The 115343-nt window shown below is 54.6% G+C and carries 105 protein-coding genes and 1 tRNA gene (2 of these 106 only partly in view); 62 read left to right on the top strand and 44 right to left on the bottom strand.

Going from position 1 to position 115343, the window contains the following annotated elements; translation table 11 throughout:
* On the top strand, positions 1–1481 hold the 3' portion of the coding sequence (locus tag ACMYSL_RS01330) for a regulator (RefSeq protein ID WP_434661170.1). Its footprint begins 118 nt before the window's first position; only the last 1481 of its 1599 coding nucleotides appear in the window; the start codon falls outside the window, past its left edge; it ends in the stop codon at positions 1479–1481.
* Between the two features lie 243 nt (positions 1482–1724).
* Here ACMYSL_RS01330 and dppF read toward each other — a convergent pair whose 3' ends face one another.
* From dppF to ACMYSL_RS01285, 9 genes are all read right to left on the bottom strand, one after another.
* Positions 1725–2738 (bottom strand): dipeptide ABC transporter ATP-binding subunit DppF, encoded by a 1014-nt coding sequence (gene dppF / locus ACMYSL_RS01325; RefSeq protein ID WP_142513403.1) that lies wholly within the window; start codon positions 2736–2738, stop codon positions 1725–1727.
* On the bottom strand, positions 2735–3718 hold the full coding sequence (gene dppD / locus ACMYSL_RS01320) for a dipeptide ABC transporter ATP-binding protein (protein WP_110276231.1): 984 nt from the start codon (positions 3716–3718) through the stop codon (positions 2735–2737). Before dppD ends, dppF begins: the two co-directional genes overlap by 4 nt.
* Positions 3719–3728: 10 nt before the next feature.
* Complete coding sequence (dppC, locus tag ACMYSL_RS01315; protein ID WP_304254079.1) at positions 3729–4631, bottom strand: dipeptide ABC transporter permease DppC; 903 nt, start codon at positions 4629–4631, stop codon at positions 3729–3731.
* Positions 4632–4640: 9 nt separating this feature from the next.
* Entirely contained in the window at positions 4641–5660 is a 1020-nt protein-coding gene (dppB, locus tag ACMYSL_RS01310) for a dipeptide ABC transporter permease DppB (RefSeq protein WP_182235254.1), read from the bottom strand.
* A 164-nt stretch (positions 5661–5824) separates the two neighbouring features.
* Positions 5825–7432 (bottom strand): dipeptide ABC transporter periplasmic-binding protein DppA, encoded by a 1608-nt coding sequence (dppA, locus tag ACMYSL_RS01305; protein ID WP_304254080.1) that lies wholly within the window; start codon positions 7430–7432, stop codon positions 5825–5827.
* Positions 7433–8080: 648 nt separating this feature from the next.
* Positions 8081–8157, bottom strand: a tRNA-Pro gene (locus ACMYSL_RS01300).
* 90 nt (positions 8158–8247) lie between these two features.
* Entirely contained in the window at positions 8248–9939 is a 1692-nt protein-coding gene (eptB, locus tag ACMYSL_RS01295) for a kdo(2)-lipid A phosphoethanolamine 7''-transferase (RefSeq protein WP_182235256.1), read from the bottom strand.
* Between the two features lie 238 nt (positions 9940–10177).
* Positions 10178–11380 carry an L-lactate MFS transporter gene (locus ACMYSL_RS01290; RefSeq protein ID WP_181484508.1) on the bottom strand — a complete coding sequence of 401 codons (1203 nt, stop codon included), beginning with the start codon at positions 11378–11380 and terminating at the stop codon, positions 10178–10180.
* 239 nt (positions 11381–11619) lie between these two features.
* Entirely contained in the window at positions 11620–12264 is a 645-nt protein-coding gene (locus tag ACMYSL_RS01285) for an autotransporter outer membrane beta-barrel domain-containing protein (protein ID WP_182235257.1), read from the bottom strand.
* 160 nt (positions 12265–12424) lie between these two features.
* On the opposite strand from ACMYSL_RS01285, the gene tag reads away from it, so the two are divergent.
* Entirely contained in the window at positions 12425–13006 is a 582-nt protein-coding gene (gene tag / locus ACMYSL_RS01280) for a DNA-3-methyladenine glycosylase I (protein ID WP_434661169.1), read from the top strand.
* Positions 12984–13430, top strand: a complete 447-nt coding sequence (locus tag ACMYSL_RS01275) for an N-acetyltransferase (protein WP_112215985.1) — start codon at positions 12984–12986, stop codon at positions 13428–13430. The genes tag and ACMYSL_RS01275 overlap by 23 nt, the downstream gene beginning before the upstream one ends.
* Here the strand turns inward: ACMYSL_RS01275 and ACMYSL_RS01270 are convergent.
* Positions 13393–15723 (bottom strand): molybdopterin guanine dinucleotide-containing S/N-oxide reductase, encoded by a 2331-nt coding sequence (locus ACMYSL_RS01270; protein ID WP_434661168.1) that lies wholly within the window; start codon positions 15721–15723, stop codon positions 13393–13395. The genes ACMYSL_RS01275 and ACMYSL_RS01270 overlap by 38 nt on opposite strands.
* A gap of 167 nt (positions 15724–15890) precedes the next feature.
* On the opposite strand from ACMYSL_RS01270, the gene ACMYSL_RS01265 reads away from it, so the two are divergent.
* The 6 genes from ACMYSL_RS01265 (at position 15891) to ghrB (ending at position 21965) form a co-directional block, all read left to right on the top strand.
* Positions 15891–16553: an OmpA family lipoprotein gene (locus ACMYSL_RS01265; RefSeq protein WP_142513408.1), complete on the top strand. Its 663-nt coding sequence runs from the start codon at positions 15891–15893 to the stop codon at positions 16551–16553.
* Positions 16554–16644: 91 nt separating this feature from the next.
* Positions 16645–17661, top strand: coding sequence for a LacI family DNA-binding transcriptional regulator (locus ACMYSL_RS01260; RefSeq protein ID WP_110276242.1), 1017 nt, complete (start codon positions 16645–16647; stop codon positions 17659–17661).
* Positions 17662–17894: 233 nt separating this feature from the next.
* Positions 17895–18644 carry a sugar phosphate isomerase/epimerase family protein gene (locus ACMYSL_RS01255; RefSeq protein WP_434661167.1) on the top strand — a complete coding sequence of 250 codons (750 nt, stop codon included), beginning with the start codon at positions 17895–17897 and terminating at the stop codon, positions 18642–18644.
* Positions 18645–18647: 3 nt separating this feature from the next.
* Positions 18648–19586: a sugar kinase gene (locus tag ACMYSL_RS01250; protein WP_434661166.1), complete on the top strand. Its 939-nt coding sequence runs from the start codon at positions 18648–18650 to the stop codon at positions 19584–19586.
* 102 nt (positions 19587–19688) lie between these two features.
* Positions 19689–20969, top strand: coding sequence for an MFS transporter (locus ACMYSL_RS01245; protein ID WP_182235264.1), 1281 nt, complete (start codon positions 19689–19691; stop codon positions 20967–20969).
* 24 nt (positions 20970–20993) lie between these two features.
* Positions 20994–21965: a glyoxylate/hydroxypyruvate reductase GhrB gene (gene ghrB / locus ACMYSL_RS01240; protein ID WP_434661165.1), complete on the top strand. Its 972-nt coding sequence runs from the start codon at positions 20994–20996 to the stop codon at positions 21963–21965.
* A gap of 50 nt (positions 21966–22015) precedes the next feature.
* On the opposite strand, the gene ACMYSL_RS01235 is transcribed toward ghrB, so the two are convergent.
* Positions 22016–22726, bottom strand: coding sequence for a DUF3053 domain-containing protein (locus ACMYSL_RS01235; protein WP_110276247.1), 711 nt, complete (start codon positions 22724–22726; stop codon positions 22016–22018).
* A 441-nt stretch (positions 22727–23167) separates the two neighbouring features.
* Here ACMYSL_RS01235 and ACMYSL_RS01230 point away from each other — a divergent pair, with 441 nt between their 5' ends.
* The 3 genes from ACMYSL_RS01230 (at position 23168) to cspE (ending at position 25528) form a co-directional block, all read left to right on the top strand.
* Complete coding sequence (locus ACMYSL_RS01230) at positions 23168–24526, top strand: MFS transporter (RefSeq protein ID WP_434661164.1); 1359 nt, start codon at positions 23168–23170, stop codon at positions 24524–24526.
* Between the two features lie 238 nt (positions 24527–24764).
* Positions 24765–25055 carry an HTH-type transcriptional regulator gene (locus ACMYSL_RS01225; protein WP_182235267.1) on the top strand — a complete coding sequence of 97 codons (291 nt, stop codon included), beginning with the start codon at positions 24765–24767 and terminating at the stop codon, positions 25053–25055.
* A gap of 260 nt (positions 25056–25315) precedes the next feature.
* Positions 25316–25528: a transcription antiterminator/RNA stability regulator CspE gene (cspE, locus tag ACMYSL_RS01220; RefSeq protein ID WP_110276250.1), complete on the top strand. Its 213-nt coding sequence runs from the start codon at positions 25316–25318 to the stop codon at positions 25526–25528.
* 49 nt (positions 25529–25577) lie between these two features.
* Here the strand turns inward: cspE and yidD are convergent, their stop codons facing one another.
* The 6 genes from yidD to ACMYSL_RS01190 all read right to left on the bottom strand — a co-directional run bounded on the left by yidD (position 25578) and on the right by ACMYSL_RS01190 (position 31914).
* A complete protein-coding gene (gene yidD / locus ACMYSL_RS01215) occupies positions 25578–25964 on the bottom strand; it encodes a membrane protein insertion efficiency factor YidD (RefSeq protein ID WP_434661163.1) in 387 nt (128 codons plus the stop codon).
* Between the two features lie 118 nt (positions 25965–26082).
* Positions 26083–27702 (bottom strand): ABC-F family ATP-binding cassette domain-containing protein, encoded by a 1620-nt coding sequence (locus ACMYSL_RS01210; protein WP_434661162.1) that lies wholly within the window; start codon positions 27700–27702, stop codon positions 26083–26085.
* A gap of 305 nt (positions 27703–28007) precedes the next feature.
* Positions 28008–28160, bottom strand: coding sequence for a type I toxin-antitoxin system toxin HokA (gene hokA / locus ACMYSL_RS01205; RefSeq protein ID WP_110276253.1), 153 nt, complete (start codon positions 28158–28160; stop codon positions 28008–28010).
* Between the two features lie 326 nt (positions 28161–28486).
* Positions 28487–30556: a glycine--tRNA ligase subunit beta gene (gene glyS, locus ACMYSL_RS01200; RefSeq protein ID WP_304254103.1), complete on the bottom strand. Its 2070-nt coding sequence runs from the start codon at positions 30554–30556 to the stop codon at positions 28487–28489.
* Between the two features lie 9 nt (positions 30557–30565).
* Complete coding sequence (gene glyQ, locus ACMYSL_RS01195) at positions 30566–31477, bottom strand: glycine--tRNA ligase subunit alpha (RefSeq protein ID WP_110276255.1); 912 nt, start codon at positions 31475–31477, stop codon at positions 30566–30568.
* Positions 31478–31614: 137 nt separating this feature from the next.
* The gene (locus ACMYSL_RS01190; RefSeq protein ID WP_434661161.1) at positions 31615–31914 is read right to left on the bottom strand and encodes a YsaB family lipoprotein; all 300 of its coding nucleotides are present in this window, start codon (positions 31912–31914) and stop codon (positions 31615–31617) included.
* Positions 31915–32099: 185 nt separating this feature from the next.
* Between ACMYSL_RS01190 and ACMYSL_RS01185 the strand changes: the two genes are divergently transcribed.
* Complete coding sequence (locus ACMYSL_RS01185) at positions 32100–33095, top strand: acyltransferase (protein WP_434661160.1); 996 nt, start codon at positions 32100–32102, stop codon at positions 33093–33095.
* A 2-nt stretch (positions 33096–33097) separates the two neighbouring features.
* Here ACMYSL_RS01185 and yiaB read toward each other — a convergent pair whose 3' ends face one another.
* From yiaB to xylA, 3 genes are all read right to left on the bottom strand, one after another.
* Entirely contained in the window at positions 33098–33475 is a 378-nt protein-coding gene (gene yiaB, locus ACMYSL_RS01180; protein WP_434661159.1) for an inner membrane protein YiaB, read from the bottom strand.
* 169 nt (positions 33476–33644) lie between these two features.
* Complete coding sequence (xylB, locus tag ACMYSL_RS01175) at positions 33645–35099, bottom strand: xylulokinase (RefSeq protein WP_434661158.1); 1455 nt, start codon at positions 35097–35099, stop codon at positions 33645–33647.
* Positions 35100–35168: 69 nt separating this feature from the next.
* The gene (gene xylA / locus ACMYSL_RS01170) at positions 35169–36491 is read right to left on the bottom strand and encodes a xylose isomerase (RefSeq protein WP_110276288.1); all 1323 of its coding nucleotides are present in this window, start codon (positions 36489–36491) and stop codon (positions 35169–35171) included.
* A gap of 374 nt (positions 36492–36865) precedes the next feature.
* On the opposite strand from xylA, the gene xylF reads away from it, so the two are divergent.
* From xylF to xylR, 4 genes are all read left to right on the top strand, one after another.
* A complete protein-coding gene (gene xylF / locus ACMYSL_RS01165) occupies positions 36866–37858 on the top strand; it encodes a D-xylose ABC transporter substrate-binding protein (protein ID WP_220471421.1) in 993 nt (330 codons plus the stop codon).
* 64 nt (positions 37859–37922) lie between these two features.
* Entirely contained in the window at positions 37923–39464 is a 1542-nt protein-coding gene (locus tag ACMYSL_RS01160; RefSeq protein ID WP_182235274.1) for a xylose ABC transporter ATP-binding protein, read from the top strand.
* A complete protein-coding gene (gene xylH, locus ACMYSL_RS01155; protein WP_182235275.1) occupies positions 39442–40623 on the top strand; it encodes a xylose ABC transporter permease XylH in 1182 nt (393 codons plus the stop codon). Before ACMYSL_RS01160 ends, xylH begins: the two co-directional genes overlap by 23 nt.
* Positions 40624–40747: 124 nt before the next feature.
* Entirely contained in the window at positions 40748–41926 is a 1179-nt protein-coding gene (gene xylR / locus ACMYSL_RS01150; RefSeq protein WP_182235276.1) for a D-xylose utilization transcriptional activator XylR, read from the top strand.
* A gap of 58 nt (positions 41927–41984) precedes the next feature.
* Here xylR and ACMYSL_RS01145 read toward each other — a convergent pair whose 3' ends face one another.
* Positions 41985–42812 (bottom strand): protein bax, encoded by an 828-nt coding sequence (locus ACMYSL_RS01145; RefSeq protein WP_181484483.1) that lies wholly within the window; start codon positions 42810–42812, stop codon positions 41985–41987.
* Between the two features lie 315 nt (positions 42813–43127).
* Here ACMYSL_RS01145 and ACMYSL_RS01140 point away from each other — a divergent pair, with 315 nt between their 5' ends.
* Both ACMYSL_RS01140 and avtA read left to right on the top strand, forming a co-directional pair.
* A complete protein-coding gene (locus tag ACMYSL_RS01140; protein ID WP_434661157.1) occupies positions 43128–45161 on the top strand; it encodes an alpha-amylase in 2034 nt (677 codons plus the stop codon).
* 174 nt (positions 45162–45335) lie between these two features.
* Complete coding sequence (gene avtA, locus ACMYSL_RS01135; protein WP_434661156.1) at positions 45336–46592, top strand: valine--pyruvate transaminase; 1257 nt, start codon at positions 45336–45338, stop codon at positions 46590–46592.
* 147 nt (positions 46593–46739) lie between these two features.
* Here the strand turns inward: avtA and ACMYSL_RS01130 are convergent, their stop codons facing one another.
* Together ACMYSL_RS01130 and yiaJ are read right to left on the bottom strand one after the other, a co-directional pair.
* Positions 46740–47228, bottom strand: a complete 489-nt coding sequence (locus ACMYSL_RS01130; RefSeq protein ID WP_181484480.1) for a 4Fe-4S binding protein — start codon at positions 47226–47228, stop codon at positions 46740–46742.
* Positions 47229–47346: 118 nt separating this feature from the next.
* The gene (gene yiaJ, locus ACMYSL_RS01125) at positions 47347–48165 is read right to left on the bottom strand and encodes an IclR family transcriptional regulator YiaJ (protein WP_182235279.1); all 819 of its coding nucleotides are present in this window, start codon (positions 48163–48165) and stop codon (positions 47347–47349) included.
* Positions 48166–48387: 222 nt separating this feature from the next.
* Here yiaJ and ACMYSL_RS01120 point away from each other — a divergent pair, with 222 nt between their 5' ends.
* The 14 genes from ACMYSL_RS01120 to araD all read left to right on the top strand — a co-directional run bounded on the left by ACMYSL_RS01120 (position 48388) and on the right by araD (position 62080).
* Positions 48388–49908: a sugar ABC transporter ATP-binding protein gene (locus ACMYSL_RS01120; RefSeq protein WP_434664333.1), complete on the top strand. Its 1521-nt coding sequence runs from the start codon at positions 48388–48390 to the stop codon at positions 49906–49908.
* Between the two features lie 14 nt (positions 49909–49922).
* Positions 49923–51002, top strand: a complete 1080-nt coding sequence (locus ACMYSL_RS01115) for an ABC transporter permease (RefSeq protein ID WP_110276267.1) — start codon at positions 49923–49925, stop codon at positions 51000–51002.
* Positions 51003–51013: 11 nt separating this feature from the next.
* Entirely contained in the window at positions 51014–52123 is a 1110-nt protein-coding gene (locus ACMYSL_RS01110; protein ID WP_434661155.1) for an ABC transporter substrate-binding protein, read from the top strand.
* Positions 52124–52996: an SMP-30/gluconolactonase/LRE family protein gene (locus ACMYSL_RS01105; protein ID WP_434661154.1), complete on the top strand. Its 873-nt coding sequence runs from the start codon at positions 52124–52126 to the stop codon at positions 52994–52996.
* Between the two features lie 118 nt (positions 52997–53114).
* Positions 53115–54113 carry a 3-dehydro-L-gulonate 2-dehydrogenase gene (yiaK, locus tag ACMYSL_RS01100; RefSeq protein WP_434661153.1) on the top strand — a complete coding sequence of 333 codons (999 nt, stop codon included), beginning with the start codon at positions 53115–53117 and terminating at the stop codon, positions 54111–54113.
* An 11-nt stretch (positions 54114–54124) separates the two neighbouring features.
* A complete protein-coding gene (locus ACMYSL_RS01095) occupies positions 54125–54592 on the top strand; it encodes a YhcH/YjgK/YiaL family protein (RefSeq protein ID WP_434661152.1) in 468 nt (155 codons plus the stop codon).
* Positions 54593–54623: 31 nt separating this feature from the next.
* The gene (locus ACMYSL_RS01090) at positions 54624–55559 is read left to right on the top strand and encodes a DUF4862 family protein (RefSeq protein WP_434664330.1); all 936 of its coding nucleotides are present in this window, start codon (positions 54624–54626) and stop codon (positions 55557–55559) included.
* A 64-nt stretch (positions 55560–55623) separates the two neighbouring features.
* Positions 55624–56097 (top strand): 2,3-diketo-L-gulonate TRAP transporter small permease YiaM, encoded by a 474-nt coding sequence (gene yiaM / locus ACMYSL_RS01085; RefSeq protein ID WP_434661151.1) that lies wholly within the window; start codon positions 55624–55626, stop codon positions 56095–56097.
* A gap of 2 nt (positions 56098–56099) precedes the next feature.
* Positions 56100–57377 (top strand): 2,3-diketo-L-gulonate TRAP transporter large permease YiaN, encoded by a 1278-nt coding sequence (gene yiaN / locus ACMYSL_RS01080; protein ID WP_434661150.1) that lies wholly within the window; start codon positions 56100–56102, stop codon positions 57375–57377.
* Between the two features lie 13 nt (positions 57378–57390).
* The gene (yiaO, locus tag ACMYSL_RS01075) at positions 57391–58377 is read left to right on the top strand and encodes a 2,3-diketo-L-gulonate TRAP transporter substrate-binding protein YiaO (RefSeq protein WP_434661149.1); all 987 of its coding nucleotides are present in this window, start codon (positions 57391–57393) and stop codon (positions 58375–58377) included.
* A gap of 2 nt (positions 58378–58379) precedes the next feature.
* Positions 58380–59876 (top strand): FGGY-family carbohydrate kinase, encoded by a 1497-nt coding sequence (locus ACMYSL_RS01070; protein WP_434661148.1) that lies wholly within the window; start codon positions 58380–58382, stop codon positions 59874–59876.
* Entirely contained in the window at positions 59873–60535 is a 663-nt protein-coding gene (ulaD, locus tag ACMYSL_RS01065; RefSeq protein ID WP_434661147.1) for a 3-keto-L-gulonate-6-phosphate decarboxylase UlaD, read from the top strand. The genes ACMYSL_RS01070 and ulaD overlap by 4 nt, the downstream gene beginning before the upstream one ends.
* Positions 60528–61388, top strand: coding sequence for an L-ribulose-5-phosphate 3-epimerase (locus ACMYSL_RS01060; RefSeq protein WP_434661146.1), 861 nt, complete (start codon positions 60528–60530; stop codon positions 61386–61388). The genes ulaD and ACMYSL_RS01060 overlap by 8 nt, the downstream gene beginning before the upstream one ends.
* Complete coding sequence (gene araD / locus ACMYSL_RS01055; RefSeq protein WP_434661145.1) at positions 61382–62080, top strand: L-ribulose-5-phosphate 4-epimerase; 699 nt, start codon at positions 61382–61384, stop codon at positions 62078–62080. The genes ACMYSL_RS01060 and araD overlap by 7 nt, the downstream gene beginning before the upstream one ends.
* 264 nt (positions 62081–62344) lie before the next feature.
* On the opposite strand, the gene envZ is transcribed toward araD, so the two are convergent.
* On the bottom strand, positions 62345–63706 hold the full coding sequence (gene envZ / locus ACMYSL_RS01050; protein WP_304254138.1) for a two-component system sensor histidine kinase EnvZ: 1362 nt from the start codon (positions 63704–63706) through the stop codon (positions 62345–62347).
* The gene (ompR, locus tag ACMYSL_RS01045) at positions 63703–64422 is read right to left on the bottom strand and encodes an osmolarity response regulator transcription factor OmpR (RefSeq protein WP_006177890.1); all 720 of its coding nucleotides are present in this window, start codon (positions 64420–64422) and stop codon (positions 63703–63705) included. The genes envZ and ompR overlap by 4 nt, the downstream gene beginning before the upstream one ends.
* Positions 64423–64658: 236 nt before the next feature.
* On the opposite strand from ompR, the gene greB reads away from it, so the two are divergent.
* The 5 genes from greB (at position 64659) to feoC (ending at position 70800) form a co-directional block, all read left to right on the top strand.
* Positions 64659–65132: a transcription elongation factor GreB gene (greB, locus tag ACMYSL_RS01040; protein ID WP_110276279.1), complete on the top strand. Its 474-nt coding sequence runs from the start codon at positions 64659–64661 to the stop codon at positions 65130–65132.
* 101 nt (positions 65133–65233) lie between these two features.
* On the top strand, positions 65234–67570 hold the full coding sequence (locus ACMYSL_RS01035) for a Tex family protein (protein ID WP_182235286.1): 2337 nt from the start codon (positions 65234–65236) through the stop codon (positions 67568–67570).
* Positions 67571–67980: 410 nt separating this feature from the next.
* Complete coding sequence (gene feoA, locus ACMYSL_RS01030) at positions 67981–68208, top strand: ferrous iron transporter A (RefSeq protein WP_004126281.1); 228 nt, start codon at positions 67981–67983, stop codon at positions 68206–68208.
* 27 nt (positions 68209–68235) lie between these two features.
* Positions 68236–70554: a Fe(2+) transporter permease subunit FeoB gene (gene feoB, locus ACMYSL_RS01025; protein WP_182235287.1), complete on the top strand. Its 2319-nt coding sequence runs from the start codon at positions 68236–68238 to the stop codon at positions 70552–70554.
* A gap of 9 nt (positions 70555–70563) precedes the next feature.
* Positions 70564–70800 (top strand): [Fe-S]-dependent transcriptional repressor FeoC, encoded by a 237-nt coding sequence (gene feoC / locus ACMYSL_RS01020; protein ID WP_304261151.1) that lies wholly within the window; start codon positions 70564–70566, stop codon positions 70798–70800.
* A gap of 206 nt (positions 70801–71006) precedes the next feature.
* Here the strand turns inward: feoC and ACMYSL_RS01015 are convergent, their stop codons facing one another.
* Entirely contained in the window at positions 71007–71822 is an 816-nt protein-coding gene (locus ACMYSL_RS01015) for a helix-turn-helix domain-containing protein (RefSeq protein ID WP_304254146.1), read from the bottom strand.
* 256 nt (positions 71823–72078) lie between these two features.
* On the opposite strand from ACMYSL_RS01015, the gene ACMYSL_RS01010 reads away from it, so the two are divergent.
* From ACMYSL_RS01010 to trmL, 6 genes are all read left to right on the top strand, one after another.
* Positions 72079–73479, top strand: coding sequence for an MFS transporter (locus ACMYSL_RS01010; RefSeq protein WP_112215944.1), 1401 nt, complete (start codon positions 72079–72081; stop codon positions 73477–73479).
* Between the two features lie 10 nt (positions 73480–73489).
* Entirely contained in the window at positions 73490–75451 is a 1962-nt protein-coding gene (locus ACMYSL_RS01005) for a glycoside hydrolase family 127 protein (protein WP_434661144.1), read from the top strand.
* 321 nt (positions 75452–75772) lie between these two features.
* Complete coding sequence (lldP, locus tag ACMYSL_RS01000; protein ID WP_110276991.1) at positions 75773–77428, top strand: L-lactate permease; 1656 nt, start codon at positions 75773–75775, stop codon at positions 77426–77428.
* Entirely contained in the window at positions 77425–78198 is a 774-nt protein-coding gene (lldR, locus tag ACMYSL_RS00995) for a transcriptional regulator LldR (protein WP_110276990.1), read from the top strand. The genes lldP and lldR overlap by 4 nt, the downstream gene beginning before the upstream one ends.
* A complete protein-coding gene (gene lldD / locus ACMYSL_RS00990; RefSeq protein ID WP_112215940.1) occupies positions 78198–79382 on the top strand; it encodes an FMN-dependent L-lactate dehydrogenase LldD in 1185 nt (394 codons plus the stop codon). Before lldR ends, lldD begins: the two co-directional genes overlap by 1 nt.
* A gap of 163 nt (positions 79383–79545) precedes the next feature.
* Positions 79546–80019, top strand: coding sequence for a tRNA (uridine(34)/cytosine(34)/5-carboxymethylaminomethyluridine(34)-2'-O)-methyltransferase TrmL (gene trmL / locus ACMYSL_RS00985; RefSeq protein WP_434661143.1), 474 nt, complete (start codon positions 79546–79548; stop codon positions 80017–80019).
* Between the two features lie 104 nt (positions 80020–80123).
* On the opposite strand, the gene cysE is transcribed toward trmL, so the two are convergent.
* The 5 genes from cysE to ACMYSL_RS00960 all read right to left on the bottom strand — a co-directional run bounded on the left by cysE (position 80124) and on the right by ACMYSL_RS00960 (position 83345).
* Positions 80124–80945 carry a serine O-acetyltransferase gene (gene cysE / locus ACMYSL_RS00980; RefSeq protein ID WP_110276987.1) on the bottom strand — a complete coding sequence of 274 codons (822 nt, stop codon included), beginning with the start codon at positions 80943–80945 and terminating at the stop codon, positions 80124–80126.
* Positions 80946–81025: 80 nt separating this feature from the next.
* Positions 81026–82042: an NAD(P)H-dependent glycerol-3-phosphate dehydrogenase gene (gene gpsA / locus ACMYSL_RS00975; RefSeq protein ID WP_181484459.1), complete on the bottom strand. Its 1017-nt coding sequence runs from the start codon at positions 82040–82042 to the stop codon at positions 81026–81028.
* Positions 82042–82509 carry a protein-export chaperone SecB gene (gene secB / locus ACMYSL_RS00970; RefSeq protein ID WP_110276985.1) on the bottom strand — a complete coding sequence of 156 codons (468 nt, stop codon included), beginning with the start codon at positions 82507–82509 and terminating at the stop codon, positions 82042–82044. Before secB ends, gpsA begins: the two co-directional genes overlap by 1 nt.
* Before the next feature lie 59 nt (positions 82510–82568).
* On the bottom strand, positions 82569–82820 hold the full coding sequence (gene grxC, locus ACMYSL_RS00965) for a glutaredoxin 3 (RefSeq protein ID WP_110276984.1): 252 nt from the start codon (positions 82818–82820) through the stop codon (positions 82569–82571).
* A 93-nt stretch (positions 82821–82913) separates the two neighbouring features.
* The gene (locus ACMYSL_RS00960) at positions 82914–83345 is read right to left on the bottom strand and encodes a rhodanese-like domain-containing protein (protein ID WP_110276983.1); all 432 of its coding nucleotides are present in this window, start codon (positions 83343–83345) and stop codon (positions 82914–82916) included.
* 246 nt (positions 83346–83591) lie between these two features.
* Between ACMYSL_RS00960 and gpmM the strand changes: the two genes are divergently transcribed.
* The 3 genes from gpmM to ACMYSL_RS00945 are packed head-to-tail and all read left to right on the top strand — an operon-like array spanning position 83592 to position 87356.
* On the top strand, positions 83592–85136 hold the full coding sequence (gene gpmM, locus ACMYSL_RS00955) for a 2,3-bisphosphoglycerate-independent phosphoglycerate mutase (RefSeq protein WP_304254157.1): 1545 nt from the start codon (positions 83592–83594) through the stop codon (positions 85134–85136).
* A 9-nt stretch (positions 85137–85145) separates the two neighbouring features.
* On the top strand, positions 85146–86417 hold the full coding sequence (gene envC / locus ACMYSL_RS00950; protein WP_110276982.1) for a murein hydrolase activator EnvC: 1272 nt from the start codon (positions 85146–85148) through the stop codon (positions 86415–86417).
* Positions 86418–86420: 3 nt separating this feature from the next.
* Positions 86421–87356, top strand: coding sequence for a divergent polysaccharide deacetylase family protein (locus tag ACMYSL_RS00945; RefSeq protein ID WP_182235293.1), 936 nt, complete (start codon positions 86421–86423; stop codon positions 87354–87356).
* Here ACMYSL_RS00945 and ACMYSL_RS00940 read toward each other — a convergent pair.
* The 3 genes from ACMYSL_RS00940 to kbl form a co-directional block, all read right to left on the bottom strand.
* Positions 87353–88150: a glycosyltransferase family 2 protein gene (locus ACMYSL_RS00940; RefSeq protein WP_182235294.1), complete on the bottom strand. Its 798-nt coding sequence runs from the start codon at positions 88148–88150 to the stop codon at positions 87353–87355. The two genes, ACMYSL_RS00945 and ACMYSL_RS00940, sit on opposite strands and share 4 nt — an antisense overlap.
* Before the next feature lie 160 nt (positions 88151–88310).
* Positions 88311–89336, bottom strand: coding sequence for an L-threonine 3-dehydrogenase (tdh, locus tag ACMYSL_RS00935; protein ID WP_004855475.1), 1026 nt, complete (start codon positions 89334–89336; stop codon positions 88311–88313).
* A gap of 9 nt (positions 89337–89345) precedes the next feature.
* On the bottom strand, positions 89346–90539 hold the full coding sequence (gene kbl, locus ACMYSL_RS00930; protein WP_182235295.1) for a glycine C-acetyltransferase: 1194 nt from the start codon (positions 90537–90539) through the stop codon (positions 89346–89348).
* A gap of 214 nt (positions 90540–90753) precedes the next feature.
* Between kbl and rfaD the strand changes: the two genes are divergently transcribed.
* The 5 genes from rfaD (at position 90754) to ACMYSL_RS00905 (ending at position 95903) form a co-directional block, all read left to right on the top strand.
* Positions 90754–91698 (top strand): ADP-glyceromanno-heptose 6-epimerase, encoded by a 945-nt coding sequence (rfaD, locus tag ACMYSL_RS00925; RefSeq protein WP_434661142.1) that lies wholly within the window; start codon positions 90754–90756, stop codon positions 91696–91698.
* Positions 91699–91814: 116 nt separating this feature from the next.
* Positions 91815–92873: an ADP-heptose--LPS heptosyltransferase RfaF gene (gene rfaF, locus ACMYSL_RS00920; protein WP_304254167.1), complete on the top strand. Its 1059-nt coding sequence runs from the start codon at positions 91815–91817 to the stop codon at positions 92871–92873.
* A gap of 3 nt (positions 92874–92876) precedes the next feature.
* Positions 92877–93848, top strand: a complete 972-nt coding sequence (gene rfaC / locus ACMYSL_RS00915) for a lipopolysaccharide heptosyltransferase RfaC (protein ID WP_434661141.1) — start codon at positions 92877–92879, stop codon at positions 93846–93848.
* The gene (locus tag ACMYSL_RS00910; protein WP_434661140.1) at positions 93848–94756 is read left to right on the top strand and encodes a sugar glycosyltransferase; all 909 of its coding nucleotides are present in this window, start codon (positions 93848–93850) and stop codon (positions 94754–94756) included. Before rfaC ends, ACMYSL_RS00910 begins: the two co-directional genes overlap by 1 nt.
* Positions 94734–95903: an O-antigen ligase family protein gene (locus ACMYSL_RS00905; protein ID WP_434661139.1), complete on the top strand. Its 1170-nt coding sequence runs from the start codon at positions 94734–94736 to the stop codon at positions 95901–95903. Before ACMYSL_RS00910 ends, ACMYSL_RS00905 begins: the two co-directional genes overlap by 23 nt.
* 195 nt (positions 95904–96098) lie before the next feature.
* Here the strand turns inward: ACMYSL_RS00905 and ACMYSL_RS00900 are convergent, their stop codons facing one another.
* Together ACMYSL_RS00900 and ACMYSL_RS00895 are read right to left on the bottom strand one after the other, a co-directional pair.
* Entirely contained in the window at positions 96099–97181 is a 1083-nt protein-coding gene (locus ACMYSL_RS00900; protein ID WP_434661138.1) for a glycosyltransferase family 9 protein, read from the bottom strand.
* 21 nt (positions 97182–97202) lie between these two features.
* The gene (locus ACMYSL_RS00895) at positions 97203–98165 is read right to left on the bottom strand and encodes a polysaccharide deacetylase family protein (protein WP_434661137.1); all 963 of its coding nucleotides are present in this window, start codon (positions 98163–98165) and stop codon (positions 97203–97205) included.
* A gap of 111 nt (positions 98166–98276) precedes the next feature.
* On the opposite strand from ACMYSL_RS00895, the gene rfaQ reads away from it, so the two are divergent.
* The 7 genes from rfaQ to coaD all read left to right on the top strand — a co-directional run bounded on the left by rfaQ (position 98277) and on the right by coaD (position 105210).
* Complete coding sequence (gene rfaQ, locus ACMYSL_RS00890; RefSeq protein WP_434661136.1) at positions 98277–99353, top strand: putative lipopolysaccharide heptosyltransferase III; 1077 nt, start codon at positions 98277–98279, stop codon at positions 99351–99353.
* A complete protein-coding gene (locus ACMYSL_RS00885) occupies positions 99350–100477 on the top strand; it encodes a glycosyltransferase family 4 protein (RefSeq protein WP_434661135.1) in 1128 nt (375 codons plus the stop codon). The genes rfaQ and ACMYSL_RS00885 overlap by 4 nt, the downstream gene beginning before the upstream one ends.
* A gap of 2 nt (positions 100478–100479) precedes the next feature.
* On the top strand, positions 100480–101574 hold the full coding sequence (locus ACMYSL_RS00880; protein WP_434661134.1) for a glycosyltransferase: 1095 nt from the start codon (positions 100480–100482) through the stop codon (positions 101572–101574).
* A gap of 30 nt (positions 101575–101604) precedes the next feature.
* Positions 101605–102594 (top strand): glycosyltransferase, encoded by a 990-nt coding sequence (locus ACMYSL_RS00875; protein WP_182235305.1) that lies wholly within the window; start codon positions 101605–101607, stop codon positions 102592–102594.
* 92 nt (positions 102595–102686) lie between these two features.
* Positions 102687–103961, top strand: a complete 1275-nt coding sequence (waaA, locus tag ACMYSL_RS00870; protein ID WP_304254183.1) for a lipid IV(A) 3-deoxy-D-manno-octulosonic acid transferase — start codon at positions 102687–102689, stop codon at positions 103959–103961.
* Positions 103961–104731: a glycosyltransferase family 2 protein gene (locus tag ACMYSL_RS00865; RefSeq protein ID WP_304254185.1), complete on the top strand. Its 771-nt coding sequence runs from the start codon at positions 103961–103963 to the stop codon at positions 104729–104731. The genes waaA and ACMYSL_RS00865 overlap by 1 nt, the downstream gene beginning before the upstream one ends.
* Positions 104732–104733: 2 nt before the next feature.
* Positions 104734–105210 carry a pantetheine-phosphate adenylyltransferase gene (coaD, locus tag ACMYSL_RS00860; RefSeq protein WP_434661133.1) on the top strand — a complete coding sequence of 159 codons (477 nt, stop codon included), beginning with the start codon at positions 104734–104736 and terminating at the stop codon, positions 105208–105210.
* A gap of 119 nt (positions 105211–105329) precedes the next feature.
* Here the strand turns inward: coaD and mutM are convergent, their stop codons facing one another.
* From mutM to radC, 8 genes are all read right to left on the bottom strand, one after another.
* On the bottom strand, positions 105330–106139 hold the full coding sequence (mutM, locus tag ACMYSL_RS00855) for a bifunctional DNA-formamidopyrimidine glycosylase/DNA-(apurinic or apyrimidinic site) lyase (RefSeq protein WP_434661132.1): 810 nt from the start codon (positions 106137–106139) through the stop codon (positions 105330–105332).
* A 63-nt stretch (positions 106140–106202) separates the two neighbouring features.
* Positions 106203–108533 (bottom strand): TonB family protein, encoded by a 2331-nt coding sequence (locus ACMYSL_RS00850; protein ID WP_434661130.1) that lies wholly within the window; start codon positions 108531–108533, stop codon positions 106203–106205.
* Complete coding sequence (locus tag ACMYSL_RS00845; protein WP_434661129.1) at positions 108534–109907, bottom strand: DNA-binding protein; 1374 nt, start codon at positions 109905–109907, stop codon at positions 108534–108536.
* On the bottom strand, positions 109897–110622 hold the full coding sequence (locus tag ACMYSL_RS00840) for a PP2C family serine/threonine-protein phosphatase (RefSeq protein WP_434661127.1): 726 nt from the start codon (positions 110620–110622) through the stop codon (positions 109897–109899). The genes ACMYSL_RS00845 and ACMYSL_RS00840 overlap by 11 nt, the downstream gene beginning before the upstream one ends.
* Before the next feature lie 4 nt (positions 110623–110626).
* The gene (locus ACMYSL_RS00835; protein ID WP_142513439.1) at positions 110627–111304 is read right to left on the bottom strand and encodes a vWA domain-containing protein; all 678 of its coding nucleotides are present in this window, start codon (positions 111302–111304) and stop codon (positions 110627–110629) included.
* A 201-nt stretch (positions 111305–111505) separates the two neighbouring features.
* Positions 111506–111673 carry a 50S ribosomal protein L33 gene (gene rpmG, locus ACMYSL_RS00830; RefSeq protein ID WP_003024094.1) on the bottom strand — a complete coding sequence of 56 codons (168 nt, stop codon included), beginning with the start codon at positions 111671–111673 and terminating at the stop codon, positions 111506–111508.
* Between the two features lie 20 nt (positions 111674–111693).
* Complete coding sequence (gene rpmB, locus ACMYSL_RS00825) at positions 111694–111930, bottom strand: 50S ribosomal protein L28 (RefSeq protein ID WP_002436699.1); 237 nt, start codon at positions 111928–111930, stop codon at positions 111694–111696.
* Between the two features lie 217 nt (positions 111931–112147).
* Positions 112148–112813, bottom strand: coding sequence for a RadC family protein (radC, locus tag ACMYSL_RS00820; RefSeq protein WP_182235312.1), 666 nt, complete (start codon positions 112811–112813; stop codon positions 112148–112150).
* Between the two features lie 175 nt (positions 112814–112988).
* Here radC and coaBC point away from each other — a divergent pair, with 175 nt between their 5' ends.
* The 3 genes from coaBC to slmA form a co-directional block, all read left to right on the top strand.
* Positions 112989–114200 carry a bifunctional phosphopantothenoylcysteine decarboxylase/phosphopantothenate--cysteine ligase CoaBC gene (gene coaBC / locus ACMYSL_RS00815; protein ID WP_181486311.1) on the top strand — a complete coding sequence of 404 codons (1212 nt, stop codon included), beginning with the start codon at positions 112989–112991 and terminating at the stop codon, positions 114198–114200.
* A complete protein-coding gene (gene dut, locus ACMYSL_RS00810; RefSeq protein ID WP_434661125.1) occupies positions 114178–114636 on the top strand; it encodes a dUTP diphosphatase in 459 nt (152 codons plus the stop codon). The genes coaBC and dut overlap by 23 nt, the downstream gene beginning before the upstream one ends.
* Before the next feature lie 175 nt (positions 114637–114811).
* Positions 114812–115343, top strand: partial view of a nucleoid occlusion factor SlmA gene (slmA, locus tag ACMYSL_RS00805; RefSeq protein ID WP_304254203.1) — the 5' portion only. It continues 65 nt past the right edge of the window; only the first 532 of its 597 coding nucleotides appear in the window; its start codon is at positions 114812–114814; the stop codon falls past the right edge of the window.

The following is a 115343-nucleotide window of genomic DNA, read 5'->3' as shown; positions in this document are numbered from 1 at the left end:
TGTACGTCGCGCAAATCCCGGCGACCACCGTTTATGGCCGCATCCTACCAGCGTTAGGTATCGCGCTGCCGCTGGGTAATCTGTTTTACGCCTGGCTTGCCTGGCGGATGGCAAAACGCGAGGGTCGCGACACGGTGACCGCCCTGCCATACGGGCCAAGCGTGCCGCACATGTTCATTGTGGTGTTCGTTGTCATGCTGCCAACGCTGCTTATCCATAAAGACTGGATGCTGGCGTGGAAGCTCGGGCTTATCTGGGCGATGATTGTCGGCCTTATTGTGCTGGCAGGCGTGCTGGTTGGCCCGGCAATTCGTAAATATACGCCGCGCGCCGCAATGCTCGGGACGCTGGCGGGGATTGCGATTGCATTTATCGCCATGCGCCCGGCGTATCAGATGTTTGATACCGCCTGGATTGGCATTGTCTGCTTCGCCATTATCCTGCTCAACTGGGTCGGTAACGTGCGGCTGCCGTTCGGTCTTCCCGGTGGGCTGGCGGTAGTTCTGGTGGGCTGCCTGCTGGGCTGGGGCGCGACCTGGCTTGGCTTTAGCGACATTATGAATCCGGCGGAAGTCAAAGAGGCGGCGGGCCGTTTCTCGCTCTATTTACCCACGCTTTCTACTGATGTCTTTAACGTCCCGATGAGCCTGGTCTGGCCGCTGCTGGTGACGGCGATCCCGTTAGGGATTTTCAACTTTACCGAAATCCTCAATAACGTCGAATCCGCGGCGGTAGGGGGCGACAGCTACAACCTGCGCGCGGTACTGGCGGCTGACGGGCTGGGTGCGATTGTCGGCGCATTGTTGGGTTCGCCGTTTCCACCTGCGGTTTATATCGGTCATCCGGGCTGGAAAGCGATGGGCGGGCGTATTGGTTATTCGCTGGCAACCGGTGTTTGTATGGCAATCGTCTGCTTCCTGGGCCTCACCGCGCTGCTGCTCTCCATCATCCCACTGGTGGCGATCGTACCTATTCTGCTGTTTATCGGTCTGGTGATTGGCGCTCAGGCGTTCCAGGTTTCGCCGAAACGCCACGCTCCAGCGATCGTGTTGGCGCTGGTACCGAATATCGCCGAATGGGCGAAAACCCAGGTCGATGGCGCACTGGCGGCAGCCGGCGCGAATACCGTCAATCTCCCGGCGGACGTCGTCAATACGATGGCCAACAACGGCGTGCTGTATCACGGTATGGCAACCACCGGGGGCGGTGCGGTGTTGGCGGGGTTAATGATGGGTGCGATTGCCGCGTTCATTATCGACCGGCGCTTTAACTGGGCGGCGCTTTATGCCGTGGCGGCTACGGTGTTATCGTTCTTCGGCTTTATTCACGGTCATCAGATGGCGCTCAACGCTTCGCCCACGGTGACGTTTGGCTATGGCGTCGCAACATTGTTCCTGACCTTTATGGCCTGGCGACAGGTTAGGGAAGAAGGAAAAGTCGACTGGTCGCCGATTGATAACGGCGATGAAGTGGTGCATTAAGTCGCTCTCAGGAACTTCCCGGCTTGCGGCGTAAACGCCTTAGCCGGGCTACTAAACTCGCAGAACGCACGGACCTGTAGCCCGGGCAAGGCGCGTCGAGCGCCGCCCCCGGGATGAAGCCACGCGCAGACATCTGGTCCGCCACATTTCCCGGAGGCGATGCTACGCATCTGTCCGGGCTACCAAACCGCTGACGGCTGTGAACCCGTAGCCCTCCACTGGGGGAGTCTGCACCTTATTCGGTCAGCTCAGCGGCTTCTCGCCGTTTTGATCCTGATCGACGGCAAAGCAGGCCACCAGTTGGCCGCCGTAGTCCTTCAGCTGCGGCTGGAGCTGGGTGCATGGGCCGAAGCGACGACGGCAGCGGGCGTTAAACGCGCAGCCCGGAGGCGGATTCAGCGGGCTTGGCAGCTCGCCGGTCAGCTTGATACGCTCGCGGCGATCGTCCGGATTCAGGCGCGGCGTTGCCGACAGCAGCGCCTGAGTATACGGATGCTGCGGGTTATTGAAGATTTGGTCCTTCGACCCTTTCTCTACGCAGCGGCCTAAATACATCACCATCACTTCGTCAGCAATATGCTCCACCACCGACAGGTCGTGGGAGATAAAGACGTAAGAAAGCCCCAGCTCCTGCTGTAAATCCATCATCAGGTTCAGCACCTGCGCGCGTACTGACACGTCCAGCGCGGAGACCGGTTCGTCGGCGATCACCACGTCCGGGTCAAGCATCAGGCCGCGGGCAATGGCAATACGCTGACGCTGGCCGCCGGAGAACATATGCGGATAGCGGTCGTAGTGTTCCGTTTTCAGGCCCACTTTGGCCATCATCGCCAGCGCTTTCTCACGGCGCTGCTCTTTGCTTAAGCTGGTGTTAATCTGCAGCGGCTCCTCCAGAATCTGCCCCACCTTTTTACGCGGGTTCAGCGAACCGTACGGGTTCTGGAACACAATCTGGATTTTCTGCCGACGCAGTTTTTGTGCGTGCGGGTCATGCTTAAGCAGGTCCTGCCCCTGGTAATAAAGCTCGCCGCCGGTGGGGATTTCAATCATCGTCAGCAGGCGGCCGAGCGTCGATTTACCGCAGCCGGATTCACCCACGACCGCCAGCGTTTTGCCGCGTTCAAGGGTAAACGAAACGCCATCCAGCGCTTTCACCAGGCGTTCCGGAGCGAACAGCCCCTTCTTCACCGGGTAGTATTTTTTCAGATCGGTGGCCAGCAACAGAGGCTGTTGCGTGGTGGCCTCATGCGTACTCATAATCCAGGCCTCCCGGCATCATCAAGTGGGTAGTGGCATTTCGACTGACGGCCGTCATTAAGCAGGTTCAGTTCAGGCTCCTCACTGCGGCATTTATCGGTCGCATAGGGGCAGCGCGGGTTGAGCAGACAACCGTTCGGGCGGTCATATTTCCCCGGAACGACGCCCGGCAGCGATGCCAGACGCGCTTTATCCTGAGCGAACTCAGGCAGCGCACGCAACAGCGCCTGGGTGTACGGATGACGCGGCGCGCGGAAGATATCCTTCGCGTCGCCGGTTTCCACTACCTGACCGGCGTACATCACAATAATTTTGTGCGCCGCTTCGGCTACCAGCGCCAGATCGTGAGTGATCAGGATCAGCGCCATGTTCTCTTTCTGCTGTAGTTCAAGCAGTAGCTCGATGATCTGCGCCTGGATAGTTACATCCAGCGCCGTCGTGGGCTCATCGGCAATCAGCAACTTTGGCCGACAGGCAATCGCCATCGCAATCATCACGCGCTGGCTCATGCCACCGGAAAGCTGATGCGGATAGACGTCGAGACGCGAAGCCGGGTCGGGGATCCCCACCAGCGTCAGCAGGTCAATTGCCCGCTGAATACGCGTCTTTTTATTGCCGCCCTGATGCACCTTAATGGCTTCCATAATCTGGTAACCCACGGTGTAGCACGGGTTGAGGCTGGTCATTGGGTCCTGAAAGATCATCGCCACTTCCGCGCCCACCAGTTGGCGACGCTCTTTTTCGGAAATGCGCTTCAGGTCGCGACCGTTAAACTCCAGCTTTTCAGCCATCACGCGGCCGGGATAGTCAATCAGTCCCATAATCGCCAGCGAGCTGACCGATTTACCCGAACCAGACTCACCGACAATGCCAACCACTTCACCCTGATTCACGCTGTAGCTCACGCGGTCTACGGCGCGGAACGGTGCCTTTTCGTCGCCGAAATGCACCGATAATTTATCTATATTCAATAACGCCATCTCGAACCTCTTACTGCTTCAGTTTGGGATCGAGCGCGTCACGCAGACCGTCACCCATCAGGTTAAATGCCAGCACCGTCAGCAGGATCGCGACACCCGGGAAGGTGACGACCCACCAGGCGCTCTGCGCGAACTGCAACACGTCGGAGAGCATGGTGCCCCACTCCGGTGTCGGCGGCTGCGCACCCATGCCAAGGAAGCCAAGAGCGGCCATATCGAGAATGGCGTTAGAGAAGCCCAGCGACGCCTGAACAATCAGCGGCGCAAGACAGTTAGGAAGAATATTGACGAACATCTGGCGCATCGCACCGGCCCCCGCCACGCGAGATGCGGTGACGTAGTCGCGGTTCACTTCCACCAGCACCGCAGCGCGGGTTAGACGGACGTAGTGCGGCAAGGCGACAAAGGTCAGCGCTATCGACGCATTGACGATCGAGGGGCCAAAAATGGCCACCAGCACCAGCGCGAGCAGCAGGCTCGGCAGCGCCAGCATGATATCGACAACGCGCATGATGATTGAGTCAAGCACGCCGCCGAAATAGCCTGCGACCAGACCGAGCACCACGCCAAGGATCAGCGACAGTACCACCACCAGACAGCCAACCAGCAGCGACAGACGCGCACCGTACATTAAGCGTGAAAGGATATCGCGGCCAACGTCATCAGTACCGAGCAGGTGGGAGAAGCTCCCGCCATCCATCCAGGCCGGGGGGGCCAGCAGCGTATCGCGGAACTGATCCGCAGGATTGTAAGGCGCAATGAAGTTGGCAAATACGGCGATAAAAATCATCACCGCCACGTAGACCAGGCCAATAACGGCGCCTTTGTTGCGTTTAAAATAGTGCCAGAACTCCTGCAAAGGGGTCATTGGCACCGGTGCGGCGACAACTTTATTTTCAGTAACTTGTGACATGATGGCCCCTTACTTCTTATGCCGAATACGCGGGTTCACCACGCCGTACAACAGGTCTACCAGCAGGTTGACGAGGATAATCATCGTCGCCACCAGCAGCACCCCGCCCTGCACAACCGGATAATCGCGGCGCTGGAGCGCGTCAATCAGCCAGCGGCCAAGACCCGGCCAGGAGAAGATGGTTTCGGTCAGGATTGCGCCCGCCAGCAGCGTGCCTACCTGTAGACCGATAACCGTCACCACCGGCAGCATGGCGTTACGCAGAGCATGAATGATGATCACCCGCATACGCGTCAGCCCTTTGGCGCGCGCGGTACGGATATAATCCTCACCAAGCACTTCGAGCATCGATGAGCGGGTCATACGCACAATCACCGCCAGCGGGATGGTGCCCAGCACCACGGCAGGCAGGATCATATGCATCAATGCATCGATAAAGTCCCCCGGCTCGCCCCAAATCGCGGTATCTATCAGCATAAAGCCGGTTAACGGTAGGGTATCGTCGAGGAACACGGTGTCGCTGACGCGCCCGGAGACCGGCGTCAGGTTCCAATGCACGGAGACCAGCATAATCAGCATCATGCCCCACCAGAAGATAGGCATGGAGTAGCCGGTCAGCGCGAGGCCTACGGAGGTGTGGTCGAAGATAGAACCGCGTTTGACCGCAGCCAGCACACCAACCGGGATCCCAACGGCGACGGCGAAAATCATCGCGCAGACGCCCAGCTCCATGGTGGCCTTAAAGCGCGGCACGAACTCTTCCCATACGGGAATGCGGCTTTTCAGCGAGATGCCTAAATCGCCATGCATCACGCCCCAAACATAGTGGGCGTACTGCTGCCACATCGGCTTATCAAGGCCCATTTCGGCCAGTAGCTGCGCGTGACGTTCAGGGGAAATACCACGTTCGCCCGCCATAATCAGCACCGGGTCACCGGGGATCATATGGACGAAGGCAAAAGTGAGAAGGGTAATACCGATAAATGTTGGGATGACAAGTCCCAAACGTCGGAGAATGAACTGCAACATAACCCGGATTCTCTCTAGTAACGACCCGCCTGGTGACAGGACGTCTGTATTGCTCACAAAAGTAAACACCCTCTCCCCGTTAGGGGGAGGGTAAGAGTGAGGGGGCAGCTTTTCCACCCTCACCCCGGCCCTCTCCCTCAAGGGAGAGGGGGACGTATTGCTTATTATTCGATAGAGACGTTATCGAAGTGGTGTTTACCTAATGGATCAACCACATAGCCTTTGACTTCTTTGCGCACTGGCTCATAAACGGTGGAGTGAGCGACGATCAGCGCCGGGGCCTGGTCATGCATCACCACCTGAGCCTGCTTGTACAGCTCAATGCGTTTGTTGTGGTCGTCAGTAGCGCGAGCCGGTTGAATCAGGTCTTCAAACGGCTTGTAGCACCAGCGAGAGTAGTTAGAACCATCTTTCGCCGCAGCGCAGCTGAACAGGGTGGCGAAGAAGTTATCCGGATCCCCATTATCGCCGGTCCAGCCCATCATAACGGTCTGGTGCTCGCCGGCTTTCGCGCGCTTCAGGTATTCGCCCCACTCGAAGGTGACAATTTTGGCTTTGACGCCAACTTTAGCCCAGTCAGCCTGAATCATCTCAGCCATACGGCGCGCGTTCGGGTTGTACGGACGCTGTACCGGCATCGCCCACAGGTCAATGCTGAAGCCTTGCTCCAGGCCCGCCTCTTTCAGCAGCGCTTTCGCTTTCTCTGGATCGTAGGTGTAGTCTTTAACGTCGTCGTTATAGCCCCACATGGTCGGCGGGATCAGGTTCTTCGCAGACTGGCCCGCGCCCTGATAAACGGCTTTGATGATCGCTTCTTTGTTCACCGCGTAGGTCAGCGCCTGGCGAACTTTCACCTCATCCAGCGGTTTCTTCTCGGTGTTGAAGGAGAGGTAACCGACGTTCAGACCCGGCTGCTCCAGCAGATTAATGTTTTTATCTTCCTTCATGCGCGCGATGTCTGCCGGGTTCGGGTACGGCATCACCTGGCACTCGTTTTTCTGCAGTTTTGCGTAGCGCACGGAAGCATCAGGGGTGATGGAGAAGACCAGACGATCGATCTGCGGTTTGGTGCCCCAGTAGCCTGGGAAGGCTTTATAGAGAATACGGGAGTCTTTTTGATATTGCAGCAGCTGGAATGGGCCGGTACCGATTGGGTTCAGGTCCACTTTCTCCGGCGTACCGGCTTTCAGCATGTTGTCGGCATACTCTTTTGACAGAATAGAGGCGAAGTCCATGGCGAGGTCAGCGAGGAACGGGGATTCCGGACGAGTCAGTACGAACTGGACGGTATTATCGTCCACTTTCTTCACTTCGCTAATCAGGTCGGAAAGGCCCATGCCTTCAAAGTATTCATAGCTGCCGCCAGACACTTTATGGTACGGGTTATTGACATTTTTTTGTCTGTCGAACGAGAAGACAACGTCATCGGCGTTCAGCGCGCGAGTCGGTTTAAAATCTTTATTATCCTGCCACTTCACGTCTTTACGCAGATGGAAGGTATAAGTTTTACCGTCTTCGCTGACTTCCCATTTCTCGGCCAGGCCCGGAATAACTTCCGTGGTACCGGTTTTGAATTCAACCAGGCGGTTATAAATCGGCACTGAGCTGGCGTCATAGGTGGTGCCAGAGGTGAAGAGCTGCGGGTTAAAGCCTTCCGGCGAGCCTTCTGAACAATAAACCAGGGTCTTCGCTTGTACGCTTGCTGCGACGGTCATGGCAACCAGGCTCAGACCAAGCTTCAGCATCCCTGACCTTTTCAAGGAAATACTCATTATTCTGCTCCAAATGTGATGTTGTTTGCATTGCATATATCCGCCAGACCTTTATTTATGTTTTACCCGGTCCGGTCGGTGGTGCTCGAAAGCGTTGAGAGAGATGGGGATTCCTTTCGCAAAAACGACTGAGTTGCAGTACGGATTCTCCATGAAATGCCCCTCATGCCCTACAATCTGTCAACAGAATGGGTAAACGTCAATACAGCCAACCTGGTTTTACATCCGGGGTGAGAATCGGCGGGCAAAGATTAAAAAAAGTGCACAGCCCTATTTCCAGCAGAGAAATTTATGCTAGCGGCCAATAGACAGAATAAATCCCTTAATATTTTTCGAGATGTAGTGATAAGCAATTATGGGAAATGGTAAAAATTTCTTGCGATGTGACCAATATGTGAGCGATAAATAGCGCGAACGTTAAAACGCACAGCGGAAAATGCTGAAGTTATCCATAAGCTTCGCGAAAAAAGATTGATGTATATATAAAAAAATACAATGGAAGATGTCACAAAATAGCGAATTGGCGGCAGGAAATGGTGATGGGCGAGTTTTTTCACACTCTTAGTAGGCTGCATATTTTCCCGGAGGTTCTCATCCTCTCGGCTACAAATGCAAAAAAGCCTGCTCGTTGAGCAGGCTTTTCGAATTTGGTCGGTGATAGAGGATTCGAACCTCCGACCCCTTCGTCCCGAACGAAGTGCGCTACCAGGCTGCGCCAATCACCGAATGCGGGGCGCATCTTACTGCTGAGATGCAAACCCGTCAATGCCTTATTATGAAAAAGTCACTCAAGCGGCGAGAAACTCACCACTGTGTTAATCCTTCTTCTTCGCCGCTGCGTCAGGAACGTGACACCAGTTGTTATACTGGTTAATCCCACCATCCGGCGAGGTGTAGCCAAGACAACCCATGATGGTGTCATACAGCTCAACGTGACGACGCGGTACCTTCATCGCCGCCTGCTGTTTCAGGCGCGCAAAAGAAGCCGCATGGTCAGGCGATTCCAGATACTTATCCGACATCCATACCAGCATCGGCACACGGAACTGCTCCGGCGGCGCCATCTTGCGCGGCGTACCGTGCAGGTGCTCACGCTCGTTGATGGACTCACCGTGGTCAGCCGCGTAGAAAACAATCGCTTTCTTATCCCGTAGTTGGTCCAGCACGCTAACGATAAAGTGATCGACATAGGTCACGCTGTTATCGTACGAATTAATCAGCTCAGCCTTCGAACACTTGTTATCAACGCCCACGCATTCCGGCTGCCATTGGGCAAAACTGCGCGGATATCGCTGGGTGTAGTTAAAGTGCGAGCCTTTGGTATGCAGAATAATCAGGTGTTTACCGTTGGGGTTTTTCAGCAACCCGCGCTTCATTTCATCCACCAGCAGCATGTCGTCAACGCTCTTGCCGCGGTTACGCGGTTCGGCGCCAATCTGCTCGCGATAGGCAATGTTGTTAGCCATCGTGTTGCTGTAGAACCACATCTCGCTCTGCATGGCATACAGATCGCCGGTAAAACCGAGCTGATGCAGGACCGCGAACACGTTTTGTTCTTTCAGCGTCCGCTGTGGATTATCATCCGCCCCGCCCTGACGCACAAACATGCAGCGCAGCGACAGCTTCGTGGCGGTATCGCAGGAGTAGCCGCGGAAGGCGACCAGGTTTTTCTCCTGCGCCAGCTTCGGCGTGGTGTTCCGGTTATAACCCAGAATGCCCATATGATCCCAGCGGGTGGTTTCGCCGATGATAAACACCACATAGGTATCATCCAGCCCTTCAGGTGCAACGTAGGTGAATTTCTTTGCCGGGTTAATCAGGGATTTATTATCTGAAGACTCATCGACCTGCGCCCAGGCATACAACCCCAGCGCCGAAAGCCAGTTAGACGGCAGATAGGAGTTGGCCACCACCCCGCCGTAGCTTGGCAGATCAACCTCTGAGCTACGTTCAAAGTTCTTCTGACGGACTTCCAGCAGGCGAATGGGTCCCCAGACCATCAGACCGGCCAGCACCACGATGGTAATATTCTTCATCCGCTGACCAGGCGTGCGAATTTGCCGTAACAGCGTGAAGCGGCAGCGGTTGCTCCAGATAAGCAGAAGCGGCAGCGCGCTCATCAGTACCAGCCAGAGAATCAGATGCCAGCCGATGACCTCTCTGGACAAGTCGATGTCCGTGGTCATCACCGACGCAATAATCCCGTAGCCAATCACAACGTTCAGGAAGGTCATGTAATAACTGGCGGCGGCAGAGAATATAACGACTAAGGTTGCAAGGATGCGCCAGATACGGCGTCCAAATAGCGACAAAATACGCAGCAGGAAGAAGGTGACCAGCGCGGTACCGACCAATTCTACTGCACCTGAGAGTCCTTTCCAGATGGTAAATTCCTGAGCGTAACCTTCGAAGCGACGGAAGAATACGGCAGCGTTCATAAACCAGCCGATGTACAGCGCCAGCCAGATACTGAGCTTCAGCTGCGTCATCGTTTTAATGTATTTCATGCAAAAAACCTGGAAAACGAAGAGATAAAACCGCCCGACTTAAGCGATATAAGTAAGCAGGTTAATAAAGTGCGTTTAGCTTGGTTATAAGAAACCTCTACAAAGCGCGCTAAGTAGACCACAGCAGAAGGAAAAAGTATCAGGAGGGAATGTGATCCAACCAAACATTTACAAAACATTTGGTTGGATAGGCACTATTTGCTTAGGTGATTAATCATGAATACGACGAGGCCCCACTTCAGGCATGGGCCTCGCGGTAAACCTCGCTTTTCGGCTGGCGAATGGTGGTAGAAAGCGCCAGAGAAAGAATCAGCAGCGCGAAGATAACGCAGAAGGTCACATAGAAACCGCCGAACAGGGAAGCAATCAGCGAACCACAAATACTACCAATACCAAAGCCCAGATAAATCACACCGTAGTTTTTCGCCAGGTTATTCAGGCCAAAGAACTCGCTAATCAGTGATGGGAACACGGTAATCGTCCCGCCGAAATTGAAAGCGACACAGGCAATGGCGGCGAAGAAAGTGGTAGCGTTAAGCGGTGCGAACAGCAGCGCGGCCATACCGATGAGCGACACCACCTGGCCAATGGTAATCACCCGGATACGCGAGATTTTATCTGACAGAATACCCAGCACCAGACGACCGCTAAGGTTGGCAATGGAAATCACGGTGACCGCATTTGCTGCCGTCGTGATATCAAGATGCACCATCCCCTGAGCAATATCTTTCGCCACGCCAATCACATACAGGCCGCTCATGCAGGCAGTCAGGAACATCACCGCCAGCATCCAGTACTGCGGTTTACGCATCGATTCGGCAAGAGTGAAGTCATTTTCAACAACGCCATTGCTTGCGGTGGCGGTATGATTCGGTGCGTCAGTCATCAGCGTCGCGCCAAAGACAATCATCACCAGCACAATAGCGCCCCAGATGATAAAGGTTTTCTCAAGACCGACCGTCGCCAGCAGATGGGTATCAATAAATTTAAAACCGAGGCTGCCGAGGCCATAAGAACCGATAGAGAAGGCCGAAATCAGCCCCTTACGTTCCGGAAACCATTTGACGCAGTTCGACAGCGTCAGCAGATAACCTGCGCCGTCCGCCAGCCCCACCAGCAGGCCCGCGCTCAGCCACAGCATCATCAGGCTATTCGAATGAGCGGTAAGGAAGAAACCGAGGCCCAGCAAAACACCGGAAGCCATGGTGACGCGTTTGACGCCAAAACGTTCCTGTAATTTACCCGCAACGGATGAGGAGAGCGCCAGGCCGAGGCTTAACAGACCAAATGAGAACGCCACCTGGCTCACCGGTTCATCCAGCTTGGCGGAAAGAGAACTATTGAACAAACTCCATGTATAAACCGATCCCAGCGCGAATTGCGTAATGATGGTGCCGAGCAGCGTAAGCCAGCGGGTGTATTGACGGTTTGCAGCGTTCATAGCAGTTGTCCTGAAGAATTAACTGCCGCCACAATAACGAAGTCCCCGGTAAACCTGGGGGAAAAAGGCATGAGCTGCCGTCACCACGGAATGAAATGCATTAAAGACGGAATGAATGACATTGAAAAACATTCACGCCTTAAATAATTTCCAAAAAGTTAGTACCTGCTAGCGCAGGAAGGTGCTTCATTCCTGTGATTGATAAGTTAAATAATTGCATCATACATGATGCGGATAAATTAAAAATTGGCGCTCACCCCCATCAGATAGAGATAATTCGCCCCGGTGGGCAAATTATCCGCCTGCGACAGCGCCGCCCAGGCGGCAAGATGGGAGTTGAGCGACATATCCGCACCGAAGGTCACATCTCGCCAGGCTCCTTCCTGCGTGCGATTCGCGCCCACAGGATCGGCTGAGAGCGTCTGGTTATAGCTCACCTGCGCCCACGGGTGAACCCCCCATAGTTCCTGATAATCGACCCGCCAGCCCAGCGTATTCACGTAGCCAGTTCCGGTAGCATTACGGGAATCGGGTGGCGACGTCAGATCGCTACGTAAACTGGCCACCGGGCCGGAGGTGATACCGTTTGCCACGGCGAAGTTCCAGCCAACGCTCATGCCATGTACGTTATCTGGTGGCGATACCGCCTGATTGAACGCCAGGCCAGCAGGATCGTCGGACGCATTTATCCGCTCCGCAAGGATATCTTCGTAGCGCGGTTGGTGATCGCTATCCCATGTATAGCGTTCCGGAGTATTACTTTTTGTATCGATAGCGATATATTCCTGTTGCCAGGCATTCGCTCCGGCAACACACGACGCCCAGACGGATACGCACGCCGGGATGATAAACCCCCGGAGGCCATTGCATTTCTTTATTATCATTAATGCGACTCCAAAAAGAGCCGAAACGGCAAGGTTGCTGTGTTTTTTTATGGGGGTGTCTTATCCCCGTGTTGGCAATAATAACCCTGTATTAACTATTATCTTTATCTTTCAGCCGTCAAGGTGAACAGTCAACTTTTATGACAAAAGGGAGAGGCAAATGGAACGTTGTGGATGGGTGAGTCAGGATCCTTTATACATTCAGTACCACGATAGCGAGTGGGGCGTCGCCGAAAAGAACCCTGCCCGCCTGTTTGAAATGATTTGCCTTGAGGGTCAGCAGGCAGGGCTGTCGTGGATAACGGTGCTGAAAAAGCGCGAAAACTATCGCCGTGCCTTTCACCAGTTCGACCCGGTTCGCGTAGCGGCCATGGATGAGGCGGATATTGAACGCCTGGTTCTTGATGCCGGAATTATTCGCCACCGCGGGAAAATTCAGGCCATCATCGGCAACGCCCGTGCTTTTCTGGCGATGGAAAAAAATGGCGAGCCTTTCGCAGATTTTGTCTGGTCGTTCGTCGACAATCATCCTCAGGTCACCGCTGCGGCAACGCTGGCGGAAATCCCGACCACCACTCCAGCTTCTGACGCTTTGTCGAAAGCGCTGAAAAAGCGGGGTTTTAAATTTGTCGGTTCGACTATCTGCTACTCCTTTATGCAGGCCTGTGGCCTGGTCAACGACCATGTTACCGGCTGCTTCTGTCACCCCGGAGGTCAGGATGATCCGCAACTGGGACGCTAACGATACTGGCCCACTAATCGAATTATGGCTGGAAAGCACTATTTATGCGCATCCGTTTATCGCCGAGAGCTACTGGCATGACAGCATCGCGATAGTGCGGGATGTGTATCTTCCCGCCGCCTGCACTTGGGGTTGGGAGCAGGACGGCGTGCTAAAGGGCTTTATCAGCGTGATGGAGTCGCGCTTTATCGGCGCGTTGTTCGTCGCGCCTGATGCCGCCAGGCAGGGCATCGGCAGCGCGTTGATCAATGAAGTCAAAAAGCACTACGACTGGCTAAGCCTTGAGGTATACCAGAAAAACGTCCGGGCGGTGAATTTCTACCATGCACAGGGCTTTCGCATTGAAGACTGCGCATGGCAGGATGAAACCCAGCATCCGACCTGGATTATGCATTGGTCGGCGGATCAAATGCCGTCAGCGTAAGCTCGGGTCCGGTATATTTTTCCAGCCAGGCCAGCGCCGTATTTCCGGCGCAGCCGTTGCCCAGTCGCGACGTTGGAATATCTTTAGTCAGCACGTTTACCGCGCCGTTTTTGCAGATGCCCGCCTGGGCGTCGAGATCCGGCCACGCCCCCTCATGCAAGCAAATGACGCCAGGACGGATGCCGTCGGTCACCACCGCCCCGGCCAGCACCTGACCGCGCGAATTCCACACCCGCACTACGTCCCCGTCAGCGATATTGCGCGCCTGCGCATCCTGCGGGTGAAGCGTTAGCGGTTCACGGCCCGCCACCGCGTACTGCTCGCGCAGCGAGGTATGATTGAGCTGGCTGTGAAGGCGATGCGCCGGATGCGCTGACAGCACCTGTAGCTGACCTTCCTGCGCGTTGCCGTGCCACTCATCCGGCTCCAGCCACATGGGATGCGGCGGGCAATCCGGATAAGCAAAACCGGCGATAGTCGAGGAGTGAATCTCAATTTTGCCACTGGCGGTCTTCAGCGGATTCGCCTGCGGATCGGCCCTAAAGGCGGCAAAGCGGGCGAAACGCGCATTTTCCGGGCTTTCCGGCATCTCAATGAACTGATTCGCCTGCCAGAACTGCGTGAACGGCGGCAGCGTCACCTGCTGCCCAGCCCCGCGCTGGGCGGCAATCTGGTAGAAAGTTTCCAGCCACTGCACATCGTTTTTACCTTCGGTAAAGCGCTCACGACCGTCCTCTTCCCAGCGTTCGCTGAGGTCGGCAAACACATCGAAATCATCGCGCGCTTCATCGCGCGGCGCGACCACCCGCTTCATCGGCACCAGATGCTGGTTGCTGTAATCGCCAGTCATGGTCATATCGTTGCGCTCAAAGGAGGTGGTGGCGGGCAACACGATGTCGGCATGGCGCGCCGCCGCGGTCCAGAAGCATTCGGAAATCACGATAAGCTCCGGCTTCTGCCAGGCGCGAATCAGTCGATTGGTATCCTGATGATGGGTAAAGTTGGCACCGCCCGCCCACCAGATAAAACGAATATCCGGGAAGCTGCGCTCCATACCGTTGTGCTGATAAGCCGCGCCGGGGTTTTCCAGCGCCTCGACGATGCGGGCGACCGGAATTTTTTCTACCGCATCGGTGCCGCCCGCCACGCTGCCCTGCATTGAAGCCAGCACCGCAGCGCGGCGCGTGGGGTTGCCACCGTTGGCAAAATGGTAGGAAAGGCCAAAGCCCCCGCCCTCGGTGCCAATCTGCCCGAGCATCGCCGCCAACGTCACCAGCATCCAGTGTTTCTGCTCACCAAACTGCTGACGCTGCATCCCCCAGCCGGACATCAGCATAGTCGTATTTTCGTGGAATAATTTTGCCAGTTCGCGAATTTTATCCGCACTAACGCCGCAGATCGCCGCCGCCCACTCTGCCGTTTTTGGCGTCTCGTCGCTTTCACCGTTCAGATAGCGGGCAAAAACGTCGTAGCCGCTGGTACAGCGGGCCAAAAACGCATCATCCTGCCAGCCGTTTTCCACCAGCGTATGGGCGATGCCTAGCATCAACGCAACGTCGGTGCCCATGTGCGGGGCGATCCACTCCGCCGCGTCACCGAAGAATTCTGCCGTTTCCGATCGCATCGGATCGATGCAGATCACTCGTTTCCCGCTCTGGCGCAATTGGTCGAACCATGGGATCCCCTGCTCATCGGAGGCATTCCAGGCAATTTTTAGCGTATTCAGCGGGTTGGCGCTCCACAGCACTACCACATCGCTATGCTCAAGTACCATCGGCCAGCTGGTCTGCTGCTGATAAACCTCATTGCCACCTACCACATACGGCATGATCGCCTGCGCCGCGCCGGTGGAATAATCTCCCAGATGCCCGGTATAGCCGCCCGCCAGGCTCATATAACGCTGAAGCAACGTCGCCGCTTTGTGCAGCACGCCGTTGGAACGCCAGCCGTAGGAACCCGCAAAGATGGACTTGGGGCCATAGTTGTCACGAATACGTTGGTGCTGAGCGTGAATCAAATCCAGCGCCTGTTCCCAGCTCACCCGCACGAACTCATCCTGACCGCGCACACCCTGCGGGCTTTCCGGCGAGGCGAGAAATCCCTTACGTACCATTGGATAACGCACGCGAGTTTTGCTGTGCACCTGATCGCGCACGGCGGTTTGCAGCGAGTTAGCGAAAGGCGTATTGAGCGCCCCGCGCGAGGAGAGGACGTTTTCGCCATCCGTTTCAACCAGCATTGGGCCCCAGTGGGCTGCGGTGAGGATGGTTTTGGTGGCAGATGAGGTTGGCAAAGCAGGCTCCTGGTCAGCGATAGCAGGTGTGGTGACGGTCTGTTATTCAGTCGTTCAATGTTATTTACAAATTGAGATGCTCTCTGCGGAATTTTCTCCGTCTTCGGGCGTCATAATCAACCGTCACGGTCGCTGTGGCAAAGAATAAAAAGGATTAAGGAAATAAGATGAAAAAACGCGTACTCATGATTGCGGCTATCGTTAGCGGCACACTGGTCATCTCAGGCTGTACCACCAACCCTTACACCGGCGAGCGCGAGGCGGGTAAATCCGGCATCGGCGCAGGTGTCGGTTCGTTAGTCGGCGCGGGTATTGGCGCACTCTCCTCCTCAAAACATGACCGTGGCAAAGGCGCGCTGATCGGCGCGGCGGCTGGGGCTGCGCTCGGTGGCGGTATCGGCTACTACATGGACGTGCAGGAAGCGAAACTGCGCGAGAAAATGCAGGGAACCGGGGTGAGCGTGACGCGAAATGGCGACAACATCGTGCTGAATATGCCAAGCAATGTGACCTTTGATAGCAGCAGCGCCAACCTGAAACCAGCGGGTGCTAATACCCTGACCGGGGTGGCGATGGTGCTGAAAGAGTACGAGAAAACTGCCGTCAACGTCGTTGGCTACACCGACAGCACCGGCAGCCAGGAGCTGAATATGCGTCTCTCCCAGCAGCGTGCCGACAGCGTCGCCAGCGCGCTAATCACCCAGGGCGTGGCGGCAAACCGCATCCGCACCACCGGCATGGGTCCGGCTAATCCGGTCGCCAGCAACAGCACCGCAGAAGGTAAGGCGCAGAACCGTCGCGTCGAAATCACCCTTAGCCCGTTGCAGTAACTCCCCTTTGCCCGGCACTCGCCGGGCAAAATGCTTGATATAGCGGATTTTCGCGCTAAGGTGTGTGCAGATTTCAGCAAAGGAAGCCACCATGGCGAAAGCGGCGCGAGCAACCATCAGCGATGTGGCGAAAGCCGCAAAGACCGGCAAAACCAGCATTTCACGCTATCTGAACGGCGAAAAGCATCTGCTTTCCGACGATCTGTTAGGGCGAATTGAAAAAGCGATTGCCGAGCTCGATTACCGTCCTAGTCTGATGGCCCGCGGCCTGAAGCATGGCCGCACCCGGCTGATTGGTCTGATCATCGCTGATATCACCAACCCCTACTCCGTCAACGTGCTCAGCGGCATAGAAGCCGCCTGTCGCGAAAAAGGCTTTACCCTGCTGGTGTGTAACACCAATAACGAGCTGGACCAGGAGCTGCACTATCTCGACCTGCTGCGCAGCTACCAGGTGGAGGGGATTGTGGTCAATGCGGTCGGGATGCGTGAAGACGGTCTAAACCGGCTACAGCAGTCGGCGCTGCCGATGGTGCTTATCGACCGCAAAATTCCTGAGTTCGCCTGTGATGTCGTCGGTCTCGATAATACCCAGGCCGCCACCACCGCCACCGAACATCTGGTGGAAAAAGGCTTCGAAGCCTTACTGTTCCTCAGCGAACCGCTCGGCTCGGTAAACACTCGCCGCGAGCGCCTGAGCGCTTTTCGCAACACGCTCCAGCACCATGCTGGCATCATCGCGGAAAATGCCGAAGTCCCGCTCAACGACGGTGCGATGCTGGATAACGTCCTACGCCATTTCCACTCCCACCATCGCGGAATGCGCAAAGCGGTGATTTCCGCCAACGGCGCGCTGACCCTGCAAGTTGCGCGCTCTCTTAAGCGTATTGGCCTGATTTGGGGTAGCGATATCGGCCTGCTGGGCTTCGATGAGCTGGAGTGGGCCGAGCTGGCGGGCGTGGGGATTACCACCCTCAAGCAGCCAACCTGGCAGATTGGCTTCGCCGCCGTTGAGCAGGTGGTGCGCCGCATTGCGGGCAGCAATGACCCGGTCTGTGAACGGGTGTTTTCCGGTGAGCTGATCGTCAGAGGCTCTACCTCCCGCTAACGATCCTTCGTGATGGCGATCATAAATTGAACATCTTAACCTTTGCTTTGGAACCGATACCATCTAGCGTAATAAACAACGCATACCCTAAATAATTCGAGTTGCAGGAAGGCGGCAAGTGAGCGAATCCCCGGGAGCTTACTCAGGTAAGTGACTGGGGTGAACGAACGCGGCCAACACACATGCAACTTGAAGTATGACGGGTATATTAGATAATCGCCGGGAGTGTTGGGATGGCCAGAAAAATTATTGTCGTAACCGCCGCGTACGGGAATGACCACGTTAAGGCGCTGGGTGGACAGTCCGCCGTACTACCGTTTATCGCCGGTTCCGGTGCGGACGGCGTGGAAATTCGCCGCGAACTGTTTAGCGCTGATGAACTGAACCACCTGCCAGAACTGGCCGCAGACATTGAGCATCGCGGCCTGCTGGCCTGTTACTCCGCACCAGAGGCCTTGTTTGCCGCTGACGGCTCGCTCAATCCGCATCTCTCTGGCTTTTTACAGGAAGCGCAGACCCTTAACGCGCTGTGGCTAAAGCTCTCGCTGGGCCACTTTCGTCACCACAATGATCTGGAAACTCTGCGCGATATTCTGCAGGAGAGCGGAATGGCGCTGGTGGTGGAAAACGATCAGACCGACTGCGGCCAGCTGGCCCCGATGCAGCGCTTCAAAACCGCCTGCCGGGTTAATCAGCTGCCGGTCACTCTCACCTTTGATATGGGCAACTGGCTGTGGGTCGGCGATTCGCCGGAAGAAGCCGCACGCCAGCTGGCCCCCGCGGTCAGCTATATCCACGTTAAGGCAGCGGAACCGCACCATTCGCACTTTCGTGCCGTGCCGCCGGACGAAGCGTCCGACCGCTGGCTGGCGCTGCTCGACAATCTGCCCGCCGATGCTCCACGCGGGATTGAATTTCCGCTGACTGGCCATGACCTGACGGCCGTGACCCGCCGCTACGTCAACCTGTTACGCGAGGATTAAGTTATGCAAAAAACGTTAGATGTCATCACCATAGGCGAAGCCATGGCGATGTTTGTCGCTACCGAAACCGGCGAACTGGCTGAAGTAGAGCACTTTATGAAACGCGTCGCGGGCGCAGAGTTGAACGTCGCTACCGGCCTGGCCCGCCTGGGCTTAAGCGTCGGCTGGGTGAGCCGCGTCGGCGAGGATAGCTTTGGTCGCTTCGTCCTCAACGCGCTGGCGAAAGAGGGGATCGATGCACGTGGCGTGAGCAAAGATGGCCGCTACGCTACCGGTTTTCAGCTGAAATCTAAAGTTGAAAATGGAACCGATCCCATTGTGGAATATTTCCGCAAAGGCTCCGCCGCCAGCCATCTTTCGCCAGATGATTTTAACGAAGCCTATTTCACCAGCGCTCGTCACCTGCACTTAAGCGGTGTAGCCGCCGCGCTGTCGGAAAGCTCGTACGCCCTGCTGGATCACGCGGCCCGTACCATGAAGGCTCAGGGAAAAACCCTCTCATTCGACCCCAATCTGCGTCCGACGCTGTGGAAAAGCGAAGCCGAGATGGTGGAAAAACTGAACCAGCTTGCTTTTCAGGCCGACTGGGTTCTTCCCGGCTTAAAAGAGGGGATGATTCTGACCAGTCAGCAGACGCCGGAAGCCATCGCGGACTTCTATCTCACCCGCGGCGTACGCACGGTAGTGATTAAGACCGGCTCTGATGGCGCCTGGTATAAAACCGCCGATGGCGAACAAGGAGCCGTGGCGGCGATAAAAGTGGATAACGTCGTCGATACCGTCGGCGCGGGCGATGGTTTTGCCGTCGGGGTGATTAGCGCCCTGCTGGAGGGCCAGCCGCTGCGCCAGGCGGTACAACGCGGTAATAAAATTGGTTCGCTGGCCATCCAGGTCCAGGGGGACAGTGAAGGATTACCCACCCGCGAGGCGCTGGGCGAATAATCCGGTTCAGCACAATGTCATAGCCGTCCTGTACCCTACATGCAGCGCGGCGTAACGCACCTTATCGATGATGAGTGTCACCTCACTAACAGAGGCAAGCCTATGAAAAGCTCGACGAACGCAACAAAACGCTGGTGGTACATCATGCCTATCGTGTTTATCACGTATAGCCTGGCGTACCTCGACCGCGCCAACTTTAGCTTCGCTTCGGCGGCCGGTATTACTGAAGACTTAGGCATTACCAAGGGCGTCTCCTCCCTGCTGGGGGCGCTGTTCTTCCTTGGCTACTTTTTCTTCCAGATCCCCGGCGCCATTTATGCGGAACGCCGCAGCGTGCGCAAACTGATTTTTATCTGCCTGATTCTGTGGGGCGGCTGCGCCTCGCTGACCGGGATGGTGCACAACATTCCCGCGCTGGCGGCGATCCGCTTTATTCTTGGCGTCGTGGAGGCGGCCGTGATGCCGGCGATGCTGATTTACATCAGCAACTGGTTTACTAAATCCGAACGTTCGCGGGCCAATACCTTCCTGATCCTCGGCAATCCGGTCACGGTACTGTGGATGTCGGTGGTTTCCGGCTATCTGATTCAGGCCTTAGGCTGGCGTGAAATGTTTATCATCGAAGGTGTCCCGGCGATCCTTTGGGCTTTCTGCTGGTGGGTGCTGGTGAAGGATAAACCATCCCAGGTGAACTGGCTGGCCGAAAGCGAGAAAGCTGCTCTGCAGGAACAACTGGAACACGAACAGCAGGGTATTAAAGCCGTACGTAACTACAAAGAAGCCTTTCGCTCACGCAACGTTGTTCTGCTGTGCATGCAGTACTTTGCCTGGAGCATCGGGGTTTACGGCTTCGTTCTGTGGCTGCCGTCGATTATCCGCAGCGGCGGCGAAAATATGGGCATGGTCGAGGTTGGCTGGCTCTCATCCGTTCCTTACCTGGCAGCGACTATCGCGATGATCGTTGTCTCGTGGGCATCCGATAAAATGCAGAACCGTAAGCTGTTCGTCTGGCCGCTGTTGCTGATTGCCGCCTTTGCTTTTATGGGGTCCTGGGCCGTTGGCAGCGATCATTTCTGGGTGTCTTATATTCTGCTGGTTATTGCCGGTGCGGCGATGTACGCCCCTTACGGGCCTTTCTTCGCCATCATCCCTGAGATGCTGCCGCGCAACGTTGCTGGCGGCGCGATGGCGCTGATCAACAGCATGGGGGCGCTCGGTTCCTTCTTCGGTTCATGGTTTGTGGGCTATCTTAACGGCACCACCGGCAGCCCTTCGGCCTCGTACATTTTTATGGGAGTGGCGCTTTTCGTCTCGGTATGGCTTACTTTGATTGTTAAGCCTGCTAATAATCAAACCCTTCCGCTTGGCGCACGTCACGCCTGAACCCTTAACACAACGGAGATCCGCATGAAGCCGTCAGTTATTCTCTACAAAACGCTTCCCGACGACCTGCAACAACGTCTGGAACAACACTTTACCGTCACTCAGGTCAAAAACCTGAGTCCGGAGACCGTTTCTCAGCACGCCGCCGCGTTTGCTGAAGCGGTAGGTCTGCTGGGTTCCAGCGAAAAAGTCGATACCGCGTTACTGGAGAAAATGCCCAAGCTTCGTGCGACCTCAACCATCTCCGTCGGCTACGACAACTTCGACGTCGATGCGCTGAATGCCCATAAGGTGCTGTTGATGCACACCCCGACCGTGCTAACCGAAACCGTCGCCGATACCGTAATGGCGCTGGTGTTAAGCACCGCACGTCGGGTGGTTGAAGTTGCTAATCGCGTGAAGGCCGGAGAGTGGACCAAAAGCATCGGCCCGGACTGGTTTGGCAACGATGTGCATCACAAAACCCTCGGGATCGTCGGCATGGGCCGCATTGGGATGGCGCTCGCCCAGCGTGCGCATGCGGGCTTCGGCATGCCGATTCTCTATAACGCTCGCCGCCAGCACCCACAGGCGGAAGAGCGCTTTAACGCCCGCTATTGCGATCTCGACACCCTGTTACAGGAAGCGGATTTTGTCTGCCTGATCCTGCCGTTGACCGAAGAAACCCATCACCTGTTTGGTAAAGAGCAGTTTGCCAAAATGAAATCTTCCGCCATCTTTATCAACGCCGGACGCGGTCCGGTGGTTGACGAGAAAGCGCTGATTACCGCCCTACAGGAAGGTGAAATTTATGCCGCCGGGCTGGATGTGTTTGAACAAGAGCCGCTGGCGAAAGACTCCCCACTGTTAAGCCTGCCGAACGTCGTCGCGGTGCCGCATATTGGCTCAGCAACGCATGAGACTCGCTATAACATGGCGGCCTGCGCAGTGGATAATCTGATTGATGCCCTGAACGGCAAAGTCGAGAAGAACTGCGTGAATCCGCAGGTGAAGTGAGAAAAGAAAACCCGGGCCAGGGTCAAGCCGTGCCCGGGTTGTCAGAACCGTTAACGGGTTGCGTTAACTGCCGCAGTCCATGCCTGGTTAAAGGCCTGGTGCTGAGCGGCCAGCGGCCCAATCAGCGTATTATACTGACTGGCCTGCTGTGAAGTCGGGAACTGAATACCGTTCGCCACGAAGCTCACCTGCGCTTCCTGCTGAGCAACAAAATCGCCCACCTGCACCAGCTGCTGGGTAAATACCTGCGCGGCAGGAATCAGCGGCTGTAGCGCATTCGCCGGAGCGGTCACTACTTTGTTATAAACCTGGTCGAAGACCGGCTTGAGATCGTCACCCTGTTTCAGCGCACCGTGTGCAGCGTCCGCCTGCATTTTTGCGTTTTCCAACTGTTGGCTTAATACGCCTAAAGCGCCGTTTGCCTGACGTAGCGGTTCACGCTGAGTCATATAATCCTGCGGGACACGAATCGCATTTACGCTATCAACCACCGGACGCAGACCGGCATCCATCGCCTGGCTCACCTGCTGTGAATAGCCATAAATCACCGCATAATCGGAGACGAAAGGCCCGAACTGTTTTTTCTGATCGGCGGTCAGCGTCGGCAGACGTTCGCCGCTACGCATTGCCGTATTTTGCAGGAAGTCGATGAACGCTTTGCGCTGATCGCCTTCTTTATCAAAACATCCACTCAGGCTAACCACCATTAACAGGGCTGCAATAGCCGCAAACCAGCGAGAGCAGGACTTTCCTGTCGCCATTTTTTTACTCCTTTCAGCCAAAAAAAGCGCAAACAGGCACACACGTGCCAGACGCTGACAAGGATAGTCCAGGTCGGCCTTGCAGGATACCTTTTCCTGACAATCTTCCGCCTTAAAATGCCGGTTATCGCTGTTTTAGCGCGCAATAATATCGTCTGTTAAGTTCATCACAATTACCACCATCCCTCGCCCAGGCCAGGACCGAATTAACAAGCTGATTTTATTTAAATTTATTGCGTATCTTTGCTTTTACATTAGCAAAGCGGACGATAATCGCACGCTTCCCGACTAGCCTACATTGCCTGAAATGCCGTTCGATGATTTTATTAAATGAGCGATTAACGACAATTCGTTCGATAATCGCACAAACAATATCAACGCCCGCGAGGGAGATAATAATAATCTATCTCTGTCCCCCGCTCTGCCTGCCAGGAATGCCGCATGAAGAAAACAACCATCGATATTCAGGCTTTTATCAATGAACATCCCTTCACGAAATACCAGTGGATGATTCTGGCCTTATGTTTTATCACCGTCGCTATGGACGGGTTCGATACCGCGATAATCGGCTTTATTGCCTCCGACCTTGTACAGGAATGGGGGGTCGAAAAGTCAGCGTTGGGCCCGGTGATGAGCGCCGCGTTAGTGGGGCTTGCCGTCGGTGCGCTGACAGCCGGACCGCTAGCCGACCGCGTTGGGCGTAAGAAAGTGCTGATTATGTCAATCGTGGTTTTCGGTAGTTTCAGCCTGCTGACCGCCTTTGCCACCAGTCTCAATCAGTTGACGCTACTGCGTTTTCTGACCGGACTTGGACTGGGCGCCGCCATGCCAAACGCCGCGACGCTGATGAGCGAATATGCCCCCGAGCGCCGTCGGGCGCTGATGGTTAACCTGATGTTTGTCGGCTTTCCGATGGGCTCATCGCTGGGAGGTTTCCTCTCCGCCTGGATGATCCCTCACTACGGCTGGCAAAGCGTGCTGGTGCTTGGTGGCGTGATGCCGCTGCTGTTAGCGGTAGTGCTGATCTTTCTCTTACCCGAATCAGCGCGATATATGGTGGTGAAACAGCAGCCAGCACAGCATATTGCTGCCATTTTGCACCGCATCGCTCCCGTTCCTGAACACGCTGAATTTGAACTACGCGAAGCGGGGCAGGTAAAAGAGAAATCGGCCATTGGGGTGATTTTCTCACCACGCTATGCCGTGGGGACCGTGATGCTCTGCCTGACCTACTTCATGGGCCTGCTGATTTTCTATTTACTGACCAGTTGGCTGCCGCTGTTAATTCGCGAAACCGGCGCAACCATGAGCCAGGCCTCGATTATTACCGCGTTGTTCCCGCTGGGTGGCGGCATTGGCGTGCTCATCCTCGGCGCATTGATGGATAAGATCAACCCGAACAAGGTCGTCGCCGTAGGTTGGCTGCTGACCGGAGTATTCGTTTGTCTGGTCGGTTTCTCAACCAGCAGCCTGCTGTTGATGGGTGTGATGGTGTTTATCGCGGGCAGTATTATGAACGGCGCGCAATCATCGATGCCTGCGCTGGCTGCCGGATTCTATCCAACACAAGGCCGCGCTACCGGCGTTGCCTGGATGCTGGGCATTGGGCGCTTTGGCGGCATTCTTGGCGCGTTTAGCGGCGTATTCCTAATGGAAGCTCAGCTATCATTCGAGACTATTTTTACTCTATTGGCCATCCCGGCGTTCTTGTCCGCCATCGCATTATTGGTGAAATACAAACTGAGCCAACGACAATCCACGGCCCCACAGGGCGAAGTCGATAAGCTGCAAAAGGCGTAATCCATAAGGCCAGCGGGAACGCGCTGGCCTTTTCTGCTTTTCTTCTTAACTGTTTACAATAATTTTCTAAACAGGCTGGCCCCATTATTAATCATCATCTTACCCAGACCATGACCCATCAGAAGAAACCGCGTCGGCAAATAATCACCTACGTGATCATTCTTAGATCTTTTTTGCGACTATTCTTAAGAGGCTCTACAAATTTCAACCTCCGCTGTATGAAAGAGAGGAGCTCTCAATGGAATATAAAGATCCTGTATTTGAATTAATGAGCAACCTGGAACAGATTATTTTTAAAGATCAAGCACAGGCGGCAACCCTGACGCGCAAGTCCGCCGCATTCAGCGAATTTGAACAGCTACGCAAAGGTACCGGGCTCAAGATAGATGATTTCGCCAATGCCATGGGCGTCAGCGTAGCAATGGTACAAGAGTGGGAATCGAGACGCCTGAAACCCTCTTCCACCGAGATGAAATTAATGCGCCTTATTCAGGCGAACCCACAGCTTTCAAGACAGATCATCGACTAACAATTTAGGCTATACTTCGTTCAGGCTGACGGTCCTGTTAAGGACCGTTTTTAAGCCAGTGAAAAAAAAGTTTGCTATCACGGCGCGAAAATGCGTTAATGCTCGCAGGTTTGATTTAAAGACCACAGAGTATTCGAATAGAGCAGTCCTTCAAAGGTTATCGTTGATACCCCGGTAGTGAACTTTCCCTTTATCGCTTCAAATCTGTAGTCCAGACCGTAACGCCGAAAGGCTCATTTATTTTTTAAAGGTAATTCGCTATGTCCGGTAAAATGACTGGTATCGTAAAATGGTTCAACGCTGACAAAGGTTTCGGCTTCATCACTCCTGACGATGGTTCTAAAGACGTGTTCGTACACTTCTCTGCTATCCAGAACGAAGGCTACAAATCTCTGGACGAAGGTCAGAAAGTTTCCTTCACCATCGAAAGCGGCGCTAAAGGCCCGGCAGCTGGTAACGTAAACAGCCTGTAAGCTTAAAAAGCTCAAAATTTCAAGTCCCTGCCAAACGGCGGGGATTTTTTTATCTGCGATAACCTTTAAAACCCAGGGAAGAGCAGTCACAAGGACATTCCAAATCCGGCAGAGGGATTGTCGGTAATGAGTCCGGCAGATAAGTGCAACACTGGCCATCACAGCCCGAAAGGCCACAATCATCACACTCCTTTTTACGTTTCGGATCGTCTTTAGGCTTTTGTTTTTGCAAAGTTTCAGCCGCAAGCCGACAGTCACTGAAACGCTGACGAATCTCTCCCCAACCGCCAATCACACCTTTCTGTTGGATAATCTCTTTGACCGCCCCTGAGCATCCTTGCGTATGATGCAGAGCGCCATACGCACAGCGATATCCTTTACGGGGAGAGATAACACGCTGATAGAAAACGATGAATTTCAAAATCAGGTTATTCATATAGGCCTTTTATGCCGGATGCGACATGAACGGCAATAATAACCACCATTTCTATAAGACCAATATAAATGGATTCTCAAAAAATAATTTGCTCAATCGAGAACCCATCTATCACTATTCAATACGCGCCAGCAAACCAGCCGATTTCCCGCCACTCAAGAAAGTGGGTCAGATTCAGCGCTTGTAAAAAAGCTTCATCATGCGACACAACCAGTATCGCGCCGGGAAACTGTTCTAGCGCTTTTTCAATCGCCTGAGTGGACGCCAGGTCGAGATGATTCGTGGGTTCATCAAGTAACAGTAATTGCGTCGCTTCCCGCCGCCAGAGCACGCAGGCCAGCGCCGCCTTCAGCCGCTCTCCTCCGCTTAAGGCCGATAATGGTAGATGGACTTTGTCCGCCCCCAGCTGTAATTGCGCCAATTGGCTGCGTAGGGCACCTTCTTCTAATGGCGTATCGCCGAGATTCAGATGCATCATCACCGATAGCGACAAATCTAACTGACTCAGGTGCTGATCTAAATACGCTGCGTGAACTGATAAGCGACTGACTCCTGACTGAGCAGGTTCTAGCCCCAGCAGCGTTTTAAGCAGCGTCGTCTTACCGCAACCATTGGGGCCGCGCAGCGCCACCCGCATCGGCCCATCAAGCCGCCAGCTCAGCGGTAGCATATGCGCATGCGCCAACTGCAACGCTTCCAGCTCCAGCACCTGTTTTCCCGCAGCGACCTGGCTACCGGGCAAAGTAAACATCACCGGGCTGTCCTCCTCTACCCGTTCACGCGCCTGTACTACCGCATCGTTGAGCACGCTATTTTGTTCACGATGCTGGCGCTTAAGGGTGCCGGGGCGCTCTTTCGCCGCCCCTTTGTAAGCCACCCGTTCGAATGAGGCGATATTTAGCGTGTCGATAGTCCGTAACGTCTGCGCAGAACGCCGCTGGCAGGCATCATGCTCTTTTTGCATACGCGCGCGGGTACGTCTTCGCTCAGTGGCGGCATGTTCCAGCGCGGCGCGAGCCGCCTGTTGTTCCAGCTCGCGCTGCTGCTGATAATCCGCGTAGTTTCCGCCATAGCTGCGCAGAGCCGCGGGCGTCAGCTCAAGGATGCGCGGCATTCTGGCCAGCAATTCCCGGTCATGGCTGGCAATCAGCGCCCCGCCACGCCAGCGTTCAAGCTGCTGATACAGCCACTCGCGGCCCTGTCGGTCCAGATGATTGGTGGGTTCATCAAGCAGTAAATAGTCCGCGCCACTGAGAAATGCTCTGCATAACAGCGCTTTCACGCGTTCACCACCGCTCAGCGAAGAGGCCGGACGTTCGGGGGAAAATTCACCTAAACCAGCATCCATGAATCCTGCACGCAGGCGATCCGGAAGATCCCAAAAACCATCAAGATGTTCAAGGTCGTCAGCACGTCCTTCACCTCGATTCAGGCGAGCCAGAGCAGTGAAAACAGATTCAAAGCCTAATAACTCAGCCAGCGTAGTATTTGGGGTCATCGCATGCTGCTGCGCCACGTAGCTAACTGAAGCAATACGCTCGATACTTCCGCCAGACGGTGAGTCAACCCCCGCCAGCAAACGCAGAAGCCTGGTTTTTCCGACGCCATTGCGCCCAACCAGGCCACAGAGGGAGCCTTCGAGCGATAAATTCAGCGGACCAAAAAGCGTATCTCCTGTCGCAAACTGACAGGTGACCTGATGCAAAATAAAAGAAGGGGACTGGGCACAATGAGCCATAAGCACTCCTGAATGAAATTAATACCTCCCCTGCCCGCAAATAGCGCTAAGCAAGGAGCGAAATTCATCAGTCGTGTTTGTTCATTTGTTGCGTGCTCTCCAGTAAGACGAGGGATTCGTCGGGACATAGGATAGCCACATCGCGGCAGAGATTTCAAGCCTGTTTTTTCAACAGGTAGACAGACAGGTGGAAAAAGGCCTCCTGATATCAGGAGGCAAAACATTTATTTGATGAAAAATGAAAGGGTGCATTGAGAATACTTAACACCAACAGAATGGTGGGGATAACTCCCCACCAGACACTCTTACTGTTTAATTTCACAGGCTAAGAATGCCACCAGCTCAATATTTCCCTGTCTAAGCTGTAATTCACATAGTGAGTCACGTACCATCCAGGTAAATAATAAAACAGTGAAGCAAATCACTATTAAGCCAAACAACAGATACTTTTGCGGCATTCCTCGCCTCCAGTGTTGATTTTCAACAGGTAAGAGGCTACTCTTATGGTGTTGATGCATAGGGGAGCCTCACTTTGATTACTATCAGGTGGGGCTTTTCTCTGTCTGTCTCCTGCAGAATACCTGAGACAAACAGTCTCAAGCACCCGCAAGCATTCTACCTTAAATATCTAACAAGACGGCGTTGATATATTCCTAAAAAAATTCCCACTGCTGAATGAAATTAATAAAAGCATTAATTAGAGAATTATTAACGGTTCGCTTATTTATATTCCAGACATAAAAAACCTGCCCAGAGGCAGGTCTTTTATTTATTAACGATACGCTTACTGCAGCAGAGAAATATCCGCTACCTGCAGGAACAGATCGCGCAGCTTAGACAGCAGCGTCAGGCGGTTTACGCGCACGTTCTGATCTTCAGCATTAACCATCACGTTCTCGAAGAATTCATCTACCGGTTCACGCAGAGAGGCCAGCTCAATCAGAGCTTCCTGATAACGGCCCTCGGCGAAGTACGGTTGCAGTTTATCGCGCAGCACGACTAAATGGCCTGCCAGCTTAATTTCTGCCGCGTCTTTCAGCACGGAAGCATGAACGATATCGTTCAGCGTTACGTCTGATTTCGCCAGAATATTGGAGACTCGCTTGTTCGCTGCCGCCAGCGCAGCAGACTCTTCGAGGGTACGGAAGTGCGAGACCGCCTTCATACGCGCATCAAAGTCTGCCGGACGAGTCGGACGACGCGCCAGTACCGCCTGAATGATATCAACGGTATAGCCTTCGTCCTGATACCAGGCACGGAAACGACCGAGCATGAAATCGATAACTTCATCGACAACTTTCGCATTAGTCAGCTTGTCACCGTACAGACGTACCGCTTCTTCGGTCAGCGTTTGCAGATCCAGATTCAGGTTCTTCTCGACGATGATGCGCAGCACGCCCAGCGCGGCACGACGCAGCGCAAACGGGTCTTTATCGCCTTTCGGATGCTGACCGATACCAAAGATACCCGCCAGGGTGTCCATCTTATCGGCAATCGCGACCGCACAGGCAACCGGGTTGGACGGCAGGTCATCACCAGCAAAGCGCGGCTGATACTGCTCGTTCAGCGCGACAGCCACATCTTCCGCTTCGCCATCGTGACGTGCGTAGTGCATACCCATCACGCCCTGAGTGTCGGTGAACTCAAAGACCATGTTGGTCATCAGGTCGCACTTGGACAACAGGCCCGCGCGGGTGGCATGATTAACGTCAGCGCCAATCTGCTCGGCAATCCAGCCCGCCAGCGCCTGAATACGGTCAGTCTTGTCGCGCAACGTACCCAGCTGTTGCTGGAACAGCACGGTTTGCAGACGCGGCAGATGGTCTTCCAGGCGTTTTTTACGGTCGGTATTAAAGAAGAATTCGGCATCCGCCAGACGTGGGCGCACAACCTTCTCGTTGCCGGAAATAATCTGAATCGGATCTTTCGATTCGATATTAGCGACGAAGATAAAGTTCGGCAGCAGTTTGCCGTCGTTCGCGTAAACCGGGAAGTACTTCTGGTCACCTTTCATGGTGTGAACCAGCGCTTCAGACGGTACGGCGAGGAATTTCTCTTCGAATTTTGCGGTCAGAACAACCGGCCATTCAACCAGGGAAGTCACTTCTTCCAACAGGCTTTCGCTCAGATCGGCATTACCGCCAATTTTACGCGCAGCTTCTTCAGCATCGGCTTTGATTTTCGCTTTACGCTCGGCGTAATCGGCAATCACTTTGCCGCGCTGGCGCAGGATTTCAGGATACTGGTCGGCATTGTCGATGGTGAATTCAGGCTCGCCCATAAAGCGGTGACCACGAATCACACGGTCAGACTGGATACCCAGAATCGTTGCCGGAATAACTTTGTCGCCCAGCAGCAGCGTCACGGTGTGAACCGGACGCACAAAGTGCACGTCTGACGCGCCCCAGCGCATCAGCTTCGGGATTGGCAGCTTCGCCAGCGAGGTGGCAATCATATTCGGCAGCAGCGCTTCGGTGCTTTCGCCCTTCACGTGTGCGCGATACAGCAGCCATTCGCCTTTGTCGGTGGTCAAACGCTCAGCCTGATCGACGGTGATACCGCAGCCACGCGCCCAACCTTCGGCCGCTTTGCTCGCTTTGCCTTCGGCATCGAACGCCTGGGCAATCGCCGGGCCGCGTTTTTCGACTTCGCGATCGGCTTGCGCCGCCGCCAGATTTGCCACTTTCAGCGCCAGACGACGCGGAGCAGCAAACCATTCAACTTTACCGTGCTCGAGGCCAGCGTTATCCAGCTCCGCAGTCACGTTCGCAGCAAAGGATTCAGCCAGGCTGCGCAGTGCTTTTGGTGGCAACTCTTCAGTGCCGATTTCCACCAGGAAAGTTTTCTCAGACATGGCCGCCTCTTATTTATTCTTGTTGCACATCGGGAAGCCAAGGGCTTCACGGGAAGCATAGTAAGCTTCAGCCACTGCTTTGGTCAGAGTGCGGATGCGCAGAATATAGCGCTGACGCTCGGTGACGGAGATGGCTTTACGCGCGTCCAGCAGGTTAAAGCTATGGGCGGCTTTCAGAATACGCTCGTAGGCAGGCAGCGGCAGCGGGTTTTCCAGCGCCAGCAGCAGCTGAGCTTCTTTCTCATACTGCTCAAAGCAGGAGAACAAGAAGTCGACGTCTGCATATTCGAAGTTGTAAGTCGATTGCTCGACTTCGTTCTGATGGAACACGTCGCCGTAGGTGGTTTTACCCAGCGGGCCGTCGCTCCAGACCAGGTCGTAAACGCTGTCTACGCCCTGAATGTACATCGCCAGGCGCTCCAGGCCGTAGGTGATCTCACCGGTAACCGGTTTACACTCCATACCGCCGACCTGCTGGAAGTAGGTAAACTGCGTCACTTCCATGCCGTTCAGCCACACTTCCCAGCCCAGACCCCAGGCTCCCAGCGTTGGGTTTTCCCAGTTGTCTTCCACGAAGCGAATATCGTGAATAGTTGGATCCATACCCAGCTCTTTCAGAGAACCGAGGTACAGCTCCTGAATGTTATCCGGAGAAGGTTTAATCACCACCTGGAACTGATAGTAGTGCTGTAAACGGTTCGGGTTTTCACCGTAGCGGCCGTCGGTCGGACGACGAGAAGGCTGAACATAGGCGGTAGCCATCGGCTCTGGCCCCAGCGCGCGCAGGCAAGTCATGGGGTGAGAGGTGCCGGCGCCAACTTCCATGTCCAATGGTTGAACAATGGTGCAGCCCTGGCGAGCCCAGTAATCCTGTAAGGTCAGGATCAAGCCCTGGAAGGTCCTGGTATCAAACTTTTGCATATTATTTCGTGCTGGATACGTGTGGATTTAAAGGAAGGGATCAGTATACCCGCTGACTGAGAGATATACAGTATGAAACGGGGTTGTTTAAGGAAAATTGCGGAAATTAACGCCATCACGCGGCACCAGAGCCGCATTTAGCGCATGGAAAGATGCAAAAACTGCCCGTCCGGATCAAAAGAACAGATAAAGCGCTCATTCTGCGAGGTCATACCCGAAAGCTCATAGCTTCCCTGGAACTGTTCAACATGGCTAACATCGACCTGCCGAATACCTGTACTGTAACGTATTGCCGCATTATCCTTGCACAATTGCTCCATATTGAGAGTCGTTTGCGGCGTTATCTGCGCTCTTTGCGCTTTTTGCTCTGGCTGAGATGGCGTCTGGCTACAGCCCGCCAGCAGAATTAACAGCAGTCCAGAAAATACATATTTCATCACCACTTTTCTCGACCACCTTGTGAGTAAATTGTTATTGTGCAGATTGCGTAAATTGACCCAACCATTGTGCAAATCGGTCCATGTCACGACAAGTCTATGGCGATAAACTCAGATTATTCCACTGAGATACCATCGAATAATCGAAGTCAGACCCTTTTTGAGAGGACGCAATTGAGGCCCTGATGCAGGAAAAAATTAACTGGATTACCAATTTGCGCGGTATTGCTTGCCTGATGGTGGTGATGATTCATAGCACCACCTGGTACATCACTCACCCGCATACTATCAGCCTGCTGGATTGGGACATTGCTAATTTCCTTAACTCCGCATCCCGCGTCAGCGTACCGCTATTTTTCATGATTTCAGGCTATTTATTTTTCGGTGAGCGTAGCGCTCAGCCCCGGCATTTTCTGCGCATTGGCCTATGCATCCTCTTTTACAGCGCGCTGTCTCTGCTCTATATCGCCCTGTTCACCCATATCAACGTCGAACTGTCGCTAAAGAATGTGCTGCAAAAGCCAGTCTTCTATCACCTGTGGTTTTTCTTCGCGATCACCGTGATTTATCTGCTCTCGCCGTTAATCCAGGTTAAACAGGTCAGCGGTAAGATGCTGCTGGCGCTCATGCTGGTTATTGGCATCATGGCAAATCCTAATATGGTGGCGGTGAAAGCAGGTGGAATCGAATGGCTGCCAGTTAATCTCTATATCAGTGGCGATGCCTTTTATTATGTGCTGTACGGCATTCTGGGCCGGGCAATTGGGATGATGGACACCGATAGAAAATGGCTGACGCCACTGTGCGCAACGCTCTTTCTGGCAACAGTATGGGTGATATCACGTGGCACGCTGTATGAGTTGCGCTGGCGCGGCGACTTTGGCGATACCTGGTATTTATACTGCGGACCCGCAGTTTTTATCTGCGCGATTACCCTACTGACGCTGGCAAAAAATACGCTCAATACGCGCCAGATACCGCTTATTGCGCCAATCGCCCGCCATTCCTTAGGGATTTACGGCTTTCACGCACTGATCATCCACGCGCTTCGCGCCAGTGGGCTTGAACTGACGCGCTGGCCGTTGCTGGATATCGTGTGGATTTTTAGCGCCGCGCTGCTGGGAAGCTTGCTGCTCTCAACCCTGGTTCAACGGTTCGATAGCCGTCGCCTGGTGAGCTAGGGTTATTCTGCGGAGTCTTGCTGCGCCACGCGTTTCGATACTGTTTTACGGGGCAATGTTGATGCGCCGTATAAACACACAAACCACGCCACCACGTAGATGATCTTCTCATCCCAACCGGCGGGCACAAACATGGCGCCGACCATTAATAAACCAACTGATAGCAGGAGTACCAGGCGACATAACGAAGCAAAGCCATCATCTTTTTTACGTTCTTCTTGCATCGTACGCTGATGGGCTAACATCGCGAATAGCCCCATCACCAGAACGCCGAGAAAATAACCTTTACCGCTAAATAACGGGCAGGTACGCCAGATACCCACCAGATAAATCAGCGCCCCGATGGCCATCAATAGCCTTGGAATAATATTATTTTTCATAGGGCCTCCCTGGCAAAAAAACAGCCCTCATTATGTACTGATGAAACGTGATTATCGGTACTTTTCGCATCCGAAATGACAAATTCGGAATATATAAATACACACAGCGAATGAATAAATCAGGACATATTCAAAGAATGGATTCGCCCCATCAACTGGGGCGAATTTATCAGGACATCAACGGTAAAAGCTGCTGATAAATCTGCCGGAAGGTTTCCCGACGAGGGGCATAACGGGCAAAACGTGCGACATCCGGACGATGAGCCTGTTCCAACGGGAGTTGCGGGAGCAGATCAGAGAATGCGACATTTTTATGTAGTGCTAACTGCGCCAGTCTCGCCGCGCCAAGCGCCGGACCGACATCGCCGCCGGTGCGAAAATCAAGCTGTTGACCGCTAATATCCGCGAGCATTTGCCGCCAGTACGCGCTGCGCGCACCGCCGCCAATCAGCGTTACGCTCTCTGGCTTAACGCCGCAGGCGTGAACAACATCCATCCCATCAGCCAGGGCATAGCCAACGCCCTCCAATACCGCTCGCGCCAGTTCCGCTGGGCCATGCTGATGGGTCAGGCCGAAAAAGACGCCTTTCGCCTGCGGATTGTTATGCGGCGTACGTTCTCCAGATAAGTAGGGCAAGAACCAGACCGGATCGGCATCGTCGTTAGCCGATTCCGCCGCTGCAATCAGCGCTGGAACCGTACCGAGACCGGTTAATTTCGCCGCCCAATCGAGGCAAGATGCCGCACTCAGCATCACCGACATCAGATGCCAGCGTCCGGGCAGCGCGTGACAGAAACTGTGAACGGCGCTTTCCGGTTTGCTAAGAAAACCGTCGCTGACGGCAAAGTAGACGCCCGATGTTCCCAGCGACAGCATCGCCTGACCGGCATCCGCCATGCCCACGCCAACCGCACCCGCCGCGTTATCGCCGCCACCTGCCACCACCAGCGCTTCCGGCATATTCCACGACTGCGCGATGGAAGAACGAAGCGAGCCCGTCACCTCACAACCTTCAAACAGCGCGGGCATGTTATCGCGGCTCAGCCCGCAAGCCGCGAGCATTTCATCGCTCCAGTCGCGTCGCGCCACGTCCATCCACATCGTACCGGCAGCATCAGACATATCGCTGGCAAACTCGCCGGTCATACGTAAACGTAAATAATCTTTTGGCAGTAAAACTTTATCAACCTGGCGGAAGACTTCAGGTTCGTGGCGCTGAACCCACAGCAGCTTCGGCGCGGTAAATCCAGGCATCATCAGATTGCCGGTTATCTCCCGCGAACGGCTGACTTTCTCTTCCAGCAGCGCGCACTCTTCGCCACAGCGGCCGTCATTCCATAAAATCGCCGGGCGCAGAACGCGCTGTTGTTTATCCAGCAGCGTTGCGCCGTGCATCTGCCCGGCAATGCCTAAGGCTTTGACCTCGCGCAGAGAGTGTTGCGCGCCCAACGCTTTCATTGCGCAGTCCGTTGCCTGCCACCAGTGTTCAGGATCTTGTTCGGACCATAGAGGGTGCGGACGCGATACGTCGAGCTTTTCGGTATGTGAAGCCACGACCTCGCCCTGCTCGTTGAGCAAAATGGCCTTAACACCCGAGGTACCCAGATCAATCCCGATATACATACAGTCTCTCCTTACTGGCGCGAATAAGCATCTGCTATAGCCAATGCCCGGGCTAGCCGGGCATCATCATTAATTATCAAACAGATAGCGATTAACAACGTTTTCCAGCAGCTCCTGATGGCCGCTTTGATGCTGCGGAGCCAGGTTATGTTGAGTCGCATACTGAGCGATTTCAGTCAGATTCATCTGCCCTTTAAGGATTTGCTGGCCCAGCTCACCGTTCCAACCGGCATAACGTTTGGCAACGCGTTTATCCAGGTCACCGCCTTCAATCATACGTGCTGCCACTTTTAAGGCCAGCGCCATAGTGTCCATCGCGCCAATGTGGCCGTAGAACAGGTCGTATTTATCGGTGCTCTGACGACGCACTTTAGCATCAAAGTTCAGACCGCCGGTGGTGAAGCCGCCCGCTTTAAGGATTTCGTACATCACCAGCGCGTTTTCTTCAACGCTATTCGGGAACTGGTCGGTATCCCAACCCAGTTGCGGATCACCACGGTTAGCATCAACGGAGCCAAACAGGCCAAGAGCGATGGCGGTAGCAATTTCGTGATGGAAAGTGTGACCTGCCAGCGTCGCGTGGTTCGCTTCGATATTCAGTTTGATCTCTTTTTCCAGACCGAACTGCTTGAGGAAACCGTACACGGTAGAAGCGTCATAATCGTACTGATGCTTTGTCGGCTCCTGCGGTTTTGGCTCGATCAGCAGCGTGCCCTGGAAGCCAATTTTGTGTTTGTGCTCAACGACCAGCTGCATAAAGCGACCAATCTGCTCGCGTTCCTGGCGCAGATCGGTATTCAGTAAGGTTTCATAACCTTCACGACCGCCCCACAGAACGTAGTTTTCGCCGCCCAGTTTATGGGTCGCATCCATCGCAGTAACCACCTGAGTCGCCGCCCAGCTGAATACTTCCGGATCCGGATTCGTTGCCGCACCTGCGCCGTAACGTGGGTTAGTAAAGCAGTTCGCCGTGCCCCACAGCAGCTTGACGCCGCTCTGCTGCTGTTTTTCTGCCAGCACATCAACCATCTGCGCAAAGTTATTGGCATATTCTTTCAGGGACGCGCCTTCCGGAGAGACGTCGATATCGTGGAAGCAGTAATAAGGCACGTTCAGCTTGTGGAAAAACTCAAAAGCGACATCGGCTTTACGCTTCGCCATTTCCAGCGCTTCGCCCGGCTGCTGCCAGGGACGATTAAAGGAACCCACACCGAACATGTCAGCACCATTCCAGCAGAAGGTGTGCCAGTAGCAGGCCGCAAAGCGCAGGTGGTCTTCCATGCGTTTGCCCAGCACCAGCTCATCCGGATTGTAATGACGGAAAGCCAATGGGTTAGCGGATTTCGGGCCTTCATAACGAACGCGATCAAGTTGATCGAAATAGGTCTGCATAATGAACTCCATATTCAGGGGTGCGGCGAGTAATAAGTCATAATCCAATATAGAATTCTCCTTTTACTTTCCTCAATTACGTTATTTCACACCGCAATTGAGAGAATTCACAAACGTGCGCCAGGTCGCAAAAATAATACGTAAAACGCCTAATTTCGCTGCTTACATGATGAGAGATCAATGAAATACGATGATAATTGATTATTAAAGTACGATCACGGTCATAAATTCACAAATAAACAAAATTTCATAACCGTAAAATAAGCATAGATAATTGCCATCGCCCGTTTCCGAGTTAAAAATCTTCTCTGTATCAGGCCGTTTATTTTCATCACCCTTCTTATCCTGCACTTTACAAAAAAGGTGTTATTATTATGAAGATAAAGAACCTTTGCCTTACGCTCTGTGCCGCGCTGGTCCTCACTAGCTTTTCGGGTATCGCTAAAGAAGTTAAAATTGGCATGGCTATTGATGACCTCCGTCTTGAGCGCTGGCAAAAAGATCGTGATATTTTTGTCAATAAAGCTGAATCATTAGGTGCGAAAGTATTTGTACAATCAGCAAATGGCAACGAAGAAACCCAAATGTCGCAAATCGAAAACATGATAAATCGCGGCGTCGACGTTCTGGTTATTATTCCGTACAACGGCCAGGTGCTCAGCAATGTGATTAAAGAAGCAAAGCAAGAGGGTATTAAAGTTCTTGCTTATGACCGACTGATCAATAATGCCGATATTGATTTTTATATTTCCTTTAATAATGAAAAAGTGGGTGAAATGCAGGCCCAAAGCCTGGTCGATAAAGTCCCTCAGGGAAACTATTTTCTGATGGGCGGCTCCCCTGTCGATAATAACGCCAAGCTGTTCCGCGCTGGACAGATGAAAGTCCTCAAGCCCTATATTGATGATGGCAAAATTAAAATCGTTGGCGATCAGTGGGTCGACGGCTGGCTACCAGAAAATGCGCTGAAAATTATGGAGAACGCCCTGACCGCCAACAATAACAAAATTGATGCGGTCGTCGCCTCTAACGACGCTACCGCCGGCGGTGCTATTCAGGCCTTAAGCGCCCAGGGTCTTGCGGGTAAAGTGGCAATTTCCGGCCAGGACGCCGATCTCGCGGGCGTAAAACGCATTATCGCAGGCACCCAGACGATGACCGTCTACAAACCGATCACCACCCTTGCCACCACTGCGGCGGAGATCGCCGTCGAACTGGGCAACGATAAACAACCCCAGGCAGACGCCACGCTCAACAACGGGCTGAAAGATGTACCGTCGCGGCTGCTGACACCAATCGAAGTCAATAAAGACAATATTGATCAGACGGTGATTAAAGACGGCTTTCACAAAAAGAGCGAACTGTAATTGCTGACGCCCCTTTCCGGGGCGTTATCCTCGTCCAGCCGGATATCGCTTATGCGGAGCATCTATGTCCTGGTTACTCGAAATGAAAAACATTAGCAAAACCTTCGGTGTGGTGAAGGCGATTGATAATGTCAGCCTGCGGCTGAACGCCGGGGAAGTGGTTTCCTTATGCGGAGAAAATGGCTCCGGAAAATCCACGCTGATGAAGGTACTTTGCGGAATATATCCGCACGGAAGTTATGAAGGAGAAATTATTTTTTCCGGGGAAATATTACAGCCCGGCCATATTCGCGATACCGAGCGTAAGGGGATCGCCATCATTCACCAGGAGCTGGCGCTGGTAAAACACCTGACCGTTCTGGAGAATATTTTTCTCGGCGCGGAGATCTCTCGCTACGGCTTGCTGGATTATGAAACCATGACCTTACGCTGTGAGAAACTGCTGGCTCAGGTCAATTTATCTATTTCACCCGATACCCGTGTCGGAGATTTAGGTCTCGGTCAGCAGCAACTGGTCGAAATAGCCAAAGCGCTAAATAAACAGGTGCGGCTGTTAATTCTTGATGAACCCACCGCCTCATTAACTGAACAAGAAACAGCCATTCTGCTGACTATTATTCGCGATCTGCAAAATCACGGTATCGCCTGTATTTATATTTCCCATAAACTCAATGAAGTCAAAGCCATATCAAACACCATCTGCGTGATCCGCGACGGCCAGCATATCGGCACTCGCAACGCCGATGGCATGAATGAAGATGACATCATCACCATGATGGTGGGCCGCGAGCTCACGGCACTTTATCCCAATGAAGCCCACAGCTGCGGCGATGAAATTCTGCGGGTTGAGAACTTAACCGCCTGGCACCCGGTGAATCGCCACATCAAGCGGGTCAACGACATCTCTTTCTCGCTGCGGCGCGGCGAAATTTTGGGTATTGCCGGGCTGGTCGGCGCAGGTCGTACCGAAGCAGTTCAATGCTTATTTGGCGTCTGGCCGGGCCGCTGGCAGGGAAAAATTTTTATTGATGGTCAGCAGGTAGCGATTCACAACTGCCAGCAGGCTATCGCGCTGGGCATTGCCATGGTGCCGGAGGACAGGAAAAAAGACGGTATCGTGCCAGTTATGGCGGTAGGTAAGAACATCACGCTGGCTGCCTTGAGCCAATTTACCGGCCCGCTGAGCAGCCTTGACGATGCCGGTGAGCAACACTGCATTCAGCAATCCATCCAGCGCCTGAAAATCAAAACCTCATCACCGGAACTGGCGATTGGTCGCCTGAGCGGCGGCAATCAGCAAAAGGCAATCCTCGCCCGCTGCCTGCTGCTGAATCCGCGCATTCTGATCCTCGATGAGCCCACCCGCGGCATCGACATCGGCGCTAAATACGAAATCTACAAGCTGATTAATCAGCTAGTGCAGCAGGGGATCGCCGTCATTGTCATTTCATCTGAGCTTCCCGAAGTGCTTGGGCTAAGCGACCGGGTGCTGGTAATGCATGAAGGCAAGCTGAAAGCCAATTTGATCAATCAGGACCTGACCCAGGAACAGGTGATGGAAGCCGCACTGAGGAGCGAACGCCATGTCGAAGAACACGTCGTCTGAAATAAAACTCACCCCGCCAGCTCCCGCCGCACTGTCAGGGCTAAAAGGCATGAATCTCCAGGTTTTCGTGATGATCGCCGCCATCGTGGCGATTATGCTGTTTTTCACCTGGACCACTGAAGGCGCTTATCTGAGCGCGCGCAACATCTCCAACCTGCTGCGCCAGACCGCTATCACCGGCATTCTCGCAGTCGGGATGGTGTTTGTGATTATTTCCGCCGAGATCGATCTCTCTGTCGGTTCAATGATGGGCCTGCTCGGAGGCGCGGCGGCGATTTTCGATGTCTGGCTCGGCTGGCCCCTACCGCTGACGATAGTGGTCACGCTGGCGCTGGGCCTGATACTAGGGGCCTGGAACGGTTGGTGGGTCGCCTATCGCAAAGTCCCCTCGTTTATCGTAACCCTTGCCGGAATGCTGGCGTTTCGCGGCATTCTGATCGGCATTACCAATGGAACCACCGTTTCCCCCACCAGCCCGGCAATGTCGCAAATCGGCCAGAGCTATCTCCCTGATGGCATTGGCTTCGCTATTGGCGTCGTGGGAATGGCGGCGTTTATTATCTGGCAATGGCGTGGGCGGATGCGGCGCCAGGCATTAGGCCTGACGACGCCGGCATCAACCGCAACCGTGGGTCGTCAGACTATTACCGCCGTTATCGTTTTGGGTGCAATCTGGCTGCTAAACGACTACCGCGGCGTACCGACGCCGGTACTTATCCTGGCTGCTCTGCTGCTGGTAGGCATGTTTATGGCCACGCGTACCGCTTTTGGTCGGCGCATCTACGCCATCGGCGGAAACCTGGAAGCCGCGCGCTTGTCGGGCATCAGCGTTGAACGCACCAAGCTGGCCGTATTTGCCATTAATGGCCTGATGGTAGCTATCGCCGGGCTGATCCTCAGCTCACGACTCGGAGCCGGGTCACCTTCTGCCGGAAATATTGCCGAACTGGATGCCATCGCCGCCTGCGTGATCGGCGGAACCAGCCTTGCGGGTGGCGTTGGCAGCGTCGCAGGGGCCGTTATGGGGGCATTTATCATGTCCGCGCTGGATAACGGCATGAGCATGATGGACGTCGCCACCTTCTGGCAGTACATCGTCAAAGGCGTCATTCTATTACTGGCGGTGTGGATGGATTCAGCCACTAAACGTCGAAGCTGATCGCATTAAAAATAAATATGCCCGAATTATTTGCGCTACCGCCAAACTTAGGCACAAGTAGCTTGAAATAATTCGGGCATTGGTCGGTATTGTACGACCAGCGAAAGAGACCAGGAACAACACTATGTTTGAAAAGCGTCACCGTATTACGCTGTTATTCAACGCCAACAAAGCCTACGACCGCCAGGTTGTTGAAGGCGTTGGCGAATATTTACAAGCATCGCAATTGGAATGGGACATCTTCATTGAGGAAGATTTCCGGGCGCGAATTGAAAACATTAAGGAGTGGTTAGGCGACGGCGTCATTGCCGATTACGACGACCCGGAAATTGAAAATCTGCTGATCGGCGTCGATGTTCCTATCGTCGGCGTCGGTGGCTCTTTCCATCGTCCGGAATGCTATCCGCCGGTTCACTACATCGCTACCGATAACGCCGCGCTGGTCGAAAGCGCGTTTCTCCATCTGAAAGAAAAAGGCATCAACCGCTTCGCCTTTTACGGTCTGCCCACTTCCAGCTGCAAAGGCTGGGCCGCCGAGCGCGAGCACGCGTTTTGCCAGCTGGTCGCCAGAGAAAAATATCGCGGCGTGGTGTATCAGGGTCTCGAGACAGCGCCGGAAAACTGGCAGCATGCGCAAAATCGGCTTGCCGACTGGCTACAAACATTGCCGCCGCAAACCGGAATTATCGCTGTCACCGATGCCCGCGCACGCCACGTGTTACAGGCCTGCGAGCGGCTGCATATTCCGGTCCCGGAAAAGCTGTGCGTGATTGGCATTGATAACGAAGAGCTTACCCGCTACCTGTCGCGCGTCGCTCTGTCATCCGTCGCCCAGGGCACCCGCCAGATGGGCTATCAGGCCGCGAAGCTGCTGCATCGTCTGCTGGAAAACGAAGACTTACCGTTGCAGCGGCAATTGATTCCGCCGATGCGCGTAATAGAGCGTCGTTCCACCGACTATCGTTCGCTGTCCGATCCGTCAGTTATTCAGGCAATGCACTATATCCGTAACAACGCCTGTAAAGGGATTAAGGTCGAGCAGGTGCTGGATGCCGTCGGTATCTCCCGCTCGAACCTTGAAAAGCGCTTCAAGGAGGAGGTGGGCGAGACGATTCATACGATGATCCACAGCGAAAAGTTAGAAAAAGCGCGCAGCCTGCTGGTATCGACTACGCTGTCGATTAACGAAATTTCGCAGATGTGCGGCTACCCATCGCTGCAATATTTCTATTCAGTGTTTAAGAAAGAGTACGACGTGACGCCGAAGGAGTACCGCGACCGGCACAGTGAAGTGATGATGTAGAACGCAAAGAAAAATGCCCGGGCTTGCGCACCGGGCATTAGATGACATGTATGAGCAATTACATGTGTGCGGCAATTAACCGCTGGTTATCCTGATACATCGCGAAGAGATAGTTGTTATAGCTCGACCCTTTGGTCGAATAGCCCTTCAGCTTGTGAATCATCGTGCTGGCGGTCAGCTCCTGATCGGCCTGGCGCATTTGCGCACGCGATTTACGGAACGACGAATAGGCCGGATGCGTATTCAGATTTCTCACGTAGGCCTGAACGGACTCCTCTACAGAATCAAACTGGGAGTAGCCCTTCACCGCACCGCGACAGTTTCCACCGCCACACTTCATACCAAACAGATTGTTGTTCACCCGCGCCAGCTTTGACGTTCCCCAGCCGCTTTCCGCAGCCGCCATGGTTGCTACCATGCTATTCGGAATAATGTCGACGCGCTCAAGCAGCGAATTCCATGGAATATGGCGAGTATTGCCAGACCATTTCACTTTATAGCGTGAAGCGATCTCTTTCAGGCGCGCACGCTCGCTCGGTGACCAGCGTGCATCGTACTGCTTGGTTACAAGCCAGTTACGATCGGCGGTAATCACCTGATTCTGTTTCGTAATATAAGGCATTACCGTCCGGAGAAACGCTTTTTTCCTTGGTGTCCCGGAAGGGTATTTTCGCAAATCAGGAAGTGAACTGCTCTTTACACTATTGCGAGAATACTCTTGTTTACTGCTTACCTTGCTTACTTTAACCGTACTTTTCTTCTTAACTTCTGAGGCTTTATGACTCGTTGTTGCTGTGTGTGTTGTTGCCAGCACACTACCTGAAAATAAACAGGTAAGTAACATGAGTATCGCAGCCCCATATCGTCGCATGGGAATCGATATCATTAGGTCTCCTGGTCGGATTTAATCATTCCAACACCTTGTTTTTCGCAAAAAATCGATGGTTGAATCGCGAATAGTATCAAAAATACCCAGATGACGCACCCACAGAAATAGTCCAATTCCGAAAAGCTGTCACCTGAAATCGGTTTCTGCGGCATTACAACCGCTCAAAAATGCGACAACCATCGCATTTCACGCTCATTTTTTGAGCGTGATCACTCACCCTTATTCATCCTCCCAGGAAAAGCAGAGACGGGATGAGTTCATTGGATAAGCAAACGCGCAAACTGAACAAAACACCGCACACAGGACTCCGGAATGAAACTCGCTGCGCTTGCGTCGCTGCTGTTGCCTGGGATGGCCTTCGCCGCCTGGACCACCGCAGATTTCCCCGCCTTTACCGAAGAAGGCACCGGCAGATTTATCAGTCAAAACGAGGTAGCAAAGGGTACGCGCCCTCTGCGAATTAATTTTGACCAACAGTGCTGGCAGCCCGCTGGCATCATCAAGCTCAACCAGATGCTTTCCATGGAGCCCTGTCGCGATCCAGCACCGCAGTGGCGCGTATTCCGCGATGGCCGCTATACCCTGGAAGTCGATACCCGTTCGGGCACGCCAACCCTGATGGTTTCCCTGGAGGAGAAACAGACTGCCGCCGCCGCCGCGCCGCAGCTGAAGCAGTGTCCGAAATGGGATGGCAAACCGTTGACCATCGACGTCAGTAAATCCTTCGCCGAAGGCAGTAAAGTTCGCGACTTCTATAGCGGCAATGTCGCCACCGTCAGCGGCGGTAAAATTACCCTCCAGCCCGCGTTTAACAGCAATGGCCTGCTGTTGCTTGAACGTGCAGAGACTCAAGCTGCCGCACCATTTAACTGGCACAACGCTACTGTCTATTTCGTCCTCACCGACCGCTTTGTTAACGGCAATCCGGCCAATGACAATAGCTATGGCCGCCACAAAGACGGTATGCAAGAAATCGGCACCTTCCACGGCGGCGACCTGCAAGGCTTGACCAGTAAACTTGATTATCTCCAGCAGCTCGGCGTCAACGCGCTGTGGATCAGCTCGCCGCTGGAGCAAATCCACGGCTGGGTTGGCGGCGGCACTAAGGGCGATTTCCCGCATTACGCTTATCACGGTTATTACACCCAGGACTGGACGAAACTGGACGCCAACATGGGGACGGAAGACGATTTGCGCCGTCTCGTCGATGAGGCCCATAAGCGTGGGATCCGCATTCTGTTCGACGTGGTGATGAACCATACCGGCTACGCGACTCTGGCAGACATGCAGGAGTTCCAGTTCGGTTCTTTGTACATCCAGGGCGACGAACTGAAAAAGACTTTAGGCGAGCGCTGGACCGACTGGAAGCCGCGCGCCGGTCAAAGCTGGCACAGCTTTAACGACTACATCAACTTCAGCGATAAAGCAGGATGGGAGAAATGGTGGGGTAAAAAATGGATCCGCACCGATATCGGCGACTACGACAATCCCGGGTTTGACGATCTAACCATGTCGCTGGCTTTCCTGCCTGACCTGAAAACCGAATCCACGGAGCCTTCCGGCCTGCCAAACTTCTATCACCATAAACCGGATACCGCGGCCAAAGAGATCCCCGGCTACACGCCGCGTGATTACCTGACCCACTGGCTGAGCCAATGGGTACGTGATTACGGTATTGATGGTTTCCGCGTCGATACCGCCAAACACGTTGAACAAGCCGCCTGGCAGCAGTTAAAAACTCAGGCCACGCAAGCGCTGGCAGAATGGAAAAAGGCCAACCCGGAAAAAGCGCTGGATAACGCGCCGTTCTGGATGACCGGCGAGGCATGGGGCCACGGCGTAATGCAGAGCGATTACTATCGCCACGGTTTTGACGCGATGCTGAACTTCGATTATCAGGATCAGGCGTCGAAAGCGGCAAGCTGCATGTCCACGATGGATCTGACCTGGCAACAAATGGCGGAGAAGCTCCAGGACTTCAACGTATTAAGCTATCTCTCCTCGCACGACACCAGCCTGTTCCGTGAAGGCGGCAGCACGGCGGCGGAACTGCTGCTGCTCGCGCCAGGCGCCGTGCAAATCTTCTACGGTGATGAATCCTCACGGCCGTTTGGCCCAACGGGGTCAGACCCATTGCAAGGCACGCGTTCGGATATGAACTGGCAGGATGTGAGCGGTAAAGCCGCGCGCAGCGTCACCCACTGGGAGAAACTGGGCCAGTTCCGCGCCCGCCATCCGGCGATTGGCATGGGCAAACAAACCACGCTATCGATGTCAAAAGGCTACGCTTTTATCCGCGAGAGCGGCGACGATAAGGTGATGGTGGTGTGGGCGGGCCAGCAGTAATCACATAACAGCACGCTCCCCTGATTATCAGGGGAGCGTTTTCAGGATAAATATCCAAAAAACACTTCTCTGGCAGCACAAAACAGAAATATCCTTCCAGTCCCTCGATTTGCACCCTGTCTGCGCTGGCGTTATGGTTACCCACTTTCCAGGGATACCGACAGATTAATCGCGATGACATTTTCACTTTTTGGCGACAAATTTACCCGTCATTCGGGCATCACCCGCTTGATGGAAGACCTTAATGACGGCCTGCGCACGCCGGGCGCCATCATGCTGGGCGGCGGTAATCCCGCACAGATTCCGGGAATGAATGATTACTTCCATAGCCTGCTAGCCGACATGCTGAATAGCGGCAAAGCCCTTGATGCGCTTTGTAATTATGACGGCCCGCAGGGTAAAAGCGAGCTGCTGGTCCTGCTGGCGAAAATGCTACGTGATGAACTGGGCTGGGAGATCGAGCCACAGAATATTGCACTGACAAATGGCAGTCAGAGCGCGTTTTTCTACTTGTTTAACCTCTTCGCAGGCCGTCGTGCGGATGGAACTACCCGTAAGGTGCTGTTTCCGTTGACGCCTGAGTACATCGGCTATGCCGATTCCGGCCTCGAAGAAGACCTGTTTGTCGCCACACGTCCGAACATTGAGTTGCTGCCGGAAGGCCAGTTTAAATATCACGTGGATTTCGAGCATTTGCAGGTAACGGACGAGACGGGGATGATCTGCGTTTCTCGCCCCACCAACCCGACCGGCAACGTTATTACCGACGACGAGCTGATCAAGCTGGATGCGCTGGCCAACCAGCATGGCATTCCTCTGGTTATTGATAATGCCTACGGCGTTCCGTTCCCGGGGATTATTTTCAGTGACGCCAGGCCGCTGTGGAATCCGAATATCGTCCTGTGCATGAGCCTCTCCAAGCTCGGCCTGCCGGGCAGTCGCTGCGGGATTATCATCGCCAACGAGAAAATCATCACCGCCATCAGCAATATGAACGGCATTATCAGCCTCGCCCCCGGCGGGATGGGGCCAGCCATGATGTGCGAGATGATTAAACGCAACGACCTGCTGCGCCTGTCGGAAACCGTGATTAAACCGTTCTATTTCCAGCGCGTACAGGAAACTATCGCCATTATTCGCCGCTATCTGCCGCAAGAACGCTGCCTGATCCACAAGCCGGAAGGGGCGATTTTCCTCTGGCTGTGGTTTAAGGACCTGCCGATTTCTACCGAGCTGCTGTATCAGCGCCTGAAGAAACGCGGCGTCCTGATGGTGCCGGGCGATTACTTCTTCCCGGGACTGGATAAACCCTGGCCGCACACGCATCAATGCATGCGCATGAACTACGTGCCGGACCCGGAGAAAATTGAAGTTGGCGTGAAGATTCTTGCCGAAGAAGTTGAACGCGCCTGGGGCGAGCAGGACGCGTAATGACGCGTCAGGCGACCCGACATTGAGGGATATTCCCCGGGGGCGGCGCTTGATGCGCCTTGCCCGGGCTACGAGTCCGGGCGGGACCGTGCGGCTTGTGGTTCGGTAGCCCGGACAGGTGCGCCAGCACCGCCTCCGGGGAACACGCTACATCGCCAACGCCGTCCGTCGGCGGCGCTCGGCGCTTATTCTTTCCAGCTCCACCGGCTCCATGCAATGCAGCGCCTGAGTCGGGCATGCCGCCACGCAGGCAGGGCCCTCTTCGCGATGGCTGCACAAATCGCACTTCAACGCCTGTACGCCATCATCCACCAGCATCACGGTCATTGCGCCGTAGGGACACGCTATCATGCAGCTTTTGCATCCGATGCAGCGCCGCTGATCCACACGCCAGACTGAGTTTTCACGGCGGATAGCGCCTTCAGGACAAACATTCGCGCAGGGTGCATCCTCGCACTGGCGGCACAGCGTTGCCGTCGAGATATCGTCATTTTTCACCACGCGGATCCGCGGCGCAAAGTGCGTGGCGGAGACACCAGAACAGTCCTGGTCCTGCTGATGGGACACCACGCAGGCGACTTCACAGGTACGGCAGCCAATGCATTTTTGCGCATCTGCGATAATAAACCGGTTCATCCTTGCTCCATTGGAAATAAAAATGCAGGTTGCCAGAAAAAGCCGGTCCCGCGCCTTGATCCTGAATGGAGTCAGCGGCTTTTTTTATCAGATATCCGCAACGATCTGGGCATTTGCCTTAATTTTCGCGCACGGAAAACCCCAGTTCACGGGAAATAGCCTCTGCCGTATCGCGCAGCGGCTTCAGCAAATTCTTTTCTCCAACCTGCTTAAGGCGCGATGTCGATAGAGAAATGGAGATAGCGTAAGGCACCCTTCGATGAATATCGAAAACCGGCACCGCCAGACAGGAAACGCCTAACTCATTCTCTTCCCTGTCCATTGCCATATTACGCTCGCGGATCTGCGCCAGTTCATCATGCATCGCAGGCAGGCCGGTAATGGTATTACGGGTCAACGGCTGAATAATGTCCTGATGAGTATTCCAGTAGCTCTCAACATAATCAGGATGACCAAACGCCATGTAGATCTTGCCCATCGCCGAGCAGTACAACGGCATATGCTGACCAATGTAGGCGCGAGTGCGCAGCATACCGGTCGTCGGTTCTAGCTTATAAATCAAAATAGCATGATCATCTTCACGGCTGGAAAAGTTCACCGTCTCACCGGTCGCCAGGTTGAGCGCCTCAAGGTGTGGTGCCGCGACGTGGATGATATTGAGCGATGACAAGGCCTTCTGACCGACAGCAATAAACTTCGTTGTCAGGCGATAGCTCCCCGCAGCCGGGGCCGGCGTCACGTATCCGCAAGATTGCAGCCCCTGCAATAAACGATGGACAGTACTTTTGTTCAACCCTGCCAACTCCGACAGGTGCGCCAACGGGCAACCGTTCGGGTAATTACTGAGGATCTCAATCAGCATCAAACCGCGGAACAGACTCTGACTTCCCGCAGGCCTCTCTTTATCTTGCGTCATTTCGCACTCTTTTGTGACCATCGCTTCCGCTCCACTTTTTCGTCGCGCTCTGATGGTAGCGCAAAGTGTGTTTCAGTTCACGATCTCGACAGATAATTTATAATCATTTGATTTTATAATATTTTTTAAATCAATGAACAGATTGCTTTGTGAAAAACCTATCGTTATATTTGAAATCAGATTTCGCATATTGAAATTTAAAGTTCAATAAGTACTCCAAAAACGTGCCGGGAGCCCATTATGATGACGGAAAAAACGGCCATACCGCCCCTGCTATCTATGCGTCATATCGTCAAACGCTTTGGCGGTAATGTCGCCGTTAATGATGTCAGCCTGGACATCTACCCAGGCCAGGTTGTTGCCTTGTTAGGTGAAAACGGTGCGGGGAAATCAACGCTTATCAAAATTCTGGCCGGAGTCTACTCACGCGACAGCGGCGAAATTAAATTTAACGGCGCACCTATCGACTCTGCCGCCGCAATTAAAAAAGGCAATCAACAGCCGATCGCCTTTATTCACCAGGACTTAGGGCTGGTTGAGTGGATGACCGTCGCCGAAAACATGGCCATGGTGATGGGCTTTCCACGCCGCTTTGGCCTGATCGACTGGCAAAAAACGCGTGAACAGGCCAAAGCAGCGCTGGAAGGGATCGGCATCGATCTTGATCCTGACGATCACGTATTCGATCTATCGCGCACGGAGAAATCGCTGCTGGCAATTGCACGTGCGGTTGCCGTAGAAGCCTCCGTCTTAGTCCTCGATGAACCCACTGCGTCACTGCCTGCCGATGATGTTCGTCACCTTTTTCGCGTCATGAACGTACTGCGGGAAAAGCAGGTCGGTATGATTTACATCACCCACCGCCTGGATGAAGTCATGGAGATGGCCGACAGCGTCTGTGCCATGCGCGATGGTTGCTATGCCGGCGGTGGAGATATTGCCCATTACACATTACGCAGCCTGGTGGAACTGATCGTAGGCGAAGCGTTACGTGATAAGCAGCGTTTGCCCCTACCTGACAGCACGGCCCCGACGCTATTGAAACTGGAAAACGTCTGCGTCGGCGATACCGGCCCGGTATCCTTTTCCCTGCGCGCAGGTGAAATGGTCGCTCTGGCGGGATTACGCGGCGCGGGCCAGGAAGAAATCGGTCGTTTACTCTTTGCCTGCCGCACCGCAAGCCATGGCGTAATTGAACTCTGCAATACGCCATACCGCGCATCAACGCCAGGAGAAGCGATGTCGGCAGGCGTCTCCTTCGTGGCGGGCGATCGTCTTGGAGAAAGCCTGGTCCCCGGCATGATGGTGCGCGAAAACTTGTTTCTTAATCCCTGCAAACACGGGCATTCAGCCTGGTCTCGCTATAACGAACAACGAGAAGCGCCGCTAAGTTGGGAAAAAATAGCTCAGTTCGATGTGCGCCCGGCACAAATCAATATTGAGATTAGCGCCCTGTCAGGCGGGAATCAGCAGAAGGTCGTTATGGCACGCTGGCTGTCATTAAATGCGCCACTGCTTATTCTGGAAGATCCCTCTGCCGGGGTTGACGTTGGTGCCCGCGCTGAAATCTACGATTTACTTAATGCAGCCTTAGAAAAAGGCGTCGCCATTCTGGTTATCTCTAACGACCTGGAAGAGGTGGCGCATATCTGTAACCGCGCACTGGTATTTAATCGCGGCAAAATTGTCGGTGAACTCATTAATCAGGATGTCACCTTCGCAAAATTACTGGAGCTTGCCTCCGGCAGCGGCACAGCACATTAACCAGGGTGTGAATCATGGCTAAAACATCAATGAAATCAACGGCGCTTGAATCTCGCGTCTCATTACAAGAACACGGTTTTTTACCGTGGCTGGGTCAGTTCTCAACCCGTTACGGACTACCGGTGATTTGTATTTTACTGATTGCTCTGTTTTCTCTGACAACGCCCTCTTTCGCGTCGTTATTAACGCTTCAGGCTATTCTCGACAGTAAATCCAAAATAGCCCTGCTCGCGCTTGCCGCCACCATCCCCATGATTGTGGGCAAAATAGACCTGAACGTCGGTTTCGGTATCGTGCTCTGGCATATCCTCGCGATCACGCTGCAAGTGGAATACGGTTTTTCCTGGCCGATGGCGGTGCTCATCGTACTGATACTTTCCGCACTCTATGGCTTGCTGAACGGCATCCTTGTTGCTCTGGCGGATATCGACAGTTTTGTCGCGACGCTCGGATCCGGGACGGTGCTTTACGCCATTGCGCTTTGGCACTCCGGCGGACGGCAAATCGTCGGCGATCTTCCGGATGCGTTTATTGCCCTTCATCACACAGATGTGTTTGGTATCCCTATTGTCGCGTTTTATGTGCTATTCGCTGCCATTGTGTTGTGGATAGTCACGGAACATACCCCGATTGGGCGATGCATGTACGCCGTAGGCGGTAACCCTGTTGCAGCAGCGCTCAATGGAATTGCCGTTAACCGCTACACCATCGGGGCATTCATTACTTCCAGCACGCTTACCGGGTTCACCGGTGTGATCATCGCCGCCGAACAGGGTGTTGGACAGGCCAGCGTAGGGATGGACTATCTGCTTCCTGCTTTGGTCGGCGCTTTTCTTGGCAGTACAACCATTCGTCCCGGACGCGTTAACGTCTGGGGAACTGTTGTCGGAATCGCCGTGCTGGCGATTGGCATCGCCGGGATTCAGCAATTTGGTGGCGCATTCTGGGTCGAGCCGCTGTTTAACGGCGCAACGCTACTCTTCTCCATCACGCTGGCAGGCTACGCACAGCGCCGCCGCGCTCAGAGCAAAAAATTAATCCAGCGACCACAACCGGGCCCAAACTCCACAGTTGGCGAAAAAATCACACACTGAAGGAACTGAAAATGAACAAAAAAATAGTTTCTTACTTCCTGGCGACGGGACTGTTAATCACCTCCAGCGCAAGTCTTGCTGAAGACGCCTTCGTTGAGCAGGCCAAAGCCGTCATTGCTAAAGCGACCTCCCCGGTTACAGATTGGGATGGGCCGACGCAGGGTCCGAAATTACAGGCGAATAAAAAAATCATTTTTATCGCCTCGGACATGAAAAATGGCGGCGTACTTGGCGTGAAAGAGGGCTTAGCCGAGGCCGCCAGGGCAGCGGGCTGGTCGCTGGACGTACTGGATGGCGCGGGGTCAGTTAAAGACCAGTTGGCGGCATTAAATCAGGCCATTGCCCGTAAACCTGATGGCATCGTCATCGGCGGATGGAACCCTAACGTAGCAAAAATCCCGCTGAAGAAAGCCGTAAGAGAAGGCATTATTCTTACCGCCTGGCACGCCGTACCGGCCCCCGGTCCGGTGCCTTCGTACAACATTTTTTATAATGTCACCTCTGACTCTAACGAGGTGTCGCGCATGGCTGCTTTGTATGCCGTTGCGCAATCAAACGGCACGGCAAAAGTGCTGATCTTCACGGATTCTCTCTACCAAATCGCGCTGGATAAAGCGAATGCCATGAAAGAGGTCATCAACCAGTGCCAGGGCTGTAAAGTCGTGGAGTTTATTGATACACCGCTTGCCGATACGTCAAATCGTATGCCCGGCATGACCTATAGCCTGATACAAAAATATGGCGATGATTTTCAGTATTCACTGGCAATAAACGATCTCTATTTTGACTTTATGGCCCCCGCACTGCAAAGCACCAACAAAGGCAGCAAGGGCACGCCACCGTTCAACATCTCTGCCGGGGATGGCTCAGTTACCGCTTACCAGCGCGTGCGGGATGACAGAAGTCAGATTGCTACCGTACCCGAGCCATTAAAACTGCATGGTTGGCAATTACTGGATGAATTCAACCGTGCATTTGCCGGGGAGAAGCCGTCAGGCTATATCACTCCAGCACATCTGGTCACCAAAGAGAATATAAATGCCGACGGTGGCCAGAAAAACGAATTTGACCCGGGCAACGATTACCGCACGCATTACAAAGCCATATGGGGCGTGAAATAAATGACGGCTTATACCTTCCACTGCCCTGATAGCGTGGAGCGTCTCTGCTCTCCCGCCATCTGGGCTGAAGGACCGGTGTGGCTTCCAGCACAGCAGCGTCTGGTTTTCAGCGATGTTAAAGGAAACCGGATGTTCAGTTGGGATGACCTACATGGCGTCAGTCTGTTTCGCGCCGAGTCCCATTTTGCCAATGGGAACGCGCTTGATGGGCGAGGAGGAATCATTACCTGTGAGCATGGTCGCCGCGGTATTAGTCGTACTGACGCCGATGGCACCTGCTCGATGCTGGTCGATAAAATCGAAGGGCGTCGGTTTAATTCCCCCAACGATGTCGCTATCCGTCAGGATGGCTCGATTTGGTTCACCGATCCCCCCTACGGCATTACCAGCAACGAAGAGGGGTATCGCGCTGAAAGCCAGGTCATTGGTTGTTATGTGTACCGATTTGATCCAACCAGCGAGAAGGTTGCCATCGCCATTTGCGACACACAGCGACCAAACGGGATAGCCTTTTCGCCTGATGACCGCTGGCTTTATATCGCCGATATGTCGGTGATTGATTTCCCGCAGCAGGGTCGCCGCGAGATACGAGCTTATAGGCTGACAGGTGATTACGCCCTGTTTTCACACGTTATCGCCCAGATTACCCCAGGTATTCCGGACGGTTTTTGTGTCGACAGGACGGGCAATATCTACTGCAGCTGTGAAGATGGTGTTCTGATCCTTTCACCACAAGGATCTCTGCTGGAAAAAATCGCCATTCCGGAGCGCGTCTCAAACTGTACCTTTGGTGGAAAGGACAATAGTGAGCTGTACATTACGGCGACTACATCGCTGTATCGCGTAGCTATCAACACAGCCAACGCCCGCTAGTAGATCAGCAAAATGCGTGCCGACATAACATCTGTCAGCATTTTTTTGTCCCTGAATAAATATTTTTGGAACCACATTTTACTATGTGAAACAAACAAAAACCCAACGGAGATGACGTATGTTACTTAGTTTTGCAGACCTGAAGAATGAGTTTGCCCGCGTCCTGACGGCCCGGGGCGTGGCAGCCGAAACCGCTGACACCTGCGCGGAGATGTTCGCACGCACCACCGAATCAGGCGTCTATTCCCATGGCGTAAACCGCTTCCCGCGCTTTATTCAGCAACTGGAAAACGGCGATATTATTCCTGACGCGCAGCCAGAACGCATCACCACGCTGGGCGCGATAGAACAGTGGGATGCCCAGCGTTCTATCGGTAACCTCACCGCCCAAAAGATGATGGACAGAGCCATCGAACTGGCTGCCGACCACGGTATTGGGCTGGTCGCAGTACGCAACGCCAACCACTGGATGCGCGGCGGCAGCTATGGCTGGCAAGCGGCAGAAAAAGGCTACATTGGCATTTGCTGGACCAACTCCATTGCGGTGATGCCACCGTGGGGAGCGAAAGAGTGTCGCATCGGTACCAACCCGCTGATCGTTGCCATCCCGTCGACGCCAATCACCATGGTTGATATGTCGATGTCGATGTTCTCCTACGGCATGCTGGAAGTTAACCGTCTCGCTGGTCGTAAACTTCCGGTTGATGGGGGTTTTGATGACGATGGCAACTTAACCAAAGAACCTGGCGTAATTGAAAAAAACAGGCGCATTCTGCCGATGGGATACTGGAAAGGCTCCGGCATGTCTATCGTGCTGGACATGATAGCGACGCTACTTTCCGATGGCGCATCGGTTGCTGAGGTTACCGAAGATAACAGCGATGAATACGGCATCTCACAGATTTTCATCGCTATCGAAGTTGATAAGTTAATTGACGGCACGACCCGCGACGCCAAGCTGCAACGCATCATGGACTTTATCACCACCGCCGAACGCGCCGATGAAAACGTCGCAGTCCGCCTGCCAGGCCATGAGTTCACTCGCTTGTTAGAGGAGAATCGCCGCAACGGTATCACCGTTGATGACAGCGTATGGGCGAAGATCAAAGCTCTGTAGGGAGAAACATCATGATTTTTGGTCATATTTCACAGCCGAATCCCTGCCGACTTCCGGCAGCGATTGAAAAAGCGCTCAACTTCCTGCGTACCACCGATTTTCAGACGCTGAAGCCGGGAGTGGTTGAAATTGAAGGGAGGACCATTTACGCGCAAATACTCGATCTCACCACCCGACCCTATACGGAAATATCACCAGAAGTCCATCGCCAGTATCTGGATGTTCAATTTATGGCGTGGGGTGAAGAAAAAATCGGGCTGGCTATCGATACCGGAAATAACGAAATTAGCGAGTCGCTTCTGGAACAGCGCGACATTATTTACTATCACGACAGTGAACATGAATCTTTTTTTGAAATGATACCAGGCAGCTACGCCATCTTTTTTCCACAAGATGTACATCGCCCCGGCTGTAATAAAAAAGAAGCAACGGCAATAAGGAAAGTTGTGGTCAAAATAGCGCTAACTGCGCTGAATTAATACAACTTCTATTCAGGAGCGGTAAATGAAAATGAATCATACCGGCTTTATAATCGGTGCGTACCCCTGTGCGCCCTCATTTCACCAACAAAATGAAAAGCTGGAGATGGAATTCTGGCGACAGCTTGCTGACACGCCGCATATCCGCGGTCTGGAACAGCCGTGCCTGGAAAATCTTCACCCCTATGGTGATGAGTGGTTATTACGCCACACTCCAGCAGAGTGGCAAATTGTGGTGACTGCGATTATGGAAACCATGCGCCGTCGCGGTGAAAACGGTGGCTTTGGCCTGGCCTCCAGCGATGAAACCCAGCGTAAAACCTGCGTCGATTACTATCGCCACCTGTATCAGAAGATTAATAAACTCAATGCCAACAGCGCCGGGAAGTTCATCGCCCTTGAGCTGCATGCCGCACCGCTGGCAGGTAATCCGAACGTGGCTCAGGCCACCGATGCCTTTGCCCGCTCACTGAAAGAGATTGCCGGTTGGGATTGGTCCTGCGATCTGGTACTGGAACATTGCGATGCCATGACCGGCACCACTCCCCGTAAGGGATTCCTGCCATTAGAAAACGTGCTGGAAGTCATCGCTGACTATGACATTAGCGTCTGCATTAACTGGGCGCGTTCGGCGATTGAAGGCCGGAATACATCGTTGCCGCTACAGCATGCGTTAATCGCTCAACGCGCAGGTAAATTACATGGGCTGATGTTCTCCGGTACCACGCAAACAGGGGATTACGGTGAATGGCAAGATCTTCACGCTCCCTTTGCCCCTTTCTGCCCGGAAAGCATCATGACGCTCGACCATATTAAAGAATTATTGAATATAGCACCGCCATCTGCATTACATTTTTCCGGTATTAAGCTGTTGGAAATAGATGCTAATGCTGATGTCCAGCATCGTATAGAGATATTACGCGATGGTATTTCTTTAATGGGAAAAGCATATCAAGAGCGCTCTTAGTATTGCTCTCTTGCCGCTTTAATTCACGTTCTCACTAACAGAAAAATAGTTTGAAGGAACGCTAATGAAGAGAATACTCGAAGCCATTCTCGCAATCATAATTGCAGTGCTATCCTGCATTGTTTTCATTAATATCATTTTACGCTATGGTTTTCACACCAGCATATTATCAGTAGATGAGTTATCTCGTTTCCTGTTCGTCTGGCTGACCTTTATTGGTGCGATAGTGGCCTTTATGGATGGTAGCCATGTGCAGGTTTCCTTTCTGGTCGAAAAGCTCTCGCCGAATAATCAGCGACGCATGGCGATATTAACCCACTCGCTCGTCCTACTCCTCTGCCTTGCGCTTGCTGTAGGGTCCACAAAAAAAACGCTCCAGGACTGGAGCGACCTCTCTCCAATTCTGGGTTTACCGGTTGGTTTGATGTATGCCGCAGCCCTTCCCACCAGCCTGGTTATCGCGCTGCTTGAGATTCGTCATTTATATCGCCTGATAACGCGCGCCTCCCCAACCCAGCAGCCACCGCAAGGAGTCTGATAATGACCGTAGTAATATTTCTTGTCAGCTTGTTAGGCTCAATTGCGATTGGTGTGCCGATTGCGTGGTCACTGCTGATGTGCGGCGTGGCGCTGATGTTCTGGATGGATATCTTTGACGTACAAATCCTCGCCCAGACGTTGGTCAACGGAGCCGACAGCTTCTCTCTGCTGGCGATTCCTTTCTTTATACTGGCCGGCGAGATAATGAACGCGGGCGGCTTGTCGCAGCGTATTGTCGATCTCCCGATGAAGCTGGTTGGACATAAAGCCGGTGGTCTGGGCTATGTCGGCGTATTAGCTGCAATGATCATGGCGAGCCTTTCCGGCTCTGCGGTAGCGGATACAGCCGCCGTCGCTGCGCTACTGATTCCCATGATGCGCCAGGCCAACTACCCTGTAAACCGCGCCGCGGGACTTATCGGTTCTGGCGGAATTATTGCCGCAATTATCCCACCATCCATCCCGTTAATTATCTTCGGCGTTTCCAGCGGATTATCCATCAGCAAGCTATTTATGGCCGGAATAGCGCCGGGCATCATGATGGGTGTGACGTTAATGCTCACCTGGTGGTGGCAGGCCAGCCGACTCAATCTGCCCCGCCAGCCCAAAGCCTCCATGCGGGAAGTTTGGCAGTCATTAAAATCCGGGATTTGGGCGCTATTCTTACCCGTGATTATTATTGGTGGTTTCCGTTCAGGCTTATTCACCCCAACGGAAGCGGGTGCCGTCGCAGCTTTCTACGCCCTATTTGTTGCTGTCGTTATATACCGCGAAATGACCTTCGCTACGCTTTATCGTGTTCTGGTTGGTGCCGCTAAAACCACTTCTGTTGTTATGTTTTTAGTTGCCGCTGCCGCCGTTTCCGCATGGCTTATTACCATTGCAGAACTTCCAATGATGGTCTCTGATTTGCTACAGCCATTAGTGGATTCTCCGCGACTGTTATTTATCGTCATTATGCTGGCTATTATGATGATAAGTACCGTAATGGACCTGACCCCAACCGTGTTAATTCTTACGCCGGTATTAATGCCGTTAGTCAGAGAAGCCGGAATAGACCCTATCTATTTCGGTATCATGTTTATTATCAACTGCTCAATTTCTCTTATTACTCCTCCCGTCGGTAACGTCCTCAACGTTATCTGCGGTGTCGCAAAACTCAAATTTGATGATGCTGTAAAAGGCGTTGCGCCTTACGTCATGGTTTTGTTCATGCTTCTGGGCCTATTTATTTTTATTCCAGAGCTGATTACCACACCTCTCAAATGGATGAGCTAAAAAGGAAAATATAATGAAACTACGTTCTGTTACCTACACGTTATTAATGGCTGGTCTGGTTACATTCACGATGTCATCTCAGGCAGCACAATCCTTACGTTTTGGTTATGAAACCTCACAAACGGACTCGCAGCATATTGCGGCGAAAAAATTCAATGAGCTCTTAAAAGAAAAAACCAATGGCGAGTTGGTTTTAAAACTCTTTCCAGACAGTACGCTGGGTAATGCGCAGGCGATGATCAGCGGCGTGCGTGGCGGCATGATCGACATGGAAATGTCCGGCTCAAATAACTTTGCCGGCCTGGCTCCGGTGATGAATCTGCTGGATGTCCCTTTCCTGTTCCGCGATACCGCGCACGCGCACAAAACGCTTGATGGCAAAGTCGGTGATGAGCTGAAAAAAGATCTCGAACCCAAGGGATTAAAAGTGCTGGCCTACTGGGAAAACGGTTGGCGCGATGTCACCAACTCTCGTCTGCCAGTGAAAACACCAGCCGATTTGAAAGGCTTAAAAATCCGTACTAACAACAGCCCAATGAATATTGCCGCATTTAGAATATTCGGTGCTAATCCCATTCCGATGCCGTTTGCCGAAGTCTATACCGGCCTCGAAACCCGTACGATTGATGCCCAGGAACATCCTATCAACGTGGTGTGGTCAGCGAAATTCTATGAGGTACAGAAATACCTCTCCCTCACTCATCACGCTTATTCACCTCTACTGGTAGTGATCAATAAATCTAAATTCGACTCCCTGAGCCCAACCATCCAGGAAGCGCTGCTGAGCTCTGCCAAAGAAGCGGGTGACTACCAGCGCAAGCTGGTCGCCGAAGATCAGCAAAAAATTATCGATGGAATGAAAGAAGCTGGGGTTGAAGTCCTGACCGACATCGACCGTAAAGCCTTTAGTGACGCACTCGGTACTCAGGTACGCGATATGTTCCTGAAAGACAATCCGCAGGGTGCTGACCTCCTGAAAGCCGTGGATGAGGTGCAATAAAGATGAGCAACTACTGGCTGGGGTTAGATTGTGGTGGGAGTTGGCTAAAAGCCGGATTGTACGATGGCGCAGGCCGGGAAGTAGCTGTGCAACGCCTGCCGCTGCACGCTTTAAGCCCGCAGCCAGGCTGGGTTGAACGCGATATGACCGAACTGTGGCAACAATGCGGCTCGGTCATCAACAAACTGCTGGTGCACACGGGGGTGAACGGTTCACAAATCCGCGGCCTGGGTATTTCAGCTCAGGGGAAAGGCCTATTTTTGTTAGATAAAAGCGATCGGCCATTAGGTAAAGCGATACTCTCTTCCGATCGTCGCGCTATGGAAATTGTCCAGCGCTGGCAAAAAGAGGCGATTCCCCAAAAACTCTATCCGCTGACTCGACAAACCCTCTGGACCGGACATCCGGTCTCCCTTTTACGCTGGATTAAAGACAACGAGCCGCAGCGCTATGCACAGATTGGCTGCGTGATGATGACGCATGACTATCTGCGCTGGTGCTTAACTGGCGTAAAGGGCTGCGAGGAGAGCAATATCTCCGAGTCCAATCTCTACAACATGGCGACGGGTCAGTACGACCCGCGCCTGACCGAATGGCTGGGCATCAGCGAAATCAACGGCGCACTGCCACCCATCGTCGGCTCAGCAGAAATATGCGGGGAAATCACCGCTCAGGCAGCCGCCATCACTGGTCTGGCGGCGGGCACCCCCGTCGTCGGCGGCCTGTTTGACGTGGTTTCCACCGCACTCTGCGCCGGTATTGAAGATGAATACACCCTCAATGCAGTAATGGGTACCTGGGCCGTCACCAGCGGAATAGCTCACGGCCTGCGCGAGCATGAGGCCCATCCTTACGTCTATGGCCGCTACGTCAATGACGGGCAGTACATCGTTCACGAAGCCAGCCCGACCTCTTCCGGCAACCTGGAGTGGTTCACCGCCCAGTGGGGGGAGATCTCTTTCGATGAAATTAATCAGGCCGTTGCCAGCCTGCCAAAAGCGAGCAGTGAGCTCTTTTTTCTGCCGTTTTTGTACGGCAGCAACGCCGGGCTGGAGATGACCTGCGGTTTTTACGGCATGCAGGCGCTGCACACCCGTGCTCATCTGCTGCAGGCGGTTTATGAAGGCGTGGTGTTCAGCCACATGACCCACCTCAACCGCATGCGTGAACGCTTTACCGAGGTTCACACCCTGCGCGTCACCGGCGGCCCGGCGCACTCCGACGTCTGGATGCAGATGCTGGCGGACGTCAGCGGCCTGCGCATCGAACTGCCGCAGGTGGAGGAGACTGGCTGCTTTGGCGCGGCCCTCGCCGCCCGCGTCGGCACCGGTGTATATCGCGATTTCAGCGATGCCCAACGCGACCTGCAGCACCCGGTGCGCACGCTGCTACCGGACATGACCGCGCACGCCCTCTATCAGCGTAAATACCGCCAATACCAGGATTTGATTACCGCACTACAGGGCTATCACGCCCGTATTAAGGAGCACGCATTATGAGCCGACCATTACTGCAACTGGCGCTCGACCACACCAGCCTGGAAGCAGCCCAGCGCGATGTCGCCCTGCTACAGGATCATGTCGATATCGTTGAGGCCGGGACCATTCTCTGTTTAACCGAAGGCCTTCGCGCGGTGAACGCCCTGAGAGCGCAGTGCCCGGAAAAAATCATTGTCGCCGACTGGAAGGTTGCCGATGCCGGTGAAACCCTGGCGCAGCAGGCTTTTGGCGCTGGCGCCAACTGGATGACTATCATCTGCGCCGCACCGCTCGCCACGATCGAGAAAGGCCACGCCGTCGCCCAGGACTGCGGCGGTGAAATTCAAATGGAACTGTTCGGCAACTGGACGCTGGACGACGCCCGAGACTGGTATCGCGTCGGGGTTCGCCAGGCGATTTACCACCGCGGACGCGATGCGCAGGCCAGCGGACAGCAGTGGGGCGAAGCGGATCTGGCACGTATGAAAGCATTGTCCGACATCGGCCTTGAACTATCGATTACCGGCGGCATTACCCCCGCCGATCTGCCACTGTTTCGCGACATTAACGTCAAGGCATTTATCGCCGGGCGCGCGCTGGCAGGTGTCGCCCATCCGGCGCAGGTCGCCGCCGAATTCCACGCCCAAATTGACGCTATCTGGGGAGAACAGCATGCGTAATCATCCATTAGGTATTTACGAGAAAGCACTGGCGAAAGACCTCAGTTGGCCGGAGCGGCTGGTGCTGGCAAAAAGCTGCGGCTTTGATTTTGTCGAGATGTCGGTGGACGAAACTGATGAACGCTTGTCTCGTCTGGAGTGGACGCCGGCCCAGCGCGCATCGCTGGTGAGCGCGATGCTGGAAAGCGGCGTCGCCATCCCATCCATGTGCCTATCCGCCCATCGTCGCTTCCCTTTCGGCAGCCGCGATGAAGCGGTTCGCGAACGAGCGCGGGAGATCATGACCAAAGCCATTCGCCTGGCACGCGATCTCGGTATCCGCACCATCCAGTTGGCAGGTTACGACGTCTATTACGAAGAGCACGACGAAGGCACCCAGCAACGTTTCGCCGAAGGGCTGGCCTGGGCGGTGGAACAAGCCGCAGCGGCTCAAGTGATGCTGGCGGTGGAGATCATGGATACCGCCTTTATGAACTCCATCAGCAAGTGGAAAAAGTGGGACGAGATGCTGTCGTCACCATGGTTCACGGTCTATCCGGACGTCGGCAACCTCAGCGCCTGGGGGAACGATGTAACCGCCGAGCTGGAACTGGGCATCGACCGTATCGCCGCAATCCATCTGAAAGACACGCTGCCAGTGACCGGCGATAGCCCCGGACAGTTCCGCGACGTGCCGTTTGGCGAAGGATGTGTTGATTTTGTCGGCATTTTTAAAACGCTGCATGAGCTGAATTATCGCGGTTCATTTTTGATTGAGATGTGGACGGAGAAAGCCAGCGAGCCGGTGCTGGAAATTATCCAGGCCCGCCGCTGGATTGAATCACGGATGCAGGAAGGAGGTTTCACATGTTAGAGCAACTGAAAGCCGAGGTGCTGGCGGCAAACCTGGCGCTTCCGGCGCACGGGCTGGTCACCTTTACCTGGGGCAACGTCAGCGCGGTCGATGAGACGCGCAAGCTGATGGTCATCAAGCCTTCCGGCGTTGAATATGAGGTGATGACCGCCGCCGATATGGTGGTGGTAGAGATCGCCAGCGGTAAGGTCGTCGAAGGCAACAAAAAACCGTCGTCCGATACCGCGACCCATCTGGCACTCTATCGCCGCTATCCGCAGATCGGTGGGATCGTACATACCCATTCCCGCCATGCGACGATCTGGTCGCAGGCCGGGCTCGATCTGCCCGCCTGGGGCACCACCCACGCCGACTATTTCTATGGCGCAATCCCCTGCACCCGGCTGATGACCGTTGAGGAAATTAACGGTGAGTATGAGTATCAAACCGGCGAGGTGATTATTAAAACCTTTGAAGAGCGCGGTCTGGATCCGGCGCAAATCCCGGCGGTGTTAGTTCATTCACACGGTCCGTTTGCCTGGGGTAAAGATGCCGCTGACGCCGTGCACAACGCCGTGGTCCTTGAGGAGTGCGCCTATATGGGGCTGTTCTCACGCCAGCTGGCCCCGCAGCTGCCGGATATGCAGTCTGAACTGCTCGATAAACACTATCTGCGTAAACACGGTGCAAATGCCTATTATGGGCAAAACTAACGCCCGGCAATCCGGGGATGTCTATGACTGAAATATCGCGCGGACTTTCCCCGGGGGCGGCGCTTAACGCGCCTTGCCCGGGCTACGGGTTCGTGCGGTTTTGTAGCCCGTACAGGTGCGCAGCACCGCCTCCGGGAAACCACAAGCCTCCGCGAGGCTGGTAGCCCGGATAAGGCGTCAGCCGCAATCCGGGGATGTCTCTTACTGAAATATTGCGTGGACTTTCCCGGGCTACAAAACCGGGCACGCCGGGTTGTTGCAGACTTAACTCTCTTTAGCCGGTTTTATTGGCGGCAGGGCGCGATTCACCGGAACAGGAAGCCAAGCACGAATCAATAACCCACCGCGCTCGCTGGAGCCCAGCTCCAGCTTGCCGTTATGGTTATCGACAATACGCTGGACGATAGCTAACCCCAGGCCCGTTCCGCTGATGGTGCGGGCGCTGTCACCACGAACGAACGGCTGGAACAGATGCTCACGTTGCTCTGGTTTAATGCCCGGACCGTCATCCTCAACCTGAAACCATGCCCGACCACCTTCGCTCCCGCTACTGACTTTAATCCAGCCGTTACCATAGCGGGCGGCGTTCACGACCATATTGGCCAGCGCGCGCTTGATAGACAGCGGATGTATCCGCAGCGGAATTTCACCAGCCTGCAGGTTGGTGTCGATTTCACGCTCGTAGCCGCTTTCAGCCGCAATCACTTCACCCAACACCGAGTTAAGGTCCGCCAGTTCCATCGGCATCTCCTGGCCAGTGCGCAGGTAGTCGATAAACTGCTCGATGATGGCGTTGCACTCTTCAATATCTTTATTAATCGACTCGGCGAGGTAACCGTCCTCTTCGCCCATCATCTCCGTCGCCAGACGGATGCGCGTCAGCGGCGTACGCAGATCGTGACTCACCCCAGCCATCAATAGCGTGCGGTCATCCGCCAGCTGTTTGACGCCCGCCGCCATATGGTTAAAGGCGCGGGTTACCGAACGCACTTCCGATGCGCCGTATTCGCGCAACGGTGGAGGAATAATGCCTCGCCCGACCTGAAGCGCTGCGTGCTCCAGGTCGACAAGAGGTCGGTTCTGAATTCGAATAAAGAGCCAGGCGCCGCCAATCGCCAACAGCATAATCGCCAGGGTATAGCGGAACAGCGGCGAGAAGTCGCCCTGATGGATTTCGGTCAGCGGGACGCGCACCCAGATATTGGGCGAGAGCCAGGTTTTCAGCCAGACCACGGGGGAGCTTTTATTCACCTCAACCCGCACTTCGGTCGGCCCGCCCAGCTGATGCGCCATCTGCTGACTTAAGAATTCGTAATGCTGCGCCCAGCGCAGGCCTGCGTCTTCCGCCGCTTCATTGGAATAAAGCGAAATGCCCAGCTCGCGGTAAATCTCGCGCCGAAACGCCGGCGGCACCACCAGTTGGGTGCCATCTTCCAGTTGTAGCTTATCGGTCATCAGCATACGGACTTCGTAGGCCAGAACCTTATTAAACTGCTGAAGACTCGGCAGGATCGCGAAATTCAGCACCACTAAATAGGTCGTCACCAGGCTGACGAACAGCAAGGTGACAATCAGTAGCAGAGTGCGGGCAAATGAGCTTCGCGGCGAAAAGCGCACGCGTTTCATGCCTTAGCGCCGTCCGGTACGAAGACGTAGCCCAGGCCCCAAACGGTCTGGATATAGCGTGGATGTGCTGGATCTTCTTCCACCATGCGGCGCAGGCGGGAGATTTGTACGTCGATGGAACGCTCCATTGCCGAGTACTCACGGCCACGGGCGAGGTTCATCAGCTTATCGCGGGACAGCGGCTCGCGCGGGTGGCTAACCAGCGCTTTCAGCACCGCGAATTCACCGCTGGTCAGCGGCATCGGCTCATCTTCACGGAACATCTCGCGAGTGCCGAGGTTCAGTTTGAACTTACCGAAGGCGATAACCGCTTCTTCTTGTGACGGTGCACCCGGCAATTCGTTGGCCTGGCGGCGCAGCACGGCGCGGATACGGGCCAGCAGTTCACGTGGGTTAAACGGTTTTGGAATGTAGTCGTCAGCGCCGATTTCCAGGCCAACGATACGATCAACTTCTTCCCCTTTTGCCGTCACCATAATGATCGGCATCGGGTTGCTTTGGCTACGCAGGCGACGGCAAATGGACAGGCCATCTTCGCCAGGCAGCATGAGATCCAACACCATCAGGTGGAAGGACTCGCGGGTCAGCAGGCGATCCATCTGTTCAGCGTTCGCCACGCTACGAACCTGGAAGCCCTGCTCGGTCAGATAACGTTCGAGTAGCGCACGCAGGCGCATGTCGTCATCGACAACCAGAATCTTATAATTCTCTTGCATTGTTTATACTCCCAAAGGTTCACTGCATTTGTCAGTGCGTATTCTCAAAAAAGCCCGGGTCGCTCACCAGCAAAATCTGGTATATATTCCAGGCTAAATTGTTACAAAGCATATTTAACAGCAGCTTAAGTATACATTTAAGCATAAGACACATTATTTATCCTGTCGGTATTATTACGTGCGACGAATTGTGCGCACCATCGCACAAAGATGTGTAACAGGAACCAGGACTCTCGATGAAAACGCCGCTGATCACCCGTGAAGGGTATGAAAAACTTAAAAAAGAGATGGATTATCTGTGGCGCGAAGAGCGCCCGGAAGTCACAAAAAAAGTGACCTGGGCGGCAAGCCTCGGCGACCGCAGCGAGAACGCCGACTACCAGTACAACAAAAAACGCCTGCGCGAAATCGACCGCCGGGTGCGTTACCTGACCAAATGCCTTGAGCATCTGAAAATCGTTGATTACTCCCCGCAGCAGGAAGGCAAGGTGTTCTTCGGCGCGTGGGTGGAGATTGAAAACGATGATGGCGATACCAAGCGCTTTCGCATCGTCGGCTACGATGAAATCTTCGGGCGCAACGACTACATCTCAATTGATTCGCCAATGGCGCGCGCGCTGCTGAAAAAAGAGGTCGGCGACCTGGCTATCGTTAACACACCTGCGGGAGAAGCCGCCTGGTATGTGAATGAGATTGAATACGTGAAATAAGCCTGGAACATTCCGAGAGGATTTGGTCGTGGCTGGCATTTTGCCGTGTCAGTCCGTATAACTATCCCCCTGATTTTTGATCCTAAAGATGAATTAAACCCATGATGAATGATTCGCTCTGCCGCATTATTGCGGGTGAACTTCAGGCCAGGGCTGAACAGGTAGAAGCTGCCGTTCGCCTGCTTGATGAAGGGAACACCGTGCCGTTTATCGCACGCTATCGTAAAGAAGTCACCGGCGGTCTGGATGACACGCAGCTGCGTAATCTGGAAACCCGCCTGGGTTATCTGCGTGAACTCGAAGACCGCCGCCAGACGATCCTCAAGTCCATCGGCGAACAAGGCAAACTGACCGAGGCGCTGGAAAAAGCCATCAACGGTACGTTGAGTAAAACCGAGCTCGAAGACCTCTATCTGCCGTACAAACAAAAACGCCGCACGCGTGGGCAAATCGCCATTGAAGCCGGGCTGGAGCCGCTGGCTGAACTGCTGTGGAACGAACCGTCCCACGACCCGGAAACCGAAGCCGCCAAATATATCGACGCCGATAAAGGCGTAGCGGATAGCAAAGCCGCCCTCGACGGCGCGCGCTATATCCTGATGGAACGTTTCGCTGAAGACGCCGGGCTGCTGGCTAAAGTGCGTGATTATCTGTGGAAGAACGCCCACCTGGTGGCGAGCGTCGTCAGCGGCAAAGAAGAGGAAGGGGCGAAATTCCGCGACTACTTCGATCACCACGAACCGATTTCTACCGTGCCGTCGCACCGTGCTCTGGCCATGTTCCGCGGTCGCAACGAAGGTGTGCTGCAACTCTCTCTGAATGCCGATCCGCAGTTTGACGAGCCACCGAAAGAGAGCCATGGCGAGCAAATTATTATCGACCACCTCGGCCTGCGCTTGAATAACGCTCCTGCGGATAGCTGGCGTAAAGGCGTGGTGAGCTGGACATGGCGTATCAAGGTGCTGATGCACCTCGAAACCGAGCTGATGGGCACCGTGCGCGAACGTGCGGAAGACGAAGCGATCAACGTTTTCGCCCGCAACCTGCATGACCTGCTGATGGCGGCCCCGGCCGGGCTACGCGCTACTATGGGTCTCGATCCGGGCCTGCGTACCGGCGTGAAGGTGGCAGTTGTCGACGGCACCGGCAAAGTGGTGGCGACCGACACGATCTATCCGCATACCGGGCAGGCCGCCAAAGCGGCGGTGGCGGTAGCTGCGTTGTGTGAAAAACACAACGTTGAGCTGGTGGCGATCGGTAACGGTACCGCCTCGCGTGAAACCGAACGCTTCTTCCTCGACGTGCAGCAACAGTTCCCGAAAGTGACCGCTCAGAAGGTGATCGTCAGCGAAGCGGGCGCTTCCGTCTATTCCGCCTCAGAACTGGCGGCGCTGGAGTTCCCGGACCTCGACGTTTCCCTGCGCGGCGCGGTTTCTATCGCCCGCCGTCTTCAGGATCCGCTGGCCGAACTGGTGAAAATCGACCCGAAATCCATCGGGGTTGGCCAGTATCAGCATGATGTCAGCCAGTCGCAGCTGGCGCGTAAGCTGGACGCGGTGGTTGAAGACTGCGTGAACGCCGTTGGCGTGGACCTCAACACGGCATCGGTACCGCTGCTCACCCGCGTTGCCGGTCTGACCCGCATGATGGCGCAAAATGTTGTCGCCTGGCGTGATGAAAACGGTCAGTTCCAGAACCGCCAGCAACTGCTTAAAGTCAGCCGTCTGGGGCCAAAAGCGTTTGAACAGTGCGCGGGTTTCCTGCGTATCAACCACGGCGACAACCCGCTGGACGCCTCAACCGTGCACCCGGAAGCTTATCCGGTGGTTGAGCGAATTCTGGCGGCGACGCAGCAGGCGCTGCAAGATCTGATGGGTAACAGCAGCGAATTACGCAACCTGCGAGCGGTTGATTTCACCGATGACAAATTCGGTGTGCCGACGGTTTCCGACATCATCAAAGAGCTGGAAAAACCGGGCCGCGACCCGCGTCCTGAGTTTAAAACCGCCCAGTTCGCCGATGGCGTCGAAACGATGAACGACCTGCTGCCGGGGATGATCCTCGAAGGCGCGGTCACCAACGTCACCAACTTCGGTGCGTTTGTTGATATTGGCGTCCATCAGGACGGTCTGGTGCACATCTCTTCGCTGTCGAATAAGTTCGTTGAAGACCCGCACACCGTGGTCAAAGCGGGCGATATCGTGAAGGTCAAAGTGATGGAAGTTGACCTGCAGCGTAAACGTATCGCCCTGACGATGCGCCTGGACGAACAGCCTGGCGAAACCAATGCCCGCCGCGGCGGCGGAAATAACGATCGTCCTCAGGGCAATCGCCCGGCGGCAAAAGCAGCTAAGCCACCACGCGGTCGTGACGCGCAGCCTGCGGGCAACAGCGCGATGATGGACGCGCTGGCCGCAGCAATGGGTAAAAAACGCTAACCCCCTTTTCGGCCCCTCTTGCTGAGGGGCCGCTTCTCCTCCGCCATTCGCCATATTGCGCAAACAAGCATTAGTATTTTCTTATAACTTCTTAATAAGCGCGAATTGAACTTCTGAGATTAATATTTTCATTTTGTTAACTAACGAAACCTTAATTAAACATTAAGTAATAAGAATAATTATTATCTCAGTGGCGATGACAAAATCGACTTTGCTCAATATCAACAAAAGCTCAATTTTCCGGCTAAACATAGAATCTATCGCATTATATGTATTGATGATAAAAACTATTCTCATTATCATTATTCTCAGTGAGTATTTATTATTCTTCGTTGGCTACGGTCCCAGGCGCTGCACCTCCGGCGCATACGGAAAACTCTCTTTCAGTTAGCGATATACAAGTAGGTCCTATGCAATTCACACCTGATAGTGCGTGGAAAATCACTGGTTTCTCCCGCGATATTAGCCCGGCTTATCGGCAGAAACTTCTGTCCCTCGGGATGCTGCCCGGCTCCTCTTTTAATGTGGTTCGCGTGGCGCCGCTAGGCGATCCTATTCACATTGAAACCCGACGCGTGAGTCTGGTATTACGCAAAAAGGATTTAGCGTTAATTGAACTGGAAGCGGTTGCACAATAAAGCCTGACCGGCACTAAGAGCATGAATATGAAAAAATTAACCATTGGTTTAATTGGTAACCCTAACTCCGGTAAGACGACGCTATTCAACCAGCTCACCGGCGCGCGTCAGCGTGTGGGCAACTGGGCCGGAGTCACCGTTGAGCGTAAAGAAGGCGGTTTCAACACCACCGACCATCAGGTCACGCTGGTGGACCTTCCTGGCACCTATTCCCTGACCACTATCTCTTCGCAAACCTCGCTGGATGAGCAGATTGCCTGCCACTACATCCTCAGCGGTGATGCCGACATGCTGATTAACGTGGTTGATGCATCCAATCTGGAACGTAACCTTTACCTGACCTTGCAACTGCTGGAACTAGGGATTCCCTGCGTAGTCGCGTTGAACATGCTTGATATCGCGGAAAAACAAAAGATCCGTATTGATGTCGATGCGCTGGCAGCGCGCCTCGGTTGCCCGGTTATTCCGCTGGTTTCCACCCGTGGACGCGGTATCGAAGCCTTAAAAATGGCTATCGACCGTCATCAGGAAAACCAATCCATTGAGCTGGTGCACTACCCGCAGCCACTGCTGCGCGAAGCGGACAAGCTGGCGCAAGCGATGGCGCAGAACATCCCGCCACGTCAGCGTAGCTGGCTGGGTTTGCAGATGCTGGAAGGAGATATTTACAGCCGCGCTTATGCTGGTGACGCCGCCCACAAGCTGGACAGTGCGCTGGCGCATCTGAGCGAAGAGCTGGACGACCCGGCGCTGCATATCGCCGATGCGCGTTACCAAAGCATTGCCGCCATTTGTGATGCGGTCAGCAACACGTTGACCGCCGAGCCAAGTCGTTTCACTGCGGCGATGGATAAAATTATCCTCAACCGTTTCCTTGGGCTGCCGGTCTTTCTGTTCGTCATGTACCTGATGTTCTTACTGGCGATCAACATCGGCGGTGCGCTGCAGCCAATCTTTGATGGCGGTTCTGTGGCTCTCTTTATCCACGGCATTCAGTGGATCGGCTATACCCTGCATTTCCCGGACTGGCTGACCATTTTCCTCGCCCAGGGGATCGGCGGCGGTATTAATACCGTGCTGCCGCTGGTGCCGCAAATCGGCATGATGTACCTGTTCCTCTCCTTCCTTGAAGACTCCGGCTACATGGCGCGAGCGGCGTTTGTGATGGACCGACTGATGCAGGCGCTGGGGCTGCCAGGGAAATCCTTCGTGCCGCTGATTGTTGGTTTCGGCTGTAACGTGCCGTCGGTGATGGGCGCGCGTACCCTTGATGCGCCGCGCGAGCGCCTGATGACCATCATGATGGCGCCGTTTATGTCCTGCGGCGCACGGCTGGCAATCTTTGCTGTTTTTGCCGCCGCCTTTTTCGGCCAGAACGGCGCGCTGGCGGTCTTCTCGCTATACCTGTTAGGTATCGTCATGGCGATCCTCACCGGCCTGATGCTCAAGCACACAATTATGCGCGGCGAAGCTTCGCCGTTCGTGATGGAGCTGCCGGTGTACCACGTCCCGCATATTAAGAGTCTGATTATCCAGACCTGGCAGCGCCTGAAAGGCTTCGTGCTGCGTGCCGGTAAAGTGATCGTCATCGTCAGTATTTTCCTCAGCGCGCTGAACAGCTTCTCGCTGAGCGGAAAGATCGTCGATAACATCAATGATTCGGCGCTGGCATCGGTCAGTCGCGTAATTACCCCAGTGTTTAAGCCGATTGGCGTGCATGAGGATAACTGGCAGGCGACCGTCGGCCTGTTTACCGGCGCGATGGCGAAAGAGGTGGTGGTTGGTACGTTAAATACGCTCTACACCGCTGAAGATATCCAGAATGAAGCGTTTAATCCGCAGGAGTTCCATCTTGGCGACGAGCTGCTGGCCGCGGTGGATGAGACCTGGCAAAGCCTGAAAGACACCTTCAGCCTGAGCGTACTGGCGAACCCCATTGAAGCCAGCAAAGGCGATGGCGAAATGGAAACCGGCGCGATGGGCGTAATGGGCAGCAAATTCGGTAGCGCCGCTGCGGCGTACAGCTACCTGATTTTCGTTCTGCTCTATATTCCCTGCATTTCGGTCATGGGGGCAATTGCCCGCGAGTCGAGCCGCGGTTGGATGTCCTTCTCTATCCTGTGGGGCCTGAATATCGCCTATTCACTCTCTACGCTGTATTACCAGACCGTCAGCTTCAGCCAGCATCCGCGCTATAGTCTGGTGTGCATTCTGGCGGTGGTGTTGTTCAATATTCTGGTCTTTGGCCTGCTGCGCAGAGCGCGTAGCCGGGTGGACGTCTCGCTGCTGGCGACGCGCAAAACGCCGTCGTCCTGCTGCCAGAGTCCGGCTGGCGATTGCCACTAAGGAGCGATGATGGCGTCGTTAATTGAGGTTCGCGATATGCTGGCCCTGCAAGGGCGGATGGAAGCAGCGCAGTTGAGCGTCCGCCTGCGTACGCCGCAGCCGATGATCGACGCCATGCTGGGCCGCCTGGAGGCGATGGGTAAAGCAGTAAAAGTGACCGAAGATGCTGATGGCTGTCTTTCCGGAAGCTGCAAAAGCTGCCCGGAAGGTAAGGCCTGCCTGCGGGAGTGGTGGTCGCTGCGCTGAAGGGGGTCTGTTTATACAGATACTTTCCCCGGAGGCGATGCTGCGCATCTGTCCGGGCTACCAAACCCGCAGAACACTCAAACCTGTAGCCCGGGCAACCAAACTCGCAAAACTCACGAACCTGTAGCCCGGGCAAGGCGCGTCAAGCGCCGCCCCCGGGATGAAGCCACGCCGATACATCAGGTCCGGCACACACTAGTTAAACCCTACGCCGAATTAATATGCTCTTTGCAGTAACGACGCTTCCACGCCGCCGGGGTCAGGCTGGTGTGCTTGCGAAATATCTTGCGAAAGTAGCCCACGTCGTTAAATCCACATTTCATCGCCACTTCAGTCAGCGATAGCGAATCGCTAATGAGCAGCTTTTCCGCCGCCCTTACCCGCTGGCGATGCAGCGCTTCGGTTAACGTCAGTCGGAAAGCATGGCGATAAACGCGCCCCAGATAATCGGCGTTGCAGTGCAGTTCATGCGCCAGCGTTGAGGCGGAAATGGGCAGATGAAACTGCGTATGAATAATTTGCTGCGCTCTCCACGCCAGCGCATTGCCGGGGCTATCGGCGGGCTGTTCACTTGCCGCCGCCGAAATTTGCTGCAAAATCAACAACAGGATCAATTCCAGCGCCACGCTGCGATGAATATTTTCCTGTTCGCGTAAGAATTGCCGGAACAGCGAAATAATATACTGCGGTTCGCCGACTCGCGTGTGCTGCGGGATAGAAAGCAATGGTTCAGGTAAAGAATCGCTTTCACCAGAGTTCACTTCAAAATGCAGCCAATAAAACTTTAGGTCCGCCGGAAATTGCCCCACGCCAACATGTAAACGCTGCGGCCAGAGCAGTAAACTTTCCCCGGCATTGACGCTAAAAACTTCACTCCCTTCGCGAATCGCTAATGTCCCTTTTTCAACAAATATTATTTCCCAGGAGTGAAGTTGGCGTGCCGGATGACTACCAATGCCGCGGGAAATAAACAGCCCGCCGTTCTGCACCTTAATCGGAAGAGACATGGATAATTCAAGCATAGATATTCAATTTTCCGCTTTTAGCATCATAAACAACCGCTCATTGTTATTGATTATTCACGATAAAATAGCGTTATGCCGGATCAAAATCACACTTTTACCATCAAGTCGGAATCGTCACCTTTTTATACTTTTCCCTTCCCTTGTTGCTCTTAATATTTAGTGCAGAATAAATAACGTACTTTGCAAATTACACAATAAAAGCCCGCAACTTTTAGCGGGAAATTTTTCCGCACATCCTCTCCGGGAGTTATTTATGACTTCGGCTCCGATTACGACAAGCGATTTGGCACAGCGTGCCCAGGACGACAAATTATCCCTCCGGGAAAAAATAGGCTACGGGCTGGGCGATGCGGGTGGGACAGTCATCACCTGCCTTATCATGAACTTTTTAACTTTTTTCTATACCGATGTCTTCGGCCTGACGCCCGCGCTGGTCGGAACCATGTTCCTCGCCCTGCGCGTTTTCGACGCCATTTCCGACCCGATCATGGGGGTGCTGGCCGACCGTACTCAAAGCCGATGGGGACGCTTTCGCCCCTGGCAGCTGTGGATCGCCGTACCTATCGGCGTGATTGGCGTCCTGACCTTCACCGTCCCTGATGCCAGCATGGGGGTAAAAATCGCCTGGGCATTTGGTACCTATCTGCTGCTGTCAGTGAGCTACACCGCGATTAACGTACCGTACTGCGCGTTGATCAACACCATGACCACGCGTCACAGCGAGGTGATCTCGTGCCAGGCCTGGCGCTTCGTTCTATGCGGCGTGGCGGGTTTTTTAGTCTCCGTTGGGCTACCGTGGCTGGTTACCGCGCTCGGCCAGGGCAACACCGCCCAAGGCTATCAGTATGGCGTCGGCGTGCTGTGCGCTATTGCGGTGGTGATGTTCCTGTGCTGTTTCTTCTGGGTTCGCGAACGCGTCTCGCTGGACATGATGGGTAAATTTACCCTGCGCGAGCATATCGCCGGGCTGCGTAAAAACGACCAGTTGCTGCTAATGCTGGTGATGTCATTCCTGCTGATCAACGTCTTTAATATCCGCGGCGGCGGCTACATGTACTTCATCACCTACGTCCTTGAGGGGTCCACCGGCTACACCTCACTATTTTTCACCATGGTGACCTTCGCGTCGATTGGCGGTTCCGTCATCATCAACCTGCTGTCGCGCCGCTTTGATACCGTCAAACTCTACTACTACACCAACCTGGTGCTGGCCGCGCTGGCCGTCGCGATGTGGTTTTTACCGACCGGACCGGCATATCAGACCCTGTGGCTGATGGTGATCCTCGGCAACGGCATTATTCTTGGCTTCACCCTGCCGCTGCACTTCTCGCTGATGGCTTTCTCCGATGATTACGGTGAGTGGAAAACCGGCGTGCGCTCTTCCGGCATGAACTTCGCCTTTAACCTGTTCTTCATCAAGCTGGCATGGGCCTCCAGCGCCGGTATTATCAGCCTGATTTTTATCTACGTGGCCTATCAGCCGGGGGCTGGCAATCAAACCGCTCTGTCGCTGGCCGGGATCTCCTCAATGGAAACCCTGCTGCCCGCCCTGTTCCACCTGCTGCTGGCCTTCTCGATCCGCGCCTGCAAACTCAATAATCCGATGATGGCGCGCATTGCCACTGACCTGCGCACGCGTCACGTTCAGTCTTAAGGAGTCCGTCATGTCTGTTATGGAAGTCAATCTGCACAAACTGAAAATTAACGACCCGTTCCTCGGCCAGTACCAGCAACTGGTGCGCGATGTCGTCATCCCCTACCAGTGGGATGCGCTTAATGACCGCATCGAGGAGGCGGATCCAAGCCATGCAATAGAAAACTTCCGCATCGCCGCCGGACAACAGGCGGGCGAATTCTACGGCATGGTCTTTCAGGATAGCGACGTGGCGAAATGGCTGGAAGCCGTAGCCTGGTCGCTGTGCCAGAAACCGGACACCGAACTGGAAAAGACCGCAGATGAGGTCATTGAACTGGTGGCCGCCGCCCAGTGCGAAGACGGCTACCTGAATACCTACTTCACGGTTAAAGCACCAGAGGAACGCTGGACCAACCTCGCCGAATGCCACGAACTGTACTGCGCCGGGCATATGATTGAAGCGGGCGTCGCCTTCTTCCAGGCCACCGGCAAGCGCCGCCTGCTGGAGGTAGTCTGCCGCCTGGCTGACCATATCGATAGCGTATTTGGCCCCGGAGAGAAGCAGCTGCACGGCTACCCTGGCCACCCAGAAATCGAGCTGGCGTTAATGCGCCTGTACGACGTGACCCAGGAGCCGCGCTACATGTCGCTGGTGAACTACTTCGTTGAGGAGCGCGGAACCCAGCCGCATTTTTACGATATCGAATATGAAAAACGCGGCCAAACCTCCTACTGGAACACCTACGGCCCGGCGTGGATGGTTAAAGACAAACCCTACAGCCAGGCGCATCAGCCGATTTCCGAGCAGCCGGTCGCCATCGGCCACGCGGTGCGCTTTGTCTATCTGATGACCGGCGTCGCTCATCTCGCCCGCTTAAGCCAGGACGAAGGCAAACGCCAGGACTGCCTGCGTTTGTGGAACAATATGGCTCATCGCCAGCTGTATATTACCGGCGGCATCGGTTCGCAGAGCAGCGGAGAGGCCTTCAGCAGCGACTACGACCTGCCAAACGACACGGTATACGCCGAAAGCTGCGCCTCCATCGGCCTGATGATGTTTGCCCGCCGAATGCTGGAAATGGAAGCCGACAGCCAGTACGCCGACGTGATGGAGCGCGCGCTGTATAACACCGTGCTGGGCGGAATGGCGCTGGACGGCAAACACTTCTTCTACGTTAACCCGCTGGAAGTGCATCCAAAGTCATTAAAATTCAACCATATTTACGACCACGTGAAGCCCGTTCGCCAGCGCTGGTTCGGCTGTGCCTGCTGCCCGCCGAACATCGCCCGCGTGCTGACCTCGCTGGGCCACTACATCTACACGCCGCATGACGACGCGCTGTACATCAACCTGTATGTCGGCAACAGCGCCGAGATCCCGGTTGGCGATGAGACGCTGCGTCTGCGCATCAGCGGCAACTATCCGTGGCAGGAGCAGGTGAAAATTGCCATCGATTCATCCACCCCGATCAATCACACCCTGGCACTGCGTCTGCCGGACTGGTGCGATAAGCCGCAGGTGACGCTTAACGGCGTGGCGGTTGCGCAGGATGTACGTAAAGGCTATCTGCACATTAGCCATCGCTGGCAGGAAGGCGACACGCTGGTGTTAACGCTGCCAATGCCGGTGCGGCGTATTTATGGTAATCCGCTGGTACGCCATCAGGCAGGCCAGGTCGCCGTCCAGCGCGGCCCGCTGGTTTATTGCCTGGAACAGGCAGATAACGGCGAGCAGTTGCATAACCTACAGCTGCCGCGCGATGCGCAGTTCAGCGCGTTTGAAGGCAAAGGGATTTTTGCTCACAAGACGCTCCTCCAGGCTCCGGGGTATAAGCAAACGGCGGAAAATGCCGAAAACCAGGCGCTGTGGAATTACGACCGCGCCCCGTCCACCCGTCAGCAACAGACCCTGACCTTTATCCCGTGGTTTAGCTGGGCCAACCGCGGCGAAGGCGAAATGCGCATCTGGGTGAAAGAAGCGGACGAATAAGCGCTACGCTGACCGGGCTGCCGTCTGCAAACGGGTAGCCCGGCCAATGCGCGCCAAGCGCCGCCTCCGGGCCAGGCTATGTTTCAAATGCCCCCTCTCTCCAAACAGATTGGTCCTACCAATTATTTGCTAAATCCCTCAGCGGTTCACATATCCATCATTTTTAGTCACATTAATATTGCTCGCAAATAACATTTGATTAACCATTCGTTGTCGTTAATCCTACAATCGCAATTTGGCTGGGCCAATTTTACAAATGATGTGACCTTGCAAAGAGCATAAGACTCAGCATGACATCATGGCGGCCCGATGGAGACCTGCATGAACCTCTGGCAACAAAATTACGATCCGGCCGGTAATATCTGGCTATCGAGTCTTATCGCATCGCTACCAATTCTGTTTTTCTTTTTTGCCCTGATTAAGCTCAAGCTGAAGGGGTACGTCGCCGCCACCTGGACCGTGCTGATTGCGCTATCCGTCGCCCTGCTGTTCTACAAAATGCCGGTTGACCATGCGCTGGCTTCCGTCATTTACGGTTTCTTCTACGGCCTGTGGCCCATCGCGTGGATTATCATCGCCGCGGTGTTCGTCTATAAAATCTCGGTGAAAACAGGGCAGTTCGACATTATCCGTTCATCGATTTTGTCTATTACCCCGGACCAGCGCCTGCAAATGCTCATCGTCGGCTTCTCCTTCGGCGCGTTTCTTGAGGGAGCCGCTGGTTTTGGCGCACCGGTCGCCATTACCGCTGCATTGCTGGTAGGACTTGGCTTTAACCCGCTGTATGCCGCTGGCCTGTGCCTGATCGTCAACACCGCGCCGGTGGCGTTTGGCGCGATGGGCATTCCGATTCTGGTCGCCGGGCAGGTTACGGGGCTGGACAGCTTTGAAATCGGCCAGATGGTTGGCCGCCAGCTGCCGTTCCTGACCATCATCGTGCTGTTCTGGATCATGGCGATTATGGACGGCTGGCGCGGGATTAAAGAGACCTGGCCTGCGGTTATGGTCGCCGGTGGCTCCTTTGCTATCGCTCAGTACCTCAGCTCCAACTTCCTCGGCCCGGAACTGCCGGATATCATCTCTTCTCTGGTATCGCTGGTCTGCCTGACGTTATTCCTCAAACGCTGGCAGCCGGTGCGCATCTTCCGCTTCGGCGATATGGGCGCGTCGCAGGTCGATATGACTCTGGCGCGCACTCGCTACACGCCGGGACAGGTTGTCCGCGCCTGGTCACCGTTCCTGTTCCTGACCGCCACCGTGACCCTGTGGAGCGTGCCGCCGTTCAAAGCGCTGTTCGCTCCGGGCGGCGCAATGTACGACTTTGTCATTAATATTTCCGTGCCGTTCCTCGACAAGATGGTGGCCCGTATGCCGCCAGTGGTCAGCGAAGCCACGCCGTATGCCGCGGTCTATAAGTTCGACTGGCTCTCCGCCACGGGTACCGCCATTCTGTTCGCCGCGCTGCTTTCCATCGTCTGGCTGCGCATGAAGCCGAAAGACGCGATCTCGACCTTCGGCAGCACGCTGAAGGAACTGGCGCTGCCGATATACTCCATCGGCATGGTGCTGGCGTTCGCCTTTATTTCCAACTATTCCGGGCTATCCTCAACTCTGGCCCTCGCGCTGGCGCACACTGGCCACGCGTTTACTTTCTTCTCGCCGTTCCTCGGCTGGCTGGGGGTATTCCTGACCGGTTCGGATACATCGTCTAACGCGCTGTTTGCCGCGCTACAGGCCACTGCAGCTCAACAGATTGGCGTCTCTGATATCCTGCTGGTCGCCGCGAACACCACCGGCGGCGTGACCGGCAAAATGATTTCGCCGCAGTCCATCGCCATCGCCTGTGCGGCGGTCGGCCTGGTGGGTAAAGAATCTGACCTGTTCCGCTTTACCGTGAAACATAGCCTGATTTTCACCTGTATGGTCGGCGTGATCACCACGCTGCAGGCGTATGTCTTAACCTGGATGATTCCGTGATAGTGATGCCAAAACGCCTTGCCGATGACGTCGTTCGTCGCGTGCGGGCGCTGATTGAAGAACAAAACCTGGAGGCGGGCATGCGATTGCCCGCCGAACGCCAGCTCGCCGCTCAGCTTGGCGTCTCGCGCAATTCACTGCGTGAAGCGCTGGCGATGCTGGTGAATGAAGGGGTGCTGCTCAGCCGTCGCGGCGGCGGCACTTTTGTCCGCTGGCAGCACGAACCATGGTCGGAGCAAAATATCGTTCAGCCGCTGAAAACGCTGCTCGCCGACGACCCCGATTACAGTTTCGATATCCTCGAAGCCCGCCACGCCATCGAGGCCAGCACTGCCTGGCATGCGGCGATGCGGGCGACTGAGGCCGAGAAAGAGAAAATCCGCCTCTGTTTTGAAGCGACCCAGAGTGAAGACCCGGATCTGGCCTCGCAGGCCGACGTGCGCTTCCATCTGGCGATTGCCGAAGCCTCGCACAACGTGGTGCTGCTGCAAACCATGCGCGGCTTTTTCGACCTCTTACAATCCTCGGTCAAGGAGAGCCGCCAACGGATGTACCTCGTCCCGCCGGTCTTCGCTCGCCTGACCGAACAGCACCAGGCGGTGATGGAGGCAATTATCGCCGGCGATCCTGAAGGTGCCAGACAGGCGATGATGGCCCATTTGGGCTTTGTCCACGCCACGATCAAACGTTTTGATGAAGACCAGGCCCGCCAGGCGCGAATTACCCGCCTGCCCGGTGACCATAACGACAATTCCAGGGAGAACTTGTGATGATTATTTCCGCCGCCAGCGACTATCGCGCCGCCGCACAGCGTATCCTGCCACCGTTTCTTTTCCACTACATCGACGGCGGCGCTTACGCCGAGCACACCCTGCGTCGCAACGTTGAAGACTTGTCCGATGTGGCCCTGCGCCAGCGGATACTGAAGAACATGTCGGATCTGAGTCTGGAAACCACGCTGTTTAACGAAAAGCTTTCAATGCCAACGGCGCTGGCCCCTGTCGGCCTGTGCGGAATGTACGCACGCCGTGGCGAGGTGCAGGCAGCGGGCGCGGCGGATGAGAAAGGCATTCCCTTTACGCTCTCCACCGTTTCCGTTTGCCCGATTGAGGAAGTCGCCCCGACTATCAAGCGCCCAATGTGGTTCCAGCTCTACGTCCTGCGCGATCGCGGTTTTATGCGCAACGCGCTGGAGCGCGCCAAAGCGGCGGGCTGTTCAACGCTGGTCTTTACCGTCGATATGCCGACACCCGGCGCGCGCTATCGCGATGCGCACTCCGGAATGAGCGGCCCGAACGCGGCGATGCGCCGCTACTGGCAGGCGATGACCCATCCGCAGTGGGCGTGGGACGTTGGTTTAAACGGCCGCCCGCACGATTTAGGCAATATCTCCGCCTACCTCGGCAAACCAACTGGCCTTGAAGATTACATTGGCTGGCTGGCGAATAACTTCGATCCGTCGATTTCCTGGAAAGACCTTGAGTGGATCCGCGAATTCTGGGACGGCCCGATGGTGATCAAAGGGATCCTCGATCCAGAAGATGCGCGCGACGCAGTGCGCTTTGGTGCCGACGGGATTGTGGTCTCGAACCACGGTGGCCGCCAGCTTGATGGCGTGCTCTCCTCCGCCCGCGCCCTGCCCGCGATCGCTGACGCGGTGAAGGGCGATATCACCATTCTCGCCGACAGCGGTATTCGCAACGGCCTCGATGTCGTGCGCATGATTGCGCTAGGTGCGGATAGCGTGCTGCTGGGACGTGCCTATCTGTATGCGCTGGCGACCCACGGTAAGCAAGGGGTGGCCAATCTGCTGAACCTGATTGAGAAAGAGATGAAGGTGGCGATGACCCTGACCGGCGCGAAAACTATCGGTGAGATCAGCCGCGATTCTCTGGTGCAAAACGCCGATGCGCTGCGGACATTTGACGTTATCAAGGCGGGGAATGCGGCGTAATCTGCGGCTTTCTCCCCTCAACCTGGCCCTCTCCCCAAAGGGGCGAGGGAAGCAATCCTCTGCGCTGAGCAGGCAGGTTTTCTCCCTCTCCCATTCAGAAAGAGAGCGGAGTGAGGGTTAACCAAATATCTGCTATTCTGCCCCCCGCAATTAAGGGGGCAGCATGCTTAACATCGTCTTATTCGAACCAGAAATCCCGCCGAACACCGGGAATATTATCCGCCTGTGCGCTAACACTGGCTTCAATCTCCACATCATCGAACCGATGGGCTTTGCCTGGGACGATAAGCGCCTACGCCGCGCCGGGCTGGATTACCACGAGTTCGCCGCCGTTCAGCGTCATGCCAATTATGCGGCATTTGTGGAAAGCGCAAAGCCGCAGCGTCTGTTTGCCCTGACCACCAAAGGTACGCCAGCGCACAGCGCGGTGAGCTATCTGGACGGTGATTTTTTGATGTTTGGCCCGGAAACCCGCGGACTGCCAGCCAGCATTCTTGACGCCCTGCCCGCAGCGCAAAAAATCCGTATTCCGATGATGCCGGACAGCCGCAGCATGAATCTGTCAAATGCGGTGTCGGTGGTGGTGTATGAAGCCTGGCGCCAGTTGGGGTATCCGGGCGCAGTATTACGCAGCTGAGCTAGCTTTCTCCCGGAGGCGGTGCGTAGCGCCTGTCCGGGCGACCAGACAGCGCTCAGTATTGTAGCCCGGACAGATGCGCAGCATCGTCTCCGGGTAATCAATCAAATCCCGTCGCCATACTCAAAAGTATGGTGTATCCCATTAAAGTGCTGATCCATATCCATCGCGGGCTTATCGCTCTCCGGCTTGCCCACGATGCGGGCCGGAACCCCAGCGGCAGTGGTATGCGGCGGCACCGGCTGTAGCACCACCGAACCTGCGCCAATTTTCGCCCCACGTCCCACTTCGATATTACCGAGGATCTTCGCCCCGGCGCCAATCATCACGCCCTCGCGAATTTTCGGGTGACGATCGCCGCTGGTTTTTCCGGTACCGCCAAGGGTCACCGATTGCAGAATCGACACATCATCTTCAATAATCGCCGTTTCACCGACGACAATGCCGGTGGCGTGGTCAAGCATGATCCCACGGCCAATTTTCGCTGCCGGGTGGATATCCACCTGGAACGAGACGGAAACTTGATTTTGCAGGAAAATCGCCAGCGCCCGACGCCCCTGGTTCCACAGCCAGTGGCCGATGCGATAAGCCTGTAGCGCGTGGAATCCTTTAAGGTATAGCAGCGGCGTCGAGTATTTATCCACCGCCGGGTCGCGGGTGCGCACGGCCTGAATATCGCAGGCGGCGGAGGCAATCATTTCCGGGTCGGCGGCGTACGCCTCTTCCACCACTTCACGAATCGCAATGGCGGGCATAATCGGGGAAGCCAGTTTGTTCGCCAGCATATAGCTCAGGGCGCTGCCGAGGTTTTCGTGCTTGAGCAGCGTAGCGTGGTAGAAACTGGCGAGCATCGGCTCACAGTCAGCTAAAGCCCGGGCTTCGGCTTTAATATTATTCCAGACGATATCCAGTTCTTCACACGGCATTGCTGACTCCAGGCGATATAATAATGACCGGCCAGTTCTTTGCTGGCCGGGTCATTCAGGTGATCCAGGTTCCATCGCAGTTAGTTGCTACGCTCGTCCTTGCGTGCACGACCTAATAAGGTCAATGCTGCCTCGCGCGCAATTTTTCCGCAATACAATACCTGATAAATTTCCTCGGTTATTGGCATTTCAACGCCTAAACGCTGTGCCAGAACGCGAACTTCTTTGGTATTGCGGTAGCCTTCAACCACCTGACCAATCTTATCCTGCGCGCCTTGCACATCCATGCCCTGACCGAGCATCATGCCGAAGCGGCGGTTACGTGATTGGTTATCGGTACAGGTCAGCACCAGATCGCCAAGGCCCGCCATTCCCATAAAGGTTTCCGGATCGGCACCAAGCGCTTCTCCGAGGCGAGACATCTCAACTAATCCGCGCGTAATAAGCGCGGTACGGGCATTGGCGCCAAAGCCGATGCCATCAGACATCCCGGCGCCGATGGCGATAACGTTTTTCACCGCGCCGCCAAGCTGAACGCCGATGAAATCCGGGTTGATGTAGACGCGGAAGCTCTTGCCGCAGTGCAGCAGACTCTGCAGATCGTCAGCAAACTGCGGGTCCGTAGACGCCAGCGAGATAGCTGTCGGCAGGCCTGCGGCCAGCTCTTTGGCAAAAGTCGGGCCGGAAATCACCGCCAACGGGATATCATCGCCCAGCGCTTCACGCGCTACGTCCTGCAACAGGCGTCCGGTTTCCGCTTCGAGGCCTTTTGTCGCCCAAACCAGGCGTGCATCAGCGCGCATCAGCGGTTTAATCTGCCGCAGCACTTCGCCAAAAACATGGCTCGGCACAACGACCAGGATATCGCGGCTGGCAGCCAGCGCGATCGCCAGATCGCTTTCCAGATGCAGCGTATCAGGGAAAGGGACGTCAGGGAGGAATGCAGCATTGCAGCGATCGTGCTGCAGCGTCGCAATATGTTTCGGGTCATGGCCCCACAGGACAACATGGTGGCCATTTCTTGCCAGGGTGATGGCAAGAGCGGTGCCGTAAGAGCCGGCACCGATCACAGTCATTGCAGCGTTAAGCGCGTTCATCAGGCATCCTGATGTTGTTCAGCACCTTCGCCAGACTGCTGCTGCAGATAGTTCATAAACAGCGCATCGAAGTTCACTGGCGCAAGGTTCAGTTGCGGGAAGGTACCGCGAGAAACCAGGCTGGTGATGCATTCGCGAGCATACGGGAACAGAATGTTCGGGCAGTATGCACCGAGGCAATGCGCCATCTGGGTACCGTCGATGCCTTCGATGGAGAAAATACCGCCCTGTTGTACTTCACACAGGAATGCAGTTTCTTCGCCAAGGGAAGCGGTTACGGTGACACGCAGCACCACTTCATACACGCCTTCAGCCAGCTGGCTGGAAGCCGTATCCAGATCAAGTTTAACTTCCGGCTGCCAATCTTTCTGGAAAACTTGCGGAGCGTTTGGCGCTTCGAAAGAAATATCTTTGGTGTAGATACGCTGGATCTGGAAAGTCATTTCGGTGCTGTTTTGTTCTGACATAGTAAAACCCTTTCGTGTTGTCCTTAAGTACGCCTGTCCAATGGGGATGGGCGCAAAAATTAGCGCAAGAGGGGATCGAGTCCACCACGTGAATCAAGCGCGTACAAGTCGTCACAGCCGCCAATGTGCTGCGCATCAATAAAAATCTGCGGAACCGTCGTCCGACCGCTGCGCTGAATCATCTCTTCACGCTTCGCAGCATTGCCATCGATTGGCAACTCGTTGAACGTCACGCCCTTGCTCTTCAGCAGCGCTTTCGCACGCACGCAGAACGGGCAGGTCGCTTTGGTATAGATATCAATATTGGCCATGACTTCACTCCTGTTTTTACCCCCGAGGGTTTTACGCCGCAGCATCATTCTTCCCTTGGGGGAAACGCGCTGCGTCATAAAGACGCGGGTAAATTATTTACCGCGTACCAGCGGAAGGTTCTCGCCGCTCCAGCCTGCGATGCCTTCTTTCAGTACGAAGACCTTTTCAAAACCGGCTTTGTTCAGCGCGCTGGCGGGTTCTTGTGCCTGCATACCGGAACCGTCTACCACTATAATGGGTTGCGATTTGTGCTTTTCCAACTCACCGACGTTATTTGCTTTGATATCGCTCGTCAGCAGGTTGATGGAGCCAGCAATATGGCCTTTACGGAAATCGTCACGCTGACGCAGGTCGACAACCACGGCGTCTTCTTTGTTGATCAGACGCGTCGCTTCACCACGGGTAATGACTTTAACTTTCGACATCAGCCCTTTAAAGGTGGTGAACAGCACCGCCACCAGCAGCGCGACCCACGCGATGCTCAGGACGGGGTGACGGCCGATGAATTGCATAATTTCTTGCATGGGGGGTTACAACTCCCGACTAAGTGATAAAAAAAACCAGGGAAGGAGTATACCTGTGCATTGCAGCAAATACAGCCAGTGAGCGCGATGTAATGTATTTTCTGCGGTCCGTCACGAAAAAAAACTGCTCCCTGTGGAGCAATGCGGCCTGACCGATCCCTTTCTTTGATCTTTTACGGTGATTTGATCGATTCAGCTGTAGTAAAATTACGCAAATTTTCTGTCTTTGAGCATGAGGTTGTCGCAATGTCGGTTTCTAAAAAACCTATGGTACTGGTGATTCTGGATGGCTACGGCTACCGCGAAGACCAGCAGGATAACGCTATTTACAGCGCTAAAACCCCCGTTATGGATGCATTGTGGGCGAAACGTCCGCATACCCTGATTGATGCTTCTGGCCTGGAAGTGGGTCTGCCGGATCGTCAAATGGGCAACTCCGAAGTGGGCCACGTCAACCTTGGCGCAGGCCGTATCGTGTACCAGGACCTGACCCGTCTGGACGTTGAAATTAAAGAACGCACCTTTTTCGCCAACCCGGTGCTGACCGCAGCGGTTGATAAAGCCGTTGCCGCAGGCAAAGCTGTACATATCATGGGTCTGATGTCTCCGGGCGGCGTTCACAGCCACGAAGATCACATCCTGGCGATGGTTGAACTGGCCGCTGAGCGCGGTGCAGAAAAAATCTACCTGCACGCTTTCCTCGACGGCCGTGATACCCCGCCGCGCAGTGCTGAAAAGACGCTGGCTCGTTTCGAAGACAAATTTGCCGCTCTGGGCAAAGGCCGTATCGCTTCAATCATTGGCCGCTACTACGCCATGGACCGCGACAACCGCTGGGATCGCGTTGAACACGCTTACGATCTGATGACTCTGGCGAAGGGCGAGTTCCAGGCTGATACCGCCGTTGCAGGCCTGCAGGCTGCTTACGCGCGTGATGAAAATGACGAATTCGTTAAAGCGACCGTTATCCGCGCTGAAGGCCAGGCCGATGCAGCAATGGAAGACGGCGATGCGATGATTTTCATGAACTTCCGCGCCGACCGCGCTCGTGAAATCACCCGTGCCTTCGTCAACGCCGATTTCGACGGCTTTGCGCGTAAGAAAGTCGTTAACCTCGATTTCGTGATGCTGACCGAATACGCCGCCGATATCAAAGTTGCCTGTGCTTACCCACCGGCCTCGCTGGCGAACACCTTCGGCGAATGGATGGCGAAAAACGACAAAACCCAGCTGCGTATCTCCGAAACTGAGAAATATGCGCACGTGACCTTCTTCTTTAACGGCGGCGTTGAAGAGCCGTTCAAAGGCGAAGAGCGCATTCTGATCAACTCGCCGAAAGTCGCGACCTACGATCTGCAGCCGGAAATGAGCTCCGCTGAGCTGACCGAAAAACTGGTTGCTGCTATCACTGGCGGTCAGTACGACACCATCATCTGTAACTACCCGAATGGCGATATGGTTGGTCACACCGGAGTGATGGAAGCGGCAGTCAAAGCGGTTGAAACTCTGGATCACTGCATCGATCAGGTGACCAAAGCCGTTGAATCCGTCGGCGGTCAGTTGCTGATCACCGCAGACCACGGCAACGCCGAGCAGATGCGTGACCCGGCCACTGGCCAGGCGCACACCGCTCACACCAACCTGCCTGTTCCGCTGATTTACGTTGGCGATAAAAACGTGAAAGTCGCTAACGGCGGTAAACTTTCCGACATCGCGCCAACCATGCTGACGCTGATGGGAATGGAAATCCCGCAAGAGATGACTGGCAAGCCGCTGTTCATCGTGGAATAATCCTTCCCCATGAGGGGAAAGGCGACTTATTCAAATACATGGATCGCAACGGCAGTTCGGTCCGTCCTGTACGCCAGCGCGCTTAGCGCTGGCGTATTGCTGTGCGCCGCATCTGCCCATGCCGATGATCGCGACCAGCTGAAATCTATTCAGGCCGATATCGCCGCCAAACAGCGGGCGATTAAGCAACAGCAGCAGCAGCGCTCTTCCCTGCTCGACCAGCTTAGAGCACAGGAAGAAGCCATCTCCGCCGCCGCGCGTCAACTGCGTGAAACCCAGAACACCCTGAACCAGCTGAATAAGCAGATCGACGAAATGAACGCCGCGCTCGCTAAGCTGGAACGTCAGCGTGCATCGCAGGAACGCAATCTCTCTGCACAGCTTGATGCTGCATTTCGTCAAGGGCCGCATACCGGCATCCAGATGATCCTTAGCGGTGAGGAGGGGCAGCGTAATCAGCGTCTCCAGGCCTATTTTGGTTATCTGAACCAGGCGCGTCAGGAAACCATCGCCCAGCTCAAGCAGACCCGCGAAGACGTGGCGGTGCAAAAAACTATGCTGGAAGAGAAACAAAGCCAGCAGCAAACTCTGGTTTACGAACAACGCGCCCAGCAAAACAAGCTGGAGCAGGCGCGTAACGAGCGTAAAAAGACCCTCGCCAGCCTTGAATCCTCTATTCAGAAAGGCCAGCAGCAGTTAAGCGAATTACGGGCTAACGAATCGCGCCTGCGCGGTCGTATCGCCCAGGCGGAAGCGGCGGCTAAAGCGCGCGCGGAGCGTGAAGCCCGCGAGGCGCAAAGCGTTCGCGATCGCCAGCAGGAAGCCTCGCGCAAAGGTACCACCTACAAACCCACCGAGAGCGAACGCTCGCTGATCTCCCGAACCGGCGGTCTTGGCGCACCTCGCGGCCAGGCATTCTGGCCAGTACGCGGATCAATTCTCCATCGCTATGGCGAACAGCTGCAAGGTGAACTACGTTGGAAAGGGATGGTTATCGCTGCGTCTGAAGGTACCGAGGTCAAAGCCGTTGCCGATGGTCGGGTTATTCTCGCCGATTGGCTGCAGGGTTATGGCCTGGTGGTAGTCGTTGAACACGGCAAAGGCGACATGAGTCTTTACGGCTATAACCAAAGCGCGCTGGTCAGCGTCGGCACACAGGTCCGGGCGGGCCAGCCGATTGCTCTCGTAGGCAGCAGCGGCGGTCAGGGCCGTCCGTCGCTCTATTTCGAAATTCGCCGCCAGGGTCAGGCGGTCAATCCACAGCCGTGGTTGGGAAGATAAGTTTTGCTTCAATTTCGCACAATTGCACTCGCGGTAACCACTACGCTGGTTATGGCGTCGCCGGCTTTTGCCGGCAAACTCTCCATTGTTATCGATGACTTTGGCTATCGTCCGCATACGGAAAACCAAGTGCTGGCGCTGCCCGCCAACATCTCCGTCGCTGTACTCCCTAATGCTCCTCATGCCCGCGAAATGGCGACCAAAGCGCATAACCTCGGTCATGAGGTCCTGATCCACCTGCCGATGGCACCACTCAGTAAGCAACCACTGGAAAAAGACACGCTCCGCCCGGATATGAACAGCAGCGAGATCGAGCGCATAATCCGCGAAGCCTATGGCAAGGTGCCGTATGCCGTGGGGCTGAATAACCATATGGGCAGCGCCATGACCTCCAGCCTGTTCGGTATGCAGAAGGTGATGCAGGCGCTGGAGCGCTACAATCTTTACTTCCTCGATAGCGTCACCATCGGCAACACTCAGGCCATGCGCGCGGCGCAGGGCACCGGCGTGAAGGTGATCAAGCGCAAGGTGTTCCTCGACGATACGCAGAACGAAGCGGATATCCGCTATCAGTTCAACCGCGCAATCGCTCTGGCACGGCGCAACGGTTCGGCTATCGCCATCGGCCACCCGCACCCAACTACGGTGCGCGTGCTGCAGCAGATGGTGTATAACCTGCCGCCGGATATTACCCTGGTACGCCCGAGCAGCCTGCTCAACGAACCGCAGGTCGATACCTCAACGCCGAATATCGCGCCGCCGCCTGCACAGCCGCCGCGCAACCCGTTCCGCGGCGTGAAGTTGTGCAAACCGAAGCGTCCGCCTGAGCCGGTCAACGCCAGTCGCTTCTTTACCATCCTGAGCGAAAGCATCAGCCAGAGTGCTCTGGTGCAGTACTACCAGTTGAAGTGGCAGGGCTGGGATAACCCCACCAACTAAATTTGCCGGGAATCCGGGCGCTTTTCCGCCACGGGTTCCTGCTTATCCTGATGGGCGTACCAGGCCTTGAAGTATTTGAGAAAGCTGTAGAAGGTCGCGTACAGCCCGGTGACTACGCCAACTTTCCCCTTGCGCCACGCCCCGCTGAACAGATACCACTTAAAGAAAGCGCCAATCGCGCTGATCATCCCGCGCCCAATCGACGGCCTGACCTTCTGGTATTTAACCAGCCGCGTAGTATAGCTATTGAGCTTATTGAACACTTCATGCAGGGAGTAGAAGGTATCGTGGCGCACGAAGCCTGGCAGCTTGCTGGCATGCTTATAGCCGACAACCTGATCGTCGACCGGTCTATCGTTAAAGCGCGCAACGGTACGATTAAATAAACGCACGGGAAAATCCGGCGATGAGACCGGGTAAATGGTTCGCACCTCTTCACCCAAAACGAACCAGTAGCGCGGCAGACGCCATGCGCAGTCAGGTGCAGGTTCATCGCCAGCTTTCAGCGCCAGAATAGCCGCCACGACATCATCATCGAGAATTTCATCGCTATCCATACACAGCACCCAGTCATGGGTGGCCAGGGATGTCGCGTAATTCATCTGTGCGCCGTGAGCGGTATAAGGATGGTGGTGAACAGTAAGACCGAATTGTTGGCAAATCTGCAGCGTGGCGTCCGTGCTGCCTGAGTCGATGACGATCACTTCATCGGCCACCTTGCTCAAAGGTGGTAAAACCTCCCGCAATAAGCGAGATGAATTACAGGTCAATAAGCATACAGAAAGTTTAAGCATAGTGTTTGTGTGGTTAAACGACGATTAAACTGACTGTATAAACGAATAGGCAAGAAAGCGATTTAGAAAAAGTGCGGAGTGGGTTAAGAATCAGAAAAGTGCAGGGTAACTCTCAAAAAAGCGCCCGCAGGCGCTTTTTTTATATACAACTCGAGTGGAATTAATCCCAGCTAAGAATCACTTTACCGGACTGGCCGGAGCGCATGGCGTCGAAGCCCTGCTGGAAGTCATCAATGCCAAAGCGATGTGTGATGATCGGCGAGAGATCCAATCCAGACTGAATAAGCGCGGCCATTTTGTACCAGGTTTCAAACATTTCCCGGCCGTAAATCCCTTTGATAAACAGCCCTTTGAAAATCACCTTGGTCCAGTCGATAGACATATCTGACGGCGGGATGCCAAGCATGGCAATACGCCCGCCGTGGTTCATGGTATCCAGCATGGTACGAAACGCCGGCGGTGCGCCGGACATCTCCAGGCCCACATCAAAACCTTCAGTCATGCCCAGCTCGGCCATCACATCGTTAAGGTTCTCTTTTGCCACGTTTACCGCGCGGGTGACGCCCATTTTGCGCGCCAGTTCCAGACGGTATTCGTTCACATCGGTGATCACCACGTTACGTGCACCGACGTGTTTCGCCACTGCCGCCGCCATCACGCCAATCGGGCCTGCGCCGGAGACCAGCACGTCTTCACCGACGAGGTCGAAAGAGAGCGCGGTATGAACGGCATTACCAAACGGGTCGAAAATCGACGCCAGATCGTCAGAGATATTGTCCGGGATCTTGAACGCGTTAAACGCCGGGATCACCAGATATTCAGCAAAGCAGCCCGGACGGTTTACGCCGACGCCCGTCGTGTTGCGGCACAAATGCGTGCGCCCGGCGCGGCAGTTACGGCAGTGGCCACAGGTAATATGCCCTTCGCCGGAAACGCGATCGCCAAGCTTAAAGCCGCGCACTTCCTGACCGATACCCACCACTTCGCCCACGTATTCATGACCCACAACCATCGGGACCGGAATGGTTTTTTGCGACCACTCATCCCAGTTGTAGATATGCACGTCGGTACCGCAAATTGCGGTCTTGCGGATTTTAATCAGCAAATCGTTGTGGCCGACTTCCGGTTCCGGTACGTCGGTCATCCAGATGCCTTCTTCCGCCTTCAGTTTGGATAACGCTTTCATCTCACACCCTTAGGCAATCACGCCCAGTTGTTTACCGATGCGGGTAAAGGCTTCCACCGCACGTTCAATTTGTTCAGGGGTATGCGCCGCAGACATCTGGGTGCGAATACGCGCCTGGCCTTTTGGTACCACCGGATAGAAGAATCCAGTGACGTAAATACCTTCTTTTTGCAACTCGCGCGCGAACGCCTGCGCCACGGAGGCTTCACCGAGCATCACCGGGATAATGGCGTGATCGGCGCCCGCCAGGGTAAAGCCTGCGGCGCTCATTTTTTCACGGAACAGACGCGCGTTGGACCACAGACGGTCGCGCAGCTCGCTGCCCGATTCCACCATCTCCAGCACTTTAATCGAAGCGGCAACAATCGCCGGAGCCAGCGAGTTAGAGAACAGATACGGGCGAGAACGCTGGCGCAGCCACTCAACAACCTCTTTACGCGCTGCGGTATAGCCGCCGGACGCGCCGCCCAGCGCTTTGCCTAAGGTACCAGTGATGATATCGACCCGGCCCATCACATCGCAGTACTCATGAGAGCCGCGACCGTTTTCACCGACAAAGCCAACGGCGTGAGAGTCATCGACCATGACCAGCGCATCGTATTTATCCGCCAGATCGCAAACGCCTTTCAGGTTGGCAATGACGCCATCCATTGAGAATACGCCGTCGGTGGCGATCAGCACATGACGAGCACCCGCTTCGCGTGCCTCTTTCAGGCGAGCTTCCAGCTCCTGCATGTCGTTATTGGCGTAGCGAAAGCGCTTCGCTTTGCACAGGCGCACGCCGTCGATGATTGACGCATGGTTCAGGGCATCGGAGATAATCGCGTCTTCTGCGCCGAGCAGGGTTTCAAACAGGCCGCCGTTAGCGTCAAAGCAGGAAGAGTACAGAATCGCGTCTTCCATACCGAGAAAATCCGCCAGCTTCTTCTCAAGCACTTTATGGCTGTCCTGAGTACCGCAGATAAAGCGCACGGAGGCCATACCAAAGCCGTGGCTGTCCATTCCACTTTTCGCGGCGGCAATCAGCTCCGGGTGGTTCGCGAGACCCAGATAGTTATTGGCGCAGAAGTTAATCACCTGGCTCCCGCCGACGGTGATATCCGCCTGCTGCGCCGAAGTGATAATCCGTTCTTCTTTAAACAACCCTTCCGCGCGCGCGGTATCCAGGTCATTGGTTAACTGTTTGTAGAAATCACCACGCATTGCAACTCTCCAGATTCGGCAAAATTTGGCACATATTACCTAAAGCTATACGCTGATACGAGATGATGCATTCCTGAATGAATTATTTGCAGCATAAATCACGAGACCCTCTACACCTTTTCGGCGAATGGCTGAAGCCTTTCCGATGTGGTGATATGATATGAGTATTCATGTCCGGATTGTCTCTGGGCACCCTACTTCAAAGGTTACAGTTATGATCATCGTTACCGGCGGCGCAGGCTTTATCGGCAGCAACATCGTTAAAGCACTGAATGACCAAGGCATTACCGATATTCTGGTTGTCGATAATCTGAAAGACGGCACCAAATTCATTAACCTGGTGGATTTGAACATTGCCGATTACATGGATAAAGAAGACTTCCTGATCCAGATTATGGCAGGCGAAGAGTTCGACGATATCGACGCAATCTTCCATGAAGGCGCCTGTTCTTCCACCACTGAGTGGGACGGCAAGTACATGATGGATAACAACTATCAGTACTCTAAAGAGCTGCTGCACTACTGCCTGGAGCGTGAAATCCCGTTCCTGTACGCCTCTTCCGCGGCGACCTACGGTGGCCGCACCAGCGACTTTATTGAGTCCCGCGAATATGAGCAGCCGCTCAACGTCTACGGCTATTCTAAGTTTCTGTTCGATGAATACGTGCGCCAGATCCTGCCGGAAGCGAACTCGCAAGTTGTCGGCTTCCGTTATTTCAACGTCTACGGGCCACGCGAAGGGCACAAAGGCAGCATGGCCAGCGTCGCGTTCCATCTCAATACTCAGTTGAATAATGGCGAAAGTCCGAAACTGTTCGAAGGCAGCGACGGCTTTAAGCGCGACTTCGTCTACGTCGGCGATGTCGCTGCGGTAAACCTGTGGTTCTGGGAAAACGGCGTCTCCGGCATCTTCAACCTGGGCACCGGCCGCGCGGAATCCTTCCAGGCGGTAGCGGACGCCACGCTGGCTTATCATCAGAAAGGCAGCATCGAATACATTCCGTTCCCGGATAAACTGAAAGGTCGCTACCAGGCGTTTACCCAGGCAGATCTGACTAACCTGCGCGCAGCGGGCTATGACAAACCGTTTAAGACCGTGGCCGAAGGCGTAACGGAATATATGGCCTGGCTCAACCGCGATAGTCATGCGAATTCATAAAATCATTCGAGCAGTATCAAGGCGGCAACTGAGTGAATCTTCAGGAACATAGGATAACTATGTGACTGAAGTGAACGAAGACAGACAACGCAGAGACAGCTTGAAGGATGAAATGAATGAAGATACTGGTGATCGGCCCGTCATGGGTGGGTGACATGATGATGTCGCAAAGTCTCTATCGTACGCTCAGGGCGCGCTATCCCCAGGCAATCATCGACGTGATGGCACCCGCGTGGTGTCGTCCGCTGCTGTCGCGTATGCCAGAAGTCAATGAAGCGATCCCGATGCCGCTCGGCCACGGCAAGCTGGAAATCGGCGAGCGCCGCAAGCTTGGGCACAGCCTGCGTGAGCGTCGTTACGATCGCGCTTACGTGCTACCGAATTCGTTTAAGTCGGCCCTGGTGCCGTTCTTCGCGGGTATCCCGCTTCGTACCGGCTGGCTTGGCGAGATGCGCTACGGTCTGCTGAACGATGCCCGCAAACTGGATAAAGAAGCCTGGCCGCTGATGGTTGAACGTTATGTCGGTCTGGCTTACGACAAAGGCGTGATGCGCTGCGCGAAAGACCTGCCGCAGCCGCTGCTGTGGCCGCAGTTGCAGGTGAATGAAGGTGAGAAATCGCAGACTTGTAACGCGTTCAACCTCTCCTCTGACCGCCCGATTATCGGTTTCTGCCCCGGCGCGGAATTTGGCCCGGCCAAACGCTGGCCACACTACCACTACGCTGAGCTGGCGAAACAGCTGATCGACGACGGTTATCAAATCGCCCTGTTCGGTTCTGCTAAAGATAACGAAGCGGGCAAAGAGATCATCGCCACGCTGAGCACAGAGCAGCAGGCATGGTGTCGCAACCTGGCCGGGGAGACCCAGCTTGAGCAGGCCGTCATTCTGATCGCCGCCTGTAAAGCGGTGGTCAGCAACGACTCCGGCCTGATGCACGTCGCCGCCGCGCTGGACCGTCCGCTGGTCGCGCTCTATGGCCCGAGCAGCCCGGATTTCACCCCGCCGTTGTCGCATAAAGCGCGCGTTATCCGCCTGATTAGCGGCTACCACAAAGTGCGCAAAGGCGATGCTGCCGAAGGTTATCACCAAAGCTTGATCGACATTACCCCACAGCGCGTACTGGAAGAACTAAACGCGCTGTTGACGGAAAAACTGGAAACAGAGGAAGCGTAGCGGATGCGGGTATTGATCGTAAAAACCTCGTCCATGGGCGACGTACTGCACACGCTGCCCGCGCTGACCGACGCCGCGCAGGCCTTTCCCGGTATTCGTTTCGACTGGGTCGTTGAGGAAGGCTTCGCGCAGGTCCCTTCATGGCATGAAAACGTCGATCGGGTGATCCCGGTGGCGATTCGTCGCTGGCGCAAAGCATGGTTTTCCGCGCCAATAAAAGCCGAGCGCAAGGCATTTCGCGAAGCAGTGCAGGCGGAAAAATACGACGCAATTATTGACGCTCAGGGGCTGCTGAAAAGCGCTGCGCTGGTAACCCGCCTGGCCCGTGGCGTTAAGCACGGCATGGACTGGAAGACCGCCCGCGAACCGCTGGCGAGCCTGTTCTATAACCGTCGCCACCATATCGCTAAACAGCAACACGCCGTTGAGCGCACCCGCGAGTTGTTCGCCAAAAGCCTCGGCTACGCAAAGCCAAAAACTCAGGGCGACTACGCCATCGCCTGCCATTTTTTGCGCCAGGATGACGTCTCTGCTGCACCGTATCTGGTGTTCCTGCACGCCACCACTCGCGATGATAAACACTGGCCGGAAGAGAACTGGCGGGCGCTGATCGCCCTGTTGGCCGACAGCGGACTGAGAGTGAAGCTGCCGTGGGGCGCACCGCATGAAGAAGCGCGGGCCAGACGCCTGGCGGAAGGACATGATTTTGTCGACGTATTGCCGCGCATGAGCCTGGAGCAGGTAGCCCAGGTGCTGGCAGGCGCGCGCGGGGTGGTTTCCGTCGACACCGGCCTGAGCCATTTAACCGCCGCGCTCGATAAACCAAATTTCACGCTATACGGCCCGACCGATCCGGGGCTGATTGGCGGCTACGGTAAAAATCAGTACGTCGTGCGCCCGGAAAACGGCAGCAGCACGGGGGATATTGCCGCCACCCGGGTTCTGCAATTGTTGAAATCTCAGGAACTGGCTTAATGGGTTCATTGTTTAAGCAGATCTATCGCTACACGCATCGACGAGCCTTTCGCCATAACGAAAATCTCTGGCCGTTTACCCACATCACCCGCGCGGCGAGCGGTGAAATTCGCACACTCGAATATAAGGGAAAAACGGTTCCGCTGGTTAACCTGAGCGAGCTAAAAGATAGCGCACAGGGTGAAGTGCTGCTGACGGCGACTGGTCCCTCGACCCGAAGCATCGATTTTTCTCTGCTGCCGAACCGCATTCCGGTGATGGGGGTAAATGGTGCCTGGCATCTTTCTAATAAGATTAAATTTTCTCTCTATACCATCGTGGATATGGAGTTTTACGACAAAAAACCGGACGTTATTCGTTCGGTGATTAGCCAACCCGATCTCATCCTCTTCACCACCATGCACGGTATTGCCAAAATCCTCGACCGCCATGGCTCAGAGCTTCGCTGTCGTTTGGCATTAATTGAAGACGCCTGTTATAAAATCTACCAGCCCAAAGTCGCCAAAAGCGCGATACAGCAAGCCTGGCGACATATCGATGCTCTGCGCTTTCACCCACAGCGGCAGGATATTTGCTTTAGCACCGATATCCGTCACGGGATTTTTGATGCCGGAACCGTGGTCTACTGGGCGCTACAAATCCTGATGTGGTTGGGATTCAAAACGATTCTGATCAGTGGGCTGGATATGAGTAATTTCAGCCAACCACGGTTCTACGAAACAGAGCAGGATAAACTCCCTTCCTGGCTGGAAAATAAGGTGGATGACCTCGTCATGCCGTCCTTTTCGCACGCTGCCAACGTGCTGCAACAAAACCATATCCGGGTTGTGAACTTCTCTTTGCAAAGCGCGGTTCCGGAAACGATTTTCGAAAAGGTTTCTTTTGATGAGTACTTTAAAAATCAGTAACTACGCCAGACAGGGTTACACTGTTTTATTTCCTTTGTTTCTGTTTTTTAGCGCTATTTTTTGCGTATCAACCCGAGCAAACAATCTTCTTCACTTATCTATTTTGCTGTTTTTGCTTTCACTACTGAATAAAGACAACCGTCGGGCAGTAGTGGAGAGCTTGCGTCAGCTATGGCCGGCTTATGCCCTGCTGGCGACGTTCTTTATCTACTATGCGCTGAGCAATGTTTGGGGCCAGACGCCGCAGCACATCGACTCCCCACTGACCCACGGCACCTATTTGATTTTCTATCTGCTGCTGCTGACAACGCTGCTTGGCAACCCACGTACCCGACACCTGGCGCTGCTGAGCGTGGTGGCCGGGATTACGGTGCTTTCTCTCTGGACGATGGTTATCGATTTTTCGCTCGTCCTCAAGGAACGCATCGTTTCGCCTGGCAACCCCGGTCCAACCAACGTTATCGACCTCGCGGGCTATTGCGGTATTGGCATTCTCATTTGCGGTATGCTGCTCAAAGAAAAAGGCAGCCATTTTCTGTATTTACCACTGATCATCATGCTGGTGATGATGGTGCTGACCCAAAGCCGGGGACCAATTATCGCGCTGGCGGTGGCTTTCGTTTGCACCCTGCATCTGCATGTCTTTACCCGCCGTAATGCGCTAATTATCGCCGCACTGGCGATCGTTTTGGGGCTACTTTTCGTCTTCACGCCGCTGGGAGACCTGCTGCTGGCACGCTTTGAAGAGCTGGGTACCCAAAGCGGATTACGCATCAGCATCTGGCATCATACCGTTGAAGAAGTTGCCAGCCAGCCATGGCTGGGCCGCGGCTTTGACTACGAGCTTGATTTCACCAACTACAGCGGCGAACACATCACCACTACCCACAGTGTCTATCTTGGCTCGTTGCTTAAGGGCGGCATTATTGGCCTGGGACTGCTGCTGGCGGTCATTGCAGGCGGATTGTGGCGGGCGTGGAGCAAACAGCGTGAAGATGGCCGCTACGGACTGGCGATTTTTATCTATGCGCTGATTTTTATGGCTTCGCAGGGAATGTTTATCATCAGCAACCCTCGGGAAACCTGGCCGCTGTTCTGGCTACCCTTAGGAATTGCGCTGAGCAGTCGCCTGAAGACGAAACACTAAATGCGGCACTCTGCGCTCTTCTGTCATTGCCCGGTGGCGGCTAGCGCCTTACCGGGCCTACGGGGAGTATATAACATGATGATATTGATGGTTTTGTAGGTCAGGTAAGGCGCTAGCCGCCACCTGACAGAAATGCGTGCACTGTATCTACAACAGGTTTGTCATCAGTATCCAGGGCCCTGACGCGGGCCCTTTTTATACCTGCTTGCGAGAGGCAATAAGGTTATCCGCCTGCGCTTTGATGACGGGCCAGACGGCATCAACCGTCATATCAGCAACATTTGTCTCTTCGCAGACAACCTGTTTAGCCTTGTCATAGCCCGGGGCCCAGATGGTATATCCCGGCAGGCCGGTGTCTTTTAGTTTGCGCTTGTTGTAAACCGCAACCATCGGCTTGTCGAACGCCCTGGCGATATGCACGACGGCGGTATCCGCCGTAATGACCAAGTCGCAGCAACGAATAACCTCTACCGCTGAATTAATATTGCTATCGGGCAAATACAGCGCCGAATCCAGTTTCAGCTGACGAATTTTTTCGCTGTGCCCCACCATCACCACGCTCACCTTGTAAGGCAGCGCATGCAGTCGCTCAATTAAAGCGGTGACCTGGTGACGACAAAAGTCTTTATCGGTTGAGGCGGTGAACGGGTTTATCGCGATACGCAGTTCGCTATCCTGCTCCTGAGCGAACAAGCATTTAACTTTTTCATGTTCACCAGCGTCACCGGGAAGATGATAATGGTAATGCTCACTGGCTACGCCAAATAACCGGGCCACTTCTTTATAGCGGGCAGAAATATGGCGGCTACTATCGAAAAAAGAGATCGAATGATCGTAAAGTTTATATTCTTCTTTATTAAAACCAATGACACAGTCGAGGCGTAAATCGGCGAGTAATTTAAAACGCTCATAGGTTTTAACATCATCAAAATCGACAACCGCGTCAAACCCTGACGCGCGCAATTCATTTAGCGACATGCGGGGTTGATATAAATAGACATGCTCCAGAAAATCTGCCCCCGCAAGCATGCGTTTACAGATTGGCCCCGTGAGCACGGAAACCTGATAGCCCTGGTCCGCCAGCAGCCTTGCACAGCCGGTTGTAACCACCATGTCACCGACCTTATCATCCAGGCGTAATAATAAAACGCGCTGAACCTGTGCAGGATTAAAGGGCTGGCGTGCGCTTTTATTTCTGTAACGATAGTTAATTAACTTAAACTTAATTTCGCGGAAGAACGCATTTTTCTTCCGCGTGAACTGCTTGACGATACGCATACGGTACCTGGTTATGATCTTTTATCGCTGTGTGTATTTCTGTTGGTAGTACTCCGCCAACGTCATTCCCTTCACCTGCGGTGCCAGCCAGCTGAAAAAAGCCTCCAGATCGGCGTATAAGCGCTCGATATCCTGCTCATTTTTAAACGTTGGGCTGCCGCCAGGCATGTACTCAGAAGAGTGGAGCATATATTCGACGTAGTCATTACCCTGAGTCAACGTCTGTTCCACGACTTTTTTCATCGTTTCGACGTTGCCGCCCATCGGACGCAGCCAGTGAACGGACGGTGAGCGCACCTTGCCTCGCAAGCGATCGTATCCCTGCTTCAGGCTATTCATCCAGGCAGAATGCTTGTACTGAATGCTCATCGGCACTTCCAGCAGCGGCGACTGGCCTTCACGGCGAATATCGTTCTCATCGAGGAAGTAGGCGTGCTGCGGGAAGTTGCGATAATCGGTGCCGCCGTCGCCCTGCGGCGCGCCTTTGGCCGTTTTCCAGTTCACCCGAGGGGTGACCGAGCAATCGACCAGATAGCCGTACTCCACCAGCAGACGCGCATAGCGCTCATCAAAAGCCCAGCGCCCGGCGCGATGGCTAACCATTTTGGTCTGGAAGGTGTCTTCCAGCAGACGAGTCATATAGTCGACTTTTTCTCGCATCGCCGCATCGCTGTACTCAATCAGATACGGTTTATGCCGCCAATCGTCATCGGTAAGCGGGTCGGTCGGTGGGCTGTTCCAGGCGTGCAGATGCATACCAATTTCCGCCGTTCCCCGGGCAATCACATCTTTGGCAAACTCGATATAAACGGGGTCAATGGCCATTTCATAGTTGGTCAAATAAACAGGTTTGAAGCCATACTTTTCGCAAAGCTGCTGAAAACGCGGTAAATAGCGCGCATTCTCGGTGGTGATGCTGTCATGTTTTTGCCAGAGGTTATCGCCCTCTGTATCAATCGTGATGAGAAATGCGGGTTTGTGCACGAAAACGTCCTCAGGCCATACGTATCGGGTCATGGTAGAGCAAGACAACGCTTCTCTCAATCTATCTGATCCCCTAGAATCGGAACCCTTATCCTGGATGAAGAACAGAGTATGACGCCTGAAACCCGCACTTCCAGCCGCGTAAACCCGGCGCGAATCCTGGTTATCAAGCTTCGCCATCATGGCGACATGTTATTGATAACCCCGCTTATTCACGCTCTAAAACAGCAATATCCCGCCGCGCACGTGGATGTTCTGCTTTATGAAGAGACCCGGGATATGCTCGCGGCGAACGCCGATATCAACCACATTTATGGTATTGATCGGCGTTGGAAAAAGCAGGGAACCGGCCACCAGCTGAAGATGGAGTGGCAGCTAATTCGCACCCTCCGCCAGCAGCGCTACGATATAGTGCTCAATCTTGCCGATCAGTGGCCCAGCGCGATCATCACTAAGCTAACCGGCGCGGCAACCCGCATCGGCTTTGATTTCCCGAAACGCCGTCATCCGGCCTGGCGTTTCTGCCATACCGCCCTCGCTTCAACCGAGCTGCATAATCAGCTGCATACGGTGCAGCAAAATCTGTCGATTCTGGCGCCGCTTGGGCTGAATGTTGATGATGCCCCAGCAAAAATGGGCTACAGCGAGCAGGACTGGGCCACCAGTCGCGCACTGCTACCGGAAGGGTTTCAGGACAACTATATTGTTATTCAGCCAACCTCCCGCTGGTTCTTTAAATGCTGGCGCGAAGAGCGAATGAGCGCCCTGATTAACACCCTCTCTGAGGCGGGCTATGCGGTGGTGTTGACCTCCGGCCCTGACGCCAAAGAGAAACAGATGGTCGAGACGATTATGGCAGGCAGCCCCGATGCCCGTCTGCACTCCCTCGCCGGGCAGTTGACCCTTCGTCAGCTGGCGTCAGTCATCGACCATGCCCGTCTGTTTATCGGCGTAGACTCGGTGCCGATGCATATGGCCGCCGCGCTGAACACGCCGCTGGTCGCGCTGTTCGGCCCCTCCAAGCTCACCTTCTGGCGTCCATGGCAGGCGCAAGGAGAGGTGATCTGGGCGGGGGATTTTGGCCCCATTCCCGATCCCGACGACATTGATACCAACACCGACGAACGCTATCTCGATTTAATCCCCACCGACGCGGTTATCGCGGCGGCGAAAAAGGTACTGGCATGAGTAAATTCAGGCTGGCTCTGGTACGCCAGAAGTATCGCCCGGACGGCGGCGCGGAGCGCTTTGTCTCCCGCGCGCTGGAAGCCCTCGACGACAGCGATCTTGAACTGAACGTCATCACCCGCGAGTGGCAGGGCCCGGTGAAGCCCGAGTGGAACATTCACATCTGCAACCCGCGCAAATGGGGACGCATCAGCCGCGAGCGCGGTTTTGCCGAAGCTGCGCGCCAGCTGTGGCAGCGCGAGTCCTTCGACCTGGTGCAAAGTCATGAGCGCATCCCCGGTTGCGACCTGTATCGCGCCGGAGACGGCGTACATCGCCGTTGGCTTCAGCAACGTTCGCGTATTCTGCCCGGCTGGAAAAGCCGTCTGCTGTTCACTGACCGCTACCATCGCTATGTGATGCAGGCCGAGCGCGAAATGTATCAGGACGCGCACCTGCGCGGCGTCATCTGCAATGCAGAGATGATTAAACAAGAGATTATTGAAGACTTCGGTCTGCCGGCGGAAAAAATCCACGTTATCTATAACGCCATCGATAACCAGCGTTTTCTACCGCCTACGGAAGAAGCCTTTGTTGCGCTACGCACCAAATGGGATTTGCCGTTGCAGGCGACCTGCCTGATCTACGTCGGTTCCGGCTTTGAGCGTAAAGGGCTGGATGCAGCGATTCGCGCCATCGCCCCGACCGATCGCTATCTGTTAGTGGTTGGCAAAGATAAAGAGCAGAGTCGCTATCAGCAGTTGGCGAAAACGCTGAACTGTGAAGATCGGGTTCGTTTCTTCGGCATGCAGTCAGAAACCCTGCCGTTCTATCAAATGGCCGACGGCCTGCTGCTACCAACGCTGTACGATCCATTCCCTAACGTTATCCTTGAAGCGATGGCCTGCGGCCTGCCGGTCATTACCACCACCGGCTGCGGCGGCGCGGAGTTTATCGTTCAGGGCAGCAACGGCTACGTTTGCGACGCGCTGGATATCCCAGCCCTGCAGGAGTCCGTTATCGCGCTGCCCGCCCGCGCCTTAGGTTCTACGCAAGGCGAACGTGCCCGCGAGCGCATTATGACCTGCACCAGCGAACGGTTATCGGCGCAGCTGCTCTCCCTCTATCAGGATCTGGTGAAATAACGATGCGCATACTGTTTGTTATCGACGGCCTGCCCGGCGGCGGCGCGGAAAAAGTGGTGCTGACGCTGGCGGAACAGTTTCTTAAAGAGGGAGAGCAGGTGTCGCTTTTTTCCCTGCGCGACGTCTGCGATTACCCGCTGCCGGAAGGGCTGAACTATCAGGTGATCGCCGACCGCTGCCGCAAACCGTGGCGCAAACTGACCGAGCTATCCCGGCGCGCGCGCCAGCTTGATGCGGCTATCGATAAAGCAGAACAGCAGGGCCATTTCGATCTGGTGCTCTCAAATCTGCATAAGACTGATCGCATTGTCTCCCGCAGCCGCCTGCTGAGCGGGCGTAACGTCTGGTTCTGCCTGCACGGCGTGTTCTCCACTTCCTATCTCGGCCATCGCACCGGTTTTGACCGCTGGATGAAACAGCAGAAGATCAAACGCGTTTACCAGGGGCGCAACGTCGTCACCGTTTCCGATGCGGTCGGCAAGGATCTGGTTGAACAGTTCGCCATTCGTCCAGCCCAGCTGAAAACGATTTATAATCCGTTTGATATCGCCGCCCTGCTCACCGCAGCTGAAGAACCCAGCGAACGGCCCGACGGCGACTATATTATTCACGTAGGTCGCTTCCACCCGGGTAAACGCCACGACCGCCTGATTGAAGCCTATGCGCAAAGCGGCATCGACGCGCCGCTGGTGCTGCTGGGGCAGGGAAAACCGGAGCAAGAACAGCACCTGCGCCAGCTGGCACAGCAGCTACAGGTTGACGATCGCGTCCTGTTTAAAGGCTTCCAGAAAAACCCGCTGCCGTGGATTAAAGGCGCACGGATGCTGGTCCTGAGCTCAGATAGCGAAGGTTTTGGCAACGTGGTGGTAGAAGCGCTGCTGCTCAACACGCCGGTTGCCAGCACCCGCTGTCCGGGCGGTGTCACCGAGATTTTAACCGGCGAACTGGCTCGTGGTCTGGCGGATTTGAACAGCCCGGCGCTAGCCCAGACGATGCAAAGCATTTACCATAGCCCGCCTGCCATCGACGCCCTAATGCTGGAAAAATTCAGCGTGGCGACAATTTGTCAGCAGTATCGTCAGCTGCGTAGCGCCTGACGCCGTTATTCAACCAGGATCGAATGATTTATGAGTCAAACGCCTTTACTGAGCATCGTGGCCGCCGTCTATAACGGCGAAAAATTCCTTGCGCAATTCTTTGAGTGCCTTGAGCAACAGCAGTTGGAAAGCTATGAACTGATCCTGGTGAACGACGGGTCGACGGACGCCAGCCTGGCGGTTATCGACCAGTGGAAGGACCGTCTGCAAAATGTGATCGTGCTGGAACAGGAAAATCAGGGCGTTTCGGTGGCGCGTAACACCGGCCTCGCCGTCGCCACCGGTAAGTACCTGACCTTCCCGGATATCGACGATAAGATTTACCCAGGCATGTACAGCACGCTTCTGGAGATGGCGGAAAAGGGCAACCTTGACGTCGCCACCTGCAACGGTCGCTACGTCTACGAGACGAAAAAAGATATCCACCCTATATTCCCGCTGGATAAATTGCAGTCTACCGGCGTACTGCCCGGTCACGTGTGGTTAAAGCAGGCGCTGGATTCGCGTAAATTCCTGCATGTCACCTGGCTGAATATCTACCGTCGCGAATTTATCGCGAGCCATAACTTCCACTTTGAGCCGGGCCTGCGCCATCAGGATATCCCCTGGACCACGGAAGTGTTGCTGACAGCAGAACGCGTGCAGTACACCAGCGAGCAGTTCTACGACTACTATATTCACTCGGAATCGGTATCGCACAAGCCGGACAACGACGATACGCTGATGCGCTCAGCTCGCCACTACATGAAGATTCTGGAGATGCTGGACGCCATCAATCAGCGTTATCCGGACAAGGTTCGCGATATTTCCGCCTGCCGCTGGCAAATCGCCAAAGAGGGGCTGGGAATTATTCATACTTTCGATAGCATGAAAGATGAATCAAAAAAGCATATTATAATTAAAGAATTCTTCGACCGCGGGATCTGGAGTCTTATCTGGAAAAACGCCCGCACGTTCCGTCTACGCTGGCGTCTTGGACGCCGCTATCTGCGCATCAAGCGCTATCGCGATGTGGCTTAATATTGAATCCCATAGATTCCGCCAAAGAGATAGCTTTACGCGGGTTAAATGCTTAGAATTTGCCCGCAAAAACATGAAAACGGATAAATCGCTTGGAATTGCTTTATACCGCCCTGCTTTACCTTATTCAGCCACTGGTTTGGCTACGACTTCTCTTACGTAGCCGTAAGGCCCCTGCCTACCGCAAACGCTGGGCTGAACGTTATGGCTACTGTCAGAACAAGGTAGAACCGGACGGCATTCTGCTGCATTCCGTTTCCGTCGGCGAAACCCTGGCGGCGATCCCGCTGGTACGCGCGTTACGTCATCGTTATCCCTATCTGCCGATCACCGTTACTACCATGACGCCAACAGGCTCCGAGCGGGCGATGTCCGCCTTCGGTAAAGACGTTCATCACGTCTACCTGCCTTACGATCTGCCCGGTGCCATGAACCGCTTCTTCAACACCGTCCAGCCCAAGCTGGTTATTGTGATGGAGACCGAGCTGTGGCCGAATATGGTCGCGACCCTGCATAAGCGTAAAATTCCGCTGGTCATTGCCAACGCCCGCCTGTCCGAGCGCTCGGCGAAGGGCTACGCCAAGCTGGGCAAATTTATGCGTCGGCTGCTGAGCCGTATCACGCTTATCGCCGCGCAAAATGAAGAAGACGCGAACCGTTTTATCGCCCTGGGCCTGAAGCGCAATCAGTTGGCGGTTACCGGTAGCCTGAAGTTTGATATCTCGGTTACGCCTGAACTGGCTGCTCGCGCCATCACCCTGCGCCGCCAGTGGGCACCGCATCGTCAGGTCTGGATTGCCACCAGCACCCACGACGGCGAAGAACAAATTGTTCTCCAGGCGCATAAAAAGCTGCTGGAGACGTTCCCCAATCTGCTGCTGATCCTCGTCCCTCGCCATCCGGAACGTTTTAGCGATGCCCGCGAAATGGTGCAGAAAGCAGGAATGAGCTACACCCTGCGCAGCACTGGCGAAATCCCATCGAACAGTACCCAGGTGGTGATTGGCGATACGATGGGCGAGCTAATGCTGCTGTACGGAATCGCCGACCTTGCGTTCGTTGGCGGCAGCCTGGTGGAGCGCGGCGGTCATAATCCGCTGGAGCCCGCCGCCCATGCGATTCCCGTGTTGATGGGCCCGCACACCTTCAACTTCAAAGATATCTGCGCCAAGCTGCAGCAGGACGACGGTCTGATTACCGTGACCGATGCCAGCTCGCTGGTGACCCAGGTGTCTAACCTGCTGACCGACGAAGATTATCGTCTGTGGTACGGTCGCCACGCGGTGGAAGTGCTGCATCAAAATCAGGGCGCACTCTCCCGTCTGCTACAGTTACTGCAACCTTATCTGCCGCAGCGGAGCCACTAATGTCGCCTCGACTCTCGGTCGTAATGATCGCCAAAAATGCGGCGGATCTGCTGCCTGATTGTCTGGCATCAGTAAGCTGGGCCGATGAGGTAATCTTGCTGGATTCTGGCAGCAGTGATAACACCGTCGAATTAGCCCGCAGCCTCGGTGCTCAGGTTCATATCAATCGCGACTGGCAGGGTTATGGCATTCAGCGCCAGCGCGCCCAGGGCTACGCCACCGGCGACTACGTGCTGATGATCGATACCGACGAGCGCGTCACCCCAGAGCTTGAGCAATCCATCCGCAGCGTGCTGGCAGCGCCAAAAAGCGGTGCTATCTATAGCATCGCCCGGCGAAACTATTTTCTCGGTCGCTTTATGCGCCATAGCGGCTGGTATCCGGACCGCGTAATGCGCCTGTACCAACGCGACCATTACCGCTATAACGATAATCTGGTGCATGAGTCTGTCGACAGCAAAGGCGCACAGGTTATCGAACTCTCGGGCGACCTGTTGCATCTGACCTGCCGTGACTTTTCCGGCTTTCAGCAAAAGCAGCTGGCCTATGCCGCCGCCTGGGCCCAGGAGCGCCACCAGAAGGGTAAGAAGACCTCGCTAACCGGTATCTTCGGCCATACGCTGGGTGCCTTCGTGAAAACACTGCTGCTACGCGGCGGCGTTCTGGATGGAAAACAAGGTTGGCTACTGGCTGTGGTCAACGCGCAATATACGTTTAATAAATACACCGAGCTGTGGGCGCTAAGCCGCGGCTACTCGGAGAAAGTGTAATTATGAGCACAAAAGCGATCTATCCGGGCACCTTCGACCCTATCACTAACGGCCATATCGATATCATCACCCGTGCGGCCAGCATGTTTGATAAAGTCTTGCTGGCTATCGCCGCCAGCCCGAGCAAAAAGCCGATGTTTACCCTCGATGAGCGCATCGCGCTGGCAGAGCAGGCAACCGCACATCTGGTCAACGTTGAAGTGATTGGCTTTAGCGATTTAATGGCCAATTTCGCTCGCGCGCAGCAGGCGAATATTTTAATTCGCGGCCTGCGAGCGGTGGCGGATTTTGAATATGAGATGCAGCTGGCGCACATGAACCGCCACCTGATGCCGACGCTGGAGAGCGTGTTTCTGATGCCGTGCAAAGAGTGGTCGTTTATCTCCTCTTCGCTGGTGAAAGAGGTAGCGCGCCACCAGGGCGATGTCTCTCACTTCCTGCCTGCTAACGTGCATCAGGCGCTGCTGAAGAAGCTGTAGGGCGTTCTTCCCGGAGGCGGCGCTTGACGCGCCTGTCCGGGCTACCAGTCCGCAGACGGCTGGAAACCTGTAGCCCGGCTAAGCGCAGCGCGAGCCGGGATCAACGCAACCACCGCACTTTACTTCTGGCACTGGCGGCAATAAAACGTCGCCCGCTGCGCATGTTTGCTGCCGATAATTGGCGTTCTGCAAATACGACAGGGTTCACCCTTACGACCATAAACCTGTAATTCCTGGGCAAAATAGCCCGGCTTACCGTCGCTTTGCAGGAAATCTTTTAGCGTCGTCCCGCCCTGCTCGATGGAGCGCAACAGCACCAGCTTTATCACCTTTACCAATTGCTCGCACTCTTCGCGTGAAAGCGATGAAGCGAGCCTGTCGGGGTGGATCCCCGCCGAGAACAGCGATTCGCTGGCATAGATATTACCGACCCCGACCACCAGCTTGTTATCCATCAGCCAGGGCTTAATCGCAGTTTTCTTCTTCGCACACCTCTGCTGGAGATAGTCAGCATTGAAATCATCGCTTAGCGGCTCCGGCCCAAGATGCGCTAACACCGGATGACCCTCCAGCTCTTTGGCCCACAGCCAGGCGCCAAAGCGTCGCGGATCGGTATAGCGCAGAACCTTACCGTTGCTCATGATCAGATCAACGTGATCGTGTTTCTCTGCGGGGAGTTCTTCGCTCAGAATGCGCAAGCTTCCCGACATGCCCAGGTGGATGATAATCCAGCCGTCTGGCAGCTCCAGCAACAGATATTTGGCACGGCGGCGTACGCTGAGAACCGGAACGTCGCTCAGACGATAGATCTCTTCGGATACCGGCCAGCGCAGGCGTCCGTTGCGCACCACGGCGTGCAGGATGGTCGCCCCAACCAGATGCGGCTCAATACCGCGGCGGCTGGTTTCTACTTCAGGTAATTCAGGCATATTTTTCTCATATGAAAACAGCAGGCGCTCCTATTTTACCTCGTTCAGAAGGCAACGACGCGGTTAGTGCTGAAAATTCACACCAACGGTTATCTGTCTGCCGTCGGGCTGTGGTTTAAACTTCCAGCGCCAGAGCATATCCACCGCCTGCGCATCATACTCTTCCACTTCGCTGCTTTTGCTTACCAGCACCAGCGTCGGAGCGCCGCTTTTATCAATATCAACGGTAAGCTCGGCCCGTTTATCACCCTGCGCCTGCGGCGTCTTCCATTTAACGTTGAAGAAAGGCGCGTTTAACACCTCATTCTGGTCGATATCAACCGTCATACTCACCGGTGGGTCAAAGGGAACGACCTTTTCATGACGGTCCAGTATTTTGCTCGCAGGCAAAATTTTTCCGGCTTTTGCGGTATCTTCACCTTTCGCTCTTTCCCCGAGGATATCGGCATAATCTGCGTATACTTTTGCCGAAAGAATCGCATTACGCTCGCCCATGCCAACCCGCATCAGCAGCTTGGTTTTGATATTCGCTATTTTCTGCTCAGTATCCTCAGCAAGCGGTTGTAGCAACATGGAGTAGATCATCGCGCCGATATACAGTTCAGGATCGCGCTCAGCCCACAGGCTGCCCCAGGCCATCCACACCTGCGGATCCTCCGGGGCGAGCGCCAACAGCTGCGCCCACGTTGCCCGGTTCTCTTCAAAGGAAGCAAAGCTCTTTCTCAGCGCCAGATCCTTCAATAACGGCGCATAGTACGGATGCGTATCGACCAGCTTTTCCATCGCTTCCGTCATTTCAGTAAAGCCTTCCATTCTGCCTTTGGGACTTTTATCCCGCTTTTTGAAGTAGACGAGCTGTAGATTTCGCGCCTCTTCCGCGCTGAGTTTCTTCTGCGGAAACAGCGCTTTCATCCGGGTGAATTGAGCGGTCATCTCTTGCGCGGCAGTTTCCATCCCGGCTTTATTATGCCGGGCCGCCAGCCGGGCGATACGCGTCGCTCGTGATTCCATCTCCCGATAGTGCTCCTCAGGAGGCAGACGATCGCTGATAAAGTTCACCGGTATCAGCAAGCGCTCTCCATGCCGGTTAGAAGCAAAACGCCACTGCTGCACGTAGTAGAGCGCCGCTTTGTCAAACTCGGGAACGCCGCTACTGCACTCGACCACCGCGTTTAATAGATCGCCGCCTACCCCAGTATCCACCGAAAGCACCGTTGTCGCCGACTTGATAAATTTATTTATCGTCGGATAGAACATTGGAGACACCGACTCTTTCGCAATCCCATATCTTTCGGCCTCAATGCTTACGTGCCCAGGAAAGCGCTCGTTAATCGGGCTGGCGCTACGCACGGAGCCTTGTTTAAACACGATTGAACGCGCCAGGGGTAGGACCTTTTCGGCTTCCCCATTTTCATTCACTGCCAGCGATGAATCACAGGAGCGCGTCTGCATTCTGGCCCGCAGAATTTGCAGGATTTGCCGATCTTCAGGCGGCATTTGAGCAATATATGCCTCTAACCGCTGCTGTAGGGCTGGCTGGCGTGGGCTATCCTTCAGGCCCTCCGCCATCAATAATCCGCTAGTAATGCTTTGCGTGAGCGGCTGAAACTGCGAATTTCGCACCCGCTCATCATCACGAGACTGGATCAGCGCTAATGCCCAGCCCAGCCAGGCGTCAGGGTTTTCCGGCGCAATGGCGATTGCCTGGCGAAATGCTCTTTCCGCCTGCGCTTTATTCTCATCCGTTGTCAGCGTCAGGATGGCCTTTGCCAGCGTCAGATCGCTCCGGTCTGGCATCCAACTCAGGTAATCATCCATCTTCGTGAGGGCTTTTACTTCTTGCTCGCGATAGCCTAATGCCTGCTGCCAGAGCGCATCAGCGGCGGCGGCGTCTTGTTCATTCCAGCCCAGCGGCAGCTCCGCCAGCGGTTTTTTCTGCGCGAGAAATTGCTCGATAATATTGTGCTGATTCAACGGCTCCCCGCGCAGGGTTATCTGAATAAAACGGGCATGACGGTCATAGAGAAAATCCTGCCAGGCGGGTGACGCCAGCTGGTTCATACTCTGCCAGCGCCGCTGATTTTGCTCGCCGATAGGTACATTGAATAACGTGATACCGATAACAAAAACAATCTGCGCCACGGCGGCTGCCAGATAGCCTTTATTACGCCGGGTGACTGCGACCCACATCAGGGCGGAAAAGTAGAGAGCGCCCCCCAGCCACAGGCCGTAGAGCAATAAACGCTGGGGAGCATTCAGCGCCGCCGGTAAAAGCGAAAGCTTATCCACCAACATAAAGGGGGCAGACCAGAGAAAGAGCACCATATTCGGCGCGACAAAAAGCGCAATCAAAGACAAGATGACCAGCAGGTGCTTTAACTTCGGCGTAATCATTTATGGCTTACTCCGAAGAATCGCCAGCAGCCCCATCACGGCTATCCAGACAAAAATCAGGATTAACGCCGCGTTATCATACCAGGCATGCCAGGGACCGCTCAGTTGGGTAAAATTACGCGCTAATATGGCCATCACCAGCGTGCTAATCACAGCCAGCGCGCCATGCCAAACAAATGCAGGAACTTTGCTGCGCATATTGCGCCATAGCAGCGTTAACGGCCCCGGCCCGGTTGGCTGACGAGGTACCGCAGCGGCCGGCGCAACGCGAGGCTGGCGCTTGATGGGCGCAGGACGCTGGCGAACAGTTTGCGTTTGCTTATGCTGCTTCGCCTGCTTTACGCCTTCTACAACCTGTTTTTCACGTGCGCAGACCAGGCACGGCATCCCAGCGAAATGCTGATGTTTCTTACTACAGAGAACAATTTTTTGCGTACTGCGTAGCGCATAAGGGCGCAATACCTGTGCCCATTCATCGGCGCAAGGGCGTCGGGCGGGTGAGCCGCTAAAAGCGCGATCGAACAGTTTACGCAACTCTGTAGGCAGCAGATGGTGGGTACTGGCCGGTACCGGAGAGATATGCTTTGCTGCATTGATACCGTAGGCGTAACAGTTGGCGGCGATGCGACCGGGTAAATCATCGGGCACCTTCGCGGTTTGCGAACGGCCGCTATAGGGATGAATACCATGGTTGAGCAGTTGAAAAATAATCACCGCCAGCGAGAAACGATCCTGCGCCTCTTCCCGCTCATCAGGTACCTGCCCGATGCGCTGGAACTCCGGCGCCAGGTAATCCGGCGTGAACTGCCCGGCAGGGAAACGCTCGCCCTCGCCCTGAATGCTAAAACCATCGCAGTCCAGCAGCGCGATATACAAGCTGTCGCGATAGAAGCGCAGGTTAACCGGCTTCATGTCGATAACCCGGTGCTGTCGCGCATGCAGCGCTGAGACCAGGGTCGCGAGGTTGCAGGCCAGACTTACTTTTGCGCCGATCCCCTCCGGCAGATTCTGCGCCTTCGCTTGCCGCGACTGCAAAATATACTCCAGCTCAATAGTACGCTGGGTATCAAGGACCGGCATAACAAAGCCAATAACGCGCTTGCGCTCGTCGAAGAGCAAATAGTCGGGCCACGCCAACTGGACAATCGTCTCACCGTCGGCAGGTGCGGGGATCTCCGGGCGCTGCGCAAGCATGGCGCGGAGCTTGCGCTGGTAATAGCTGGCATCAGTATTGGGATGGTAAATTTTCGCAACCCGGGAAGGGTCGTCGGCCAGGAAGTAGACGCTGCCGGCACCACCGCTCTTGATGAGTTTCCCCAAACGTACCGCGCGGCGCTGCTCGTTATAACAACCAGGAATTTTTTTATGCTTCATTACGCAGAGCTACCAGAAGCGTCTTGTCATCACCGGTTATCACCCAGGTGCGCGGGTCATCAAGCGTGGCGCGTATCGCTTCGCTCCCCTTCTCCTCTGAAACCTGCTGCAAATAGCTTACGACAGGGTCCATAAAGGGGGAAAACAGCGCATCACAGCGACGGTTTAGCGCAAACGGCTGCACACCATCGGACATCATCACCAGCTGCATGGCTCTGCCAGCAAACTGATTGATGCGTAAATGTTCACGCCAGTCAGCGCTGGTGAGGAACCAGGTTTGGTTGGCGTATTCACCGTTTTCAGGTAAAGAGAAGTGCTGCTCATCGTTGATAGTGAGCGCCGCAACGCCATCACCGATATGCAGGACCAGCGACTGCGTTTCGCCCAACCATGCTGCCAGAACGGTACAGGCAAAATCACCCGCGACAAGCTGTTGCTCTTTGGCTTGTAGCAGTACAGCCTCTCGGACATCCGCTATCAGCGCCACGACTTGCTCTTCATCAGGCACAACGGTCAATAGCGCCAGGCGCTCACTCAGCGCCCGGGTAACCAAAGCCGCCCCCTGTTCGCTATAAGCAGCTGAGCCTGCGCCATCACAAACGACAGCAACAAGTCGATCGCCCAAATTGCGATAACAAAAGGCATCCTGACAAGGAAGGTTATTTTGTCGGTGGCTACTGCCGATAACCGACGAAGCATAAACGCGCCAGTTCATCGCGTCAGACCGAAATTTCTGACCAGCTGTCCGTCGGTGGCAGCTGTGCTTTTCCGCCCGGCGTTGACTGCGAGACCACCTGCATACTGGCGCTTAGCCAAAGGAACAGCTCGCGGAACTGCAAACCCTTCAACTGCTTCACGCCATTAATCCCACTACGGCTGAAATGGCCCATCGATTCAGAGGCCTCGTCGCCTACGCTAATCGGGAATACGGCAACTTTGTTTGCCGCCTGCGCCTCGCAGCACTCCTGAGCCGCCACCTGCCAGTTATCCGTTGGCGCGCCATCCGACATCAAAAACAGCCATGGCCGGGTATAAGGTACGCCAGCCGCTTTCAGACGCTGCTTTTCAGCTTCGATTTCGCCCAGAGCCAGGCTGACGGCCTGCCCGGTTGGCGTCAGACCACTCGCTTCAAGAACAGGGGCGGTAAAGTCCATCGCATCGCACCAATCGCCATGCAGTTGGCACTCATCGTAACCGCCGTATTTAATCACCAGCAGGCGAACACGTTTCGCGGCGATAACATCATTTTTAAGTTCGCTTTCCAGCAGCTTGAGCCCCTGATTTAGCTGGGCAATTGGCTTGCCCTCCATGCTACCGGAACAATCGAGAACGAGAATTAAGGGGGTTCGCTGTTCACTGTTATCAATAAATGAAACATCTGGAATGAATGACGTCATAACAATCCCTGTCGGTGGTTTTCTGTACCGGCAGAATAAACATCCCGTCCCGGCAAGACAAGAAAAACCATTTCATTTATGTGGTTAATGATTAACGACGAGAAGAAGAATTGAGTGATAAATTTCGAAGAAGGGAAAGACTGTAAAACGGAAACAAAAAACCCCGCCAGGGCGGGGTTCTTCTTTACAAGGAGGCTAAAATTATTTGATTTTAGCTTCTTTGTATAAAACGTGCTGACGGACAACTGGATCGAATTTTTTCAGTTCCAGTTTTTCCGGTTTAGTACGTTTGTTCTTCGTAGTGGTATAGAAGTGACCAGTACCAGCAGAAGAAACCAGCTTGATTTTCTCACGAATACCTTTAGCCATGATTTAATTCCTCTAAGTACTTAGTACTTTTCGCCACGGGCACGCAGTTCGGACAGAACTGTATCGATGCCTTTCTTATCAATAACACGCATACCTTTAGCAGATACACGCAGGGTGACAAAACGCTTCTCGCTCTCAACCCAGAAACGGTGAGAGTGCAGGTTAGGCAGGAAACGGCGTTTAGTCGCGTTCAGTGCGTGGGAACGGTTGTTACCGGTCACCGGACGCTTGCCAGTAACTTGGCAGACTCGGGACATGTCTATTCTCCAAAAATCAAATTAGCTCGAGCTTCGTATGGGGTATTGGCGCCTCGTCAGGCTTTACAGCCCGGTCATCGCATAGTTCTATTGAACTCTCGATTGCCAGGCCCAAATGCCAAACCCGAGATTCTCAAAGGTGGCGTAGTATACGCTGACTCGGCGATGTGCTCAAGTCCCGAACAGACAAAGATCCCGATGGATCGCATGATCGGGGCTAAATCCAGCCGCGCTCAGCAAAAGATACGTACGCTCCGCGGCCGATAACAAGGTGATCAAGCACGCGTATATCCATGAATCGGCAACATTTTATCACTCTTTCGGTAATCAACCTGTCGGCCTTACTCGGCTCAGGGCTACCGGATGGATGATTATGAGCCAGGATCACCGCGGCGGCGTTCACTTTGATGGCTTCGCGTACGATTTCTCGCGGATGCACCTCAACGTGGCTAAGAGTACCAGAAAAAAGTCGGCTATGTTTCAATACCCGGTTCTGATTATCTAAAAAGATCACCATAAAGATCTCACGTTCTTCGTCAGCCAGTTGGCTTTGCAGAAATTCCCGCGTCATCGACGGCGTAACCAGAGAGGGTTCTTCAGTTATCCGCATACAAAAATAGCGCCGCGCCAGCTCAGCAATCCCCTTCAACTGCGCATATGTCGCCGGGCCAATCCCCTCAACCTCATCAAACTGCTCTTTTTCCGCCGATAGCAGACCGTATAGCGAGCCAAAGCGCTGCAGCAAATCCTGGGAAAACGTTATGACATCCTGCGTGCGCGTGCCGGTACGTAAAAACAGCGCCAGCAGCTCAATATCCGACAACGATTCGATACCGTAGCACTGCATTTTTTCCCTCGGCATCAGAGGTTCCTGTGTATCCATGGCGGCTTCTCCTTTCCTGTGCGCGCTATCCTGGCACAGCCCTCCAGCGCTGCCGATCGGCAAATTTTATCCGTGCGTAGCGGCTCGCAAAGTGGATCTCTGCCAGGCACACGATGCCGATCGGATTGTGATAAGATGCGCGAATTCTGGTGTACCGCAACAGGAAAAAATCATGATGAGTCTGGCTGGTAAAAAGATCGTTCTTGGCGTGAGCGGCGGCATTGCTGCCTATAAAACGCCGGAACTGGTGCGCCGCCTGCGTGACCGTGGAGCGGATGTCCGCGTCGCCATGACGGAAGCCGCAAAAGCCTTCATTACGCCACTGAGTCTACAGGCGGTATCCGGTTATCCGGTCTCCGACAGCCTGCTCGACCCGGCCGCAGAAGCGGCAATGGGCCACATTGAGCTGGGAAAATGGGCAGACCTGGTGATTCTCGCCCCCGCTACCGCCGATTTAATTGCACGTATTGCGGCAGGAATGGCTAACGACCTCGTTTCCACAATTTGCCTCGCCACGCCGTCGCCAGTCGCCGTCGTGCCCGCAATGAATCAGCAGATGTATCGCGCCGCCGCCACCCAGCATAATCTTGACGTTATCTCCTCACGCGGTCTGCTGGTTTGGGGCCCGGATAGCGGCAGCCAGGCCTGTGGCGATATCGGCCCAGGGAGAATGCTGGACCCGCTGACTATTGTTGATATGGCCGCGCAGCATTTCTCTCCTGTCAAAGATTTGCAACATCTCAACATCATGATTACCGCGGGCCCAACCCGCGAGCCGCTGGATCCAGTGCGTTATATCACCAACCACAGTTCTGGTAAGATGGGTTTCGCGATTGCCGCCGCCGCCGCGCATCGCGGGGCGAACGTGACGCTGGTTAGTGGTCCGGTTTCTCTGCCAACGCCGCCGTTTGTGCAGAGAATTGATGTCACCACAGCGCTGGAAATGGAAGCCGCCGTGCAAAATAGCGCTTCTCAGCAGCACATTTTTATTGGCTGTGCGGCAGTTGCTGACTACCGTGCGGTCGCCATCGCCGAAGAAAAAATCAAAAAACAAGGTGATGAATTAACCCTGAAAATGGTTAAAAATCCGGATATCGTCGCTGGGGTCGCGGCGCTTAAGGCCAACCGCCCCTACGTCGTTGGATTTGCCGCCGAAACGAATAATGTGGAAGAATACGCACGGCAAAAACGTGCCCGCAAAAATCTCGATCTGATTTGCGCCAATGATGTTTCACAGCCAAATCAGGGATTTAACAGCGATAGCAATGCATTACACCTTTTCTGGCAAGAGGGAGATAAGCGCTTACCACTTGAGCGCAAGGAACTCCTGGGCCAATTATTACTCGACGAGATCGTGACCCGTTATGATGAAAAAAATCGACGTTAAGATTCTGGACCCGCGTGTTGGTCAGCAGTTTCCGCTGCCAACTTATGCCACCTCCGGCTCCGCCGGACTTGACCTGCGAGCCTGTCTCGATGACGCCGTAGAGCTGGCGCCTGGCGCTACCACGCTTGTGCCGACTGGCCTGGCGATTCACATTGCCGACTCGTCTCTGGCAGCGGTGATTCTGCCGCGCTCCGGGCTGGGTCATAAGCATGGCGTTGTTCTGGGCAACCTGGTGGGCCTGATTGATTCTGACTATCAGGGCCAGCTGATGGTTTCCGTCTGGAACCGTGGCCAGCAGAGCTTCAATATTGAACCCGGCGAGCGTATCGCTCAAATGGTGTTTGTGCCTGTCGTACAGGCGGAATTTAACCTGGTGGAAGATTTTGACGCCACCGATCGTGGCGAAGGTGGCTTCGGTCACTCCGGGCGTAAATAAGCCCAGCGATACACCCAATCACTCGGGATGCCGCCAACAGCAGGGCTGCCCGAAGGATAAAGTGTAACCTGCATTCCAAAGCGTAATAATGCAATAACATCGCCGCAGGCAGCAGCTTGCGGTCGCTTTGCGGATGCCTGCCTGGCAAGTGCTTTTTTCAGGGGTATTTTAAAACATGGCAGAAAAACAAACTGCGAAAAGGAATCGTCGCGAAGAAATACTTCAGTCTCTGGCGTTGATGCTTGAATCCAGCGATGGGAGTCAGCGCATTACCACAGCGAAACTGGCGGCGTCCGTTGGCGTATCCGAAGCGGCTCTGTACCGACATTTTCCCAGCAAAACCCGCATGTTTGACAGCCTGATCGAGTTTATCGAAGACAGCCTGATTACGCGCATCAATTTGATTTTAAAAGATGAAAAAGATACTTCAGCGCGCCTGCGCCTGATCGTACTGTTGATTCTTGGGTTTGGCGAGCGGAATCCTGGGCTGACGAGAATTCTGACCGGCCATGCGCTGATGTTTGAACAGGACAGATTGCAGGATCGAATCAATCAACTGTTTGAGCGCATTGAAGTACAGCTGCGCCAGGTGTTGCGTGAAAAGAAAATGCGCGAGGGCGAAGGCTACACCGTCGATGAAGCCCTGCTGGCTAGTCAGCTGCTGGCATTCTGTGAAGGGATGCTGTCGCGCTTTGTACGCAGTGAGT

Origin of the sequence: Klebsiella sp. MISC125, from assembly GCF_051131775.1 — a bacterium.
In the GTDB taxonomy this organism is placed as follows: domain Bacteria; phylum Pseudomonadota; class Gammaproteobacteria; order Enterobacterales; family Enterobacteriaceae; genus Klebsiella.
Note: the sequence above shows the minus strand (reverse complement) of the source record. Positions and strands in the feature narration are given on the sequence as shown.

Coding starts and splice junctions, on each gene's coding strand:
- dppF (WP_142513403.1), bottom strand. CDS start 2,738: ATGAGTACGCATGAGGCCACCACGCAACAGCCTCTGTTGCTGGCCACC.
- dppD (WP_110276231.1), bottom strand. CDS start 3,718: ATGGCGTTATTGAATATAGATAAATTATCGGTGCATTTCGGCGACGAA.
- dppC (WP_304254079.1), bottom strand. CDS start 4,631: ATGTCACAAGTTACTGAAAATAAAGTTGTCGCCGCACCGGTGCCAATG.
- dppB (WP_182235254.1), bottom strand. CDS start 5,660: ATGTTGCAGTTCATTCTCCGACGTTTGGGACTTGTCATCCCAACATTT.
- dppA (WP_304254080.1), bottom strand. CDS start 7,432: ATGAGTATTTCCTTGAAAAGGTCAGGGATGCTGAAGCTTGGTCTGAGC.
- eptB (WP_182235256.1), bottom strand. CDS start 9,939: ATGAAATACATTAAAACGATGACGCAGCTGAAGCTCAGTATCTGGCTG.
- ACMYSL_RS01290 (WP_181484508.1), bottom strand. CDS start 11,380: ATGAACGCTGCAAACCGTCAATACACCCGCTGGCTTACGCTGCTCGGC.
- ACMYSL_RS01285 (WP_182235257.1), bottom strand. CDS start 12,264: ATGATAATAAAGAAATGCAATGGCCTCCGGGGGTTTATCATCCCGGCG.
- tag (WP_434661169.1), top strand. CDS start 12,425: ATGGAACGTTGTGGATGGGTGAGTCAGGATCCTTTATACATTCAGTAC.
- ACMYSL_RS01275 (WP_112215985.1), top strand. CDS start 12,984: ATGATCCGCAACTGGGACGCTAACGATACTGGCCCACTAATCGAATTA.
- ACMYSL_RS01265 (WP_142513408.1), top strand. CDS start 15,891: ATGAAAAAACGCGTACTCATGATTGCGGCTATCGTTAGCGGCACACTG.
- ACMYSL_RS01260 (WP_110276242.1), top strand. CDS start 16,645: ATGGCGAAAGCGGCGCGAGCAACCATCAGCGATGTGGCGAAAGCCGCA.
- ACMYSL_RS01255 (WP_434661167.1), top strand. CDS start 17,895: ATGGCCAGAAAAATTATTGTCGTAACCGCCGCGTACGGGAATGACCAC.
- ACMYSL_RS01250 (WP_434661166.1), top strand. CDS start 18,648: ATGCAAAAAACGTTAGATGTCATCACCATAGGCGAAGCCATGGCGATG.
- ACMYSL_RS01245 (WP_182235264.1), top strand. CDS start 19,689: ATGAAAAGCTCGACGAACGCAACAAAACGCTGGTGGTACATCATGCCT.
- ghrB (WP_434661165.1), top strand. CDS start 20,994: ATGAAGCCGTCAGTTATTCTCTACAAAACGCTTCCCGACGACCTGCAA.
- ACMYSL_RS01235 (WP_110276247.1), bottom strand. CDS start 22,726: ATGGCGACAGGAAAGTCCTGCTCTCGCTGGTTTGCGGCTATTGCAGCC.
- ACMYSL_RS01230 (WP_434661164.1), top strand. CDS start 23,168: ATGAAGAAAACAACCATCGATATTCAGGCTTTTATCAATGAACATCCC.
- ACMYSL_RS01225 (WP_182235267.1), top strand. CDS start 24,765: ATGGAATATAAAGATCCTGTATTTGAATTAATGAGCAACCTGGAACAG.
- cspE (WP_110276250.1), top strand. CDS start 25,316: ATGTCCGGTAAAATGACTGGTATCGTAAAATGGTTCAACGCTGACAAA.
- yidD (WP_434661163.1), bottom strand. CDS start 25,964: ATGAATAACCTGATTTTGAAATTCATCGTTTTCTATCAGCGTGTTATC.
- ACMYSL_RS01210 (WP_434661162.1), bottom strand. CDS start 27,702: ATGGCTCATTGTGCCCAGTCCCCTTCTTTTATTTTGCATCAGGTCACC.
- hokA (WP_110276253.1), bottom strand. CDS start 28,160: ATGCCGCAAAAGTATCTGTTGTTTGGCTTAATAGTGATTTGCTTCACT.
- glyS (WP_304254103.1), bottom strand. CDS start 30,556: ATGTCTGAGAAAACTTTCCTGGTGGAAATCGGCACTGAAGAGTTGCCA.
- glyQ (WP_110276255.1), bottom strand. CDS start 31,477: ATGCAAAAGTTTGATACCAGGACCTTCCAGGGCTTGATCCTGACCTTA.
- ACMYSL_RS01190 (WP_434661161.1), bottom strand. CDS start 31,914: ATGAAATATGTATTTTCTGGACTGCTGTTAATTCTGCTGGCGGGCTGT.
- ACMYSL_RS01185 (WP_434661160.1), top strand. CDS start 32,100: ATGCAGGAAAAAATTAACTGGATTACCAATTTGCGCGGTATTGCTTGC.
- yiaB (WP_434661159.1), bottom strand. CDS start 33,475: ATGAAAAATAATATTATTCCAAGGCTATTGATGGCCATCGGGGCGCTG.
- xylB (WP_434661158.1), bottom strand. CDS start 35,099: ATGTATATCGGGATTGATCTGGGTACCTCGGGTGTTAAGGCCATTTTG.
- xylA (WP_110276288.1), bottom strand. CDS start 36,491: ATGCAGACCTATTTCGATCAACTTGATCGCGTTCGTTATGAAGGCCCG.
- xylF (WP_220471421.1), top strand. CDS start 36,866: ATGAAGATAAAGAACCTTTGCCTTACGCTCTGTGCCGCGCTGGTCCTC.
- ACMYSL_RS01160 (WP_182235274.1), top strand. CDS start 37,923: ATGTCCTGGTTACTCGAAATGAAAAACATTAGCAAAACCTTCGGTGTG.
- xylH (WP_182235275.1), top strand. CDS start 39,442: ATGTCGAAGAACACGTCGTCTGAAATAAAACTCACCCCGCCAGCTCCC.
- xylR (WP_182235276.1), top strand. CDS start 40,748: ATGTTTGAAAAGCGTCACCGTATTACGCTGTTATTCAACGCCAACAAA.
- ACMYSL_RS01145 (WP_181484483.1), bottom strand. CDS start 42,812: ATGATATCGATTCCCATGCGACGATATGGGGCTGCGATACTCATGTTA.
- ACMYSL_RS01140 (WP_434661157.1), top strand. CDS start 43,128: ATGAAACTCGCTGCGCTTGCGTCGCTGCTGTTGCCTGGGATGGCCTTC.
- avtA (WP_434661156.1), top strand. CDS start 45,336: ATGACATTTTCACTTTTTGGCGACAAATTTACCCGTCATTCGGGCATC.
- ACMYSL_RS01130 (WP_181484480.1), bottom strand. CDS start 47,228: ATGAACCGGTTTATTATCGCAGATGCGCAAAAATGCATTGGCTGCCGT.
- yiaJ (WP_182235279.1), bottom strand. CDS start 48,165: ATGGTCACAAAAGAGTGCGAAATGACGCAAGATAAAGAGAGGCCTGCG.
- ACMYSL_RS01120 (WP_434664333.1), top strand. CDS start 48,388: ATGACGGAAAAAACGGCCATACCGCCCCTGCTATCTATGCGTCATATC.
- ACMYSL_RS01115 (WP_110276267.1), top strand. CDS start 49,923: ATGGCTAAAACATCAATGAAATCAACGGCGCTTGAATCTCGCGTCTCA.
- ACMYSL_RS01110 (WP_434661155.1), top strand. CDS start 51,014: ATGAACAAAAAAATAGTTTCTTACTTCCTGGCGACGGGACTGTTAATC.
- ACMYSL_RS01105 (WP_434661154.1), top strand. CDS start 52,124: ATGACGGCTTATACCTTCCACTGCCCTGATAGCGTGGAGCGTCTCTGC.
- yiaK (WP_434661153.1), top strand. CDS start 53,115: ATGTTACTTAGTTTTGCAGACCTGAAGAATGAGTTTGCCCGCGTCCTG.
- ACMYSL_RS01095 (WP_434661152.1), top strand. CDS start 54,125: ATGATTTTTGGTCATATTTCACAGCCGAATCCCTGCCGACTTCCGGCA.
- ACMYSL_RS01090 (WP_434664330.1), top strand. CDS start 54,624: ATGAATCATACCGGCTTTATAATCGGTGCGTACCCCTGTGCGCCCTCA.
- yiaM (WP_434661151.1), top strand. CDS start 55,624: ATGAAGAGAATACTCGAAGCCATTCTCGCAATCATAATTGCAGTGCTA.
- yiaN (WP_434661150.1), top strand. CDS start 56,100: ATGACCGTAGTAATATTTCTTGTCAGCTTGTTAGGCTCAATTGCGATT.
- yiaO (WP_434661149.1), top strand. CDS start 57,391: ATGAAACTACGTTCTGTTACCTACACGTTATTAATGGCTGGTCTGGTT.
- ACMYSL_RS01070 (WP_434661148.1), top strand. CDS start 58,380: ATGAGCAACTACTGGCTGGGGTTAGATTGTGGTGGGAGTTGGCTAAAA.
- ulaD (WP_434661147.1), top strand. CDS start 59,873: ATGAGCCGACCATTACTGCAACTGGCGCTCGACCACACCAGCCTGGAA.
- ACMYSL_RS01060 (WP_434661146.1), top strand. CDS start 60,528: ATGCGTAATCATCCATTAGGTATTTACGAGAAAGCACTGGCGAAAGAC.
- araD (WP_434661145.1), top strand. CDS start 61,382: ATGTTAGAGCAACTGAAAGCCGAGGTGCTGGCGGCAAACCTGGCGCTT.
- envZ (WP_304254138.1), bottom strand. CDS start 63,706: ATGAAACGCGTGCGCTTTTCGCCGCGAAGCTCATTTGCCCGCACTCTG.
- ompR (WP_006177890.1), bottom strand. CDS start 64,422: ATGCAAGAGAATTATAAGATTCTGGTTGTCGATGACGACATGCGCCTG.
- greB (WP_110276279.1), top strand. CDS start 64,659: ATGAAAACGCCGCTGATCACCCGTGAAGGGTATGAAAAACTTAAAAAA.
- ACMYSL_RS01035 (WP_182235286.1), top strand. CDS start 65,234: ATGATGAATGATTCGCTCTGCCGCATTATTGCGGGTGAACTTCAGGCC.
- feoA (WP_004126281.1), top strand. CDS start 67,981: ATGCAATTCACACCTGATAGTGCGTGGAAAATCACTGGTTTCTCCCGC.
- feoB (WP_182235287.1), top strand. CDS start 68,236: ATGAAAAAATTAACCATTGGTTTAATTGGTAACCCTAACTCCGGTAAG.
- feoC (WP_304261151.1), top strand. CDS start 70,564: ATGGCGTCGTTAATTGAGGTTCGCGATATGCTGGCCCTGCAAGGGCGG.
- ACMYSL_RS01015 (WP_304254146.1), bottom strand. CDS start 71,822: ATGCTTGAATTATCCATGTCTCTTCCGATTAAGGTGCAGAACGGCGGG.
- ACMYSL_RS01010 (WP_112215944.1), top strand. CDS start 72,079: ATGACTTCGGCTCCGATTACGACAAGCGATTTGGCACAGCGTGCCCAG.
- ACMYSL_RS01005 (WP_434661144.1), top strand. CDS start 73,490: ATGTCTGTTATGGAAGTCAATCTGCACAAACTGAAAATTAACGACCCG.
- lldP (WP_110276991.1), top strand. CDS start 75,773: ATGAACCTCTGGCAACAAAATTACGATCCGGCCGGTAATATCTGGCTA.
- lldD (WP_112215940.1), top strand. CDS start 78,198: ATGATTATTTCCGCCGCCAGCGACTATCGCGCCGCCGCACAGCGTATC.
- trmL (WP_434661143.1), top strand. CDS start 79,546: ATGCTTAACATCGTCTTATTCGAACCAGAAATCCCGCCGAACACCGGG.
- cysE (WP_110276987.1), bottom strand. CDS start 80,945: ATGCCGTGTGAAGAACTGGATATCGTCTGGAATAATATTAAAGCCGAA.
- gpsA (WP_181484459.1), bottom strand. CDS start 82,042: ATGAACGCGCTTAACGCTGCAATGACTGTGATCGGTGCCGGCTCTTAC.
- secB (WP_110276985.1), bottom strand. CDS start 82,509: ATGTCAGAACAAAACAGCACCGAAATGACTTTCCAGATCCAGCGTATC.
- grxC (WP_110276984.1), bottom strand. CDS start 82,820: ATGGCCAATATTGATATCTATACCAAAGCGACCTGCCCGTTCTGCGTG.
- ACMYSL_RS00960 (WP_110276983.1), bottom strand. CDS start 83,345: ATGCAAGAAATTATGCAATTCATCGGCCGTCACCCCGTCCTGAGCATC.
- gpmM (WP_304254157.1), top strand. CDS start 83,592: ATGTCGGTTTCTAAAAAACCTATGGTACTGGTGATTCTGGATGGCTAC.
- envC (WP_110276982.1), top strand. CDS start 85,146: ATGAGGGGAAAGGCGACTTATTCAAATACATGGATCGCAACGGCAGTT.
- ACMYSL_RS00940 (WP_182235294.1), bottom strand. CDS start 88,150: ATGCTTAAACTTTCTGTATGCTTATTGACCTGTAATTCATCTCGCTTA.
- tdh (WP_004855475.1), bottom strand. CDS start 89,336: ATGAAAGCGTTATCCAAACTGAAGGCGGAAGAAGGCATCTGGATGACC.
- kbl (WP_182235295.1), bottom strand. CDS start 90,539: ATGCGTGGTGATTTCTACAAACAGTTAACCAATGACCTGGATACCGCG.
- rfaD (WP_434661142.1), top strand. CDS start 90,754: ATGATCATCGTTACCGGCGGCGCAGGCTTTATCGGCAGCAACATCGTT.
- rfaF (WP_304254167.1), top strand. CDS start 91,815: ATGAAGATACTGGTGATCGGCCCGTCATGGGTGGGTGACATGATGATG.
- rfaC (WP_434661141.1), top strand. CDS start 92,877: ATGCGGGTATTGATCGTAAAAACCTCGTCCATGGGCGACGTACTGCAC.
- ACMYSL_RS00910 (WP_434661140.1), top strand. CDS start 93,848: ATGGGTTCATTGTTTAAGCAGATCTATCGCTACACGCATCGACGAGCC.
- ACMYSL_RS00905 (WP_434661139.1), top strand. CDS start 94,734: ATGAGTACTTTAAAAATCAGTAACTACGCCAGACAGGGTTACACTGTT.
- ACMYSL_RS00900 (WP_434661138.1), bottom strand. CDS start 97,181: ATGCGTATCGTCAAGCAGTTCACGCGGAAGAAAAATGCGTTCTTCCGC.
- rfaQ (WP_434661136.1), top strand. CDS start 98,277: ATGACGCCTGAAACCCGCACTTCCAGCCGCGTAAACCCGGCGCGAATC.
- ACMYSL_RS00885 (WP_434661135.1), top strand. CDS start 99,350: ATGAGTAAATTCAGGCTGGCTCTGGTACGCCAGAAGTATCGCCCGGAC.
- ACMYSL_RS00880 (WP_434661134.1), top strand. CDS start 100,480: ATGCGCATACTGTTTGTTATCGACGGCCTGCCCGGCGGCGGCGCGGAA.
- ACMYSL_RS00875 (WP_182235305.1), top strand. CDS start 101,605: ATGAGTCAAACGCCTTTACTGAGCATCGTGGCCGCCGTCTATAACGGC.
- ACMYSL_RS00865 (WP_304254185.1), top strand. CDS start 103,961: ATGTCGCCTCGACTCTCGGTCGTAATGATCGCCAAAAATGCGGCGGAT.
- coaD (WP_434661133.1), top strand. CDS start 104,734: ATGAGCACAAAAGCGATCTATCCGGGCACCTTCGACCCTATCACTAAC.
- mutM (WP_434661132.1), bottom strand. CDS start 106,139: ATGCCTGAATTACCTGAAGTAGAAACCAGCCGCCGCGGTATTGAGCCG.
- ACMYSL_RS00850 (WP_434661130.1), bottom strand. CDS start 108,533: ATGATTACGCCGAAGTTAAAGCACCTGCTGGTCATCTTGTCTTTGATT.
- ACMYSL_RS00845 (WP_434661129.1), bottom strand. CDS start 109,907: ATGAAGCATAAAAAAATTCCTGGTTGTTATAACGAGCAGCGCCGCGCG.
- ACMYSL_RS00840 (WP_434661127.1), bottom strand. CDS start 110,622: ATGAACTGGCGCGTTTATGCTTCGTCGGTTATCGGCAGTAGCCACCGA.
- ACMYSL_RS00835 (WP_142513439.1), bottom strand. CDS start 111,304: ATGACGTCATTCATTCCAGATGTTTCATTTATTGATAACAGTGAACAG.
- rpmG (WP_003024094.1), bottom strand. CDS start 111,673: ATGGCTAAAGGTATTCGTGAGAAAATCAAGCTGGTTTCTTCTGCTGGT.
- rpmB (WP_002436699.1), bottom strand. CDS start 111,930: ATGTCCCGAGTCTGCCAAGTTACTGGCAAGCGTCCGGTGACCGGTAAC.
- radC (WP_182235312.1), bottom strand. CDS start 112,813: ATGGATACACAGGAACCTCTGATGCCGAGGGAAAAAATGCAGTGCTAC.
- coaBC (WP_181486311.1), top strand. CDS start 112,989: ATGAGTCTGGCTGGTAAAAAGATCGTTCTTGGCGTGAGCGGCGGCATT.
- dut (WP_434661125.1), top strand. CDS start 114,178: ATGATGAAAAAAATCGACGTTAAGATTCTGGACCCGCGTGTTGGTCAG.